The sequence below is a fragment of the Aestuarium sp. genome (assembly GCF_023253315.1).
In the GTDB taxonomy this organism is placed as follows: domain Bacteria; phylum Pseudomonadota; class Alphaproteobacteria; order Rhodobacterales; family Rhodobacteraceae; genus Marivivens; species Marivivens donghaensis.
Window position 1 is genome coordinate 111,442 of record NZ_JALRGW010000002.1, and the last position, 113,350, is coordinate 224,791.

The 113,350-nt window shown below is 57.2% G+C and carries 115 protein-coding genes and 1 tRNA gene (2 of these 116 running past the window's edge); 51 read left to right on the forward strand and 65 right to left on the reverse strand.

Translation table 11 applies throughout. The features are described from left to right. The 7 genes from pdxA to AC1QQ2_RS02210 all read left to right on the forward strand — a co-directional run. Window positions 1-232: the end of a 4-hydroxythreonine-4-phosphate dehydrogenase PdxA gene (gene pdxA, locus AC1QQ2_RS02180; RefSeq protein ID WP_479711906.1), read on the forward strand. The gene continues 731 nt to the left of window position 1, outside the view; the window shows 232 of its 963 coding nt (coding positions 732-963); the start codon falls outside the window, past its left edge; it ends in the stop codon at window positions 230-232. 133 nt (window positions 233-365) lie between these two features. Continuing rightward, window positions 366-1,328 (forward strand): agmatinase, encoded by a 963-nt coding sequence (speB, locus tag AC1QQ2_RS02185; RefSeq protein WP_105235313.1) that lies wholly within the window; start codon window positions 366-368, stop codon window positions 1,326-1,328. Next, the gene (locus AC1QQ2_RS02190) at window positions 1,325-1,771 is read left to right on the forward strand and encodes a DUF1499 domain-containing protein (protein ID WP_479711907.1); all 447 of its coding nucleotides are present in this window, start codon (window positions 1,325-1,327) and stop codon (window positions 1,769-1,771) included. The genes speB and AC1QQ2_RS02190 overlap by 4 nt, the downstream gene beginning before the upstream one ends. Window positions 1,772-1,803: 32 nt before the next feature. Beyond that, window positions 1,804-2,859 carry a peptide chain release factor 1 gene (prfA, locus tag AC1QQ2_RS02195; RefSeq protein WP_105236365.1) on the forward strand — a complete coding sequence of 352 codons (1,056 nt, stop codon included), beginning with the start codon at window positions 1,804-1,806 and terminating at the stop codon, window positions 2,857-2,859. After that, window positions 2,856-3,698 (forward strand): peptide chain release factor N(5)-glutamine methyltransferase, encoded by an 843-nt coding sequence (gene prmC / locus AC1QQ2_RS02200; RefSeq protein ID WP_479711908.1) that lies wholly within the window; start codon window positions 2,856-2,858, stop codon window positions 3,696-3,698. Before prfA ends, prmC begins: the two co-directional genes overlap by 4 nt. A 209-nt stretch (window positions 3,699-3,907) precedes the next feature. Then, the gene (locus AC1QQ2_RS02205; RefSeq protein WP_105235316.1) at window positions 3,908-4,537 is read left to right on the forward strand and encodes a DUF4167 domain-containing protein; all 630 of its coding nucleotides are present in this window, start codon (window positions 3,908-3,910) and stop codon (window positions 4,535-4,537) included. A gap of 45 nt (window positions 4,538-4,582) precedes the next feature. Further along, complete coding sequence (locus AC1QQ2_RS02210) at window positions 4,583-5,185, forward strand: DNA-3-methyladenine glycosylase I (protein ID WP_479711909.1); 603 nt, start codon at window positions 4,583-4,585, stop codon at window positions 5,183-5,185. On the opposite strand, the gene rsmA is transcribed toward AC1QQ2_RS02210, so the two are convergent. Beyond that, window positions 5,172-6,014, reverse strand: a complete 843-nt coding sequence (gene rsmA, locus AC1QQ2_RS02215; protein ID WP_249946339.1) for a 16S rRNA (adenine(1518)-N(6)/adenine(1519)-N(6))-dimethyltransferase RsmA — start codon at window positions 6,012-6,014, stop codon at window positions 5,172-5,174. The genes AC1QQ2_RS02210 and rsmA overlap by 14 nt on opposite strands. A 44-nt stretch (window positions 6,015-6,058) precedes the next feature. Beyond that, window positions 6,059-7,222 carry a M20 aminoacylase family protein gene (locus tag AC1QQ2_RS02220; RefSeq protein ID WP_479711910.1) on the reverse strand — a complete coding sequence of 388 codons (1,164 nt, stop codon included), beginning with the start codon at window positions 7,220-7,222 and terminating at the stop codon, window positions 6,059-6,061. A 63-nt stretch (window positions 7,223-7,285) separates the two neighbouring features. Between AC1QQ2_RS02220 and mazG the strand changes: the two genes are divergently transcribed. The 3 genes from mazG to AC1QQ2_RS02235 all read left to right on the forward strand — a co-directional run bounded on the left by mazG (window position 7,286) and on the right by AC1QQ2_RS02235 (window position 9,522). After that, window positions 7,286-8,128: a nucleoside triphosphate pyrophosphohydrolase gene (gene mazG, locus AC1QQ2_RS02225; protein ID WP_479711911.1), complete on the forward strand. Its 843-nt coding sequence runs from the start codon at window positions 7,286-7,288 to the stop codon at window positions 8,126-8,128. A gap of 67 nt (window positions 8,129-8,195) precedes the next feature. Then, complete coding sequence (locus AC1QQ2_RS02230; RefSeq protein ID WP_479711912.1) at window positions 8,196-9,200, forward strand: Fe(3+) ABC transporter substrate-binding protein; 1,005 nt, start codon at window positions 8,196-8,198, stop codon at window positions 9,198-9,200. A 130-nt stretch (window positions 9,201-9,330) separates the two neighbouring features. After that, window positions 9,331-9,522 carry a hypothetical protein gene (locus tag AC1QQ2_RS02235; RefSeq protein ID WP_249946343.1) on the forward strand — a complete coding sequence of 64 codons (192 nt, stop codon included), beginning with the start codon at window positions 9,331-9,333 and terminating at the stop codon, window positions 9,520-9,522. On the opposite strand, the gene AC1QQ2_RS02240 is transcribed toward AC1QQ2_RS02235, so the two are convergent. The 4 genes from AC1QQ2_RS02240 to AC1QQ2_RS02255 form a co-directional block, all read right to left on the reverse strand. Next, complete coding sequence (locus AC1QQ2_RS02240) at window positions 9,519-11,327, reverse strand: ABC-F family ATP-binding cassette domain-containing protein (RefSeq protein ID WP_479711913.1); 1,809 nt, start codon at window positions 11,325-11,327, stop codon at window positions 9,519-9,521. The two genes, AC1QQ2_RS02235 and AC1QQ2_RS02240, sit on opposite strands and share 4 nt — an antisense overlap. Window positions 11,328-11,423: 96 nt before the next feature. Further along, the gene (gene coaD / locus AC1QQ2_RS02245; RefSeq protein ID WP_067549002.1) at window positions 11,424-11,918 is read right to left on the reverse strand and encodes a pantetheine-phosphate adenylyltransferase; all 495 of its coding nucleotides are present in this window, start codon (window positions 11,916-11,918) and stop codon (window positions 11,424-11,426) included. Window positions 11,919-11,982: 64 nt separating this feature from the next. Then, window positions 11,983-12,417 (reverse strand): CBS domain-containing protein, encoded by a 435-nt coding sequence (locus AC1QQ2_RS02250; RefSeq protein ID WP_249946345.1) that lies wholly within the window; start codon window positions 12,415-12,417, stop codon window positions 11,983-11,985. Window positions 12,418-12,473: 56 nt separating this feature from the next. Next, window positions 12,474-13,352 (reverse strand): LysR family transcriptional regulator, encoded by an 879-nt coding sequence (locus AC1QQ2_RS02255; RefSeq protein WP_105235325.1) that lies wholly within the window; start codon window positions 13,350-13,352, stop codon window positions 12,474-12,476. A 113-nt stretch (window positions 13,353-13,465) separates the two neighbouring features. Here AC1QQ2_RS02255 and AC1QQ2_RS02260 point away from each other — a divergent pair, with 113 nt between their 5' ends. From AC1QQ2_RS02260 to AC1QQ2_RS02280, 5 genes are all read left to right on the forward strand, one after another. Further along, the gene (locus AC1QQ2_RS02260) at window positions 13,466-14,965 is read left to right on the forward strand and encodes a CoA-acylating methylmalonate-semialdehyde dehydrogenase (protein WP_479711914.1); all 1,500 of its coding nucleotides are present in this window, start codon (window positions 13,466-13,468) and stop codon (window positions 14,963-14,965) included. A 103-nt stretch (window positions 14,966-15,068) separates the two neighbouring features. Then, window positions 15,069-16,208, forward strand: a complete 1,140-nt coding sequence (locus AC1QQ2_RS02265) for an acyl-CoA dehydrogenase family protein (RefSeq protein ID WP_479711915.1) — start codon at window positions 15,069-15,071, stop codon at window positions 16,206-16,208. After that, window positions 16,205-17,236 (forward strand): enoyl-CoA hydratase/isomerase family protein, encoded by a 1,032-nt coding sequence (locus AC1QQ2_RS02270; protein ID WP_479711916.1) that lies wholly within the window; start codon window positions 16,205-16,207, stop codon window positions 17,234-17,236. Before AC1QQ2_RS02265 ends, AC1QQ2_RS02270 begins: the two co-directional genes overlap by 4 nt. 14 nt (window positions 17,237-17,250) lie before the next feature. Then, window positions 17,251-18,126, forward strand: a complete 876-nt coding sequence (gene mmsB, locus AC1QQ2_RS02275; protein WP_479711917.1) for a 3-hydroxyisobutyrate dehydrogenase — start codon at window positions 17,251-17,253, stop codon at window positions 18,124-18,126. A 75-nt stretch (window positions 18,127-18,201) separates the two neighbouring features. Then, window positions 18,202-18,405, forward strand: a complete 204-nt coding sequence (locus AC1QQ2_RS02280) for a YgaP family membrane protein (protein WP_479711918.1) — start codon at window positions 18,202-18,204, stop codon at window positions 18,403-18,405. A gap of 25 nt (window positions 18,406-18,430) precedes the next feature. Here AC1QQ2_RS02280 and uvrA read toward each other — a convergent pair whose 3' ends face one another. Beyond that, window positions 18,431-21,286, reverse strand: coding sequence for an excinuclease ABC subunit UvrA (gene uvrA, locus AC1QQ2_RS02285; RefSeq protein WP_479711919.1), 2,856 nt, complete (start codon window positions 21,284-21,286; stop codon window positions 18,431-18,433). Between the two features lie 181 nt (window positions 21,287-21,467). Between uvrA and AC1QQ2_RS02290 the strand changes: the two genes are divergently transcribed. Beyond that, window positions 21,468-21,830, forward strand: coding sequence for a rhodanese-like domain-containing protein (locus AC1QQ2_RS02290; protein WP_067549032.1), 363 nt, complete (start codon window positions 21,468-21,470; stop codon window positions 21,828-21,830). Between the two features lie 71 nt (window positions 21,831-21,901). On the opposite strand, the gene lpdA is transcribed toward AC1QQ2_RS02290, so the two are convergent. The 5 genes from lpdA to AC1QQ2_RS02315 all read right to left on the reverse strand — a co-directional run bounded on the left by lpdA (window position 21,902) and on the right by AC1QQ2_RS02315 (window position 29,685). Beyond that, window positions 21,902-23,296, reverse strand: a complete 1,395-nt coding sequence (gene lpdA / locus AC1QQ2_RS02295) for a dihydrolipoyl dehydrogenase (protein WP_479711920.1) — start codon at window positions 23,294-23,296, stop codon at window positions 21,902-21,904. Window positions 23,297-23,421: 125 nt separating this feature from the next. Beyond that, window positions 23,422-23,988: a DUF924 family protein gene (locus tag AC1QQ2_RS02300; RefSeq protein WP_479711921.1), complete on the reverse strand. Its 567-nt coding sequence runs from the start codon at window positions 23,986-23,988 to the stop codon at window positions 23,422-23,424. Next, the gene (locus AC1QQ2_RS02305; protein ID WP_249946353.1) at window positions 23,985-25,244 is read right to left on the reverse strand and encodes an MFS transporter; all 1,260 of its coding nucleotides are present in this window, start codon (window positions 25,242-25,244) and stop codon (window positions 23,985-23,987) included. The genes AC1QQ2_RS02300 and AC1QQ2_RS02305 overlap by 4 nt, the downstream gene beginning before the upstream one ends. A gap of 97 nt (window positions 25,245-25,341) precedes the next feature. Next, on the reverse strand, window positions 25,342-26,394 hold the full coding sequence (gene queA / locus AC1QQ2_RS02310) for a tRNA preQ1(34) S-adenosylmethionine ribosyltransferase-isomerase QueA (RefSeq protein ID WP_479711922.1): 1,053 nt from the start codon (window positions 26,392-26,394) through the stop codon (window positions 25,342-25,344). A gap of 12 nt (window positions 26,395-26,406) precedes the next feature. Then, window positions 26,407-29,685, reverse strand: coding sequence for a YhdP family protein (locus tag AC1QQ2_RS02315; protein WP_479711923.1), 3,279 nt, complete (start codon window positions 29,683-29,685; stop codon window positions 26,407-26,409). Between the two features lie 94 nt (window positions 29,686-29,779). On the opposite strand from AC1QQ2_RS02315, the gene bcp reads away from it, so the two are divergent. The 4 genes from bcp (at window position 29,780) to AC1QQ2_RS02335 (ending at window position 33,120) form a co-directional block, all read left to right on the forward strand. Next, window positions 29,780-30,253: a thioredoxin-dependent thiol peroxidase gene (gene bcp / locus AC1QQ2_RS02320; protein WP_105235337.1), complete on the forward strand. Its 474-nt coding sequence runs from the start codon at window positions 29,780-29,782 to the stop codon at window positions 30,251-30,253. A gap of 74 nt (window positions 30,254-30,327) precedes the next feature. Further along, window positions 30,328-31,167, forward strand: coding sequence for a ferritin-like domain-containing protein (locus AC1QQ2_RS02325; protein ID WP_479711924.1), 840 nt, complete (start codon window positions 30,328-30,330; stop codon window positions 31,165-31,167). A 167-nt stretch (window positions 31,168-31,334) separates the two neighbouring features. Continuing rightward, window positions 31,335-32,633, forward strand: a complete 1,299-nt coding sequence (locus AC1QQ2_RS02330; protein WP_479712003.1) for a DUF5930 domain-containing protein — start codon at window positions 31,335-31,337, stop codon at window positions 32,631-32,633. Continuing rightward, the gene (locus AC1QQ2_RS02335; protein ID WP_479711925.1) at window positions 32,623-33,120 is read left to right on the forward strand and encodes a bactofilin family protein; all 498 of its coding nucleotides are present in this window, start codon (window positions 32,623-32,625) and stop codon (window positions 33,118-33,120) included. The genes AC1QQ2_RS02330 and AC1QQ2_RS02335 overlap by 11 nt, the downstream gene beginning before the upstream one ends. 50 nt (window positions 33,121-33,170) lie before the next feature. Here AC1QQ2_RS02335 and AC1QQ2_RS02340 read toward each other — a convergent pair whose 3' ends face one another. From AC1QQ2_RS02340 to AC1QQ2_RS02350, 3 genes are all read right to left on the reverse strand, one after another. Beyond that, complete coding sequence (locus tag AC1QQ2_RS02340) at window positions 33,171-33,953, reverse strand: DUF2189 domain-containing protein (protein WP_479711926.1); 783 nt, start codon at window positions 33,951-33,953, stop codon at window positions 33,171-33,173. 95 nt (window positions 33,954-34,048) lie between these two features. Further along, entirely contained in the window at window positions 34,049-35,176 is a 1,128-nt protein-coding gene (gene prfB, locus AC1QQ2_RS02345) for a peptide chain release factor 2 (protein WP_105235341.1), read from the reverse strand. Window positions 35,177-35,267: 91 nt separating this feature from the next. Next, a complete protein-coding gene (locus AC1QQ2_RS02350; protein WP_479711927.1) occupies window positions 35,268-37,787 on the reverse strand; it encodes a penicillin-binding protein 1A in 2,520 nt (839 codons plus the stop codon). 153 nt (window positions 37,788-37,940) lie between these two features. Between AC1QQ2_RS02350 and AC1QQ2_RS02355 the strand changes: the two genes are divergently transcribed. Next, window positions 37,941-38,555, forward strand: coding sequence for a methyltransferase domain-containing protein (locus tag AC1QQ2_RS02355; protein WP_479711928.1), 615 nt, complete (start codon window positions 37,941-37,943; stop codon window positions 38,553-38,555). Here AC1QQ2_RS02355 and AC1QQ2_RS02360 read toward each other — a convergent pair. Beyond that, a complete protein-coding gene (locus AC1QQ2_RS02360) occupies window positions 38,542-39,762 on the reverse strand; it encodes an N-acetylmuramoyl-L-alanine amidase (protein ID WP_479711929.1) in 1,221 nt (406 codons plus the stop codon). The two genes, AC1QQ2_RS02355 and AC1QQ2_RS02360, sit on opposite strands and share 14 nt — an antisense overlap. Then, the gene (locus AC1QQ2_RS02365) at window positions 39,759-40,907 is read right to left on the reverse strand and encodes a pyridoxal phosphate-dependent aminotransferase (protein ID WP_479711930.1); all 1,149 of its coding nucleotides are present in this window, start codon (window positions 40,905-40,907) and stop codon (window positions 39,759-39,761) included. The genes AC1QQ2_RS02360 and AC1QQ2_RS02365 overlap by 4 nt, the downstream gene beginning before the upstream one ends. 126 nt (window positions 40,908-41,033) lie before the next feature. Here AC1QQ2_RS02365 and AC1QQ2_RS02370 point away from each other — a divergent pair, with 126 nt between their 5' ends. After that, window positions 41,034-41,774: a DsbA family protein gene (locus tag AC1QQ2_RS02370; protein ID WP_479711931.1), complete on the forward strand. Its 741-nt coding sequence runs from the start codon at window positions 41,034-41,036 to the stop codon at window positions 41,772-41,774. A gap of 34 nt (window positions 41,775-41,808) precedes the next feature. On the opposite strand, the gene AC1QQ2_RS02375 is transcribed toward AC1QQ2_RS02370, so the two are convergent. The 3 genes from AC1QQ2_RS02375 to AC1QQ2_RS02385 form a co-directional block, all read right to left on the reverse strand. Further along, a complete protein-coding gene (locus AC1QQ2_RS02375; RefSeq protein ID WP_479711932.1) occupies window positions 41,809-42,030 on the reverse strand; it encodes an RND transporter in 222 nt (73 codons plus the stop codon). A 94-nt stretch (window positions 42,031-42,124) separates the two neighbouring features. Next, a tRNA-Asp gene (locus AC1QQ2_RS02380) sits at window positions 42,125-42,201 on the reverse strand. A gap of 188 nt (window positions 42,202-42,389) precedes the next feature. Next, a complete protein-coding gene (locus AC1QQ2_RS02385) occupies window positions 42,390-43,187 on the reverse strand; it encodes a translation initiation factor 3 (RefSeq protein ID WP_479711933.1) in 798 nt (265 codons plus the stop codon). A 226-nt stretch (window positions 43,188-43,413) separates the two neighbouring features. Between AC1QQ2_RS02385 and infC the strand changes: the two genes are divergently transcribed. After that, on the forward strand, window positions 43,414-43,929 hold the full coding sequence (gene infC, locus AC1QQ2_RS02390) for a translation initiation factor IF-3 (protein WP_479711934.1): 516 nt from the start codon (window positions 43,414-43,416) through the stop codon (window positions 43,927-43,929). 50 nt (window positions 43,930-43,979) lie between these two features. Here the strand turns inward: infC and AC1QQ2_RS02395 are convergent, their stop codons facing one another. Genes AC1QQ2_RS02395 through AC1QQ2_RS02410 form a run of 4 tightly spaced genes read right to left on the reverse strand, consistent with a single transcriptional unit; the run spans window position 43,980 to window position 48,117 of the window. Continuing rightward, window positions 43,980-44,972 carry a molybdopterin-binding protein gene (locus AC1QQ2_RS02395; RefSeq protein ID WP_479711935.1) on the reverse strand — a complete coding sequence of 331 codons (993 nt, stop codon included), beginning with the start codon at window positions 44,970-44,972 and terminating at the stop codon, window positions 43,980-43,982. After that, window positions 44,969-45,940 (reverse strand): XdhC family protein, encoded by a 972-nt coding sequence (locus AC1QQ2_RS02400; protein ID WP_479711936.1) that lies wholly within the window; start codon window positions 45,938-45,940, stop codon window positions 44,969-44,971. The genes AC1QQ2_RS02395 and AC1QQ2_RS02400 overlap by 4 nt, the downstream gene beginning before the upstream one ends. A gap of 2 nt (window positions 45,941-45,942) precedes the next feature. Continuing rightward, window positions 45,943-47,202, reverse strand: coding sequence for a vWA domain-containing protein (locus AC1QQ2_RS02405; protein WP_105235352.1), 1,260 nt, complete (start codon window positions 47,200-47,202; stop codon window positions 45,943-45,945). Between the two features lie 9 nt (window positions 47,203-47,211). Beyond that, entirely contained in the window at window positions 47,212-48,117 is a 906-nt protein-coding gene (locus AC1QQ2_RS02410; protein WP_479711937.1) for an AAA family ATPase, read from the reverse strand. Window positions 48,118-48,253: 136 nt separating this feature from the next. On the opposite strand from AC1QQ2_RS02410, the gene pyrC reads away from it, so the two are divergent. The 16 genes from pyrC to AC1QQ2_RS02490 all read left to right on the forward strand — a co-directional run bounded on the left by pyrC (window position 48,254) and on the right by AC1QQ2_RS02490 (window position 63,260). Continuing rightward, a complete protein-coding gene (gene pyrC, locus AC1QQ2_RS02415) occupies window positions 48,254-49,306 on the forward strand; it encodes a dihydroorotase (RefSeq protein WP_479711938.1) in 1,053 nt (350 codons plus the stop codon). 45 nt (window positions 49,307-49,351) lie between these two features. Further along, complete coding sequence (locus tag AC1QQ2_RS02420; RefSeq protein ID WP_067549102.1) at window positions 49,352-50,026, forward strand: orotate phosphoribosyltransferase; 675 nt, start codon at window positions 49,352-49,354, stop codon at window positions 50,024-50,026. A 192-nt stretch (window positions 50,027-50,218) separates the two neighbouring features. Then, window positions 50,219-51,709, forward strand: coding sequence for a replicative DNA helicase (locus AC1QQ2_RS02425; RefSeq protein WP_105235355.1), 1,491 nt, complete (start codon window positions 50,219-50,221; stop codon window positions 51,707-51,709). 43 nt (window positions 51,710-51,752) lie between these two features. Continuing rightward, on the forward strand, window positions 51,753-52,790 hold the full coding sequence (gene alr, locus AC1QQ2_RS02430; RefSeq protein WP_479711939.1) for an alanine racemase: 1,038 nt from the start codon (window positions 51,753-51,755) through the stop codon (window positions 52,788-52,790). Beyond that, the gene (locus AC1QQ2_RS02435) at window positions 52,787-53,563 is read left to right on the forward strand and encodes an MlaE family ABC transporter permease (protein WP_479711940.1); all 777 of its coding nucleotides are present in this window, start codon (window positions 52,787-52,789) and stop codon (window positions 53,561-53,563) included. The genes alr and AC1QQ2_RS02435 overlap by 4 nt, the downstream gene beginning before the upstream one ends. Further along, entirely contained in the window at window positions 53,560-54,306 is a 747-nt protein-coding gene (locus tag AC1QQ2_RS02440; protein ID WP_479711941.1) for an ABC transporter ATP-binding protein, read from the forward strand. Before AC1QQ2_RS02435 ends, AC1QQ2_RS02440 begins: the two co-directional genes overlap by 4 nt. Window positions 54,307-54,614: 308 nt before the next feature. After that, entirely contained in the window at window positions 54,615-55,316 is a 702-nt protein-coding gene (locus tag AC1QQ2_RS02445; RefSeq protein ID WP_479711942.1) for a DNA repair protein, read from the forward strand. Window positions 55,317-55,355: 39 nt separating this feature from the next. Then, window positions 55,356-55,805 (forward strand): paraquat-inducible protein A, encoded by a 450-nt coding sequence (locus AC1QQ2_RS02450; protein WP_479711943.1) that lies wholly within the window; start codon window positions 55,356-55,358, stop codon window positions 55,803-55,805. A 43-nt stretch (window positions 55,806-55,848) separates the two neighbouring features. After that, window positions 55,849-57,225, forward strand: a complete 1,377-nt coding sequence (radA, locus tag AC1QQ2_RS02455) for a DNA repair protein RadA (protein ID WP_479711944.1) — start codon at window positions 55,849-55,851, stop codon at window positions 57,223-57,225. Between the two features lie 8 nt (window positions 57,226-57,233). Continuing rightward, the gene (locus tag AC1QQ2_RS02460) at window positions 57,234-57,785 is read left to right on the forward strand and encodes a CvpA family protein (protein WP_438986718.1); all 552 of its coding nucleotides are present in this window, start codon (window positions 57,234-57,236) and stop codon (window positions 57,783-57,785) included. 112 nt (window positions 57,786-57,897) lie between these two features. Beyond that, window positions 57,898-59,349, forward strand: coding sequence for an amidophosphoribosyltransferase (gene purF, locus AC1QQ2_RS02465; RefSeq protein WP_479712004.1), 1,452 nt, complete (start codon window positions 57,898-57,900; stop codon window positions 59,347-59,349). Between the two features lie 217 nt (window positions 59,350-59,566). Further along, on the forward strand, window positions 59,567-59,812 hold the full coding sequence (locus AC1QQ2_RS02470; RefSeq protein ID WP_479711945.1) for a hypothetical protein: 246 nt from the start codon (window positions 59,567-59,569) through the stop codon (window positions 59,810-59,812). Between the two features lie 64 nt (window positions 59,813-59,876). Further along, window positions 59,877-60,530 carry an SDR family NAD(P)-dependent oxidoreductase gene (locus AC1QQ2_RS02475; protein ID WP_249943729.1) on the forward strand — a complete coding sequence of 218 codons (654 nt, stop codon included), beginning with the start codon at window positions 59,877-59,879 and terminating at the stop codon, window positions 60,528-60,530. 66 nt (window positions 60,531-60,596) lie between these two features. Continuing rightward, the gene (gene surE / locus AC1QQ2_RS02480; protein WP_479711946.1) at window positions 60,597-61,382 is read left to right on the forward strand and encodes a 5'/3'-nucleotidase SurE; all 786 of its coding nucleotides are present in this window, start codon (window positions 60,597-60,599) and stop codon (window positions 61,380-61,382) included. Next, window positions 61,379-62,017 carry a protein-L-isoaspartate(D-aspartate) O-methyltransferase gene (locus AC1QQ2_RS02485; RefSeq protein ID WP_249943728.1) on the forward strand — a complete coding sequence of 213 codons (639 nt, stop codon included), beginning with the start codon at window positions 61,379-61,381 and terminating at the stop codon, window positions 62,015-62,017. The genes surE and AC1QQ2_RS02485 overlap by 4 nt, the downstream gene beginning before the upstream one ends. Before the next feature lie 46 nt (window positions 62,018-62,063). Then, window positions 62,064-63,260 (forward strand): LysM peptidoglycan-binding domain-containing protein, encoded by a 1,197-nt coding sequence (locus AC1QQ2_RS02490; RefSeq protein WP_479711947.1) that lies wholly within the window; start codon window positions 62,064-62,066, stop codon window positions 63,258-63,260. Window positions 63,261-63,314: 54 nt separating this feature from the next. On the opposite strand, the gene AC1QQ2_RS02495 is transcribed toward AC1QQ2_RS02490, so the two are convergent. Genes AC1QQ2_RS02495 through AC1QQ2_RS02510 form a run of 4 tightly spaced genes read right to left on the reverse strand, consistent with a single transcriptional unit; the run spans window position 63,315 to window position 65,673 of the window. Then, window positions 63,315-64,154: an ATP-binding protein gene (locus AC1QQ2_RS02495; RefSeq protein WP_479711948.1), complete on the reverse strand. Its 840-nt coding sequence runs from the start codon at window positions 64,152-64,154 to the stop codon at window positions 63,315-63,317. Beyond that, entirely contained in the window at window positions 64,151-65,005 is an 855-nt protein-coding gene (gene tatC / locus AC1QQ2_RS02500; protein ID WP_479711949.1) for a twin-arginine translocase subunit TatC, read from the reverse strand. The genes AC1QQ2_RS02495 and tatC overlap by 4 nt, the downstream gene beginning before the upstream one ends. After that, on the reverse strand, window positions 65,002-65,436 hold the full coding sequence (tatB, locus tag AC1QQ2_RS02505) for a Sec-independent protein translocase protein TatB (RefSeq protein ID WP_105235369.1): 435 nt from the start codon (window positions 65,434-65,436) through the stop codon (window positions 65,002-65,004). The genes tatC and tatB overlap by 4 nt, the downstream gene beginning before the upstream one ends. Window positions 65,437-65,457: 21 nt before the next feature. Then, entirely contained in the window at window positions 65,458-65,673 is a 216-nt protein-coding gene (locus AC1QQ2_RS02510; RefSeq protein WP_105235370.1) for a twin-arginine translocase TatA/TatE family subunit, read from the reverse strand. Between the two features lie 178 nt (window positions 65,674-65,851). On the opposite strand from AC1QQ2_RS02510, the gene AC1QQ2_RS02515 reads away from it, so the two are divergent. Continuing rightward, window positions 65,852-66,514 (forward strand): helix-turn-helix transcriptional regulator, encoded by a 663-nt coding sequence (locus AC1QQ2_RS02515; protein ID WP_479711950.1) that lies wholly within the window; start codon window positions 65,852-65,854, stop codon window positions 66,512-66,514. Here AC1QQ2_RS02515 and AC1QQ2_RS02520 read toward each other — a convergent pair. Together AC1QQ2_RS02520 and AC1QQ2_RS02525 are read right to left on the reverse strand one after the other, a co-directional pair. Further along, window positions 66,504-67,586 (reverse strand): ABC transporter ATP-binding protein, encoded by a 1,083-nt coding sequence (locus AC1QQ2_RS02520; protein ID WP_105235372.1) that lies wholly within the window; start codon window positions 67,584-67,586, stop codon window positions 66,504-66,506. The two genes, AC1QQ2_RS02515 and AC1QQ2_RS02520, sit on opposite strands and share 11 nt — an antisense overlap. Window positions 67,587-67,665: 79 nt before the next feature. Then, the gene (locus tag AC1QQ2_RS02525; RefSeq protein WP_479711951.1) at window positions 67,666-68,445 is read right to left on the reverse strand and encodes an SDR family oxidoreductase; all 780 of its coding nucleotides are present in this window, start codon (window positions 68,443-68,445) and stop codon (window positions 67,666-67,668) included. Between the two features lie 117 nt (window positions 68,446-68,562). Here AC1QQ2_RS02525 and AC1QQ2_RS02530 point away from each other — a divergent pair, with 117 nt between their 5' ends. The 4 genes from AC1QQ2_RS02530 to AC1QQ2_RS02545 all read left to right on the forward strand — a co-directional run bounded on the left by AC1QQ2_RS02530 (window position 68,563) and on the right by AC1QQ2_RS02545 (window position 74,125). Further along, window positions 68,563-69,561 (forward strand): Hint domain-containing protein, encoded by a 999-nt coding sequence (locus tag AC1QQ2_RS02530; RefSeq protein WP_479711952.1) that lies wholly within the window; start codon window positions 68,563-68,565, stop codon window positions 69,559-69,561. Between the two features lie 94 nt (window positions 69,562-69,655). Next, window positions 69,656-70,840 (forward strand): methyl-accepting chemotaxis protein, encoded by a 1,185-nt coding sequence (locus tag AC1QQ2_RS02535; RefSeq protein ID WP_479711953.1) that lies wholly within the window; start codon window positions 69,656-69,658, stop codon window positions 70,838-70,840. Window positions 70,841-70,887: 47 nt separating this feature from the next. Beyond that, window positions 70,888-72,495: a peptide chain release factor 3 gene (locus AC1QQ2_RS02540; RefSeq protein ID WP_105235376.1), complete on the forward strand. Its 1,608-nt coding sequence runs from the start codon at window positions 70,888-70,890 to the stop codon at window positions 72,493-72,495. A gap of 145 nt (window positions 72,496-72,640) precedes the next feature. Further along, complete coding sequence (locus AC1QQ2_RS02545; protein ID WP_479711954.1) at window positions 72,641-74,125, forward strand: DEAD/DEAH box helicase; 1,485 nt, start codon at window positions 72,641-72,643, stop codon at window positions 74,123-74,125. 53 nt (window positions 74,126-74,178) lie between these two features. Here AC1QQ2_RS02545 and AC1QQ2_RS02550 read toward each other — a convergent pair whose 3' ends face one another. The 25 genes from AC1QQ2_RS02550 to AC1QQ2_RS02670 form a co-directional block, all read right to left on the reverse strand. Further along, window positions 74,179-75,846 (reverse strand): ribonuclease J, encoded by a 1,668-nt coding sequence (locus AC1QQ2_RS02550; RefSeq protein ID WP_479711955.1) that lies wholly within the window; start codon window positions 75,844-75,846, stop codon window positions 74,179-74,181. Next, window positions 75,843-76,616 carry a type III pantothenate kinase gene (locus AC1QQ2_RS02555; protein ID WP_479711956.1) on the reverse strand — a complete coding sequence of 258 codons (774 nt, stop codon included), beginning with the start codon at window positions 76,614-76,616 and terminating at the stop codon, window positions 75,843-75,845. Before AC1QQ2_RS02555 ends, AC1QQ2_RS02550 begins: the two co-directional genes overlap by 4 nt. A 12-nt stretch (window positions 76,617-76,628) precedes the next feature. Further along, window positions 76,629-77,390 (reverse strand): biotin--[acetyl-CoA-carboxylase] ligase, encoded by a 762-nt coding sequence (locus AC1QQ2_RS02560; RefSeq protein WP_479711957.1) that lies wholly within the window; start codon window positions 77,388-77,390, stop codon window positions 76,629-76,631. Then, window positions 77,380-78,816 carry an NADH-quinone oxidoreductase subunit NuoN gene (gene nuoN, locus AC1QQ2_RS02565; RefSeq protein ID WP_249946393.1) on the reverse strand — a complete coding sequence of 479 codons (1,437 nt, stop codon included), beginning with the start codon at window positions 78,814-78,816 and terminating at the stop codon, window positions 77,380-77,382. The genes AC1QQ2_RS02560 and nuoN overlap by 11 nt, the downstream gene beginning before the upstream one ends. A 12-nt stretch (window positions 78,817-78,828) precedes the next feature. Continuing rightward, on the reverse strand, window positions 78,829-80,382 hold the full coding sequence (locus AC1QQ2_RS02570) for an NADH-quinone oxidoreductase subunit M (RefSeq protein ID WP_479711958.1): 1,554 nt from the start codon (window positions 80,380-80,382) through the stop codon (window positions 78,829-78,831). Further along, entirely contained in the window at window positions 80,382-82,502 is a 2,121-nt protein-coding gene (gene nuoL / locus AC1QQ2_RS02575) for an NADH-quinone oxidoreductase subunit L (RefSeq protein ID WP_479711959.1), read from the reverse strand. The genes AC1QQ2_RS02570 and nuoL overlap by 1 nt, the downstream gene beginning before the upstream one ends. Window positions 82,503-82,508: 6 nt before the next feature. After that, complete coding sequence (nuoK, locus tag AC1QQ2_RS02580; RefSeq protein WP_067549185.1) at window positions 82,509-82,814, reverse strand: NADH-quinone oxidoreductase subunit NuoK; 306 nt, start codon at window positions 82,812-82,814, stop codon at window positions 82,509-82,511. 40 nt (window positions 82,815-82,854) lie between these two features. Next, window positions 82,855-83,460 carry an NADH-quinone oxidoreductase subunit J gene (locus AC1QQ2_RS02585; protein WP_067549188.1) on the reverse strand — a complete coding sequence of 202 codons (606 nt, stop codon included), beginning with the start codon at window positions 83,458-83,460 and terminating at the stop codon, window positions 82,855-82,857. Further along, window positions 83,457-83,870, reverse strand: a complete 414-nt coding sequence (locus AC1QQ2_RS02590; RefSeq protein ID WP_479711960.1) for a carboxymuconolactone decarboxylase family protein — start codon at window positions 83,868-83,870, stop codon at window positions 83,457-83,459. Before AC1QQ2_RS02590 ends, AC1QQ2_RS02585 begins: the two co-directional genes overlap by 4 nt. Beyond that, entirely contained in the window at window positions 83,867-84,361 is a 495-nt protein-coding gene (gene nuoI / locus AC1QQ2_RS02595; RefSeq protein ID WP_067549194.1) for an NADH-quinone oxidoreductase subunit NuoI, read from the reverse strand. The genes AC1QQ2_RS02590 and nuoI overlap by 4 nt, the downstream gene beginning before the upstream one ends. 3 nt (window positions 84,362-84,364) lie before the next feature. Continuing rightward, the gene (gene nuoH, locus AC1QQ2_RS02600) at window positions 84,365-85,402 is read right to left on the reverse strand and encodes an NADH-quinone oxidoreductase subunit NuoH (protein ID WP_105235384.1); all 1,038 of its coding nucleotides are present in this window, start codon (window positions 85,400-85,402) and stop codon (window positions 84,365-84,367) included. Window positions 85,403-85,412: 10 nt separating this feature from the next. After that, window positions 85,413-85,769, reverse strand: coding sequence for a hypothetical protein (locus AC1QQ2_RS02605; RefSeq protein WP_479712005.1), 357 nt, complete (start codon window positions 85,767-85,769; stop codon window positions 85,413-85,415). Between the two features lie 39 nt (window positions 85,770-85,808). Then, window positions 85,809-87,830: an NADH-quinone oxidoreductase subunit NuoG gene (gene nuoG, locus AC1QQ2_RS02610; RefSeq protein ID WP_479711961.1), complete on the reverse strand. Its 2,022-nt coding sequence runs from the start codon at window positions 87,828-87,830 to the stop codon at window positions 85,809-85,811. 341 nt (window positions 87,831-88,171) lie between these two features. Further along, window positions 88,172-88,600 carry a DUF5333 domain-containing protein gene (locus tag AC1QQ2_RS02615; RefSeq protein ID WP_479711962.1) on the reverse strand — a complete coding sequence of 143 codons (429 nt, stop codon included), beginning with the start codon at window positions 88,598-88,600 and terminating at the stop codon, window positions 88,172-88,174. A 78-nt stretch (window positions 88,601-88,678) separates the two neighbouring features. Further along, window positions 88,679-89,182: a DUF5333 family protein gene (locus AC1QQ2_RS02620; protein ID WP_479711963.1), complete on the reverse strand. Its 504-nt coding sequence runs from the start codon at window positions 89,180-89,182 to the stop codon at window positions 88,679-88,681. A 129-nt stretch (window positions 89,183-89,311) separates the two neighbouring features. Continuing rightward, a complete protein-coding gene (gene nuoF / locus AC1QQ2_RS02625; RefSeq protein WP_479711964.1) occupies window positions 89,312-90,592 on the reverse strand; it encodes an NADH-quinone oxidoreductase subunit NuoF in 1,281 nt (426 codons plus the stop codon). A 13-nt stretch (window positions 90,593-90,605) separates the two neighbouring features. Then, the gene (locus tag AC1QQ2_RS02630) at window positions 90,606-90,821 is read right to left on the reverse strand and encodes a DUF5337 domain-containing protein (RefSeq protein ID WP_067549222.1); all 216 of its coding nucleotides are present in this window, start codon (window positions 90,819-90,821) and stop codon (window positions 90,606-90,608) included. A gap of 10 nt (window positions 90,822-90,831) precedes the next feature. Continuing rightward, on the reverse strand, window positions 90,832-91,674 hold the full coding sequence (locus AC1QQ2_RS02635) for a hypothetical protein (RefSeq protein WP_479711965.1): 843 nt from the start codon (window positions 91,672-91,674) through the stop codon (window positions 90,832-90,834). 165 nt (window positions 91,675-91,839) lie between these two features. Then, window positions 91,840-92,922, reverse strand: a complete 1,083-nt coding sequence (nuoE, locus tag AC1QQ2_RS02640) for an NADH-quinone oxidoreductase subunit NuoE (protein WP_479711966.1) — start codon at window positions 92,920-92,922, stop codon at window positions 91,840-91,842. A 70-nt stretch (window positions 92,923-92,992) separates the two neighbouring features. Then, a complete protein-coding gene (locus tag AC1QQ2_RS02645; RefSeq protein ID WP_245918057.1) occupies window positions 92,993-93,220 on the reverse strand; it encodes a hypothetical protein in 228 nt (75 codons plus the stop codon). A 32-nt stretch (window positions 93,221-93,252) separates the two neighbouring features. Next, on the reverse strand, window positions 93,253-94,467 hold the full coding sequence (locus AC1QQ2_RS02650; RefSeq protein WP_197498156.1) for an NADH-quinone oxidoreductase subunit D: 1,215 nt from the start codon (window positions 94,465-94,467) through the stop codon (window positions 93,253-93,255). Next, the gene (locus AC1QQ2_RS02655) at window positions 94,467-95,363 is read right to left on the reverse strand and encodes a sulfotransferase (RefSeq protein WP_479711967.1); all 897 of its coding nucleotides are present in this window, start codon (window positions 95,361-95,363) and stop codon (window positions 94,467-94,469) included. The genes AC1QQ2_RS02650 and AC1QQ2_RS02655 overlap by 1 nt, the downstream gene beginning before the upstream one ends. A gap of 4 nt (window positions 95,364-95,367) precedes the next feature. Continuing rightward, window positions 95,368-95,973: an NADH-quinone oxidoreductase subunit C gene (locus tag AC1QQ2_RS02660; RefSeq protein WP_067549238.1), complete on the reverse strand. Its 606-nt coding sequence runs from the start codon at window positions 95,971-95,973 to the stop codon at window positions 95,368-95,370. Window positions 95,974-95,985: 12 nt separating this feature from the next. Continuing rightward, a complete protein-coding gene (locus AC1QQ2_RS02665) occupies window positions 95,986-96,519 on the reverse strand; it encodes a NuoB/complex I 20 kDa subunit family protein (protein WP_197498147.1) in 534 nt (177 codons plus the stop codon). After that, complete coding sequence (locus AC1QQ2_RS02670; protein ID WP_067549241.1) at window positions 96,510-96,875, reverse strand: NADH-quinone oxidoreductase subunit A; 366 nt, start codon at window positions 96,873-96,875, stop codon at window positions 96,510-96,512. Before AC1QQ2_RS02670 ends, AC1QQ2_RS02665 begins: the two co-directional genes overlap by 10 nt. A gap of 381 nt (window positions 96,876-97,256) precedes the next feature. Between AC1QQ2_RS02670 and AC1QQ2_RS02675 the strand changes: the two genes are divergently transcribed. Next, window positions 97,257-97,787: a GGDEF domain-containing protein gene (locus AC1QQ2_RS02675; protein WP_479711968.1), complete on the forward strand. Its 531-nt coding sequence runs from the start codon at window positions 97,257-97,259 to the stop codon at window positions 97,785-97,787. Here AC1QQ2_RS02675 and AC1QQ2_RS02680 read toward each other — a convergent pair. From AC1QQ2_RS02680 to AC1QQ2_RS02725, 10 genes are all read right to left on the reverse strand, one after another. After that, window positions 97,784-98,563, reverse strand: coding sequence for a crotonase/enoyl-CoA hydratase family protein (locus AC1QQ2_RS02680; protein ID WP_479711969.1), 780 nt, complete (start codon window positions 98,561-98,563; stop codon window positions 97,784-97,786). The two genes, AC1QQ2_RS02675 and AC1QQ2_RS02680, sit on opposite strands and share 4 nt — an antisense overlap. A 4-nt stretch (window positions 98,564-98,567) precedes the next feature. Beyond that, window positions 98,568-99,434: a hydroxymethylglutaryl-CoA lyase gene (locus AC1QQ2_RS02685; RefSeq protein ID WP_479711970.1), complete on the reverse strand. Its 867-nt coding sequence runs from the start codon at window positions 99,432-99,434 to the stop codon at window positions 98,568-98,570. Next, window positions 99,431-100,090 (reverse strand): glutathione S-transferase family protein, encoded by a 660-nt coding sequence (locus tag AC1QQ2_RS02690; RefSeq protein WP_479711971.1) that lies wholly within the window; start codon window positions 100,088-100,090, stop codon window positions 99,431-99,433. The genes AC1QQ2_RS02685 and AC1QQ2_RS02690 overlap by 4 nt, the downstream gene beginning before the upstream one ends. Continuing rightward, window positions 100,087-102,012: an acetyl/propionyl/methylcrotonyl-CoA carboxylase subunit alpha gene (locus AC1QQ2_RS02695; RefSeq protein ID WP_479711972.1), complete on the reverse strand. Its 1,926-nt coding sequence runs from the start codon at window positions 102,010-102,012 to the stop codon at window positions 100,087-100,089. The genes AC1QQ2_RS02690 and AC1QQ2_RS02695 overlap by 4 nt, the downstream gene beginning before the upstream one ends. Window positions 102,013-102,039: 27 nt before the next feature. Further along, window positions 102,040-102,525, reverse strand: coding sequence for a hypothetical protein (locus tag AC1QQ2_RS02700; protein WP_105235396.1), 486 nt, complete (start codon window positions 102,523-102,525; stop codon window positions 102,040-102,042). Window positions 102,526-102,533: 8 nt separating this feature from the next. Beyond that, entirely contained in the window at window positions 102,534-104,069 is a 1,536-nt protein-coding gene (locus AC1QQ2_RS02705; RefSeq protein ID WP_479712006.1) for a carboxyl transferase domain-containing protein, read from the reverse strand. Between the two features lie 53 nt (window positions 104,070-104,122). After that, window positions 104,123-105,283, reverse strand: coding sequence for an isovaleryl-CoA dehydrogenase (locus tag AC1QQ2_RS02710; protein WP_479711973.1), 1,161 nt, complete (start codon window positions 105,281-105,283; stop codon window positions 104,123-104,125). Between the two features lie 88 nt (window positions 105,284-105,371). Continuing rightward, on the reverse strand, window positions 105,372-105,875 hold the full coding sequence (locus tag AC1QQ2_RS02715; RefSeq protein WP_479711974.1) for a hypothetical protein: 504 nt from the start codon (window positions 105,873-105,875) through the stop codon (window positions 105,372-105,374). Further along, a complete protein-coding gene (locus tag AC1QQ2_RS02720; RefSeq protein ID WP_479711975.1) occupies window positions 105,872-107,077 on the reverse strand; it encodes a DegT/DnrJ/EryC1/StrS family aminotransferase in 1,206 nt (401 codons plus the stop codon). The genes AC1QQ2_RS02715 and AC1QQ2_RS02720 overlap by 4 nt, the downstream gene beginning before the upstream one ends. Window positions 107,078-107,116: 39 nt before the next feature. Next, a complete protein-coding gene (locus AC1QQ2_RS02725) occupies window positions 107,117-107,779 on the reverse strand; it encodes an HAD-IA family hydrolase (protein ID WP_105235401.1) in 663 nt (220 codons plus the stop codon). Between the two features lie 117 nt (window positions 107,780-107,896). Here AC1QQ2_RS02725 and glmU point away from each other — a divergent pair, with 117 nt between their 5' ends. The 6 genes from glmU to moaA form a co-directional block, all read left to right on the forward strand. Continuing rightward, window positions 107,897-109,243, forward strand: a complete 1,347-nt coding sequence (gene glmU, locus AC1QQ2_RS02730; protein ID WP_479711976.1) for a bifunctional UDP-N-acetylglucosamine diphosphorylase/glucosamine-1-phosphate N-acetyltransferase GlmU — start codon at window positions 107,897-107,899, stop codon at window positions 109,241-109,243. A 2-nt stretch (window positions 109,244-109,245) separates the two neighbouring features. After that, window positions 109,246-111,063, forward strand: coding sequence for a glutamine--fructose-6-phosphate transaminase (isomerizing) (gene glmS, locus AC1QQ2_RS02735; RefSeq protein WP_479711977.1), 1,818 nt, complete (start codon window positions 109,246-109,248; stop codon window positions 111,061-111,063). After that, entirely contained in the window at window positions 111,063-111,611 is a 549-nt protein-coding gene (locus AC1QQ2_RS02740; protein WP_479711978.1) for a pyridoxamine 5'-phosphate oxidase family protein, read from the forward strand. The genes glmS and AC1QQ2_RS02740 overlap by 1 nt, the downstream gene beginning before the upstream one ends. Beyond that, window positions 111,611-112,201 carry a GNAT family N-acetyltransferase gene (locus AC1QQ2_RS02745; RefSeq protein ID WP_479711979.1) on the forward strand — a complete coding sequence of 197 codons (591 nt, stop codon included), beginning with the start codon at window positions 111,611-111,613 and terminating at the stop codon, window positions 112,199-112,201. Before AC1QQ2_RS02740 ends, AC1QQ2_RS02745 begins: the two co-directional genes overlap by 1 nt. A gap of 1 nt (window position 112,202) precedes the next feature. Continuing rightward, window positions 112,203-112,886 (forward strand): DNA alkylation repair protein, encoded by a 684-nt coding sequence (locus AC1QQ2_RS02750; protein WP_479711980.1) that lies wholly within the window; start codon window positions 112,203-112,205, stop codon window positions 112,884-112,886. Between the two features lie 82 nt (window positions 112,887-112,968). Beyond that, window positions 112,969-113,350 carry the 5' portion of a GTP 3',8-cyclase MoaA gene (gene moaA / locus AC1QQ2_RS02755; RefSeq protein WP_479712007.1) on the forward strand. It continues 623 nt past the right edge of the window, so the window shows 382 of its 1,005 coding nt (coding positions 1-382); its start codon is at window positions 112,969-112,971; its stop codon lies off the right edge, out of view.

The following is a 113,350-nucleotide window of genomic DNA, read 5'->3' on the forward strand; positions in this document are numbered from 1 at the left end:
CGCCCGCGCCACCTATGACGCGGCGATCTGCGCCTATCATGATCAGGCCCTCATCCCGATCAAGACCATCGATTTCGACAATGGCGTGAACGTGACCTTGGGCCTGCCTTTCATTCGCACTTCGCCCGATCACGGCACCGCTTTTGACATCGCGGGCAAAGGGATCGCCAACCCGTCGTCGATGATCGCGGCCCTGCGGATGGCAGACAAAATGGCGAAATCACGCCGCTGATCTGCCTTTGTGCCTGAAAATATCCCGGGGGGCCGCAGCGCGGCGGGGGCAGAGCCCCCTCGCCCCTTTCCCCTCTTGACCAAAACTCTGCGCTCTGGCTCTGTAGCCATAATTTGATCAAAAGGAACGACCCATGGCACTTGAGGATGCAAAGAAACAAATCGACCTCGCGTTTACCCGCGAGGATCGTCGCGGTTTGGCCTTTGAAAACGCTTTTGGTGGTGCGCTCTCGTTCCTGCGCCGTCAGTATTCCAAGGACCTCACGGGCGTCGATATCGCCGTGACGGGGGTTCCCTTTGATCAGGCTGTGACGCACCGCACCGGCACGCGCTTTGGCCCTCGTGCGATCCGCGAGGCCTCCACCCTGCAGCCCTATGACCCGCCAATCGGTTGGGGCTTTGATCCGCTGGGAGAGTTTTCGATCATCGACTACGGCGATCTGGCCTTTGACTACGCCCATACGCCCAGCTTCCCCGCGCTCCTGACCGACCACATTCGCACGATCCTCAACGCAAATGCAGCAAGCGTGACCTTGGGCGGCGATCATTCGATCACCCTCCCAATCCTGAAGGCCTATGCCGAAAAATACGGCCCGATGTCGGTGATCCAGTTCGACGCCCACTCTGATCTCTGGGCGGATGATGATTTCGACCGCATCGATCATGGCACCTTCATGTATAAGGCGGTCAAGCTCGGCTACGTGGACCCGAGCCGCTCTGTTCAGATCGGCATTCGGACGGTCTGTGACGACTATCTGGGGATGCACTACATCGACGCGCGGTCTGTCCACGAAATGGGTCTGCCGTGGGTGGTTGAGCGGACCAAGTCCATCGTCGGTGACAACCCGACCTACGTGACCTTTGACATCGACGCGCTGGACCCTGCCTTTGCACCGGGGACAGGCACGCCTGTTTGGGGCGGTCTTGCGTCGTGGCAAACTGCGGCACTCCTGCGGGATTTGGCGGGGATCAACATGGTTGGCGGCGACGTGGTTGAGGTCTCTCCGCCCTTTGATCACGGCAATATCACGGCCGTGGCTGGCGCCCATGTCGCGATGGAACTATGCTGCCTAAACCTTTGGAACAAAAGAAAATGAAGCTTCTGGTCGGTGTTATTGTCGCCCTTGTTTTGGGTTTTGCGGCTTATGTGCGCCTCGCGCCATTGGATGCACAACGTTGGCATCGGATGGCGGCCCCGCAATTGCCTGCGGGCCGTTACCCAGAGGCGGGCGGACTGACGGTCGCAACTGTCCTCAGCGACCCATCCCGCATCGATGCCCTTTTTGCCGCGATCACAGACACGCCCCGCACCGTTCAAATCGCGGGCTCTCGCGATGAGGCGATGATCACCTTCGTGACCCGCTCCGCGCTCTGGGGATTTCCCGATTATACCACGGTTCGCGTGATCAAACGGTCTACAGAGACGCCAGAATGGCACCTCCAAATCCACGGGCGGTTGCGATTTGGGCGCTCTGATTTGGGCGTGAATGCAAAACGGATCGACGGTTGGCTCATGGCAGCAGGCATCAACCAGCCTTGACGCCGCGCGGCCTGTCGGCCATTGCAAAGCACATGATACCCAGTGACAAACTCGACCAGATTATCTCTCGCTTTCAGTTCCTGGAGGCCAAACTGAACGGCGGTGTTGAGCCGTCTCAGATCGCGGCCCTGTCCAAAGAATATTCGGAGCTTGAGCCGGTTGTGAAAACCGTTTTGGGCTACCGCCAAATCGTCGCCGATATCGCAGAGGCAGAGCTGATGCTCAAAGACCCCGATATGCGCGAACTGGCCGAGGATGAGCTCCCCACCCTGCGCGAACAGCTAGAGACGGCGGAACAAGACGTGCGCCTTGCGCTGCTGCCAAAGGATGCGGCGGATGCCCGTCCTGCGATCCTCGAAATTCGCCCTGGGACTGGCGGCGATGAGGCATCGCTTTTTGCGGGTGATCTGTTGCGGATGTATCAGCGCTATTGCGAGGACAAAGGCTGGAAGCTGGAAATCCTCGAACACCAAGAAACCGAATTGGGCGGCATTAAAGAGGTGATCGCGCGGATCGCCGGCGATGGCGTCTTTGCCCGCATGAAATACGAATCCGGCGTGCACCGCGTGCAACGTGTGCCTGAAACAGAGAGCGGCGGACGTATCCACACCTCTGCCGCGACGGTCGCCGTTCTTCCCGAAGCCGAAGACGTGGACATCCAGATCAACGCCAATGACATTCGCATCGATACCATGCGGTCGTCGGGTGCAGGTGGTCAGCACGTGAACACCACCGACTCTGCCGTTCGGATCACCCACATCCCCTCTGGCATCGTTGTTACCAGTTCCGAGAAATCACAGCACCGCAACCGCGAGATCGCGATGCAGGTTCTGAAAACTCGCCTCTTTGATATGGAGCGTCAAAAGCTCCACGATGAACGCTCTGCCAGCCGCAAATCGCAGGTGGGGTCTGGGGATCGCTCGGAACGCATTCGCACCTATAACTTCCCGCAGGGGCGGATGACGGATCACCGCATCAACCTGACGCTCTATTCGCTCGATAAGATCATGCAGGGCGATCTGGATGAAACGATTGATGCACTGATCGCCGATGCCCAAGCCACGCTCCTCGCGGAGATGGAAGGATGAGCCAGCCCACGGGATCGGTTCTTCTGGCCAAGGGCGTGCGACAATTGACCGATGCTGGTGTGCCTGATGCGCCCCGCGATGCGCGGCGCCTGCTGGCTCATGCGGTTGGGATTGAGGCTGGTCGACTGACGCTAATCCTTCCCGAACCTGTCACCCAAGAGGCAGAAGCACGCTTTGCCGCTCTCTTGCAACGGCGGGCCGGTCGCGAACCTGTGTCGCATCTCTTGGGCTATCGCGAATTCTACGGACGTCGGTTCAAGGTCACGCGGAACGTTCTCGACCCGCGGCCTGAAACCGAAATCTTGATTGAAGTCGCACTCCAAGATGCCTTTGCCAGCGTCATCGACCTTGGCACGGGATCGGGCTGTATCCTCCTGACGCTTCTCGCTGAAATGCCCGAAGCGCGGGGCGTAGGCACCGATCTGTCAGAGGACGCCTGCCGCGTAGCAGAGGATAACATGCACGCGCTGGACCTTGGTGAACGGGCCGCGATCCTGCGCACCTCTTGGGCGGATGGCATCGAAGGTCAGGTCGATCTGGTCGTATCGAACCCGCCCTATATCGGGCTGGACGAAATGGACGGTCTGTCGCCTGAAGTGCACGATCACGAACCACATATGGCGCTGACGGACGGCGGTGATGGCCTATCCGCCTACCGCGCGATCAGCCAACAGGCGGCGGGTCTATTGCGCGTTGGCGGTCGCCTGATTGTCGAAATAGGACCGACCCAAGCCGTCGCCGTAGCGCAAATGTTTGCGGACAACGGGTTTGAAAAGGTTCGGGTGATTCAGGACCTTGATGGACGGGATCGGGTCGTTTCGGGCGAATATCGCGGTTAATCCGCCTGTTCTGTGCAGAAAAGCACGCCTTTCGTCGGATTCATTGCATTTTAGACTTGTAACGTATCCAGTTTGAAGGGTAGTCACAGGACATCAGAAGACAGAAGGCTTCGGCCTCTCTCTGATATTCGCCTGAACATCTTTGGCATTTTGTCCCGTAGATGGGAAAGCCAAACGCAACGCATTTTCCGCTGCCCGAAAGCACGTTCATGAGATCTTCGAAATCACGGTCCCGCGGTAAGAACCGCAACAACAACCGTCCGTCTGGCGGTAACATCATTAACCGAGTGTTTGATAGCTCGGGTCCTGATGGAAAAGTGCGCGGGACACCGCAACAAATCATCGAGAAATACAACCAGCTGCACCGCGATGCGCAGTTGTCCGGCGACCGCGTCGCGGCAGAGAACTTTGCCCAGCACGCCGAACACTACCTTCGGATTTTGGCTGAAGCTCAGCGTGAGGTCGATAAGGCCCGCGAAGAGCAAGAAGAACAAAACCGTCAGCGTCAGGCCGAACGTGACCGCGAACGCGCGGATCGCCTGAAGGCTCAGGAAGAGCAAGCAGCTGGCGCAGGCGAACAGCCTGACGTGTCTGAGGATCGTCCTGAACGTCCACAGCGCGAAGACCGCCCGCACCGCGAGGCTCGCCGTCCGCGCCGCGAGGATGTGATCGAAACTCCGTCCGAGGACGAAGACGACAACGGTCTGGTTGAGACACCAGAAAGCAAAGCGCCAGAGGCGGAAGAGCCGAAAAAAGCGCCTCGTAAACCCCGTGCGCCGCGCAAACCCAAGGCAAAAGCTGACACGCCAAGCGATGACAGCCCCGCTGCGGCAGAGTAAACTGAAACCCGACCCGAAACGGTCGGGTTTTTTATTTGGTCTATTATGAAAATTGAACAGACTTCGGACGGTTTGAACCGCTGCTGGTGGTGCACTGCGACAGAGCAATACATCGCCTATCACGATGACGATTGGGGCGTTCCGACCGCCGATGACCGCACCCTCTTTGAAAAGATCACACTCGAATCGTTTCAGTCAGGACTGAGCTGGCGAACGATTTTGGAAAAACGCGATGGGTTCCGCCGTGGCTTTGCCAATTTCGACATTGCGACGGTCGCGCAATTTGACGAGGCGGATATTGAGCGTTTGTTGAATGACACTGGCATCGTTCGTCATCGCGGTAAGATCACAGCGACAATCAACAACGCCAACCGTGCGATAGAGGCCATCGCCACCCACGGATCGCTCGCCACGTTCCTATGGTCGTTTGCCGATCCGAACGACCTCGGCTCTGGCACTGAGCAGCGCGGTACCTCACCCGCTGCAGAGGCGATGTCGAAAGCGATGAAAAAGCTCGGCTGGATATTCGTCGGCCCCACCACGGCCTATGCGTTTATGCAGGCCACAGGCATGGTGAACGACCACGTTGAGGGCTGCCATCACCGTGCGATTTCAGCGGCGGCAATCGCCGGCTTTACGCGTCCTTAATCGACCGAGCAAGCGCGCAGAACTGTTCCAAACTGACCTGCTCTGCGCGCTCTGTCGGCTGAATTCCTGCGGCGATTAGGTGATCTTCGATATTCGGGGCAACGCCCTTGAGCGAGGCACGCAGCATTTTGCGACGCTGATTGAACCCAGCCGCCACGACGCGCGATAGGGTCGCCGCATCCGCAGGGAAACGCGGTTCGGGCAATGCGGTCAGATGAACCACAGCCGACGATACTTTGGGCGGCGGCGTAAAGGCTTGTGGCGGCAGGTCGAGCACGATTTTCGCGTCAGCCCGCCACTGGGCAAGGATCGCCAAACGGCCATAAGCCTTGCTCCCGGGTTGGGCGACGATGCGTTCGGCGACTTCCTTTTGGAACATCAGCGTCAGCGACTGCCAAAACGGCGGCCATTCTTTCGGCGTCAGCCACCGCACTAATAGCTCTGTCCCAACGTTATAAGGCAGGTTCGCTGCGATTTTGATCGGCGGGGTCAGGTATTGCAGCGGATCAATTTCCAGCGCATCGCCGTTGATCACCTGCAAACGCCCGTCATAAGCGTCCGAGATTTCTTGCAAGGCAGGCAGGCAACGTTCGTCTTTTTCGATGGCGAGCACGCGGCGTGCGCCTTCGGCCAACAGACCGCGGGTCAACCCCCCCGGCCCAGGCCCGATTTCGAGAACATCCGCCCCACTCAGATCACCTGCCTGACGCGCGATTTTCGCAGTCAGATTCAGGTCGAGCAAAAAGTTCTGCCCCAGCGATTTCTTTGCCGAAAGCTGGTGCGTCGCGATCACCTCGCGCAGAGGGGGGAGTTCATCAATACGGGCCATAGAGGGTCCATGCGCGAAGTCGGGTCAACCGTCAAGCCTAGCGATCAATCGCGCGGCTGAGCGCGTTCCACAAGACGGGCCAAATAGCTGGCGCCAATCGGTGCAGAACGGTCATCGAAATCATAGGCGGGATGGTGAACACTGGCCGTATCACCGTTGCCGAGGAACAGATAGGCTCCTGGACGGTTTTCGAGGAAGAACGCAAAATCCTCTGCGCCCATTTCCTTGCCACCGTTGCCGTCCACCTTATCCGCGCCCACAATTTCAGAGGCCGTCGCGATGGCGAATTGGGTCGCCTCTGGATCGTTGATGGTGGGCGGGTAGTCGTCCATGTAGATCAACTTTGCCTCAACGCCGTAGGCCATCGCCTGCCCTTGCACGATCTCTTGGAGGCGTTGTTTGACCATCGCCTGAACATCGCGCGAAAACGTCCGAACGGTGCCGTTAATGTAGGCCTGATCTGGAATGATGTTGTCCGCTGTGCCCGTGTGGATTTGCGACACCGACACGACCAGATCATCAAAGGGCGAACGACTACGGCTTACGATGGTTTGGATCGCTTGGGTAATGCCACAGGCCGCGACGATCGGATCGCGGGCCTCTTGGTGATAAGCGACGTGACCGCCCTTCCCCGTGATTTCCACGTCAAAGGCATCGACCGCGGCCATAATCGGACCTGAGGTCGTGTAGAATTCACCCAGTGGCAGCCCAGGGAGCGTATGGATCGCGTAGATCTGGCTGATGTCAAAACGGTCGAGCACGCCCTCTTTGACCATCACACCCGCGCCACCGCCTGCTTCTTCGGCGGGTTGAAACACCAACGCCACGCGGCCTTTGAAATTACGCGTCTCGGCCAAATACCGTGCCGCACCCAAGAGCATCGTCGTATGTCCATCATGCCCACACGCATGCATCCGCCCGTCAATGGTTGAGGCGTAGTCAGCGCCCGAATGTTCTTGCATCGGCAGCGCGTCCATATCCGCCCGCAGACCAATGGTCGGGCCCTCACCTTGCCCGTTGATGATCGCGATCACTCCAGAGGTCGCAATGCCTGTATGCACCTCATCCACACCGAATTCCCGCAGCCGTTCAACGACAAAGGCCGCCGTATTATGGCAATCGAACCCGATCTCTGGATGCATATGCAGGTGCCGACGCCACGCGGTCATATCGGTTTCGAATTCGGCAATGCGGTTTAGGACGGGCATGGGTGGACTCTCGCGCTTGGGTGGATACCTTGGCCACAGAACCCTAATTCAAGGACGCCTGCAATGGACCTCTCCGCTTCTGACGCCATCGTGCATTCCCCCGACGGAACAATGGAGCGGCTGTTAGAGATCATGCGCCGCCTGCGGCACCCCGAAAAAGGCTGCCCGTGGGACATCGAACAGGATTTCGCAACCATCGCGCCCTACACCATCGAAGAAGCCTATGAAGTGGCTGATGCGATCGAACGGGGCGCCTGGGACGAATTGCGCAGCGAATTGGGCGACCTTCTGTTCCAATCCGTGTTCCACGCGCAAATGGCCGAAGAAGCGGGTCACTTCAAATTTGAAGATGTCGCCAAAGCGATCAGTGACAAGATGGTCTCGCGCCATCCGCACGTCTTTGGGACCGAAGGCAATGATTTCAGTGCCGATACCCAAGTCGACCGCTGGGAAGAGGTCAAAGCCGCAGAGCGCGCTGCCAAATCCGAAACCCGCGTTTTGGATGGCGTTGCCGTGGGTCTCCCCGCGCTGTTGCGTGCAGTAAAGTTGCAAAAACGCGCTGCGCGGGTCGGTTTTGATTGGCCCTCTACCGATCAGGTGATCGACAAAATCATCGAAGAATCGCGCGAACTGGTCGAGGCCCGCGACACCCTGACACAAGACGAAGTCGAAGAGGAAATGGGCGATCTGCTGTTCGTCGTGGCAAACCTTGCCCGCCATCTGAACGTCGACCCCGAAGCCGCCCTGCGCCGCACCAACGCGAAATTCATACGCCGTTTCAACGCTGTAGAAGACGCATTAATCGCCAAAGGCAGTAGTCCAGAGCAGAGCAATCTCGAAGAAATGGACGCACTTTGGGACGCTGCGAAACTGGCCGAACGCGAGGCAGAAAAAACCCGACTATAAAATTCAGGTATTGACCCGAGCGTTTTAGTCAGGTTTAACGACGGCAATTCAAATGCCGGAGTTTATCATGACTTTTCGTTCCCTCCTCCTCGCTTCTGTTGCAGGCGTCGCCGCCCTGCCCGCCGTTGCGGACGTCAACATCTACACCACGCGCCAACCTGAACTGATCCAGCCTGTGATGGATGCCTTCACCGCTGAAACAGGCATCAATGTGAACCTCGCGTTTGTGGACAGTGGTCTGGTTGAACGGCTCAAGGCAGAAGGCGCTCGTTCGCCAGCCGACCTCGTTATGACCGTCGACATTGCGAACCTTCAGCAAATCGTGGATGCGGATGTGATCCAGCCTGTCGAAAGCGACACTCTGACCGCGTCGGTCCCTGCCGAACTGCGCAGCCCGGATAACCTCTGGTTCTCGCTCACCACCCGCGCCCGTATCGTCTATGCGAGCCAAGAGCGCGTGGCAGATGGTGAAGTGACCACCTACGAAGACCTCGCCGATCCGAAATGGGCAGGCCGTATCTGCACCCGTTCGGGCGTGCATGACTATAACCTCGCCCTTCTGTCGGCTGTCATCGCTCACCACGGCGAAGACTACGCCCGCACTTGGGCCGAAGGTGTCAAAGCAAACCTCGCCCGCAAACCCGAAGGCAACGACCGCGCACAGGTTCGTGCGATCTGGGCTGGCGAATGCGATATCTCGCTCGGCAACACCTATTACATGGGCCAAATGCTTGCCGATCCAGAACAGACCGAATGGGCGAACTCTGTCCGCATCGTGTTCCCGACATTCGAGGGCGAAGGCACCCACATCAACGTGTCGGGCGTCGCGATGACCAAAGCCGCGCCGAACCGCGATGAAGCCTTGCAACTGATGGAATTCCTTGTCTCCCCCGAGGCACAGGCCATCTACGCCGAAGCGAACAACGAATACCCAGTACTCGAAGGCGCGGCGCTGTCCGATCTGGTAGCGAGCTGGGGCACCTTTGAGCACGACAAAATCGACCTGACCGAGGTTGCAGGCCACCGCGCAACCGCACTGCGGATCATGGAAGAAGTGAACTTCGACGGGTAAATCATGGGGGCTCTGCCCCACACCCCCGGGATATTTCAGGCACAAAGGCATAGGCGGCGACGCCTATGCTTTTGAGGTCGTGACAGCCTGTCGCATGTCAAAATTATAATATATATGTCACATGCGGATTATGACTGAACATGCACACAACCCCGAAAACTTTGGCACTATCGTAAAACCACTGCTTGGCCTTGTGGTTTTGCTGGTGTTGCTTGCCATCTCGATCAAGATTTTTGGTATCGCAGGACTGATGGTTCCCGTGCTCGCACTGGTCCCCACCATCTACGTTATTCTTATCTGGATTTCCCTCGGCAAGTCCTAAGCTTCTGATTTTTCCATCAAAAGCATCCACTCTTCTTCGGCAGCGGCAAGCGCATCTTGTCGCTGCACGAGGGCCTCAGTCGCCTTTTGGAACTTCACTGGCTGTTTGGTGAACAGTTCGGGATTTGCCAGCAGCTCCTCTAGTTTTGCGATCTCTGCAGTGATCTTGTCGATCACAGCAGGCAGTTCTTCGAGGCGGTGTTTTTCGGTAAACGACAGACCGTTTTTCCGGGTATCCGATTTCGGTTTTTCTGCCGGCTTTGCGGTTTCAGCGGGTTTTGCTGTCTCTTGAATAACGGTGCCGCGTTGGTTCAAGTAGTCCATCCAGCCGCCTGCATAGACCGTCGCGTTCCCGTTGCCTTCCATTGCGATGGTCGTCGTCGCAACACGGTCGAGGAAATCGCGGTCGTGGCTGACGAGGATGACGGTGCCATCGTAATCGTCGAGGATTTCCTGCAAGAGATCGAGCGTCTCAATGTCCAAATCGTTCGTCGGTTCGTCGAGGACCAAAAGGTTCGACGGTTTCGCCATAAGTTTGGCCAGCAACAAACGCGCCTTTTCACCGCCCGATAGGGATTTTACAGGCGCACGGGCCTGCGCTTCGTTAAAGAGGAAATCTTTGAGGTAGGCGACAACATGTTTGGGCACGCCGCGCACCATGACCTGATCTGCACGCCCACCGACACGCATTTCAGGATCACCCGTGAGGCTATCCCAGAGCGACATCTCTGGGTCGAGCTGCGCCCGCGTCTGGTCAAACACGGCAACCTCAAGGTTGGTGCCCAGCTTCACACGGCCGGCATCAGGATCGACCTGACCCAGCATCATTTTGATCACGCTGGTTTTTCCGACCCCGTTGGGCCCGACAAAGGCAACACGATCACCGCGCTGTATGGTGATCGTCAGGCCTTTCACGATTTGCTTATCGCCAAAGGACTTGGTCAGATCTTCAACCTCAATCACCTTTTTACCAGAGGTCGGCCCACTCTCGAGCGTGAGGGCCGCCGTCCCCTGCCGCTTGATCATCGAAGCCCGCTCCGCACGCAAATCCTGTAGGGCACGAACACGCCCTTGGTTCCGCTTGCGACGCGCAGAAATCCCTTCGACCGCCCAACGCGCTTCGGCTTTGATCTTGCGATCCATCTTGTGCTTGGCGGTCTCTTCTTCGTCCCAAACCTTGTCGCGCCATGCCTCGAACCCGTCAAAGCCCGTTTCCTGACGACGCACTTCGCCGCGATCAATCCATAGGGTCGCCCGCGTCAAAGCCCGCAAAAACGCACGGTCGTGGGAAATCAGAACATAGGCCGCCTTGGTCGACTTCAGTTCATTCTCCAACCATTGCACCGCCTCAATATCGAGGTGGTTGGTCGGTTCGTCCAAGAGCATCAATTCAGGCGCTTCAGCCATCAACTTGGCCAAGGCCGCGCGGCGGCGTTCACCACCTGATGCGGTCGCAACATCGCGGGACGGATCGAACTTCAGTCCATCCGCAACCATCGCAACGCGGTAGGCTTCGCTCGGATCTAGGCCACTGGCGGCATAATCGCCCAAGGTTGCATACCCCTCCATTGTAGGGTCCTGCTCCATATAGCCGACCGTGACACCGGGCGGCACAACGCGCATTCCATGGTCGGCTTCCACCAACCCAGCCATCACTTTCATCAGAGTCGATTTACCCGACCCATTGCGCCCAACCAGCGCAACGCGATCGCCGCCCTGCACAACAGCAGAGAGGTCTGAAAATACGGGGTCCCCACCAAAGGTCAGGGAAATGTCGGATAACTGGAGTAAAGGTGCGCGTGCCATGTCGTGCAGCTAATCTGCCCCATCAAAACACGCAAGGGCTCGCCTGCCTTTGTGCTGTAAATATCCCGGGGGTCTGGGGGCAGAGCCCCCAGCGTATTAGCCCCGCAAACGCGATTCCAATGCCGATTTCACAGAAGTCGGCACGAATTTCGATACATCACCATTCAAACGGCAAATCTCTTTGACCAGCTTCGAGGCGATGGCTTGGTTTTTCGCGTCGGCCATCAGGAATACGGTCTCAATGCTGTTATCGAGCGAACGGTTCATCCCGACCATTTGGAATTCGTATTCAAAATCAGCCACCGCGCGCAGGCCGCGGATGATGACATTTGCGCCAACATCGCGGGCACAATCGATCAACAGATTCTCAAACGGATGCGCAACAATTTCAGTGCCCGTCGAAGCCGCAATAGACGCAACTTCAGAGCGGATCATCGCAACGCGTTCTTCTAGGTTGAACAGTGGTCCCTTATCGCGGTTGATCGCAACGCCAATGACCAGACGGTCTACCAGTGAACAGGCACGGCGTATGATGTCGATGTGGCCGTTAGTAATTGGATCAAACGTGCCGGGATAAAGGCCAATACGCATCTGGTGCCCCTCTTTGGTTCATTGCCCGCACGCAACAATATTGCGCACGGGAATGCAAGGGTACTTATCGTCCCATCACCATGCCTTCGAGCGCATCTTTTTCCATCGCGAGTTCTGATAGGCGCGCTTTGACAACGTCACCAATCGAAATCAGGCCGATGAGTTTGCCATCAGACATCACAGGAAGGTGGCGGAAACGGCCATCTGTCATGATCTGAAGCACCTGATCCGCAGTCACATCGATGGTCGTTGTGATCAGTTTTTTCGTCATCAGAGCCTCAATCGACCCCGACAGGATTTCTACGCCCTGCTTGCCCATTTCGCGAACGATGTCGCGTTCGGACAGGATACCAGTTGGGACTTCGCCGTCGTGCGACACCACGATTGTACCAATCCGATTGTCAGACATGATCTGCACGGCTTTGGACACAGGTTCGCTTGGGGCTAGCCAATAAATGCCAGTTTTTTCTTTGGAATTCAGAATGTTCTGTACGAGCATGGCTGGTCCTCCTCAACTGCCGATACTTGCAGCGTCATCGCAATACCCCCCACCTGTCAAGCGGCCTGAGCTTCCAAACGTGCGATTTCAGCCCGCATGCCTGCCAAAAGGGCTTCGGCAAATCGGTTCAAGCGATCGGATTTGCGGTCAGACAAGTGGCGCACCAAATAGAAACTGCGCAGCAACGACAGTTCATTCATCAAAACACGGGTCAATTCAGGCGCACAAGGAAGCGCGAAATCATGCACGATCCCTACCCCACCATGACGAAGCATCTGCAATTGCACAGCGACAGAGTTCGATGCCATCTGCACGCCATCCCGCGACAATGTGCCCAAGTAATCCAACTCCTTGTCAAAGATCATATCGGGGATGTAGCCAACGACGGGCACACCATGCAGGTCAGCCATCGTTGTGGGCATCCCGCTGTCCTGCCGCATCGCAAGGTGGAGCCTGTAATCGCTGATCTTTTGAACCGTCAGGCGCCCAGCATCAGGGGGCGACACAGTGATGGCCATATCGGCTTCGCGTTTGGACAGGTTCACCACACGCGGCAGCGCGAGGATTTGCACTTCGAGTCCCGGATTTTCGGCCTGAATAGCCGCGCAGACTTGGGGCAGGAGAAAGTTCGCACAACCGTCAGGCGCACCGATGCGCACTTGTCCAGACAGACCTTTATCGACCGCCTGCCCTTCGTCCATCGCGAGCGACAAAGCCGTTTCTGCCTGCGCCGCATGATCGCGCATCCGTAATCCCTGTTCAGTCAATGCGTAGCCTTGGGGGGACTTCACAAAGAGCGGTGCGCCGACGGTTTCCTCGAGCCGCGTGATCCGACGGCCAACGGTCGCAGGGTCCATTTTCAATAGCGGTGCCGCAGCCGAAAGGCTCTCCGCCCGCGCCACGGCCAAAAACACCCGCATGTCATCCCAGTTCATCGATCACACCTTTGCATTTTTGCAAAACGATTTTGACAAACCTTCTCTTTTACCGACCAAAACGCAAGACTATTCTAGCGCCAATTCAGATCAGACCCCTTAGGGAGGATACCATGCAGGAACTGACTCACTTCATTAACGGTGAACACGTCAAAGGCACCTCGGGCCGCTTTAGCGATGTTTACAACCCAGCCACTGGCGAAATCATTGCCAAAGTGCCGCTCGCATCCGACGAAGAAATGGATGCCGCGATCAAAGCTGCGGAAAAAGCTCAGGTCGAATGGGCGAAAGTAAACCCGCAGCGCCGCGCTCGCGTCATGATGAAGTTCGGTCAGCTGATCAACGAACACATGGAAGAGCTGGCAGAGCTGGTTGCACGTGAGCACGGCAAAACTATCCCCGACGCACGTGGCGACGTTCAGCGTGGCCTCGAAGTGGTCGAAGTCTGCATGGGCGCGCCTGCGATGCTCAAAGGCGAATACATGAACGACGGTGGCCCGGGCATCGACCTTTATGCAATGCGCCAGCCTCTCGGCGTTGTTGCGGGCATCACCCCATTCAACTTCCCTGCAATGATCCCGCTGTGGAAAATGGCGCCTGCGATCGTTTCAGGCAACGCTATGATCCTCAAACCGTCCGAGCGCGTTCCTTCGACCGCTCTGCGCCTTGCTGAACTGATCATGGAAGCTGGCCTTCCAGCTGGCGTTCTGCAGGTTGTGAACGGTGACAAAGGTGCGGTTGACGCAATCCTAGACCACGACACCATTCAGGCAGTTGGCTTTGTAGGTTCGACCCCGATCGCGCAATACATCTACGGTCGCGCTGCAACCAACGGCAAACGCGCACAGTGCTTCGGTGGTGCTAAGAACCACATGATCATCATGCCCGACGCTGATCTCGACAAAGCGGCAGACGCTCTCGTTGGCGCAGGCTATGGCGCGGCTGGCGAACGCTGCATGGCTATCTCGGTTGCTGTGCCTGTTGGTAAAGAGACCGCTGATCGCCTGATCGAAAAGCTGGTTCCGAAGATCGAAGCTCTGAAAGTCGGCCCCTACACCGCTGGCGAAGACGTGGACTTTGGCCCCGTTATCACCGAAGCATCGAAAAACCGCATCAACGGTCTGGTGAACTCTGGTGTTGAGCAAGGTGCGAACCTTGTTGTCGACGGTCGTGACTTCAAAATGCAGGGCTACGAGAACGGCTTCTTTGTAGGCGCGTCGCTCTTTGACAACGTGACGCCAGACATGGACATCTACAAAGAAGAGATCTTTGGCCCTGTTCTGTCGACCGTCCGTGCGGAGAACTACGAAGAAGCTCTCGATCTGATCATCAAGAACAACTACGGCAACGGCACCGCGATCTACACCGCTGACGGTGACACCGCGCGTGACTTCGCTACCCGCGTGAACGTTGGCATGGTTGGTATCAACTTCCCGATCCCAGTTCCGCTGTCCTACTTCTCGTTCGGCGGCTGGAAGAAGTCTGCATTTGGCGACCTGAACCAATACGGTCCAGATGCGTTCAAATTCTACACCAAAACCAAGACCGTGACCGCACGCTGGTTCTCGGGCATCAAAGATGGTGTCGCGCTGAACTTCAAAGCGATGGACTGATAGCGAAAACATTGCGGGGCGGCCATTGGCCGCCCTTGCTATTTCTGACAGTTCGTCGTTTAATTAAACAATCGTTCAATTAGTGACTTTGGGAGGAGGCGCTATGGACTTTGCATTGTCCGAAGAACAAACCGCTATTTTCGATATGGCAAAGGCATTTGGCGAAGAACACATCGCGCCCTATGCCAAAAAATGGGAAGCTGAGGGAACGATCCCCAAAGAACTCTGGACGAAGATCGCAGAGCTCGGATTCGGTGGATTGTATGTCAGCGAAGAGTCTGGCGGTTCGGGGCTGACACGCCTAGACGCCACGCTGGTGTTCGAAGCTCTTTCAATGTCTTGCGCCTCTGTCGCGGCTTTCCTGTCGATCCACAACATGTGTCTCAAAATGTTGGACACCTATGGTTCGGATGACCTCAAGGCACGCTATATGCCCAAGGCCCTGACCATGGAAACCGTGTTTTCCTACTGCCTGACCGAACCTGGGTCGGGGTCAGACGCAGCGGCCCTGAAAACCCGCGCAACCCGCACCAATGACGGCTACACGGTCACAGGGACCAAAGCGTTCATTTCTGGCGGCGGGTATTCCGATGCCTATGTCGTTATGGCCCGCACGGGCGAAGATGGGCCCAAAGGGATTTCGTCGCTGGTGATTGAGGACGGCGCTGAGGGGCTATCGTTTGGTGGTCTTGAACAAAAGATGGGCTGGAAATCGCAGCCGACCCGTCAGGTTCAAATGGACGATGTCAAAATCCCTGCCAACAACCTCTTGGGCGAAGAAGGCAAAGGGTTTAGCTATGCGATGGCGGGCCTCGACGGTGGTCGCCTGAATATTTCAGCCTGTTCTTTGGGCGCGGCGCAAACGGCACTCAATTCGACGCTGGTCTACATGTCCGAACGCAAGGCATTCGGCAAATCCATCGACCAGTTCCAAGCGCTGCAATTCCGCTTGGCCGAGATGGAAATCGAACTCCAAGCAGCCCGCACGTTCCTGCGGCAGGCGGCATGGAAGCTCGACACAGGCGCGCCTGATGCGACCAAATTCTGCGCGATGGCCAAGAAGTTCGTCACAGAGGCAGGTAGCCGCGTGGCGGACCAATGTCTGCAATTGCACGGCGGCTACGGTTACCTCGCGGACTACGGCATCGAAAAAATCGTGCGTGACCTCCGCGTTCACCAAATCCTCGAAGGCACAAACGAGATCATGCGCATGATCGTGGCACGGGATCTGGTGGGTCGATGAGCGACGTTCTCACTCGGATCGAAGGGCACGCAGGGCGGATCACACTGAACCGCCCCAAGGCCCTGAACGCCCTCACCTATGACATGTGCATGGCGATTGAGGCTGCGATTGATGACTGGCGCGACAACGACGCTGTGAAGCTCGTCATTATCGATGCAGAGGGCGAAAAAGCCTTCTGTGCGGGTGGCGACATCGCCGATATCTACGCCGCTGGAAAACGCGAGGAGTTTGACTATCCCCGTAAGTTCTGGCGCGATGAATACCGTATGAACGCAAAACTGGCGGAGTATCCAAAACCCGTCGTGAGCTTTATGCAGGGCTTTGTCATGGGCGGCGGTGTTGGCGTTGGCGGGCACGTGTCGCATCGCATCGTTGGTGACACCACGAAAATAGCCATGCCAGAATGCGGCATTGGCCTGATCCCCGACGTTGGCGGCACACGCCTTCTGGCACTGGCGCCACGGCACCTAGGCGAATTCCTCGGACTGACGGGCGATCGCATGGGGGCTGGTGACGCGATCTATGCGGGCTTTGCCGATACATACATCGCAGAGAAAGATTGGGATGGCCTGAAGGCGATGCTAATCGAAACTGGTGATATTGAGGCCATTGCCCACACCGCGCAGCCCGTGCCCGAAAGCATTCTGCGCGAATGGCAGGATGCGATTGATGCGGTATTCAGTGGCGACAGCATGGAAGACATCGCAGAGCGTTTGTCCCATGCCAGCACCGATGCAGCCCTCAAGGCCCAAGCCGCTTTTGCAAAAAATTCACCACTGGCGATGACGTCGACGCTTTGGCTGGTTCGTGAATGTCGCAAGAACCCTGACATTCGCAACGCATTGCAGCTCGAATATCGTTTTACCAGTCGTTCACTAGAACTGGCTGATCTGATCGAAGGCGTGCGCGCCGCGATCATCGACAAAGACCGCAATCCGCAGTGGATGCACACCGACGTGTCCGAGGTTCCCGCCGATCTGGTGGCCCAGTTGTTGGCCCCCGTCGACGGCCCTGATGTGACCTTTTGAGAGAGAGAAACAGGATGAAAATAGCCTTTATAGGTCTGGGAAACATGGGCGCGCCAATGGCGGCCAACCTTGTCAACGCAGGCCATGACGTCGTTGGCTGTGACCCCATCGCAAAGCCTGACTTCATGCCCGTTGCGGCAATAAATGCCGACGCCGTGCGGGGCGCAGATGTTGTCATCACCATGCTGCCGAACGGCGCGATCCTTCAGGCGGTCGCCGCCGAAATCCATCCTGCGATGGAAAAGGGCGCGGTGCATCTCGATTGTTCGACCGTTGATGTAGAGAGTGCACGGAAGGTCGCACAATCCGCAGCCGACCACGGTCTAACGGCTCTGGATGCCCCTGTCTCAGGCGGCGTTGGCGGCGCGACGAACGGCACGCTGACCTTTATGGTGGGTGGCCCTGACGATGCCTTTGCCACAGCGAAACCGCTATTCGAAATCATGGGCCAAAAAGCTGTGCACTGTGGTGCATCGGGCAATGGTCAGGCGGCAAAAATCTGTAACAACATGATCCTCGGCGTCACTATGATCGCCACATGCGAAGCCTTTGCCCTCGCTGACAAGCTCGGCCTTGATCGCCAAGCCATGTTCGACGTGGTGAGCACCTCTTCTGGCTACTCATGGACCATGAACGCCTACTGCCCTGCCCCTGGTGTTGGCCCGCAGTCCCCTGCGGACAACGATTACAAACCGGGCTTTGCCTCTGAACTGATGCTCAAAGACCTGACGCTCGCGCAGATGGCGGCAGAAGTTGCGGACGCGGATACCCCTATGGGTCAGCGCGCGATGGAGCTTTACAAACAGTTCGTCGAAGCTGAGGACGGCAAAGGCATGGACTTCTCTGCGATGCTGCCTCGTTTTGAAAAACGTGGACGTGATCAGGCCTGATACGATTATTGGTGACGACCCCAATAGATTGCATTACAATATCTACATGTAATTCATCAGATTGGGAGTCTGACCATGTTTAAACGTAACGAAGGCACCATTGACCGCGCCCTGCGTGTGATCCTCGGCCTTGCGCTAATCGCTGGGTATTTCATGAACGGCGGCGGTGCGTATAGCTGGCTCTACTTACTTGGTATCGTGCCGCTGGTAACTGGCCTGATCGGGTCCTGCCCGCTCTACACCATTCTGGGCATCAACACCTGCCCGATGAAGAAATAAGAAAAGGGGCCGCGAGGCCCCTTTTTCATTCTGCTGCCACCCGTGGCGAGAGCATTGGTGCGAGGTAATGCCCAGTGTGGGATTCCTTTACCGCGGCCACATCCTCTGGCGTGCCCGTCGCGACGATCCGCCCACCGCCATCGCCACCTTCTGGCCCGATATCGATCAACCAATCCGCCGTTTTAATCACGTCGAGGTTATGTTCGATCACCACGACCGAATTCCCCTGATCGACCAATTCGTGCAGCACTTCCAATAGTTTACGAACATCTTCAAAGTGCAAACCCGTGGTCGGTTCGTCGAGGATATAGAGCGTCCGTCCCGTCGATCGCTTCGACAGTTCCTTGGACAGTTTCACACGCTGCGCTTCACCACCCGAAAGGGTCGTCGCTTGCTGGCCGACCTTGATGTAGGACAGCCCCACACGCACGAGCGCGTCCATTTTCTCGCGGATGGATGGGACCGCGCGGAAGAAATCTTGGGCCTCTTCCACCGTCATATCCAGCACATCGGCAATTGATTTACCTTTAAACTGAACTTCCAACGTTTCGCGGTTATAGCGTTTCCCTTTGCAGGTCTCACACTCCACGTACACATCGGGGAGGAAGTGCATCTCGATCTTGATCACGCCATCGCCCTGACAGGCCTCACAACGACCGCCTTTGACGTTGAACGAGAACCGACCGGGTTTGTAGCCACGCGCCTTTGATTCAGGCAAGCCAGCGAACCAATCGCGGATCGGTGTGAAGGCGCCCGTATAGGTCGCGGGATTAGACCGTGGGGTGCGCCCGATGGGACGCTGGTCGATATCGATCACCTTATCAAGGTGTTCGAACCCTTTGATCGTTTCACAGGGCGCTGGTGTTTCACGGGCCCCGTTCAGCTTCATCGCCGCGTTTTTGTAGAGCGTTTCGATGGTGAGCGTGGATTTACCGCCACCCGACACGCCCGTGACGCAGACGAATTTGCCCAGTGGGAAATCGGCAGTCACGTCTTTGAGGTTATTGCCTGTGGCCTTCACCACGGTGAGGGTTTTGCCGTTCCCTTTGCGACGTTCACTCGGCACCTCAATCCGGCGTTTGCCAGAGAGATACATGCCCGTGATCGACCCCTCGTCGGCTTCGACTTGGCTCGGCGTCCCGTGCGACACGACCTGACCGCCGTGCACCCCTGCCCCTGGACCGATGTCGAACACATAGTCGGCCTCGCGGATCATATCCTCGTCGTGTTCAACAACGATCACCGTGTTGCCCTGATCCCGAAGGTTTTTCAGCGTCCCGATAAGTCGGTCGTTGTCGCGCTGGTGTAGACCAATCGACGGCTCATCGAGGACGTAAAGAACGCCCGTTAGACCAGACCCAATTTGCGAGGCAAGGCGGATACGTTGGCTTTCCCCACCCGACAACGTGCCAGCGTTTCGGCTCATCGTGAGATAATCAAGGCCAACGTTGTTGAGGAACCCCAGACGTTCACTGATCTCTTTAACAATTGCGCGGGCGATTTCCTGTTTCTGTTTGCCCAGCGTCTCCATGACGCTGCCGATCCACGCATAGGCCTCTTTGATTGACTTTTCGACCACCTGACCAATGTGCAGACCCGCGATTTTCACGGCGCGGGCTTCTTCGCGCAGACGGTAGCCACCGCAGGACCCGCAGCTCCGGTTGTTCTGGAATTGCTCGAATTCTTCCCGCACCCAAGAGCTATCGGTTTCGCGGTAGCGGCGTTCCATGTTCGGGATCACACCTTCGAAGGCGCGTTCGACCTGATAGACGCGGCCACCTTCATCGTAGCGGAATTTGATTTCCTCTTTGCCCGAACCGTAGAGGAACACGTTCTGCGCCTTTTCAGGAATATCCTTCCAGCGGGCGTTCTTATCGAACCCGTAGTGTTTCGCAATCGCCTCAATCGTCTGGAGGAAATATGGCGATTTCCCTTTGCGCCACGGCGCAATCGCACCGTCAGCCACACGCAGGGTTACGTCAGGGACAACCAACCGTTCGTCAAAGAACAACTCCACACCAAGGCCATCACAGGATGGACAGGCCCCGAACGGCGCGTTGAAGGAAAACAGGCGCGGTTCGATCTCTGGGATGGTGAAGCCCGACACAGGACAGGCGAATTTTTCACTAAAGGTGTGGCGTTCGGGCTCACCCTCGCTCGGCGCAGTTTCGAGGATCGCAATTCCATCCGCGAGGTCGAGAGCGGTGCGAAGGCTGTCAGCCAATCGCGTCTCTAGCCCCTCGCGCACGACGATACGGTCAACGACGACGTCAATGTCATGGCGGAATTTCTTATCCAGCGTCGGCGGTTCATCGAGTTCGTAGAACTGACCATCGACCTTCACCCGCTGGAAACCTTGCTTGCGCAGTTCCAGCATTTCCTTGCGGTATTCACCTTTGCGGTCTCGCACGATGGGCGCGAGAAGATAACCACGCGTCCCCTCCTCCATCGCCATGATCCGATCGACCATGTCTTGGACCTGCTGGGCCTCAATCGGTTGACCAGTGGCGGGGCTGTAAGGTGTGCCGACACGCGCAAACAAAAGGCGCATGTAGTCGTAAATCTCAGTAACAGTGCCGACGGTCGAACGGGGGTTTTTCGACGTGGTTTTCTGTTCAATCGAAATCGCGGGCGACAGGCCAGAGATGTGATCAACATCCGGCTTTTCCATCATATCGAGGAACTGCCGCGCATAGGCCGACAGCGATTCCACATAGCGCCGCTGCCCTTCGGCATAAATCGTGTCGAACGCGAGCGAAGATTTGCCCGACCCTGACAGGCCAGTGATCACGACCAGTTCATCGCGCGGAATATCCACGTCGATGTTTTTCAGGTTATGTTCGCGTGCGCCACGTACTTCGATATGCTTTAATTCAGGCATTCTGCCCCCCAGCGGATACTGCGCCCTACACATAGGCGGTTGGGACCGAGTCTCCAACAGATTTTACGGAACATTTACAGAACATGTGTAGGATTGCGTAAATCCTACACAAACCCCCTTTACATTTCAGTATTTAGATGTATTTATGTATTCAAAGTTCCTCTCGCCACAAAGGTGCAACATGTTTTCTCTTTTCCGCAACGCCGGTGCTGCAGCCGGCCTGTCTCCCCGCGAAGCCGTTGAAAAGGCAGCTGCAGGCGACATGATCATCATCGACGTCCGTGACCCAATGGAAGTTCGCATGTCCGGCATGGCTGATGGTGCAATGAACATTCCTCTGGCTGCGTTCCAAATGCGCGTTGATCCGCGCAGCCCAGAATGTGTCGAAGGCCTCGCTACCGACAAATGCATCGGCGTTTACTGCGCATCTGGCGCACGGTCGTCGATGGCAAAGCAGGTGCTCGAAAACCTTGGCTACCAAGATGTGCACAACATCGGTGGCTTTGGTCACTGGGTTCAAGCAGGCGGCCCCGTCGCAAAGTAATTCCCCCTCCCTTCTGAAAACAAAAAAGGCGCGGAGAGATCCGCGCCTTTTCTATATCTATGTCACTATGATCAGATGTGGATCGCACGTCCAAAGGCGGACAGAACGCTTTCGTGCATCATTTCCGACAACGTCGGGTGCGGGAACACGGTTTCCATCAGGTCTTGTTCAGTGGTCTCAAGCTGGCGACCGATGACGTAACCTTGGATCATCTCGGTTACTTCAGCGCCAACCATGTGCGCGCCCAGCAGTTCACCCGTTTTCGCGTCGAACACCGTTTTGACAAAGCCCTCGGGTTCACCAAGTGCAATCGCCTTACCGTTACCGATGAAAGGGAATTTGCCGACTTTCACGTCGTAGCCCGCTTCTTTGGCTTTGGCTTCGGTCAGGCCAACGCTTGCGACCTGCGGATGGCAATATGTGCAGCCTGCAATGGTGTTAGGCTTAATCGGGTGCGCTTTGAGGCCAGCGGCCAGTTCAGCCACCATGACGCCCTCGTGCGATGCCTTGTGAGCGAGCCACGGCGCGCCAGCGATATCGCCAATCGCATAAACGCCATCAACGCCCGTACGGCAGTATTCATCGGTCACAACGTGAGTACGGTCGATTTTCACACCGATTTCCTCAAGGCCGAGGCCTTCGACGTTACCGACGATACCGACGGCAGAGATGACCGTATCGAATTCCTGCTGTTCAACCTTACCGCCCACTTCGATGTGCGCGACGACTTTGCCCTTCGAACGATCGAGCTGTTTGACCATGGCTTTTTCCATGATCTTCATGCCCTGCTTAACGAACTGCTTTTTCGCGAATGCGCTGATTTCAGCGTCTTCAACAGGCAGAACGCGGTCCATAACTTCGACCACAGTCGTGTCAGCGCCGAGCGTGTTATAGAAGCTCGCGAATTCGATGCCGATCGCACCAGAGCCAATGACGAGGAGTTTCTTCGGCATACGCGACGGTGTCAGCGCGGTTTTATAGGTCCAAACCAGATCACCATCTGCCTCAAGACCAGGAAGCTCACGCGCACGCGCGCCCGTCGCCACAACGATGTGTTTTGCAGTCAATTCTTCGACGCCAGCGTCCGTGGTGACCGAAACCTTGCCATTACCAGCCAGTTTTGCGGTTCCCATGATCGAGGTGACTTTGTTCTTTTTGAACAGGGTCTTAATGCCGCCTTCCATCTGTTTGGAAACGCCACGCGAGCGCTTCACTACAGCTTCGAGGTCAAAGTCAGCCTTTTCGACCGACAGACCGAATTCTTTGGCACGGTGCATCAGGTGGAACACCTCAGCCGAGCGCAACATAGCCTTGGTCGGGATACAGCCCCAGTTGAGGCAAATGCCGCCCAGATGCTCGCGTTCAACGCAAGCCACGTTCAGACCGAGCTGGGCGCCGCGGATTGCAGCGACATAGCCACCCGGACCTGCGCCGATAACGATCATGTCAAAGTTCTTGGCGGCCATTCGTTTCTCCTCCGCTTTCAAATTAGTTTGACATTAAACTAATTTTTCCTGCCGATCTAGCCACCCTGTGACATGGCTGATATCGCCTCTGCGCAAAGCAGAAATTTCCTCTTATTTTCAGAGGACTATGCCGCATCTAATACAGTAGCATAGCCACCACGGCGCATAAATTCAGCTTCTTCGCTGGTTGTTTCGCGCCCCAACGCCTCGTTCCGATAGGGGAAACGACCATATCGTTTGATGATCCAGCGGTGCGCCGCTGCGTGCCGCAAGTTGTCCGCCCCCATCTTTGGCATGCGTTCCTTGAAACAGGCCATGCAGCGGTCCTGATCAACGAGGTTCTCCGAATGCATCAGCGGTAGATAAAAGAACTGCCGTTCGGGTTCGTCGATCTGCATGTCCCAGCCCTGATCCATCGCCAGTTTGGCCGCCGCCCGTGCATTGGGGTCGAGAAGGAACGAACGCGCATCGTTGCGGAACATATTGCGCGGGAACTGATCCGTGAGCAGGAGATAGGCATAGGCCCCTTCGGCATCGGTCAGCCAATGTCCCAACCCACCCTCTGCGGCCTCATCCCAAAGCGACCGATATCGCGTGGTGATCGCATCATCGATATCAGAGGACCCCGCATACCAGCCTTTAGGGCCAATCTCGTTTCGCCAAAATTCGATCAGCGAGGCTATTTGGCTCATGACTGCGCCTCCTCTGCGTTTTGGTCGGCATCGTGATAGACCTCTTGGGCCACTTCAAGCGCCACAGGCGTGGCCGATGGCATGATCGGTGCATATTGGTTGGTGTCTTCGACCGAAATCGTCGACGACCGCCGTGTCATCCGCCAGAAGGCATAGATCGCAAGGCCCATCATCAGAAGGCCCATGTAGCTCCAGTAACCTTGCGCCCCAACAGTATCCATCGCCCAGCCCACGATCAGCGGGCCAGAGATCGCGCCAAGGCCGTTGATGAACAAGAACCCACCTGAGGCTCCCGCCATGTCAGACCGATCAAGGAAGTCGTTCGCATAAGCCAACAAGAGCGCATAGAGCGGGTTCGCTGTGCCACCGACCAATGTCGAGCTGATCAAGAGCATCACAAAGCTACCGTTCACGACAGACAAGAATGCTCCGATCCCGCCGATCAGGGATAGAACCGCGATCAAAACGCGGCGATCCATGCGGTCGGAAATCCAGCCGATGGGATATTGCAGGAACAGAGCCGCGACGTAGACCGACGAAATCATCAAAGAGATTTGCGGCACGGTCAGCCCAGCACGCGTCCCGAACACCGCCGCCATACCGAACTGCGCTGCGAACACGCCGCCCAAGAGGAACATCCCCATACAGGCCAAGGGTGACACTTCGATGAGGCGTCGAATGGACAGGGGTTTCGTGGTTTCAAACGCGGGTGTCGGGCGCACTGACAAAAGGATCGGCGCAAAGGACATAGACACGAGCACCGACGGAATGATGAAGAGGACAAAGCCGCCAATGTCGCCCAAAAGAACGATATACTGGGCCAAAACGATGCCGCCCATCTGCACGATCATATAGAGCGACAGCGCTTTGCCACGATTTTCGTTATCGGTTCCATCGTTCAGCCAGCTTTCTGCCGTGACGTAAACGCCGCAGAAACAAAAGCCGATAAGCAGGCGGCCCAGCACCCACGCCCACGGCTCTGTCAGAGCGGGATAGAGGATCAAAATAGCAGAGATCGTAGAGCCCAGCGCGGCGAACACACGAATATGACCGACGCGGCGGATCAACTCTGGCACGGCACGCGACGCAAAGAGGAACCCGAGGAAGTAGGCCGACATCACGACGGACATCTCGAACGTCGAGAAGCCTTCCATTTCACCGCGCAGACCCAGCAACGTCCCCTGGAGGCCGTTGCCGATCATCAACATGAACACACCAAGAAGGAGCGCCCATGATCTGCTAAGTACCTGAATCATCGCTTTCCCTCATTCGCGTAGAATTTCAGGACAGCATACCGATTGTACATGTCGCGTCTATGAAAGACCGATGAAAGAACTGTTACGATGGGTGACTTTATGCGTCGGGGATCAAAAGCGAAGCATCGCCATAGCTAAAGAACCGATACCCGTTCGAAATCGCGTGATCATAAATGGCACGGATTTCATCGACACCGATTAGCGCAGAGACCAGCATCATCAGCGTCGATTTCGGCAAATGGAAATTTGTCATCAGCGCGTCGGTGATGCGGAATTTGAAACCGGGCGTGATAAAGATATCCGTCGCACCATCCCACGCTGCGATGCCATCGTCTGTCGCGGCGCTCTCAATCAAGCGAAGCGCGGTGGTGCCCACGGGAATAACCCGTCCGCCCGCAGCTTTGGTCGCGTTGATCTCTTCGGCTGCTTGCGCCGTCACGATCCCGCGCTCTGCATGCATCTTGTGGTCGCGAATGTCATCGACTTTGACGGGGAGGAAGGTCCCTGCCCCGACGTGTAGGGTCACATAGGTAAACTCGACCCCTTTGGCCCTCAGCTGCTCCAAAAGCCCGTCATCAAAATGCAACGACGCCGTCGGGGCAGCGACCGCGCCAGTATTCCGCGCCCAGACGGCTTGGTAGTCTTCTTTGTCCTGATCGTCAGGGGCGCGAAGCGCCGCAATATAGGGGGGCAATGGCATCGCACCTGCATTGGCCAAGGCATCGTCAAAATCATCGCCCGTGAGATTGAACCGAACACGCGCTTGTCCATCCTCGCGATCGACAACAGTGGCCGTCAGGCGGTCAGAGAACACGATGTCTTCACCGTCTTTGACCTTTTTCAGCGGTTTGATTAACGCGCCCCATGTTCCGTCAGCCTTTGGCTCGAGCAGGGTCACTTCGATCTGTGCGGATACGTGGCCTTGGGCACTGTCGCGGTGCCGCAAACCAGAGAGCCGCGCAGGGATCACGCGGGTATCGTTTAGCACCAATCGGTCGCCTGCCTGTAAAACGTCGACGAGGTCGGTCACACGTAGATCGCTGATCTCGCGTCCCTTAGCCAACAACAGCCGTGCAGACGACCGAGGCTTCGCAGGGCGCGTGGCAATCAGGCTTTCGGGCAGGTCAAAATCAAAATCGCTTAGCTTCACAGTGCGTAGGTCCTATTGGCTCACTTGGGGCGGTGGTCGACGGAATATATTGCGGAACATCCCCGGTGTTAGGGCTGACAGAGGATTCACCGAAATCCGTTGCGCCCCTTTAGTCCCCCGCAGCGTATAATTGAAGCCAAAGAGACCCTCACCCGGTCGGGTCAGCACGGAACCGATGCCATTCAGAAGATAAACAGGGGAAATCACACCCTGAAAATCCATTTCGCTCTGGGCAATGTCATAGGTGCCATCGAGAGAAATTCCCAAACCTGGGCCAACCGCACTCGATTCCGTGACAATGATCTGATCAGGCGTCAGTCTGAACGTCGCTTCCACATCGGCAAAGGTGAGCCCCTGCCCGTTCATCTGCTGCAACAGACCAACAACGCTGATGGCATCCAGCAAGGCAGCGAGTGTCGGCGCCTGACGCACCTGAAGGTTCTTAATCGTTAGAACACCGTCATAGGTGCCCTCTGCGCCCGTTGGGGTCAGGATCATTTCGAGCGCGTCGCCGTTGGCATTGTCGAGCAGCCCCATGGCCTGAGCCACGACTCCGCCATTGTCCGCCAAAATCCGCACAGCAGGGCCATTCGCCGTCGTCTCTAACCGTCCCCGCACAGGCGCGATGTCATTCAGCGTGCCTGTAAAATTCCCATGGAAGCCACCCTCGTCCGAGAATTCACCACGGAAGTTGCTCAGGTAAATGCCATCGCTGATCGTCAAACGATCCAGTTGAGCCATGAGCGCCCCCGCGTTTGCCCCGCCAGAGGTCTTCGCGCCTCGTAAATCAAAACGACCATTGGTGACTTGGGTATCTGGCGCACGACCTGCACCGCGCCCGATAAGCTCCACCGCCCCGTCAAACCAGTTCCCGATTGTGACCTCGCCAAAATCGGCCCGGTCCATGGTTCCATCTGCATTCAGCGTCAGTGCACCGTCCGCACTAAAGCCATTCCCACGAATTCGCAGCGCGTCGATCTGCGGCGGATTGGACAGTCGGCCCGAAATTGAAAATTCGCCCGATTGACCTGCAGGCTTCACCCATCCGACAGAGGGCAATGATACTTCCGCCCCGACCATCTGCGAGGATAGGGAAAACGCAGGCTTAGTATCCCGTTCCAAGTCGATCCGAAGATCGGCCATTGTGGAGCCGCGCACCGTATTTGCGGGGAGGTTGATGTTGAACTGAGATAAGAATGTCGGCGAAACTTCGACCTGTCCGATCACCGTGCTGACCTTTGGCGCATCACGTCCTAGCGCTTGGCTCCATTCTACGGTCAGAGGCACCTGTCCGAGCTGCGCGTTGCCCGACACTGTGATGCCGGTGTTGTTCACATCGACATTGGCCATTGCCGCCGTAAGCCGCTGCCCCGGGACCAGCGTATCGGATCGCAGGTTCCGCAATGTGTAGTCGGACTGAAACCGTAGGCTGTTCGGTGGCATTGGATTGATCAGCGGCACGACGAGCTCTGTCACACCAACCGCGCGCGCATCGGCCAAAGTCACGGGTTGACCCGCTTTGGTCAAAAATTCAAACGGCGGCTGGTCCAAGTACGACAGCGCAGCGGTCAGCGTGCTATCAGTACGGATCGTGAAGTGGCCGTCGTTACCTTTGATCCGCACGTCATCGATTTGCATCACCGTGCCCGACAGATCTATCGATCCCCCTTGCGGCGGTGTCGTGGTCCCTTGATCGAGCATGATCGCCAAACGATTATCCGCGATCGAGACAAAGCCCGCAGCATCGTCAATATAGGGGAGTTTCGGTGTCGGCCTGAAACGGGCGTTGTCAAAGCTCGCCGTCGTTGCGACGACAGGCGGCTGGTCGGCCTCTACCCGCAAACCAACAGTCGCATCACGAATCCAGCCATCTGTGAGGTTCTCCGCGAACCAACGACGGGTGTCTGGTTTAACTTGCTCAGGCCAAAGTGGCATGAAATCAGGGATATTAAGCGCCGCCGCCGAAGCATCAACCGCCACGCCCCAACCTTTGGAGTCGGCTGTGATACGGCCACTGGCATGGATGTCTTGATCCGACAGGCGCAGGTCGACAGACCCGATATCGATGGCAAATGGCGAAAGCGTCATCCGCATTACAGCAGAGGCCGCGTCAATCTTTTGCGGCTCGTCAAACATGCCATCTGGGTTCAGGGCGATATCACGCAGGCTGAACTGGCCTTCGAACGTCTCTGGCCATCCCCCTTCGTTCCAATTGCGCAAGAACGCTTGGCCAGAGGCGGACATGGTGCCCCACTCTGTATCCAGTTCCGCACGATCAAACGACACCCTACCCTGTAGCGGCAAGTACGACAGATACGCCCGCGCATAGCGCAACGGGATCGGACGGGCTTCGGGAGTTGGTTGGATCAAACCGTCGGTGAGTTCGAGCGAGGCGTAGACTGGCCCCAACCCACCTTCATCATCAATGCTCGCCCGCAGGGAGGCGTTCACAGGTGCATCAAGCACCGACAACCACCCCAAGGCTGGCGTCTGCACGGCAAGGTCGCGCGCGATCCCATTCCGGACCGTAAACCCCATGCTGGCCGCACGGCGATTGTTCGGACTGTCAAAGAATAACGAAACATCCGTTACAAAAGGACGCCCCGACAAAAGCGAGAACGCACCGCGCAACGAGGTCACGCCACTGGTTAGATCCAAGGTCACAACGCCGCCATCGACCGTCCAGCTTTGGTTTGCGCGGGCATCTGAATAGTTGACGATCAGCCCCTCTGCCCGCACTAGTTCCAGCGCTTCTAGAGCAGGCCCCGCAAGAACTGCGTCAATGTCATCCAGCAATTCGACAAAGTTGTCCGCCTGTCCGACTGCCGCGCCATTTGTCTCGAACGACAGGGCGACGGAACCATCTGCAGCCCGCAGGAACCCGACCTGCGCGCCTGAGACAATCACCTCTTGGACGAGGACTTCACGGCGAAACAGCAAACCTCGCGGGGAAATCAGCGCATCAACGGCAGGCAAACGTGCGAGCGTCACATCGTCCGCATCCCGCAATACCGCATTGGACAGCCGCGCCCGCAGGTGCAAATCCCGCCCAACGTTCAAACGAATTTCGCCGAACTCCAACGACCCACCGTTGAGCATCTGCGTCGCACTGGCCTCTAGCCGCGTCTGCAACCACAGAGGCGCACGAACATCACGGTCAATCAGCAGGACGCCAGCCACGATGGCAAAGACCACTGGCACCGCCAAAAGGATCGCAAGCCCGCGCACGACAGAGCGCCAAACCGGCTTCACCTTTGGTTTGGTGGACGTGTTTTCCTCTGCCTCAGACATCCTTGGCCGATGGCCCCTTTTATTTGTGGTGTTCTGCTCTAGAACACAGATTGCCACGCGCTGCAGCGCTTTTCAAAACCAATCGGAGGATAAAATGAGCCAATCGCGCCCCGACATCGGTGATATTGCCCCTGACGTAACCTTGCCCCGCGATGGCGGCAATAGCGTCAGCCTGTCAGACTTTCACGGAAAACCCGTTGTCCTCTATTTCTATCCCAAGGATGACACGCCCGGCTGCACAAAAGAAGCCATCGGCTTTACCGAGATGGTCGATGCCTTTGACGCTGCTGGCGCGGTTATTCTGGGCGTCTCCAAAGACACTGTCGCAAAACATGAAAAGTTCAGCGCCAAACACGGGTTGAAAATCGCGCTCCTGTCCGATGCAGAAGGCGATGTGTGCGAACGCTACGGCGTCTGGGTTGAAAAGAACATGTATGGCAAGACCTACATGGGCATCGAACGCGCAACGTTCCTGATTGGCGCGGATGGCAAAATTGCACGCGTCTGGAACAAGGTTAAAGTTGCGGGCCACGTCGAGGAAGTCCTCGAGGCTGTTAAGGCGCTCTGACAGAGCCCACTCGCCCTTGACCTCTTGGGCAGAGGAAGGCACCTCTGCCCCATAATCGACAGACGGGGTGACCGATGAAACCACTTGCGCAGATGGCTTGCGAGGTTCTGACCACAGCAGATGGTCATGAAAAAACGGCACTGTCGCGCCGCTATGCTGCGGAGTGGTTTGAGGCCCGCGCAAAGGGTCTAACGCCCGAGATTGGCACGGCCTCTCCGCCCCTGCGGCCCGCTCGCCCCGAAAAGCCTGACCTGCTGGATCCACGCGACGTGCCGCGCCGCAAACCTGGTTCGCCCGAAGGTCGCATCGCGATGCTTCATGCGGTGGCCCACATCGAACTGAACGCCGTTGACCTGCATTGGGACATCATCGCGCGGTTCACCGATACCAAAATGCCGATTGGTTTCTATGACGACTGGGTAAAGTCCGCGGACGAAGAATCCAAACATTTCAATCTGATCTGCGATCGCCTTCATGCAGAAGGTAGCCACTACGGTGCCTGTCCCGCCCATGCTGGCATGTGGCAATCCGCCGAAGAAACGGCTGACGACCTGATGGGGCGGTTGGCGGTCGTTCCAATGGTGCTTGAGGCGCGAGGTCTGGATGTGACCCCCGGCATGATAGGACTGTTCAAACAGGCCAAAGATCACGCGACCGTTGAGGCGTTAAACGTTATCTACGCCGAAGAAGTCCATCACGTGGCCTATGGATCAAAGTGGTTTCACTTCCTTTGCGGTCGTCACGACCTCGACCCGAAGGTTGCATTCCACGCATTGGTTCAGCGATATTTTCACGGTGCGCTGAAGCCCCCGTTCAACGAAGAAAAACGAGCCGAAGCTGGACTGCCGCCCGACTTCTATTGGCCACTTGCCGACGAAACACCCGATCGCACCGCTCGCGCATCGGGAATTTAGGCAAAAAACCGCGCACAACCCCATGTAACCGCGTCAATTTGTGCAAAATTGCGTAAACGCGTTGCGCCACTATCCCCTGCCCGCTAACACCGTCCGCATGGATAGGTTGGGACCCTGTCTGTATGGGTTGGGACAGAACAAGGACGACGATCTTGCGCTCTCGAATGATGGCCAGATTGCACGCAGCGCTTGAAAAGCGTTTTCCAGAACGGCGGCTGTTTTTACGCTCTGACACCGAAACGCGGTTCATCCGCCTTCGCTCAGAGATGCAGCTTTTCGTTTGGACCGCTGGCGCAATGGTGCTCGCTTGGACGATTATCGCTACTGCAATCGTAATGATGGACAGCATTGGCGCGGGGAACTTCCGCGATCAGGCTCGTCGCGATCAGATCGAATACGAAACCCGCCTGCAGGCACTTGTGACCGAACGCGACCGCCGCGCCGAAGAGGCCGCAGCAGCGCAAGCACGGTTTAGCTCTGCCCTCGCGCAGATTTCGGTGATGCAGACAGAGCTGTTGAGCTCTGAGGACCGCCGCCGCGAACTGGAAACAGGCATTGAGGTGATCCAATCCACCCTGCGCCGTACCATGAACCAGCGTCAGGACCTGTCGCAGCGTATCGCCGCACTGGAAGCGGCTGTTCAAAACGGCACTTCGGTCGCTGGCGCAACGGGTGGCGTCTCGAACGAAGCGCTCGACCTTCTGGCATCGGCATTGGCTGACACCGCGGCTGAGCGTGACCAGATTGAAGCGGACGCACAGAGCGCAATCGACCGTGCCGCTGAGTTGGAACTGGACCTGCGCCTCATGGAAGAGCGCAACGACGAGATTTTCCGCCAACTTGAAGAAGCGATGCTGGTGTCTGTTGAGCCACTGGACAATATGTTCCGTGCCGCTGGCCTGAACACCGATACGCTGCTCGATCAAGTACGTCGCGGGTATTCAGGCACAGGTGGCCCGCTCACCCCGTTGCAATTCTCGACCAATGGCGGCGAAGCGGACCCTGACACGGCGCGTGCAAACGAACTGCTGTCGTCGATGGACCGCATTAACCTCTATCGTATTGCCGCAGAGCGTGCGCCGTTCTCTATGCCTGTGCGGGATAACTTCCGCTTTACTTCGGGCTACGGGATGCGCTGGGGCCGTATGCACTATGGCACCGATTTTGCTGGTCCTGTGGGCACTCCGATCTACGCAACCGCTGACGGTGTGATCACTCATGCGGGTTGGTCGTCGGGTTACGGACGCCTTGTTAAAATCCAACATGAGTTCGGAATCGAGACACGTTACGGTCACTTGAACGCGATCCGCGTCCAAGGAGGTCAAAGAGTCTCGCGCGGGGACCGTATTGGTGATATGGGGAACTCTGGACGTTCAACCGGACCTCACCTGCACTACGAGGTTCGTGTCGGCGGCGAAGCAATCAATCCGATGATCTACATAAGAGCTGGACAAGATGTTTTCTAAGAGCAAAATCAACGAACCGGGTCCTAAAGCGACCGAAACCGCAGCACAAACTTCGGTGCCTGCGCCGGCTTCTGCGCCAAAGATGGACATGCCTGTTTCCAAGCCCAAAGCACCGGCTTCGATTCTGTCGTCTGACCTGCATGTTAAGGGCAACCTGAAAACCACTGGCGACATCCAAGTCGAAGGTCAGGTTGACGGCGATATCCGTGCGCACCTTATGACCGTTGGCGAAACCGCAACCATCCGTGGTGAAGTTGTTGCTGACGACGTAGTTATCAATGGCCGCGTGATCGGTCGTGTTCGTGGCCTCAAAGTGCGCCTGACATCGTCGGCACGCGTCGAAGGCGACATCATTCACAAGACCATCGCAATCGAGTCTGGCGCGCATTTCGAAGGCTCGGTTCAGCGTCAGGACGACCCACTGTCGACCAGTGGTGCTGCTAAGCCGAAAATGCCGGCTGCTCCGGCTGCCAAAGACGCTGAATAATCAGTCATTACATGGAATGACAAAGGGCGCCCTCGGGCGCCCTTTTGCGTTTAGACGGGATCATAGAGGACCCGCCGATAGAGATGCCATGTGGCGTGCCCCAACACGGGTAGAACCACCATAAGCCCCAGAAACGCAGGGGCGAGCGCGATCAGACTAAGGATCGCGATCATCGCAGCCCAGACCAGCATCACAAAGAGGTTCGATGCAACGGTCCGAATCGACAACAGCATGGCCGTGATGAAATCGATCTCTTTTTCGAGGAGGAGCGGCAGGCTAACGACGGTCATCGCAAAGAGCAAAAACGCGAGAACGGCGCCGACAATCAGTTCAAGCCCAATCATCCGCAGACCTTCAGCCGTCAGAAACACATCAAAGCTCGTCATCACGTTGCGCATCGCCGACAGCCCCATCGTCAGCGCAAAGAGCATATGGGCGAGGAAGGTCCAGAACAGGAAGTAGATCACGATGATCGCGCCCATCCACGGGATTTGGCGGGTGCGTTCCTGCCAGACCACGCCAAGCACGTCCTTCCACACCAACGGCTGCCCGTTTTCCAGACGACGAGACACTTCATAAAGGCCGACCGCAGCAAAAGGTGCTGCCAGAGGAAAGCCAAGCGAGGTCGCCAGAACCCAGCTCACGTGCCCTGCCCCCAGTGTAATCAGGCCGAACCCGATCACCACGTAGACCGCCGAAAAGAACAGGCCGAACTGCGGTGCGCGGCGGAAATCGTAGATCCCCGCTTTGAGTGCCGCGAAAATGTCAGCCATGCCCAAGGTCCCGATCAACGGGATCTGTGATGGAGGCGGTGTGTCTACAGTTTGCGTCATTAATGGTCCTCTCCCCTTGACCTTATTGCAAAGGCTAAGGGGTGAGACGCAAGTCGCAAAGTAGTATTTATGATATGGAATTAAGGGTATAGCCCTTAATCGTCGGCATTGGCCTCTGCACGGGATTTGCCCGATGCACCATGCGCCAGCGTTGCCGCCATCAGTCCGTCCAGCGCACCATCCAGCACGCCTTGGGTATCCGAAGTCTCATAGCCAGTGCGAAGGTCTTTGACCATCTGATAGGGCTGCAGAACGTATGACCGAATTTGGTTACCCCAACCCGCGTCACCCTTGGCTTCGTGAGCGGCGTTAATATCGGCGTTACGGCGGTCCAGTTCCATCTGATACAGACGGGATTTCAGCGCTTTCATCGCGATATCACGGTTCTGGTGCTGCGACTTTTCCGAGGAGGTCGTCACGATGCCCGTAGGCAAGTGGGTGATACGCACCGCCGAGTCGGTCGTGTTCACGTGCTGACCACCCGCACCTGACGAACGGTAAGTGTCGATACGGATGTCGTTCGGTTTGACCTCGATTTCGATGTTGTCGTCTACAACAGGGTAAACCCAAACGGATGAGAACGAGGTGTGACGACGCGCAGCGGAATCGTAGGGCGAAATACGAACCAGACGGTGCACGCCCGATTCCGATTTCAGCCAGCCATAAGCATTCGGGCCGCTGATTTTGTAGGCCGCGGATTTAATACCAGCTTCTTCGCCCGGGCTTTCGGACTGAAGTTCGACCTTGTAGCCCTTCTTTTCCGCCCAACGGACATACATACGCGCAAGGATCGATGCCCAGTCACAGGATTCCGTGCCGCCCGCGCCAGAGTTAATCTCGAGGAAGGTATCGTTGCCGTCCGCCTCACCGTCCAAGAGCGCTTCGAGCTCTTTCTCAGCGGCGCGCACTTTCAAGTCTTTCAGTGCTTCCTCAGCTTCTTTCACGACATCGGCGTCATCTTCCATTTCGCCAAGTTCGATAAGTTCGAGGTTATCCGAAAGATCCTGTTTGATCGCACGCAGACCAGCGATCTGATCCACCAACATCTGACGCTCACGCATCAGTTTCTGCGCACCTTCTGGATCGTCCCAAAGTGTCGGGTCTTCAACGCGGGCGTTGAATTCTTCCAAACGGTATTCCGCAGTTTCCCAGTCCATCCGCTGAGCAAGAAGGTCGATCGATTTCTCGATGGCGTTCACAATGTTCTGCGTTTCGGCGCGCATGGGTCAACTCATCTGTCTTAGGGTCAGGGCGACAGGCCCCGACGGATTAGGTCGCGTCATAGCCCCTGCCAGCGGCACGGGCAAGTCGGTGTCAGTAAAGTCCGCCCGACGACAAGGTCCCAAAGGACGCATTCGGGCCAACGGTCGCGGTATTACCGTCCGATGTCGTGACGTTGCGGGTCTGCTGCTGCACCTCTTCAAAGAGAGGGAGATCAGCCGACATTGCAAAGCCACCGTCGAACATCACACCAAAGATCGGCTCTTCGCCAACACGGAAACACTCTGCGATCACGTTCGGACCTTCGGAACCTTCCGGCAAACGGGCGCCCGTAAAACGGTCGATATTGATGAACTGACAGTCCTCGGGCACCTTAAACCGACCACCACCGAACTCTTGGATTGCTTGTTCCATAAAGCGTTGGAACACAGGACCACAGATCGAACCACCATATGCGCCACGGCCCAGCGGGGTTGGGTTGTCATAACCAATGTAACAGCCCGCAGCGATATTGGAGGAAAAGCCCACGAACCAAACGTCTTTGGCGTCGTTGGTCGTCCCTGTTTTACCTGCAATCGGCACAGGCAGGTTGATAACGCTCGATGCGGTGCCGCGCTTAACAACGCCTTCCATCATAGAGGTCAGCTGATACGCCGTCACCGCGTTCATGATACGATCACGGTTCGACAGGATCGTCGGCCCCTGCCCTGATGGCAATGACGCCTCACCGCAATCGAGGCAGGTGCGCGCATCGTGACGGTAGACTGTGTTACCAAAACGGTCCTGAACGCGGTCGACGAGCGTCGGCTCAACCCGCTCCCCACCGTTCGCAAACATCGAATAAGCAGCGACGAGTTTGAACAGCGTCGTCTCTTCGGACCCGAGTGAGGCCGAAAGATACTGGTTCATGTTCTCATACACGCCAAACCGCTCTGCATATTCCGCAACCACATCCATCCCGACCTCTTGGGCCAGACGAATGGTCATAAGGTTACGCGACTGTTCGATCCCCGTGCGGAGCGGCGTTGGACCATAGAATTGGTTGGACGAGTTCTGCGGACGCCAGAGGCCTTGGGGTGTGTTGATCTCGATCGGAGCGTCGACAACGATGGTTGCAGGCGTATAGCCACTGTCGAGAGCTGCCGCATAGACGAAGGGTTTAAAGGCCGAACCAGGTTGGCGACGCGCTTGGGTCGCGCGGTTCAACTCGGTCGATTGATAGCTAAACCCGCCCTGCATCGACAAAACGCGGCCCGTGTTCACGTCCATCGCCATGAAGGCACCCTGCACCTTGGGCACCTGACGAAGCGTCCAGCGGATGAACGATCCATCAGCGTCAGCAGTCATACGGCGGACATGCACCACGTCACCAACTTCGAAATTGTCAAAGAAGTTGCCGCGAATCCAATCGATGTCAGATCGCGGAACCACCTGCGGTTCGGCGTCGGACGCCGGAACGCCTTCGATCCCGATGCGCAATTGTTGGTCCTCAATGCCCAGAACGACTGCGGGATACCAATGGCTCACCAGTTCGATATCGCGCGGGACGGTGACATCGGCCAGTGCAGCACGCCAACTGTCTTCGCTCCCCAATGCATCGGTGGACACAGTTTTCCCTGTGCCATTCCAGATACCTAGATTGCGGTCGTATTCTTCCAACGCACGCTGGAGCGATTGCTCTGCAACGGTCTGGAGGTCGGGATCAACGGTCGCGCGGATTGATAGACCACCCGAAAAGAACTCGTCCTCGCCAAAGTTGCGGCTCAGCTGACGACGAATTTCATCGGTAAAGTAGTTGCGCGGCGGGAGTTGCGAACGGAAGCTTTCGTAATCGCCCGACTGCACAGTGCGCAGGGGCAGCGCCTGTTCGGCCTCTGCAACGGCCTGAGTGATATACCCATCCTCGGCCAAACGTCGCAGAACGTAGTTCCGACGTGCGACCGCATCGTCATATTGGCGCACGGGGTGCAAGTTGCCCGGACGCTGCGCCAGAGCCGCAAGATACGCCGCCTCACCCGGAGACAGGTCCGCAAGCGGTTTGTTGAAATAGGTCTGTGCTGCAGCCGCGACCCCATACGAGTTCTGACCAAGGAAGATTTCGTTCAGATAGAGTTCGAGAATGCGGCTTTTGTCCATTACCCGCTCAATCCGCGTGGCGAGGATCAGTTCGCGGATTTTACGCTCTGCCGTGCGGTCGGACGACAGAAGGAAGTTCTTCATCACCTGCTGGGTGATCGTCGACGCACCTCGCACCTCACCGCCACGGGATTTGATCGCCTCAACGGCAGCGGCCGCGATACCGCGGATGTCATAACCAGGGTGAGTGAAGAAGTTCTGATCTTCTGCCGAAACAAAGGCGTACTGAACCAGCGGCGGGATCTCATCAAATGGGGTAAACAGACGGCGTTCTACAGCGAATTCGTCGATGATCTGACCTTCGCCAGAATAGACACGGCTGATCGTTTTCGGCGTGTATTGCGACAGTGTTTCATAGGACGGCAAATCGCGGCCATAGAATGTGAAAATCGCGCCGAGCATCAGCGCGAACATCACAAGACCAAGCGTGACCATCGTAAAGATAGCCCCGAAGAACGACATGATAAATCGCAGCACGCGTTTGACCCCTTTGGTTGGTGCGCCGCTTATAGGGCGGGTCGCGGGTCAGGTCAAAACCGCAAGCACCACTTTCGGCATGAAAACGCCGCTTTCGCATAGGTTTGAACGGTAGGGATTGCCCCTTGGCGATCCACGGACCAAATCAGCGCCATGAGCACGCCAGAAAGCATCCTTGCCACCTATGACCGAGTCGGCCCTGCTTGGGCCACGTCCCGCGACCGCCGTTTGACAGAACGCCGCTGGTTGGACCGGATGATTGCGGTTGCGCCGCATGATCGCGGGAAACGCCGTGTCTTGGACTTGGGATGCGGATCGGGTCGCCCGATCGCGGAATACCTCATTGATCGTGGCATCGCTGTAACTGGCGTTGACGGGGCAGAGAGCATGATTGCCCTGTTCCAAACCAACGTGCCCAACGCCCGTTCTATTCGCGCCGATATGCGTGGCCTTGATCTGGGTGAGAAATTTGATGCGATCCTCGCGTGGGATAGTTTCTTTCACCTCTCACCCGCAGATCAGCGCGCTATGTTCGCGGTGTTTGCAGCCCATGCCGCCGACAACGCTGCGCTGATGTTCACCAGTGGCCCTGATGAGGGTGTTTCCATCGGGTCGGTCGAAGGCACCCCGATCTATCACGCCTCCCTGTCCGAGGCGGGTTATCGCCACGAACTAGAGGCAGCAGGCTTTACCGTCGTCGCGCACAAGGCCGAAGACCCCGACTGCGGCGATCGGACGGTATGGCTCGCTCGGTTTACTGGCGTCTAAGCGCGTCTTTCGCAGCTTCGGAATTGGCCCAGCGTTGAACGGCAAGGACGATTCCCGCAACAACCCGTGCCCGCCCTTCGGCAGAACGGAGTGCGTCACGGTCTTGTGGGTTCGATAGGAACCCGACCTCAACCAAGGCTGACGGGAAATCCGCCGCGTTCAAAACGGCCAAGAGCGCCTCGCGTCGTGGTGTGTTGTTCACCCGCGCATTCGTATCCATCAGCGCCTGAACCAATGCGTCCGCTAAAGTATCGCTCTGCGGCGCGGTTTCCGTGCGAGCAAGGTCCATTAGAACCGTCGCGACCGTGTCGTCTTGGCCCGTCAAATCCAACCCAGCCAAGAGGTCCCCACGATCATGCCGTTCTGCCATACGCAAGGACGCATCCTCTTGGGCCTGATCGCTAAGGGTATAGACCGATGCGCCCGAGGTAATCTCATCCCCGTCCAAAGCATCCGCATGAAGCGACAATAGCACATCTGCGCCAGACCTACGGGCAATGGAAATCCGTTCCTCAAGCGGCACGAACACATCCGTCTGGCGGGTCAGCACAGCGCGCATCCCTTCCATCCGGTTCATCGTCTGCGCTACTTCAACAGCCAGTTGCAGCATGAGGTCCGCCTCACGCAGTCCATCCCGCTCGGCACCGGGGTCAATGCCACCATGACCGGGGTCAATCACGACAGTCAGGATACCATCATCGACCGCAGCGACTGGCGGCGCAGTAGGATCAACGGTGTTCAGCATATCCCAACCCGGATCGCTGGGCGCACCTGCGGCGGCGGCATAGTCCGCGTCCGAACTTGGCGACAGGTTCACCGTCAACCGCGCCGTTCCGTCAACCGTATTCACCGTCATCCCTGCTTGGCTCACGATCATGGCGTCGGACAGATCAACCACCATCCGCGACCACCCTGGCCGCAGCGCCCCAAACCGAAGGTCGCTCACGCGGTCCGATTGATCCAAGGTCGCCTTGTCCGCGCCTCGCCAGTCAATCTCGCGAAAGTCCAAAATCAGTCGGCGCGGATCATCGAGCGTAAACACCCGCCAAGGCACAGGCTGCGACAGGAATAAATCGACTGTCGTTTTGCCCCATGAATCCTCGATCACCGAATGGGTCACATCAAGCCGCGCCAGACCAGTGAAGTCCTGCGCCCGCGATGCCGCGCCCAAACATGCCAGAACCGCTGCCCCCACGATGCGGATCATGACCGACGGTCCTCCATGAATTTAGTGAGCCTACGAAGCCCTTCTTCGATATCGGGGGTTGAGCGAGCATAGGAGAACCGAAGCCAGTGCTTGCCATTTACCGTGTCAAAATCCAGACCGGGCGTCACCGCAACCCCAGATTTATCAAGTACTTCTGCCGCAAAGCTCAGGCTGTCATCGGTGTAATCAGACACATCAGCATAGACGTAGAATGCACCATCAGGCGGGGCGATCTTGGTAAAGCCTGCCTTGGGCAGACCCTCAATCATCAACTCACGATTGCGGGCATAGCTGGCAACATTGCCGTCCAGTTCCTCTTTGCAATCCATCGCATAAAGCGCGAGCCGTTGCGCCGCATGGCTCGGGCAAATGAACTGGTTCTGTGCAATGCGTTCGACGACCCGAACGTGGTCTTCGGGCACAACCATCCAACCCACGCGCCAGCCTGTCATGCTGAAGTATTTGCTGAACGAGTTGATGACATAGACCTCATCGGTCACCGACGCAGCGGTCACGGGTTTAATGCCGTAGTCCAGCCCGTGGTAAATTTCGTCCGAGATGAACGCCGCATTGCGATCTGCACAAGCCACCGAGAGGTCCGTCAACTCACCCTGCCCCAACATGGTGCCTGTCGGGTTCGCAGGCGAGGCCACGATCAAACCTTGAAGGTCGTAGGTCGCCACGTCCGCCGCAACGGGTTGGAACCGCGCCTCTAGCGTGGTCGGAATATCAACCGCGTTCAGGTCGAACGACCGAAGGATCTGACGATAGGACGGATAGCACGGCGCACCGAGGCCAACGCGGTCGCCTGTATCAAAGAGCGCGGTAAAGGCCAGCAGGAACGCGCCAGACGCCCCAGCGGTCACAACGATCCGCTCTGGGTTCATGTCGAGGTCATACCAATCGCCATAATGCTGCGCGATACGCGCCCGCAGTTCTGGCATCCCCAAGGCCACCGTATACCCCAGCGGACCCTCTGCCATATCACGTGCCAAACGATCCAGTGCCGCTTTGGGCGCACCCGTTCCGGGTTGCCCAACCTCCATATGGATGATGTGACGCCCCGAGGCTTCGGCCTTGCGGGCGGACTCCATCACGTCCATCACGATAAAGGGATCAACGGCCCCGCGCCTTGAAACACGCATGTCATGCCTCTTATGGTCTATCTGCTCTGCCCCTGTTTGCCTTTGCAGGGGCCGCGCGTCAATCGGACCCTTGGCACCACCGCCCAGATATGCACAACTCTGCCGGACTATAAATCGGAGAACTCTATGAAACGCCTCGCCCTCGCCCTGACCTTGGGTCTCGCTACCCAAGCCGCCGCCACCGATCTGGAGGCCATGAGCGACGCCGAACGCAGCGCGTTTCGGGATGAAGTCCGCGCATATCTGCTCGACAACCCCGAAGTGCTAATGGAAGCCATCGGTGTTCTCGAACAACGTCAGGCACAAGCGGAAACGATGGCTGACCAGCAGATGGCCCAGACGAACATGGACGCGATCCAGAACGATGGGTTTTCGTGGGTTGGCGGCAATCCTGACGGTGACATTACCATTGTGGAGTTCATGGATTACCGCTGCGGCTACTGCAAACGCGCCTTCCCCGAGGTTGAGACGCTTTTGGAAACCGATGGCAATATCCGCTTTATCGTAAAGGAACTGCCGATCCTTGGTGATCAGTCGACCCTCGCGTCACAATTCGCGATTGCCGTGCAGCAGCTTCATGGCGATGACGCTTATAAATTTGTCCACGATACTCTGATGAATATGCGTGGTGACATCACCCAAGACAGCCTGTCGCAACTTGCATCGACCGTCGGTTTCGATGCGGCGCCAATCTTTGAGCGGATGGCATCACCAGAGGTTGCACGTGTGCTGCAGGCAAACATGGAGCTGGCGCAGCGTTTGCAGATCAGCGGCACACCGACGTTCGTCTTTGATGACCAATTGGTGCGAGGGTATGTGCCTCTCGACCAGATGGCGTCGATCGTCGAAGAGTTACGCGCCAACTGATACGACACAACAAAGGGGGCCTCGGCCCCCTTTTTCATGAGCTCGCCATCATTGTGCGCAGCCCCTTTGCAACGAGCAGCACAAACGGTGCGCCGTGCATAATCAAGTCAAAGAAATCAATCGGCTTCGCCAACTCGCCCGCAGCTAACATCTTTAGCTTTTCCCAGATATGCGGTTCAGGGAAAAACGGCGCGAGGCCCAGCGTCAAACAGGCCAAAATCACAAGGTTCCAAGGCAGGGAATCTAGAAACGCCATTGCGTCCTCCAATATATTTTAAAAACGTGATATATTAAAGCACGACAAATTGCCAAGGGCATTTTGCGTTTTCAAAACTGGAAAGGGAAGAAAGTGGCGCGGTTGACGGGGCTCGAACCCGCGACCCCCGGCGTGACAGGCCGGTACTCTAACCAACTGAGCTACAACCGCGTATCTTCTTTTCGGTATCTCACCGAACGTGTGGGGCTTCTAAGCGGTGCGTCGGGGCGCGTCAAGCGCCCTATGACAAAAAAATGAAACTCTTCGCACAGACCACCAAAAAAACGAAAACGGGGCAGAAAAACTGCCCCGTTTCCAAGAAGTTATCGTAATTCAGCCAGAGCTGAATGTGCCAAAAATTACAGACCCATCGCCGACTTGATCTGGTCAATCACGCCTTGAACCATCTCAGGGTTATTACCAGCAGCCTCAACCGCAGTAACGAGTTGGGTCTTAATGCCATCGGACAGCGACGACCCTTCAATCAGGGCGGTTACTTTGGCTGGGTCAAAGTTCTCGACCGAGAGAATGGCCGAGGGGTCCAGCGCGCCAAGTGCGCCTGTCGCGGTTTCCATCAAACTACCGGCGCTCGTGGTCACATCAGTTGCAGCCTGAACTGCAGTCTCAGTCGCTGCATCAACGGCGTCAGTCGCAGCGTCCGCAGCCTCAGTAGCAGCTGCAGTTGCAGTGTCAGCAGCTTCGGTTGCGGCGGTGGTTGCCATATCAGCCGCAGCCGATGCAGCCTCGGTCGCGCCTTCTACTGCATCCGTTGCAGCAGTCGCAGCGGCATCAACAGCTTCAGTCGCAGCGGTCGTCGCAGCGTCAGCAGCCTCAGTCGCGGCGGTTGCAGCTTCTTCAACAGCGGCAGCAGCGGCCTCTGCTGCTGCCTCAGCGGCTTCAGTAGCTGCAGATGCGGCTTCAGTTACCGCCTCAGTCGCAGCTTCTGCAGCCTCAGTTGCGGTGTCTACTGCATCAGTGGCGGCCTCAGCGGCGGCGTCGGCTGCATCCGTTGCAGCACCAGCGGCATCGTCAGTAACTTCGGCAGCAATACCGACCAGACCTTTTACGGCTTCAACAGGTGTCCGACCGTTGGCGGCAAATTCATAACCGAAAAAGCCGAGAATCGCGGCGACCACAATAATAACAAACGCTCTCATAATATCGTCCTTCCAAACTACAGATCGGCCCCAACTCAGGCCCCCATGCGTGTAATGGCACGACATCACGCAACTTTAAAGTCACATGTGGCGCTGAATTACTACGACCTTGTGGCAAACGCATTTGCGGGTTGCGGAAAATCGCAGCCAAGACTAGGTTGCGTGCCAAATTACAACCGCCGAAAGGACTAAGGCCATAGCCCGCAGACCTCATAACGCACCGCCGGTGCGTGACACTGGACCCCGTATCAATGAACGCATTCGGTGCCCCGAAATCCGCCTCATCGGCGCCGAAGGAGAGAACGTCGGCGTTGTAACGCCAGCGCAAGCGCTCCAAATGGCGGAAGAGGCTGGTTTAGACCTCGTTGAAATCTCGCCCAACGCGACGCCGCCCGTGTGTAAGATCATGGACTTCGGCAAGTTCAAATATGAACAGCAGAAGAAAGAGGCCGAAGCGCGTAAGAAGCAGAAGATCATCGAGATCAAAGAGGTCAAGTTCCGCCCTGGTACAGACAAGCACGACTATGACGTTAAAATGCGTTCCGTGCTCAAGTTCCTTGGCAATGGCGACAAGGTCAAAGTGACCCTGCGATTCCGTGGCCGCGAAATGGCGCACCAAGATTTGGGCCGCCAACTGCTGGAACAGATCGCTACGGACATCACCGAATTCGGCAAGATCGAGAACATGCCGAAAATGGAAGGCCGCCAGATGGTCATGATGATTGGGCCGCTTCCGAAGTAAATTTCGGACAATCGAATGAGAAAGCCGCCTTTTAGGGCGGCTTTTTTGTTTCAGCCTTCGCGTGGGCGCGGACGCGTCGGAATTTCCTTAAGCAATCCCCCTACCCCCATAGCCGAGATTTCGGCATCTCCGATGGGTACGCCACATATCACGCGTTCGAGCACCCAGTCCGCCCCATTCAGCGCAGGGGACCGCGCACACCCAGGAAGCCCAATCACAGGACGATTGCCGACTTCGCCAAGGAACAGCAGGTTTCCGGGATCCACTGGCATCCCAAAACGTGTCACCTTGCCACCAGCCAACCGCACCGCCGAGGGCGCAACGTCCATCGGATCAGAGGTCGCAGAGGCCGTCAGGATCAGCACAATATCGCCCGAAGCCTCGGCAATCGCTGCCGCAATGTCGTCCGTCCGATGAGGCACCACAACCCGTTCAGTCAGAGACATATTAAGTCGAAACAGACGACCGTTAGTCGCACGCCGCCCCTTATCCGACGGGATTTCGTCGGTCGTTCGGGTCTCGATCAAGGTCGCCGTCTTATACTGTGGCGGACGGATGTGAATCGCGGAACGGGCGGCTTCGACCGCCGTGTTCAGCGCATCCTCGGGCACGCCATAAGAAATGATCTTAACCGTCCCGATCATCGTATCGGGGTCGCATCGGTGCCACGCAGGGACCGTGGCGAGGGTGATCATGGGGTGAACCGCGTTAAGTGCATTCACGGCATCCACATTGATCTGAGCAACACCCGCGCCCGTCGCAATGAGGTTCACACGACCCGTCGTTGCCTTGGACAGGCGCAGTCCTTGCGCCTCTGGGTTAGGAACCAAAGCCTGCGCGAGCCGTGTTGCTGCCTCGTCCTCGTGAATATCGTCTGCCTCGAGCCGCGCGACGATAACTTCGTCCATGCCCAGCGCCGCGAGCTGCGCAATGTCATCCTCAGTTAACCATCGCCCCTTAGCCAATTTGCCTTTGGGCAAAGCGATGGAATGGGCGAGGATCGTGCCAAGGGCGTCAGCTAAAGGAACAGGCCCGAATTTCATCCTTTACGCAGCCTTTCGGTGATTTGGGCCATGATGCTGACCGCAATCTCTGAAGGCGACTTCGCACCGATATTCAGACCAACAGGCGCATGGATGCTGGCAATCTGGTCGTCCGTAAAACCGTCCGCCTTTAGCCGTTCGACCCGTTTCGCATGGGTGCGTGTGGACCCCAAACAGCCGAGGTAGAACACGTCAGAGCCCAGCGCTGAACGGATCGCAGGATCATCCAGCTTCGGATCATGGGTCAGTGTGACAACCGCCGTCCTCGGGTCGAGCCCGATCTTCTCCATCGCCTCATCTGGCCAATCGTCCGAAATCACCTCATTCGGGAAACGATCCTCGGAGCCAAAAACAGGACGCGGGTCGACCAAGATCGGGTCATAGCCACAGGCACGGGCCATTTGCACAAGAGGTTGGGCGATATGCACGGCACCGACCACTATCATCCGAAGCGGCGGGTTGTGGATGGCGACAAAGGTCTGGCCGTCCTCTTCAACGCCCGACTTATCGCCACGGAATCGATCTTCATGTTGGGCAAAGCCGTCCAGCCGCCGCACCCCCGTTTCCAGATCAGCGACATAGGCCACGGCCTCGCGCCGCGCGCGGCGGGCAACAAGATCGGCCAAGAGGTCCTCGTGTAACGTTTCACCACCGACAGGTTCGACCAGTACACGAATGCGCCCACCACAGGCGAGCCCAACGGCAAAGGCCGTGTCATCGCTGACGCCAAAATCCAGCAATCGGGCCTTACCATCGTCGATCGCATCAAAGCTCTCGGTGATCACGGCACCTTCGACGCAACCGCCCGAGACAGAGCCTTCCATCGCGCCGTCACGGTCGACGACAAGTTGTGACCCGATTGGACGCGGCGCGGAGCCCCATGTTTCAACCACAGTCGCCAAAACAGCACCACGGCCAGACCGATGCCAGTCGAGCGCCAAGGCGGGAATGTCTGTCTTATCGGTCACCGCTACCTCCCCATCATCGCCATGAGGCGATCTTTTTCCCCAGTATCATCGCCGCGCGCGATGGCATCCGCCAGCCCCTGAAGCGAGGCTATGTTATGCCCAGCGCGGAAACTGGTAACATGGGGCAACATTTCCATAATTCCACGGGCTTTGGGGGCGAACCCCTCCCAGCGGAGCAAGGGATTGAGCCAAATGAGCTGCCGCGACGACAAATGCAGTCGCTCCATCGCCTTGCCCAAGCCGCCTTCAGGGTCGCGGTCCAGCCCATCGGTGATCAACAGGACAACAGCGCCCTGCCCTAGAACGCGCCGCGACCAGTCGCGGTTGAAACGGTCGATACACTCACCGATCCGCGTACCACCTTCCCAGTCCTGCGCTTCGGACCCCGCCGCCGCCAATGCCGCGTCTACATCGCGATGTTTCAGATGGCGCGTGATGTTGGTGAGGCGCGTGCCAAAGGTGAACGCGTGCACCTTGGCCCAGCCTTGGCCTTTGGCGTTCGACACTGCGTGAAGGAAATGCAGAACGGCCCGCGAATACTGCGACATGGACCCGGAAATATCGCAGATCACCACGAGGTTCGGATAACGCTCGCGCTTCTTGCGCGTCTCAAATGACGTGATTTCCCCGCCTTGACGCATGGCCCGCCGCATCGTGGCCCGCCAATCGGCGATATCGCCATAGCCCGCGACGGTCCTGCGTGATTTAATCGGACGCACAGGTAATGTCATGCGGGCAAGGATGCGCTTCGCCTCTGCCATTTCCTCTGTGCTCATCTGCTCAAAGTCGAGGCTCCGCAGCTTTTCTTCGGTCGAGATCGTTTTCGAGGCATCAACGTCGATCAAGGCTTCTTCGTTCGGCTCTTCGTCCTCTTCCTTCGGCATTGGGATATTCTGATCATCCAGCAATGCCTCCGCCGCGCGCTTTTCCCCTGCTTTGGCTTTGCGCTCTTCTTGAACGCCACGCACAGAGGGCAGCATCATCGACATCATATGTTCGAGGTAACGCGGATCACGCCAATAGAGGCGGAACACCTGACCAAAGACCACGCGATGTTCAGGGCGTGAACAGAAGCATGCCTCTAACGTCCAGTAGAAGTCGTTCTTTTCCGTAAAGCCCGCGGCCTCAACCGCCCGAATGGCGTCAATCACCCGCCCAGGGCCGACAGGCAGCCCAGCCTTGCGCAGCGCACGGGCAAAGTGCGTGATATTATGCGCGAGCTTCCCATCTTCGGGGATAGAGAGCGGGATATATTCAGCCATGAAAGACCATCACGCCGGAGCGAGTTCGGCGCGTGCGTCTTTGAGGATACGCTGCGCCTCTGACCCTTCTATGCGGGCAATGTCGTCCTGATATTTCAGGATGGCCCCCAGCGTATCGGCAATCACCTCTGGCGAAAGGTCGATCACATCCAAAGCGAGCAGACATTTCGCCCAATCAATGGTCTCTGCCACGCCGGGTTTTTTGAACAGATCTTCGGTGCGGAGCTTTTGGACAAAGGCAACGACCTCGCGGCTTAGGGTATCTTGGGCCTCTGGCGCACGGGCATTGAGGATTTCCAACTCTCGATCAAAGGACGGATAATCGACCCAGTGATAGAGGCAGCGCCGCTTCAATGCGTCGTGCACTTCACGCGTGCGGTTCGAGGTCAGGATCACAATGGGCGGTTCGGGGGCTTTGATCGTGCCGAGTTCGGGCACCGTCACCTGAAAATCAGAAAGCGCCTCTAATAGGAACGCCTCGAACGGTTCATCTGTGCGGTCGATTTCGTCGATCAATAGAACAGGCGCACCGCCCTCGTGGGGACGCATCGCTTGCAAGAGCGGACGTTCGATCAGGTAGTCCTCGGTAAAGAGTTCGGATTTCAGTTCCGACCGATCAGCCCCGCCTGTCGCCTCAGCCGTGCGGATCGCGATCATCTGTTCGGCAAAGTTCCATTCATACACCGCAGAGGCCGCATCCAGACCTTCGTAGCATTGAAGACGGATCAATTTCCGGCCAAGAGACGCAGCAATCGCTTTAGCGATTTCGGTTTTACCTGTGCCTGCCTCACCTTCGAGAAAGAGCGGACGGCCGAGTTTCAGGGATAAGAACACCACCGTCGCTAGGGCGCGGCCGCATACGTAGTCCTGACCGGCCAGAATCGTCTGGACGTCGTCGATACTGTCGATCTGCATAGTTTCCTCCGTTTGGGGTATGCTGCACCGCTGACAGGAGGCGTCAAGTCATGCCTTGGTCGCAGAGGCATTTTTCGGCCCGAAAAGCCTTTATCCCCCTATGGCGCGGTGCGGGACAAAGGTGTAAAGACAGCCCATGACCGATACAGCCCTCACCCGCCTGACCATCCGCCGCCCCGACGACTGGCACCTTCACCTTCGTGACGGTGCGATGCTTGAGGGCGTTCTCCCGCATACCGCTGCGCATTTCGGCCGCGCGATTGTGATGCCGAACCTCGTGCCTCCTGTTGTGACTGGTGCGCAGGCCGCAGCCTACCGCGAACGGATCATGGCAGCATTGCCCGAAGGCATGTCGTTCCAGCCTCTGATGGTTCTTTACCTCACCGAAGAAACCGATCCAGAGGATGTTGCAGCAGCACATGCCGCTGGCATCGCAACCTCTGTCAAACTCTACCCTGCGGGCGCGACTACCAACTCCGCCTCGGGTGTGCGCGACTTTGATAAGGTCCGTCCCGTGCTCGAAAAGATGGCAGAGATCGGTATGCCGCTCTGCGTTCATGGCGAAGTCACCGACAGCGACATCGACATTTTCGACCGAGAGGCTGTGTTCATTGATCGCGTTCTGCACCCGATCCGCAAGAAAGTGCCCGATCTGCGCGTCGTGATGGAACACGTCACCACCCAAGACGCGGTGGACTATGTGCGGGACCACCATAAGAACCTCGGCGCGACGATCACCACGCACCACCTGATCATCAACCGCAACCACATCCTCGCGGGCGGGATCAAACCGCATTACTACTGCCTTCCCGTAGCAAAGCGTGAACAACACCGCATTGCACTGGTTGAGGCTGCGACCTCTGGCGATGAACGGTTCTTCCTCGGGACGGATTCGGCACCGCACACGGACCCCGCAAAACTGCAGGCCTGTGGCTGCGCTGGTTGCTTTACCGCACCGAACACCATGTCTTGTCTGGCAGAAGTGTTTGAGGCCGCGGGCAAGCTGAAAAACCTAGAGGCCTTCGCGTCCAAAAACGGACCGAAATTCTATGGTCTACCAGTGAATGAAGAGACCATTACCCTCGTCAAAGGGGAACCGGTCGCCTATCCGGACCGCATCGAGACAAGCGCCGGTCCAGTCACCGTATTTGATGCCGGCTTCCCGCTGCACTGGCGTGTTGAGGCCTAAGAACCGGACCTCCGGTAAAACCTACAAAACCAATAAGGACGTGCGATGATCCCCTCTTCCTATCCGACCAAAGCCGAAATGGCGAAACTCACCGCTGGAATGCTGCTGGAAATCGGCGCTATCCACTTTAACGCGGAAGAGCCGTTCACCCACGCTTCTGGCAAGAAGGCCCCGACCTATATCGACTGCCGCAAGCTGATCTCTTTCCCGCGCATCCGCTCGACCCTGATGGATTTCCTCTCGGTTTCGATCATGCGCGAAGCGGGTTTTGAGGCGTTCGACAACATTGCTGGCGGCGAAACCGCAGGTATCCCTTTCGCGGCACTGGTGGCTGAACGTCTCGCACTGCCGATGACCTATGTCCGCAAAAAGCCCAAAGGCTATGGCCGCAATGCCCGCATCGAAGGTGCGATGACCGAAGGCCAGCGCGTTCTCTTAGTTGAGGACCTGACCACCGACGGCGGCTCCAAACTGTCGTTCGTTGATGCGATCCGTGACACAGGTGCAACCTGTTCCGCGACTGCCGTCATTTTCTACTACGGCATTTTTGAAGGTGTTGAGAAAACGCTCGGCGATCATGGGGTTCAACTGATCCACCTCTGCACATGGTGGGACGTCCTCGAAGTGGCGAAAGAGCGCGGCGCGTTTGACGCAAACACCCTCTCCGAGGTCGAGTCGTATCTGCGCGATCCAGCGGGCTGGGCTGCGGCACGCGCCTAATTATTTAGAGGGCGGCAGTTTCCTGCCGCCCTTTTCTATCCAGATATGGGTGTCGCTATTTTCGCCCCAACCAGATAGAGTATCCACCAAGGATACCCACAGGCCATCCACAGGGTTATACATTTTGCCCTTCACGGCCGAATTGGCTATCACTCTTGGATCAGGTTTCAGGGCAGTTTGGGTGCAATAACAATGAACGAACTTACAGCATTCAACGCAACAGGGGTCGAAGCGGCAGCAGAAGACCCAATCCCGCATTCGATCGAGGCTGAACAACAGCTTCTCGGCGCGATCCTGACGAACAACGAAATCTTTGACAAAATCGCAGCCGTGATCACCGAAGATCACTTCTACGATCCAGTGCACCGCCGCATCTTCGAAACCGCAAAAGCACGGATTTCGATGAACGCTCTCGCCTCGCCTGTTACGCTGAAAACCTACCTCAAGGATGATGCTGGTCTGCAGGAACTGGGCGGCCCTGCCTACCTCGTCAAACTTGCAGGTTCTGCAATCTCGGCCTTTGCAGCACGGGACTATGCGCAGTTGATCCATGACCTCGCCGTGCGCCGCGAATTGATCAAGGTCGGCAAAGACATCGCGGACCGCGCCACAAAGGTTGAAGTCGGCACAGAGGCCAACGAACAAATCGTGATGGCGGAACAGGCGCTCTATTCCCTGGCGGAAAAGGGCAACTCTGAGGGCGGCTTTACTTCCTTCGTGAAGGCTGTCACCGAAGCCCTGAACACCGCGAACGCGGCTTACCAGCGTGACGGTGGCCTGTCAGGTATTTCGACGGGTCTGATCGATCTGGACAAAAAACTCGGCGGTCTGCACCCATCCGACCTTCTGATCCTCGCGGGTCGTCCGTCGATGGGTAAAACCTCGCTCGCGACCAACGTCGCGTTCAACATCGCAAAGGCCTACAAAAAAGGTCGCAAACCTGATGGGTCCGAGGGGGCCATTGAAGGCGGCGTTGTAGGTTTCTTCAGTCTCGAGATGAGCGCGGAACAGCTCGCTGCGCGTATTTTGTCCGAGGCGTCCGAGGTTCCGTCGGAACAAATCCGTCGCGGTGACATGACCGAACAGGAATTCCGTCGATTTGTTGAGGCTGCAAAGGCGCTGGAAAGCTGCCCACTGTTCATCGACGACACCCCTGCACTGCCGATTTCACAGGTCGCTGCGCGGGCGCGTCGCCTGAAACGCCAGCATGGCCTCGACGTTCTGATCGTCGACTACCTTCAGCTTTTGCGCGGCACGGGTCGTGGCGACAACCGCGTTCAAGAAATTGGCGAGATTTCGATGGGCCTCAAGGCGATTGCGAAAGAACTGCAAATCCCTGTGGTCGCCCTGTCCCAGCTCAGCCGTACCGTTGAGAGCCGCGACGATAAACGCCCACAGCTGTCCGACCTTCGTGAATCGGGGTCGATCGAGCAGGACGCCGACGTTGTTATGTTCGTATTCCGCGAAGAATATTACGTCGAACGTGAAAAACCGTCCGAGGATAGCCCGAACTTTGCCGAATGGCAGGATCGGATGAACCGTCTGCACGGCAAAGCCGAGGTCATCATCGGCAAACAACGTCACGGTCCGATTGGCACCGTTGACCTGTCGTTCGAAGGTCGCTTCACCCGCTTTGGCAACCTCGTCAAACCTTGGCAGCAAGGCGCAGAGGACGGTTACTGATTTTTCCCTTGCCCTGCGGGCAACGGCGCAGCACAAGACGCCCATGGCTACTGGTTTTCTACATATTGATCTGAATGCGCTGGTTTCGAACTGGCGCGCCTTGGCTGCGATGTCTGACGCCGAAGCGGGCGCGGTTGTCAAAGCAGACGGCTACGGGCTTTCGTCAGACCGCGTTGCCGCCGCGCTCAAGGCCGCAGGTGCAAATCGGTTCTTTGTCGCCTCTGTCGAAGAAGGCGCAAAGGTCCGTCAGGCCGTTGGCCCCGATGCGCTGATACACGTGTTCGGCGGGCATATGGCGGGCGACACCGACGCGATCCTTCAGCTTGATCTGATCCCGATGATCAACTCGCTCGATCAACTGACGCGCCAGTTTGAATCTCTCCCAGGTAAGGCCTTTGGTGTCCAACTCGACACGGGCATGAACCGTCTGGGGATGGAGTGGTCGGAATGGTCTGCCGTAGCATCTATCGTGATGGCGCAATCCCCTGCCCTGATCATGAGCCATCTGGCCTGTGCCGATGAACCAGATCACCCGATGAACGCCTACCAGCTGGAAACCTTCCGCAAGATGACGGACGGCGTGAATGTACCGCGCTCGCTCTCGGCGACAGGCGGTATTCTGCTGGGCAAGGACTATCATTTTGACGTCACCCGCCCCGGGATCGGGATGTATGGCGGCCTACCGTTCACCGATGCGTCCCCCGTGGTCAAACTCGACCTGCCTGTTATCCAGATCCGCGACCTGACCGAAGGCGAAGTCGTCGGTTACGGCAATTCTTGGCAAGCCGCCCGTGACAGCAAAATCGCAACCGTGTCAGGTGGTTATGCCGATGGCATCCTGCGGTCTCTGTCGAATAAAAACACAAAGCTATGGGCGGGTTCGATCCCGTGTCCCATCGTCGGGCGCGTGTCGATGGACCTGATCACCGTCGATGTCACGGACCTTGATGAGGCACCAGAGGCGCTGAGCCTCCTTTGCCCGCAACAGACCGTCGATGACCTTGCCGATATTGCAGGCACCATCGGGTATGAAATCTTGACCTCGCTGGGGGGCCGTTACAAACGGACCTATCTATCGTGAAAAATCCGATTGCCGCCCTCGGTCGTGCTGTTCTAGGGGCTTTGGCCTTTGTGGGACGGTTGGCTTTGTTCGCAGGGGAAACGATCAGCCACCTCGTGCGGCCACCGTTTTACCCGCGTGAATTGGCCACGGCCCTGATCCAGATCGGGTTCTATTCGCTTCCCGTTGTGGGCCTGACCGCCCTGTTCACAGGCGGCGCCCTCGCGCTCCAGATTTATGCGGGTGGTGCACGTTTCAGCGCCGAAGCCGTCGTGCCCCAGATCGTTGCCATCGGGATGGTCCGCGAATTGGGTCCTGTGTTGGTTGGTCTGATGATCGCCGCGCGGGTCACATCGTCCGTTGCCGCTGAAATCGCAACGATGCGGGTGACCGAACAGATCGACGCGCTTGTTACGCTCTCGACGAACCCAATGAAGTATCTGACCCTGCCGCGCGTTCTGGCCGCGACACTCGTCATGCCTGTTCTGGTGGGGATCGGCGATACCATCGGCATTCTGGGCGGCTATCTGGTCGCCACCGAAACGCTGGGGTTCAACGCCTCGACATATATCAAGAACACCGCCGACTTCCTTGAATTCATGGATGTTTTCTCGTCCCTAATCAAAGGCGGCGTGTTCGGCTTTATCGCCGCTCTGATGGGCTGCTACTACGGTATGAACTCTGGTCGCGGCGCCCAAGGCGTGGGCAGCGCCACGAAAACCTCTGTTGTTGCGGCGGCGATTTTGATCCTCGCTGCGAACTTCCTTCTCACACAGGCCTTCTTTTCCGCATGATCCGGCTCACTGACGTTCATAAATCCTTTGGCAGCAACGACGTCCTGCGTGGCGTTGATCTGCACGTGCCCAAGGGTCAATCGATGGTCGTCATCGGCGGATCGGGCACGGGGAAGTCCGTCCTGATCAAATCCGTTCTTGGCCTTGTGACACCAGACAGCGGCATAATCGAAGTCGACGGCGTCGACGTCACCCGCCAACCGCGTGATGCATTTCTCGCACGGTTTGGGATGTTGTTTCAGGGCGGCGCGTTGTTCGACAGCCTCCCCGTCTGGCAGAACGTCGCCTTTCGTCTGATGCGCGGCGCGTTGAAACGTCCCAAGTCCGAGGCCCGCGAGATCGCCATTGAAAAGCTCCGCCGCGTGGGGCTCGGCCCTGATGTTGCGGATCGCTTGCCTGCGGAACTATCGGGCGGGATGCAAAAACGGGTCAGTCTGGCACGGGCGATTGCTGCCTCGCCAGAGATCATCTTTTTCGACGAACCGACCACTGGCCTCGATCCGATTATGTCGGGCGTGATCAATGATTTGATCCGCGAAATCGTGGTCGAGATGGGCGCGACTGCAATCACAATCACCCACGACATGACCAGCGTTCGGGCAATTTCGGATCGGGTCGCGATGCTACATCGGGGTAAAATCCGCTGGGAAGGTCCGATTGCCGATCTGGATCACAGCAACGATCCTTATGTCGATCAGTTCATCCACGGTCGCGCGACAGGTCCCATCGAAACCCTGCGCTGATCGAATCGGACGCTAGCTTCGCGGTCTGTTTGGAAACAGCTTCTCGCTGAATTGAATAGTGTTTCGCGGCGATGCTGCAAACTGTGCGAGAAACAGAAACAATCACAAACCCACAACGTGATTATCCAGAGTTCAGATCGTTTTTGCCCATTTCTCGACAAAATCCTTCGCCCACATGGGTGAATTAACCTATCCTTTAAGGTATAGCGAAACGAGGTTTTTGGGGAAGCCGAGTTATGAATTTTACGGCTGCGTCGGGCTTATTTGTCCGCACATTTCATGCGTTTTCATTTCTGTTTTTGGTTCTGATGTCCGCTTTCGTGGTCGGCTACACAGTGATGTGCGCTTTCGACCTTGCGCCTTGGCTCACCGCGTCCGTGGCGTTCGGCGATATTCAGGTCGAAAACGCTGGCATGTATATCCAGCTGGCAGTCACGATGTTCTTCTTTTCGATGATGTTCTTTGCCCCCGCAAATGGCCGCATCATGGCTCTGGAAAAGTCTCATCGGAATTTTCGGATCAATATGGACGACGTTGCCCGCGCCTATCACCGCTGCCATTCTGCCGATCGTGAGGGCGTATTTACCCTGTCGTCAGAATTTGATGCCGTGCGCGAACGTATCCAATTCATGCGCGACCACCCTGACCTTTCTGATCTGGAGAGCGATATTCTGACGGTCGCCGCACAAATGAGCGAGAGGTCCAGAGGTCTGGCAGATATCTATTCCGACGAAAAAGTCGCCCATGCACGCACTTTCCTGCGCCAGCGTCAGGAAGAAGTTGAACGGCAACAACGCCAGATCATCGAGGCCCTGCACACCTGTCAGGAAATCGAAAAATGGGCACAGCAACTCGATACCGAAGAGAGCGTGATTGCCAACCAGCTGGCCCGTCTCGACGATAAACTTCAGGCCGTGCTGCCGACCCTCGGTTATGGGTTCGAGCAGGAAGAAGTTGAAGAACCTGAAACCAATGTCGTCCCAATTACGGCCAAGCCCGCGGCAGAATAACGCTTGCCAAATTGGGGCGCTCTGGCCACTTCATCGGATATGACAGTTTTTCGCTCCAGTTTTCTCATCAAATTCGCCAACCTGTGCCTGTTGGTTCTATTCCCGCTGGCGTGGTTTGCGCCTTTGATGCGGGCGGGCCTTTTGCCGCTGTTTGGAACGCATGAAATCTCGGTCGTGTCGGGCCTGCAAAGCCTCTGGGAAACGGATGTCTATCTGGCGCTCTTGGTCACCATCCTCGCCATTTTCGCCCCATATCTAAAAACCATTGGAATGGCGCTGGTGCACTTCGGTTTGCTCGACACCCGCGTCAAACCTGTCCTGATGTGGCTCGGAAAACTGGCCATGGCCGACGTTTTTCTGCTGGCGCTTTACGTGGTGATCGTCAAAGGCGTGGGCGTCGGGCGATTGGAGACCGCTTGGGGGCTCTATCTGTTTTCGGGCTGTGTGATCGCCTCGGTTTTGATCGCCCTCACACCGAACAAAGACTGACTTTTCCGTTGCTGTGACGGGTCGAATAAGGGACAAGGCGAGCATGGCAAAAGAACCCAATTTCATCTGTTCCGATTGCGGCGCAAGTTCCACAAAATGGTCTGGCCGTTGTGACGCATGCGGTGCGTGGAACACGATCAGCGAACAAAAACCACTGGCCACCAGCCACGGGAGCAAGAGCCTCTCTGGCCGTCGTGGTCAAACCATTGCCCTCACCGATCTTGCCGCCCAAGAGGCCGAACCGCCCCGCACCGAGGCGGGCGTGGCAGAGCTGGACCGCGTGCTCGGCGGTGGTTTGGTGAAGGCATCGGCGATTTTGGTTGGCGGTGATCCAGGGATCGGGAAATCCACTCTGCTCCTTCAGGCCGCCGCTCGGTTCGCCCGTAATGGCCTAAAGGTGGTCTATATCTCGGGCGAGGAATCTGCCGCTCAGGTCCAGATGCGCGCACGGCGACTTGGGCTAGAGAAAAGCCCCGTCAAACTCGCGTCCGAGACAAACCTGCGCGACATCCTCACCACGCTTGAGGTCGAACAGCCCGATCTGGTGATCATCGACTCGATCCAAACCATGTGGGCCGATACCGTCGACAGCGCACCGGGGTCGGTCAGTCAGGTGCGGGCCTCGGCGCATGAAATTGTGACCTTCTCGAAAAAGAGCGGGATCGCGACGATCCTCGTGGGGCACGTCACCAAGGAAGGTGCTCTCGCGGGTCCGCGTGTTGTCGAACATATGGTCGATACGGTCCTCTATTTCGAAGGCGAGCGCGGCCATCAGTTCCGTATCTTGCGGGCGGTCAAAAACCGCTTCGGTCCCGCGTCCGAGATTGGCGTGTTTGAAATGACGGGCAAAGGGCTGGTTGAGGTGAAAAACCCCAGCGCCTTGTTCCTGTCCGAGCGTGGCAAACCCACCCCTGGGTCGGTGGTTTTCGCAGGTGTCGAGGGGTCGCGCCCCATGCTCTGCGAGATCCAAGCGCTCGTTGCGCCCTCGCCCACACCGCAACCCCGTCGGTCGGTCGTCGGCTGGGATGGGGGACGTTTGGGCATGATCCTCGCGGTTTTGGAATCGCGGTGCGGGATCGCTTTTGCGGGGCTCGATGTCTATCTGAACGTCGCGGGCGGGATGCGGATCACGGAACCAGCCGCCGATCTCGCCGTCGCTGCGGCCCTCATTTCAGCCCGAGAAGATGCCGCGCTGCCGTCTGACTGTGTCATCTTTGGCGAGATTAGCCTCTCTGGTAGCATCAGACAGGTGGTTCAGGCCGAAAATCGGTTGAAAGAAGCGCAAAAACTTGGTTTCACGTCGGCAATTCTGCCGCACCTATCCAAAAGAGCAGCGGCACCAGAGATGGACCTGAAACAGATGCAGGACCTCGCTGGCTTCGTGAACGACATTTTCGGCCCGCGAGACGGGACGGTATAGGGGACAAAATGGACGGTTTCACCATTATCGACGGCGTTGTTGCCATCGTCATCGTAGTTTCGGCCCTCTTGGCCTATAGCCGTGGCATCGTCCGCGAAGCGCTGTCGATCCTCGGCTGGATTGCCGCTGCGATTGTCGCCTTCAACTTTGCCTCGCCCGCTGGTGTCTTTGTCGGCAACCTTCCGGTGATCGGTGGCCTGATCGATAGCAGCTGTGAACTGCAACTTATCGTCGGTTTTGCCGCCGTTTTTGCCATCGCTCTGGCGATTTTCTCGATCTTCACGCCGCTCTTGTCGTCGCTGGTGCGCAACACCGCTTTGGACGCGTTTGATCAGGCGGGCGGGTTCCTCTTTGGCGTGGTCCGCGGGATCATCCTGATTGCTGTCGCGTTCTTTCTGTACAACACGATCCTTGCCTCGCAGGGCATGGCGATTGTGGATGACAGCCGTTCGGCCAAAATCTTTAACAACCTGACGGGTCAGATCGAAGATCAAGACCCCGAAGCGGCCTTGGGTTGGCTGACCAGCCACTACAACGACCTTCTCGGAACCTGCGAATAAATTATCGTCGCATAAAGTGTATGATAGTTTCGTGACACTGGCCCCCTGAACGCTTATCAGGGGGCGAACCCTTCCCATATCGGATTCGGAGCAAACACTCGTGTCCAGAACGATGCCCCTCGCCCACCCCTTTGACGATGACAAGCTAAAGGAGGAGTGCGGGATTTTCGGCGTTGTCGGCGTTGCCGATGCGGCCAACTTTGTCGCCCTTGGCCTCCACGCCCTGCAACACCGCGGCCAAGAGGCTGGCGGGATTGTGGTGCACGACTCCGAGCACGGTTTTAACTCTGCGCGTCGCATGGGCTATGTCCGCGATAACTTTACCAGCGCAGAACTGCTCCAGACGCTGCCTGGCAATATCGGTATCGGCCACGTTCGTTACTCGACCGCTGGCAACAAAGGTCAGACCGCGATCCGCGACGTTCAGCCGTTCTTTGGCGAATTCTCGATGGGCGGTGCTGCGATTGCGCACAACGGCAACCTGACCAACGCGGCAGCACTTCGCCGTGACCTGATTGATCGCGGTGCGATCTTCCAATCGTCGTCGGATTCAGAATGCATCATCCACCTGATGGCGCGTTCGATGGGCCGCAACATCCCTGACCGCATGGAAGAAGCGCTCCGCAAAGCTGAAGGCGCGTTTTCCGTTGTCGCAATGACCCGCACCAAACTGATGGGCGTTCGTGACCCGCTGGGCGTGCGTCCGCTGGTCTTGGGCAAAATCGGTGATGGCTGGGCGCTGTCATCTGAAACCTGTGCGCTCGACATCATCGGCGCCGAATTCGTCCGTGAAATCGAACCGGGTGAGATGGTCGTCATTTCGGCCAAAGACGGGGTGCAGAGCCACTTCCCCTTCCGCCGTCAGGAACCGCGCTTCTGTATCTTTGAACAGGTCTACTTCTCGCGTCCTGACTCGATCCTCTCTGGTCGTTCGGTCTATGAGACCCGCCGCCAGATCGGCGTCGAACTCGCTCGCGAAGCACCTGTTGAGGCCGACCTCGTTTGCCCAGTGCCAGATTCGGGCACCCCTGCCGCGATTGGTTTCAGCCACGAAAGCGGCATTCCCTACGGCATGGGCATCATCCGCAACCAATACATGGGCCGCACCTTTATTGAGCCCACCGATGCGATCCGTAACATGGGTGTGCGCCTCAAACTGAACGTGAACCGTGCGCTGATTGCTGGCAAACGGATCATCCTCGTGGACGACTCTGTTGTGCGCGGCACCACGACCCGCAAGATCAAGGATATGCTCCTTGATGCTGGCGCGGCAGAGGTGCACTTCCGCATCGCCTCCCCGCCCACCGCGTGGCCGTGCTTCTACGGTGTGGACACCCCGCAGCGGGAAAAACTGATCGCGGCGACGATGACCGAAGACGAAATGCGTGAGCACCTAGGTGTCGACAGTCTGCGGTTTATCTCGCTCGACGGTCTATACCGCGCAGCGGGTCACGCAGAGGGCCGCAACAACGCCTGTCCGCAGTTCTGCGATGCGTGTTTCTCGGGCGAATATCCGATCAAACCGACCGATATGATCGCCAAGGGATTCGAACTGAAGTCTTAAGATGACTTAGCCGTTCGGAAATCACTTTGCACGGTCGTGCAAGATTAGGGTCGCCCAATGTGGCGGCCCTTATTTCTTTTGCATATATCGAAATCGGCGAACTGGCAGTTCCCCGCCTATGGCTCCTATCCTTCCGTGCAAGGTGGGGTTTTTTTACTGTTTCCCACATGCCACCTCGGTCCCACCACTCACGGGCAATGGACCGAAAATGACGAGCATGACCAACAACGTTGTCGCGCAGGCGGCAACGGTCGTCGATGTGCTGCCACTCGATCAAATGGCACTCATCGGCACAATTGTGAAACCTGATGGCACCCAAGCGATCCTGCGCAACGGGATCGGCTATGTCCGACTTGTGTCGGTGGGCGACACGACGCTGTCGGGCCGCATTACTGCGATTGATGAACAGTCAGTGATCCTCACCGGAATGGACGGGCAGCTTGTCTTGCAGATGATGAACTGACCCAACCAAATCGCCGCATCACAGCCCACTTGCACCAAACGCAACAAGGTGCGAAATGGAGCCTATGACGCAAGATACACGCCCCACCGCTCTGATCACCGGCGCTTCGCGCGGACTTGGCTCTGCCTTGGCCGAACAGCTTGCCGAAACGCACCACATTATCGCAGTGGGTAAGACCACTGGCGCACTTGAGGAACTGGATGATCGCATTCAGGCCAAAGGTGGTGAAGCGTCGCTTGCGCCGATGGACATCACAGTTGAGGCCGCGATGCAGCAGCTCTGTCGTTCGGTCTATGATCGCTGGGGCAAACTGGACCTCTGGATCCATTCCGCGATCTTCTCCCCGCCTCTGTCACCTGCGCCCGACATGCCGGAAAAAGACTACGACAAGGCATTCCTGACAAACGTCAAAGCAACCCAGCGCTTGATCAGCTATGTGGCCCCTCTACTGGGCACGACTGGCCGCGCAGTGTTCTTTGATGACCCACGCGCTGGCGAAGCGTTCTTTGGTGCCTACGGCGCGTCCAAGGCCGCACAGATCGCAATGGCGCGCAGCTGGCAGACTGAAACCGCAAAAATCGGCCCGATGGTTAAGATTTTGACCCCGCGCCCGATGCCGACAGCCGTGCGCGCGCGCTTCTTCCCGGGTGAAGACCGTGCGCCACTGACCGACATCCGCGAAGAGGCCGCACGTCTCCTGCCAGAAATCCTATCGTAAAACAGGTCTGACAATGCTTGCCGCTTTGCCTTCAACTGCTTAGGAAGGTCAGCAAAAGAGGTGAGCATGCGCATTCTTATTACCAACGACGATGGGATCAACGCACCGGGCCTAAAGGTGCTCCACGCAATCGCGCAAGAGGTTGCTGGCCCCGATGGTGAGGTCTGGACCGTCGCGCCCGCCTTTGAACAGTCAGGCGTGGGTCACTGTATTAGCTACACCCACCCGACAATGATTGCGCAACTCGGTGACCGCCGTTTCGCCGCCGAAGGATCGCCTGCGGACTGTGTTCTGGCGGGCCTCTACGACGTTATGGCAGACAACAAACCTGATCTCGTGCTCTCTGGTGTGAACCGTGGCAACAACGCCGGCGAAAACGTCATGTATTCGGGCACCATCGGCGCCACGATTGAGGCCTCGCTTCAGGGGGTCCCTGCCATCGCGATGTCACAGTTCTTTGGCCCAGCCAATGCCGATCTCGATCAACCATTCGAAGCAGCAGCCCAGCACGGTGCCGACGTTGTGCGGCGTTTGCTGAAAAACGGTCTCTGGGGTGATGAGGATTATCGCCTGTTCTACAACGTGAACTTCCCTCCCGTCGCCGCTGCCGACGTTCAAGGGATCAAGGTTGGCGCGCAGGGCTTCCGCCGTGGCACCACCTTTACCGTCGAGCCGCATCAATCGCCTTCGGGCCGCAAGTTCCTTTGGGTCAAAGGGGGCGATCAACGCGTTCGCACCCTGCCCGACACGGACGTGACCCTGAACCTTGATGGCTACATCAGCGTGACGCCGATGCGCGCCGACCTCACAGATCACGCGACCCTTGCCCAACTGCGGGATGCGCTAGAGTGACCTTTGACGCCGAAGCCAAGATGCAATTCCTCTACGCCCTACGATCAAAGGGCGTGACGGATGCACGTGTGCTCACGGCGATGGAACGGGTCGACCGCGCAATGTTCGTCAAAGGCATCTTTGCTGACCGCGCCTATGAGGACATGCCCCTGCCGATCGCGTCGGGTCAAACGATAAGCCAGCCGTCGGTTGTTGGCATCATGACGCAGGCGCTCAACGTTACCAGCCGCGATAAGGTTTTAGAGGTCGGCACCGGCTCTGGCTATCAAGCTGCGATCCTCAGCCACCTCGCCCGCCGCGTCTATACCATCGACCGTTATCGTCGCCTTGTGACGGACGCGAAGGCGATTTTTGAACGGCTCGACCTGACAAATGTGATCCCTTTTGTGGGGGATGGCAGCTTTGGTTTGCCCGATCAGGCCCCGTTTGATCGCATTCTCGTGACCGCAGCCGCCGAAGACCCGCCCGGTCCGCTCTTGGCGCAATTGCGTGTTGGCGGTATTATGGTATTGCCAGTGGGGCAATCCGATGCGGTTCAGAGCCTGATCCGTGTCACCCGCACTGAGGACGGATTTGACTACGACGAATTGCGCCCTGTCCGCTTTGTCCCTCTGGTAGAGGGGTTGGGCGACTGACCTAAACAGCTCTGATCAACAGGGCGAGAGAGACGAGGATCGAGTGATGATCAAGGCAAATTCCCTGCGCGCTGCGCTGTTCACAGGTGCCGCGCTGACGCTATTGGCAGGCTGTGCAGACACCTTTGAGAATTTCGATTTGGACATGCGGGACTTGGGCGGCAACACGCTCGATACCACGAATGCCGCACGCAACCTGCCGCCGCGTCCAGAGCCCGATAATCGCGGTGTGATTTCTTACCCGAACTATCAGGTGGTCGTGGCAATTCGCGGCGATACTGTCACAACCGTTGCCCAACGTCTGGGCATCAACGCGGCAGAGCTGGCACGCGCCAACGCGCTCAGCGTTGATACCTCGTTGAACCAAGGTGCTGTTCTGCTCTTGCCGAACCGCGTGGCTGAACCGTCGGCTGCCACCGGCGCTGTTGTTTCTGGTCCAATCCAGCCGACCGAAGTTGATGTGACAACCCTTGCCGCCGCCGCGATTGTTCGCGCTGGTCCGCAAGCCACCACAACTGCGCCTGTCGCTGCCGCGCCTCAAACCGCAACCGTCATGGACGGCGTTGAACCGCTGCGCCACACCGTGCGCCCGAACGAGACCGCCTACTCTATCGCGCGTCTCTATAACTTGCCTGTGCGGACCTTGGCGGAATGGAACGGTCTAGGCTCTGACCTCTCGGTCCGTGAAGGTCAGTCGCTGTTGATCCCGCAAAGCGGCGTGACGCTCATCACCGAGCCAGAAAGCGCCCCAGGCGAAGGCACACAGACGCCAGTTCCCCCGTCGGCTGCAACGCCGCTCCCGACCGAGACAACAACACCCGCAGCAACAGCAACTGTGGCCCCTGTGGCTGCGCCTGACCTCGGCACACCTGCGCCAGCAGCGAACCCGAATGCTCCGCTGATCTACCCAGTACGCGGTAATATCGTGCGTGCCTATTCTGCTGGCAGCAATGAAGGCATCGACATCGCAGCGAGCGCGGGCGACGAAGTGGTCGCTGCTGCCGCTGGCACCGTGGCCGCCATCACCCGTGATACCAACGGTGTTGCGATTGTTGTGATCCGCCACGCGACCGATCTGTTGACCGTTTACACCAACCTCGACGGTTTGACCGTGGCTGAGGGCGCAAGCGTCCGTCAGGGCCAGAAAATCGGTGTGGTGAAGGCGACGAACCCTGCGGTCGTCCACTTTGAGGTGCGCCTGTCGGGTATGAAATCGGCCAACCCCGAAGATTACCTGCCCTAATCAGGTAGCAGCATTAGAATACAAAACGGGCGGGGAATTCCCCGCCCGTTTTCGTCAAAGTGTCACGCCCTTGCGCCCAGCAAGGTCCGTGAAATACTGCCACGCCACGCGGCCAGAACGGCTCCCTCGGGTCGCTTGCCATTCGATGGCTTCGGCCCAAAGCGTTTCTTCGTCGATCTCAACGCCATAAGACGCGCAATACCCGCGGATCATATCGAGGTAGTCGTCCTGCGAACACGGATGGAACCCGAGCCACAGACCAAACCGATCCGAGAGCGATACTTTCTCTTCGACCGCTTCCGCAGGGTTGATCGCGGTGGAGCGTTCGTTTTCGATCATATCGCGCGGCATAAGATGGCGACGGTTCGACGTAGCATAGAGGACGACGTTGTCGGGACGCCCCTCAATCCCGCCATCCAACACCGCCTTAAGCGATTTGTAATGCGCGTCATCATTGCTGAACGACAGGTCATCACAGAACAGAACAAAGCGCTCAGGACGACCACGTAGCAAGTTCAGGCACCGCGTGATCGACGGCAGATCTTCGCGCTGGATCTCGATCAGTTTGAGGTCGGGATAGGTTTCCCCCAGCTTGCCATGTACGGCCTTAACCAGACTGGATTTCCCCATGCCCCGCGCACCCCACAAGAGGGCGTTGTTTGCGGGCATACCACGGGCAAACTGTTCGGTATTAGCCATCAACGTGTCACGCGATCTGTTCACCCCAACGAGGAGCGAGACATCAACCCGCGACACCTTGGTCACTGGTTCGAGCCGGTCGGGACTGGTGTGCCAAACGAACCCTTGCGCAGAAGCAAAGTCCGGAGCGGCTAAAGGCGCCGGAGCGATCCGCTCTAGCGCCTCTGCGATACGCGTTAAGGTCGCGTCATTCATGCCTTAGCCTCGTCGTCGACCTCGTCCTCATCGTCCTCGAAATACAGACCTTCGGCCTTGAGGCGTTCGATACGGGCCTTTTCAACGCGGGCAACCAATTGGATCGAAACTTCATACAGACCATAGACGACCGAGAAGAGAATGATCTGGCTTACCACGTCGGGCGGTGTCGCGATCGCAGCGAGGATCAGAATGCCGACCACCGCATATTTGCGAACCGACCGCAGACCGTCAGCCGAGACCAACCCCGCCTTGCCCATAAGGGTCAGCAGAACGGGCAACTGGAAACAGAGGCCAAAGGCGATGATGAACTTCATCGTCAGCGACAGATAGGACTGCGCCGAACCGAGGTAATTGATACCAGCCGATGTTGCCTCAGTCCCGGCGGTCGCCCCTGCCTGTTGGAAGTTCAAGAAGAAAGTGAAGGCCATCGGCGTGATAACGTAGAACGCAAAGGCAGCACCGAGGATGAACATGAGCGGCGAGGCCAAAAGGAACGGCAAGAACGCGTTCTTTTCCGATTTATAGAGACCAGGCGCCACGAACCGCCACAGCTGGTAGCTGATCACGGGGAACGACAGGACCAAGCCGCCGAGCATTGAGATCGAGACCGCGACAAAGAAACCCTCTTGGAGGGCGATCATCACCAGACCACAATCCTGCTGGCCGTTTTCAGCCAGAGCATCACAGAGCGGCTGCGTCAGGAAATCGAAAATCGGGTTCCAAACGGTAAAGCAGATCACCATCGCAACGACGAATGCGCCCAGAGATTTAATCAGCCGCGACCGCAGCTCTGTCAGGTGTTCGATCAGCGGAGCCGAGGTATCTTCGATTTCGTCTGCCTTGCTCATTCTTTTGCCTCGGTCTTGGGGCTTGGGTCACGCAGCGCGGCCAAGTCTGCTTCGGCCTCGTCGAGAGCGGCCTCTGCGGCAGCTGCCTCGCGGGCTTTGCGCTCTTCGGCGGCCTTCGCCATGGCTGCATCCATCTTTTCCTTAGTCTCTGCCCGCTCAGGTGTGAGCGAAGAGGTATCCAAGGTCGATTTGATCGCATCCTTGCCGAACTGCGTCGGGTTCGACGCGGCCTTCAGGGTCTTGTTGATGTCCTTCATCCCCGACTGATCCGCCGCCTGATCCATCGCGCGGCTGAATTCGCGGGCCATCCCTTTGGCCTTACCGACGTATTGCCCGACGCTGCGGAACAATCCCGGTAATTCCTGCGGTCCAACCACAATCAGCGCGACGATGCCAATAAGGACCATCTCGCTCCAGCCCATGCCAAACATAGCGGCGTTCCTTCGCGTTGATTAGGCTTTGTCTTTGTCAGACTCGGGGGTGACGTCTTTTGCAGCTTCAGCTTTTGCAGCTTCCAGCTCTTTCTCACCTTCGCTGATGCCCTTTTTGAACGAGGTTATGCCTTTGCCCACTTCGCCCATGATGCCCGAGATTTTGCCGCGGCCAAACATGACCAGAACAACAACTGCAATCAGGATGAGGCCCATCGGGCCGATATTGTTGAGCATGATAGTCTCCCTATGTGCGGGACGGCCTCTGCCGCCCGAAAATTCTGTGACCCCGACTGTTGCCAGTTTCACAAGCGGTGAAAAGCGCGAAATCGCTTTTGTCGTGCGGTTTCTCAAAAGTTTGTCGAAATTTGTGACAAAAACTTGTCAGTAGTGAATTCTGCTGCGACAAAGCGGTATGAAACGGACGGATCGATTGAGGCAGTTGATACGGATTTTGCGGGACGGTGATATGCACCGTGCCGTTGATATTGCTGACAAAACGGGCGTCACCGTGCGCACGGTTTACCGCGATATGGAGACGTTGATGGCCTCTGGCGTGCCGATGGTTGGGTCTCGCGGAACGGGTTATCGGATCACCGCGCCGATCACACTGCCCGCCATGAACCTCTCGATGGCAGAGCTTGAGGCGCTGCACCTCGGCCTTATGGCGGTCGCCCAATCGGGTGAGGCTGACCTGACTGAGGCCGCGCAAACCTTGGCCGACAAACTCGATGCCGCCCTGCCCGAGGACGTGGATCATACGACAACGGATGGGCTTGCCATTTACCCATTCACAGGGCGCACGCATGGCGTCGTTCACCTGTCCGCCCTTCGGCAAGCGATCCGTGCACGGCAGAAACTGCTGGTTACTCTCAACAGACAGGATCGCACGGTGCGGCCCCTGCGGCTCGATTATTGGGGGCGGGTTTGGACCTGCACGGTGTGGTGCGAAACGATCCGTGGCTTTGATGATCTGCCGATTGAGGAAATCGCCGCGCTACGCAAGCTCCCGTCGCTCTTTGTGAACGAAGCAGGGAAGACGCTGGCCGATTATCGGGTGGCGCGAACTATTTCTTAACAGGGTAAACGAAACAACGATCGCGCCGCATCATCAGCCAAAGCGCAGTTCCAGGTTTCGGCAGGAACACATTCGGCACCTGAGCCTTGAGCACGGAGCCGTCGAAATCCATCTTGAACTCAACGAGGCTCTCCGCTCCCATGAACCGTGAACGGGTCACGATACCCCGCGCAGGTGCGCCGTCGCCAACGGTCGGGTTCGGGCCCCGCCCATGCCGATCAAAGTCGATCCGCAGGTGCTGGGGTCGAATAACGATATCCACATCGGTGCCATCAGGCTGCCCCGGCGCAAAGAACTGACCAAAGGCCGTTTCAACCAACGCCCCTTGAACTTTGCCGTGGATCACATTGATATCACTGAAAAATGCGGCAGCAGACTTATCAACGGGGGCGTTATAAACGTTATAGGGCGCGCCCTGCTGAACGATCTTGCCACGGCGCATAAGTGCGATCTCATCCGCCATACGCATGGCTTCGGCCGGTTCGTGCGTCACCAGCAAAACCGCCGCGCCTTCGTCCTTGAGCACCTCAAGCGTCTGATCGCGGATACCGTCGCGCAGGCGGTTATCGAGGCCTGAAAACGGTTCATCCATCAACATGATCCGCGGCCGCGGCGCTAGGGCCCGCGCCAGCGCGACACGTTGCTGTTCCCCACCCGACAGTTCGTGCGGGTAGCTGTCGATATGGCGAAGCATGTCGACCTTATCGAGCAACTCCTCGACCCGTCGGCGTTGGTCCTGTTTGTCCCCAATGAGGCCAAAGGCGACGTTGCCCGCGACGCTGAGATGAGGGAACAGAGCGAAGTCCTGAAACATCAAACCGATGGAACGGCCTTCGGGCGGGACGCGGTAAACCGTGTCACAAACCAATTGGCCGTCGACATAAATCTCACCGCTGTCCTGCATATCGACGCCCGCGATGATCCGCAGCGTCGTCGATTTCCCGCAACCTGACGGGCCCAAAAGGCACGTCACCTGCCCCGGCATCACCGAGAGCGATACGTCATCCACAACCGGCAGTCCGTCGAACGAACGACGTATGTTGCGGATTTCAAGGCGGGGTGGGTTCGGCACGATGGTTCCTATTTCCGACAGCTTCAATCGGGTATAGGCCCGTCCTATCAACCTCGCCCGCCTTGGGCAAGTCCATGGATCACATGGTCATATTCGCCGCACCGCCATCGAGCATGATATTCTGCCCCACGATAAAGCCCGCCTTGTCCGAACAAAGGAACGCACACATCGCCCCGAATTCGGTCGTCGTGCCATAGCGCTGCGCTGGTATCGTGGCCTCGCGTTTTGCCCGTGCATCGGCAATGCTGATCCCTTCGGCAGTAGAAATCCCAGTATCGAGCGAAAGCGCGCGATCCGTGTCATGCAAACCGGGCAGCATATTGTTAATCGTCACCCCATAAGGCGCGACCTGACGCGATGTCCCAGCCACAAACCCCGTCAGCCCCGCTCGTGCAGAGTTCGACAATCCCAATTGCGGGATTGGCGCCTTAACCGACTGAGAGGTGATGTTCACCACACGCCCCCAGCCCTTTGAGATCATCGCAGGCATCAGAGCGGTCATCAGCGCAACGGGCGTCAGCATGTTTGCATCCAGCGCCTTGATGAAATCGTCGCGGTTCCAATCCGTCCACATCCCCGGAGGCGGGCCACCCGCATTGGTGACAAGGATATCAACACCTTGCGCCGCATCGATCACCCGCTTTTGGCCCTCTGGCGTGGTGACGTCACAAGCAACTGTGTCTACCGACACGCCATATTTCGCACGAATTTCGGCAGCCGTCTGCTCGAGCGTCTCAGCGGTCCGCGCGTTGATCAGCAGATTCACCCCTGCTTCGGCCAAGGCCTCTGCACAGCCGCGCCCCAAACCTTTGGACGCGCCACAGACCAATGCTCGCTTACCAGATATCCCTAGATCCACGTTTCAATCTCCCTGATACGCATGGTGGGTTGCTTTATGTTTCCCATCCGTTGACGAATATATAGATTATTCACTAGTTACCCGTTTCAATAGCATCACGAGTTTTAAGGTTGGTTTATGTCTCATTTGAAAAACGCGCACACGTCCCAAACCCTGCCCGTTCATCGGAGCCGTGATTTTGTCGTGACCAATGGCGTTGCCGAAGGGGACCCGATCAGCTTTGCCGACGAACTGCTGATGGATGACATCTACCAGATCACCGAAGCAGCGCAGCGTTTGCCATTGTCGGTGGCGATGGACCCTGACACGGGTGCACTGACTGTCGCGATGCAATCCGCAATCGGAACGGCAGGCAATGCGATCTACCTCGATTCCTGCCTGACGTTTATGATGTCCGACAGCACCACTTGCGAGGTCATCGTTCTGGTCGAAGTCGAAGATGGCGGCGTCGAAGAGGTCTATATCCTCCCGCTTGCCCCAATGCCCGCTCGCAAGGATTTCCGTCTCGTCGGCGTTGATCGCGATGCCGCACTAAGCCGTTTCGCCGAAATGGCCTGCGTGTCGTTCGCCCGCGGTACTCATATTACATTAGCCTCTGGCGAGCAGCGCAAGATCGAGGACCTGAGGGTCGGCGACCGCGTCCTAACGCGCGATGATGGTGCCCAATCCGTGCGCTGGATTGGTCAAACGACGCTCCGCGCTGTGGGCGAATTTGCACCTGTCGTCATCCGCAAGGGCACGCTGCACAACGAAAATGATCTGATGTTGTCGCCCGATCACCGCGTGTTCATCTACCAGCGCGAGGATCATCTCGGCGCTGGCCGTGCCGAGGTCTTGGTTCGGGTTCGCCACCTGATTAACGGCGACACCGTGTACCAACAGGACGGTGGTTATGTAGATTACTTCCAAGTTCTCTTTGACGAACACCAAATCATCTATGCCGAAGGGATCGCTGCGGAATCCCTTCTCATCGACCCGCGCACCCGATCCGCCATTCCAGCAACGGTCGACGCGCAGCGTCACACCTATCGCCACCATCACGATTTCGAAGTGACCGAAACCTTGCTGCCTTCGCAAGATGCGGCGGAGGTTTTGCGCAAGGCGTCGAGCAGCTGATAAAAATTCAATTTATTTGAATAAAATCCTACATTTTCTCAGGCAAACGCCGTTCCCACGGTCAAGTATGTATATTGCACCGAGGACTTCACCGTTGGAAACGAGCTCGCTCGACATTACCGAAATGCGCAAACGGCTTTTGAACCATGGCTTGAATGACGCTCGTTTGGGCCTCATTCGTCAAAACCGCCACAACATTCAAAAGGCCATTCCGCTTGCCTTGGATAGCCTTGTTAAATTCATTTCCCAACAAGAGCCTTTCAGCGCAATGCTTAATGAAAAAGGGCATCTTGAACGTGTTGGTGCAAATTTTATCAAACACTGGACGTTTATCGCGAACGCGGACTTTGGCGAAGAATACCTCGCATCTGTAAAGCAAATCGCGGCGGTTCATACTCGCATCAATCTTGCGCCCGCCCTTCAAATTGCGGGTTACACACACATGCGGGTGGGCCTGATTGAACACGCTGGGCACCGTGGATTTTTCTGCAAGCGCAACAACGCCTTGGCCGATGCGATCAGCCGTGCCGTGACGTTTGACATGGATTTGTCACTGAGCAGCTACCTGACGACGTCGGCGGAACGCTCTGCCTCTCTCAAACAAGAGATGAGCCGCGATTTCTCGGACTCGTTGGGCAAGATTGTTGAAACACTTGCGGGTGCTGCGGAACAGACCTCGGCCAGTGTGAAACAAGCGTCGATGTCGGCAGCAGATCTGTCCAATTCCGCGAGCGACATTCGTGGTGAGATGGAAAAGGCAACGATGTTGTCGACCACGGCTGCGCAATACGCCCAGACTGCGACAGATCAGGTGGAACGTTTATCTCAGAAGGTCGAAAACATCTCCAAGGCGGTTCAAATGATCAATGACATCGCGAACCAAACCAACCTCTTGGCCCTGAACGCCTCTATCGAAGCCGCGCGCGCTGGCGCTGTTGGCCGCGGGTTTAACGTAGTTGCGGGCGAGGTGAAGAACCTTGCGGCTCAGACCACCAAAGTAACCGAAGACATCAATAACCTGATCGAGGCCGTGCGGGTCGAAACGAACTCCGCGGTGAAAAGCGTTGGCGCGATCTCTGAACAGGTTTCGCAGGTGAACACAGCCTCGGTGTCGGTTCAAGACGCACTCCGCGTTCAGGGTGAAGTTCTGGGCAACGTCATCATGTCGACCGTCGCTCAGTCGCGTATCGGGTCCGAACACGTGGCGGAACAGGCGCACACATTGCGCACCACTGCCGACGATTACCTGCGCCGCATGGAAAGTCTCGACACCAACTGACGCAGATTAACTTGTCAGGGCATGCCCGTCACCGTATAGGCACGAGCATGCTCGATACCGCTTCAAATCGCCCCGCCCTGCCCGCTGAAATCGCACGTCGCCGCACGTTCGCGATCATTTCGCACCCTGACGCCGGTAAGACCACTCTTACCGAAAAGTTCCTTTTGTTCGGTGGTGCGATCCAGATGGCTGGTCAGGTCCGCGCAAAGGGCGAAGCGCGGCGCACACGGTCCGACTTTATGCAGATGGAAAAGGATCGCGGGATTTCCGTATCCGCATCGGCAATGTCGTTCGACTTTAAGAACTTTCGGTTCAACCTCGTTGACACCCCTGGCCACTCGGACTTTTCTGAGGATACCTACCGCACGCTAACGGCCGTTGATGCCGCCGTGATGGTGATCGACGGTGCGAAGGGTGTGGAAAGCCAAACCCAGAAGCTGTTCGAAGTCTGCCGTCTGCGTGACCTTCCGATCCTGACCTTCTGTAACAAGATGGACCGCGAAAGCCGCGATGTGTTCGACATCATCGACGAAATTCAGGAAAACCTAGCGATCGACGTGACGCCTGCGTCTTGGCCCATTGGGATGGGTAAAGAATTCATGGGCTGCTACGACCTCTTGAACGACCGTCTTGAACTGATGGATCGTGCGGACCGTAACCGCGTCGCTGAGAGCATCGAGATTAAAGGCCTCACCGATCCCGCGCTGAAGGAACATATCCCCGCGCATCTTCTGGAGAAATTCCTGGAAGAGATCGAAATGGCGCGCGAATTGCTGCCCGAATTGAACCATCAGGCAGTCCTTGAGGGCCACATGACCCCGATCTGGTTCGGCTCTGCGATCAACTCTTTTGGCGTCAAAGAACTGATGGACGGCATCGGCAAATACGGTCCCGAACCGCAGCCGCAGTCCGCAGACCCGCGTCAGGTTATGCCCGAGGAAAACAAGGTCGCTGGCTTTGTGTTCAAGGTTCAGGCGAACATGGACCCGAAACACCGTGACCGCGTGGCCTTTGTCCGTTTGGCCTCTGGCCACTTCCATCGCGGCATGAAGCTGACACATGTTCGTTCTAAAAAGCCGATGGCGATTTCGAACCCTGTTCTGTTCCTCGCATCAGACCGCGAATTGGCCGAAGAGGCTTGGGCTGGCGATATCATCGGTATTCCGAACCACGGGCAATTGCGCATCGGTGACACCCTGACCGAAGGCGAAAACCTCAAGGTCACGGGCATCCCATCCTTCGCGCCAGAGCTTTTGCAGAACTGCCGCGCGGGCGACCCGATGAAGGCCAAACACCTTGAGAAAGCTCTGATGCAGTTCGCCGAAGAAGGCGCTGCAAAGGTGTTCAAACCCGCGTTCGGCTCTGGCTTTATCGTCGGCGTTGTCGGCCAGCTTCAGTTCGAAGTGCTCGCTAGCCGGATCGAACTGGAATACGGCCTGCCTGTGCGCTTTGAACCGTCGCAGTTCACCTCTGCCCGTTGGGTTCAAGGGGATAAAGCCGCGGTCGATAAATTCATCACAGCCAATAAACAGCACATCAGCCACGACAACGACGGCGATGTTGTGTTCCTGACCCGCTTGCAGTGGGACATCGACCGCGTGGAGCGCGATTACCCCGATGTCAAACTGACCGCGACCAAGGAAATGATGGTTTAAGGGGCAAATGCTGCTCCGATTGACCTGAAGGCGGTTTTCGGTATAGAAGGCCGCAGCCCGCTTGCGGGAACTATTGACGCGGGGCGCGTTGGCATGTTGCGTCCCATAACCTTCGGCCCCCGACGGGCCGCGACTATGGACGTATATGACAAAATTCTCTGATCTGAACCTTGATGCAAAGGTTCTCAAGGCGATTGCCGAAGCCGGCTACGAAACCCCAACCCCTATTCAGGCTGGCGCTATTCCCGCTGCCCTCGAAGGCCGCGATGTTCTAGGCATTGCGCAAACGGGAACAGGGAAAACCGCATCTTTCACGCTGCCAATGATCACCCTTCTGGGCCGTGGTCGTGCACGCGCACGTATGCCACGTTCGCTCGTTCTTTGCCCGACCCGCGAATTGGCGGCTCAGGTGGCTGAGAACTTTGACGTTTATGCAAAGCATACGAAACTGACAAAGGCCCTTCTGATCGGCGGCGTGTCGTTCAAAGATCAAGACGCGGCAATCGACCGTGGTGTTGACGTTCTGATCGCCACCCCCGGCCGTCTGCTTGACCATTTTGAGCGTGGTAAACTGCTGCTCACTGGCGTGCAGATCATGGTCGTCGACGAAGCTGACCGTATGCTCGACATGGGCTTTATCCCTGACATTGAACGCATCTTTAACCTGACGCCGTTCACCCGTCAGACGCTGTTCTTCTCGGCCACTATGGCGCCCGAGATTGAGCGCATCACCAATACTTTCCTGCACACCCCCGCCAAGGTCGAAGTGGCCCGTCAGGCGACCGCGTCCGAGCGGATTGAACAGCACGTTGTGCATTTTAAAGGCTCCCGTCGTGACCGCGCAGCGAGCGAGAAGCGTCAGCTTCTCCGTGCCCTGATCGATGCCGAAGGCGACAAGCTGCAGAACGGGGTGATCTTCTGTAACCGCAAGTCGGACGTTGATATCTGCCACAAATCGCTGAGCAAATACGGCTATGACTCGGCTCCGATCCATGGCGATCTGGACCAGAGCCAGCGGAACTCCACGCTCGAATCCTTCCGCGAAGGCAAGATCAAGATCTTGGTGGCCTCTGATGTGGCTGCCCGTGGTCTAGACGTGCCGTCCGTGACCCACGTCTTTAACTTTGACGTGCCGGGCCACCCAGAGGACTATGTGCACCGCATTGGCCGCACAGGTCGCGCTGGCCGCGATGGTAAGGCGATCATGATCTGCGAACCGCGCGACGAAAAGAACTTCGACGCCGTTCAAAAGCTGTTGGGCAAGGACATTCCTGTTCTGGAAAACCCGCTCGGCCAGATTGAGCCGTCCGAGGATAAGCCTGAGGCGTCTGACGACAAGCCAAAGCGCAGCCGCAACCGCCGTGGTGGATCGCGCAAGAAAGACGAGGACGCAAAACCGCAGGAACAGGTGGTTGAGGCCCCTACCCCTGAGGTCGTCGAAGAAGTCGCTGCCGTTGAAAAGCCAATGGAGCGCGAACAGCGTCCGCAGCGCGACAACAACCGTGACAACAATCGTGATCGTGGCCAACGTCGTGACCGCCGCCGTGACCGCGACGATCACGTGATCGGGATGGGCGATGATGCCCCCGCGTTTATCCGGCTCAGTTTCGACGAGCGCCGCAAAGCCTAAATAATAAAGCCCGCGAAGATCACTCTTCGCGGGCTTCTTTAATCTCTCGCCGATCAGTTCAATCGGCTGATGATGATCGTCACTTCTGGCTTTTTACCAATCTCATTCTGGCACGAATTCCGAATGATACGGCGCAGCTGCGTTTCCAATTCATCATCATCCAAGAGCGTCTTGTCATCGGCGCGGTTAATGAACTGGCTCAGGTCCTCTTCGAGAACATCAACGAGCGGTGCGTTGTTGCGACCCATTTCAGGAAGCCCCATCAGTTCGCACCACGGATCGCCCAGCGGTTCATCATGTTCGTCGATGATCAGCGTCGCAGTCACATGACCGTTCAGCGCCATGCGGATACGGTCGCGCACGATGCCATCCAGCGCACCAATCTGCACCGAGCCGTCCAAATAGGTGCGGCCCGTTTCGACATAACCACACACCTCTGGGCGATTGGCTGACAGGTTCACCATTGTGCCGTTCACAGCAATCACACCCGTGATCCCGCTCTCTGCACCCAGTTTTACATGTTCGCGCAGGTGGCGGTGTTCGCCGTGCATTGGGATCAGCATTTGTGGCTGCATGATCTGGTGCAGTTTTTTCAGGTCAGGACGGTTCGCGTGACCAGACACGTGGTAGAGGCCACCACGGTCATCAATCACCTCAACACCCTTTTCCGACAGCGCGTTCATGATGCGGATCACACCACGTTCGTTGCCAGGAATGGTCTTGGACGAAAAGATGAACGTATCGCCCTCTTTGAGCGACAGGCCGAGGTATTTGCCTTGGGACAGTTGGGCCGAGGCCGCGCGGCGTTCACCTTGGGACCCAGTGACCAGCAGCATGACGTTTTCACGCGGGATGCTCGCCGCATCTTCGGGCGAAATGACCGATGGGAAGTCCGACAGAATACCCGTCTCGATCCCGGCCTCGACCATCCGACGCATCGCACGGCCCAAAAGACAGATCGAACGACCCGCGTTTTGCGCTGCAACAGCCAGCGTTTTCAAACGCGCGATGTTCGATGCAAAGGTGGTTGCAACGACCATGCCTTTTTGCTCTTCGATCAGCGCTTGCAGCGGTTTGGCAAGCTCAGCCTCGCTCCGCCCTGCGTGTTCGGAAAACACGTTGGTGGAATCGCACACAAGCGCCTTGATGCCGCCCTTTGCGATTTCAGACAGCATGACCTCATCAAAGGGTTCACCAACGACGGGCGTTTTATCGATCTTAAAGTCGCCCGAGTGGAACACACGGTCGTTCGGCGTTTCGATCAACAGACCACCGCTCTCTGGGATAGAGTGGCTCATCGGCACGACCGAAACGGTAAACGGGCCGCATTTCGTGACCGCAGGATAAGCCCCAACGGTGCGCACGATGCCTTCGGGCAGGTGTTTTTCGGACAGCTTGCGGGTCGCGATATTCGCGGTGAAGGTCCGCGCATAGATCGGCGCGCCGAGGCGTTCCCACAAGAGGCCAACAGCCCCAACGTGGTCTTCATGCGCGTGGGTGATAAAGATCCCTTCGATCTGGTCCTTACGCTCTTCGAGCCAAGTAATATCAGGGAAAATCAGGTCGACACCGGGGCTCCCGTCCATATCTGGGAAGGTCACGCCCAGATCGACAACGATCAGACGTTCTTTATCTGGTGCGCCATATCCGTAGACATAGGCGTTCATGCCGATCTCGCCCGCGCCACCGAGCGGCAGGTAAATCAGTCGTTCACTACTCATTTAGTTTCCTTATTGTAATCATTGATCACGGTCAGACCGTGCATGGTCAGGTCATCCTCGATCACGTCAAAGAGGTTATCGACCTGTTCAAAAAGACGAGCGAGCCCGCCTGTCCCGATGATTTTCATCGGCGCATCATATTCATCGCGGATGCGCGCGCAGATTTCTTTGATGAGGCCCACATAGCCCCAGAACACGCCCGATTGCATACAGGCAACGGTATTGGTGCCGATCACCGCTTGGGGACGGCTGATATCGACGTGAGGCAGGGCAGCCGCCGCACGGTGCAGCGCCTCAAGGCTGAGGTTCACACCGGGGGCGATGACGCCGCCCACATAGGCACCATCCTCTGCCACAACGTCAAAGGTGGTCGCGGTGCCGAAATCGACGACAATCAGGTTGCCGCCGTGTCGCGAATACGCGCCAGCAGAGTTTACCAGACGGTCGGGGCCAACAGTCGTTCCCGCATCCACACGCGGTTGCTGCGGAAGAGCGCACTCTGGTTTCCCAACAACAATAGGACGGCAGTTGAAATAGCGGTCCGCCAAAACGCGCAGGTTAAAGACCACGCGTGGCACCGTGGACGAAATGATCACTTCGTCGATTTCAACGTTGATCTTCTGGTGCGCCATCAGCGTCGATAGCCAGACGAAATACTGGTCCGCCGTGCGCTGGTGTTCGGTCGAGGTCCGCCACGTCGCGATAAAGTCCTGCCCATCCCAGACAGAAAACACGGTGTTTGTGTTGCCACAGTCGATGCACAAAAGCATGGCCTGCCCCCTTTAGAAATGCACGTCGGCAGCGCTGATCGTAACAGGGCCGCGCCCTGTGATCAGAACCAAATTGCCGTCGCGGTCGATGGTATCAAAGATACCTGTCAAAGTCTCTTGGCCGGTGCGGGCTGTGATCGTTTCCCCCAACCGCGCCGCATTGCGGAGCCAATCCGCACGAATACGTTCGAACCCGAAATAGGTCAGTTTGTTTTCTTGGGTGATGAAATTCGTCGCAAGGAGGCTCAGGAAATCCTTGGGCCTGATCACATGCCCCGACACGGAAGACACGCTCACAGGTGGGAATGCTGCTCCTTCAACCCCTTGAGGGACCGTAGCGAGGTTCACACCCACGCCGATGGACAACCAATTCACGCTTTCCGCCGTGCCACTGCTTTCCAGCAAAATGCCCGCGACCTTGCCCCCGTCGAGCAAAACATCGTTCGGCCATTTCAATGAGAGCCGTTCGCGGGGCACCCAGAAGGCCAGCGTTTCGAACAAGGCAACAGCGGCCAGGAATGACCGAAGGGCTGCGTCTTGCGGTGTGGCTTTGGGTTTATAAACCAGCGTCGCCGCGAGATTCCCGCGTGGATCGACCCATTGCTTCCCACGCCGTCCCCGTCCTGCGGTTTGGCGTTTGGCCATAATCCATGTCGGAACACGGATCGAGGCCGCCCTTAAGGCAGCCTCGGTCATTGTGCTATCAACCTCGTCCAAGACGACAAGGTCAACGCCCGTGGGCCAACGTGGCCCTGCGTTTAGATCAGTTGACAAGCGCCTGCGCCGCCTCAGCTGCCATCGGCACGATACCAAAGAGGTTCACGATACCAACCAGCATGATCACAGCGGACGCCACCAACATGCCCCATGCGACAGGAGACATCGTGCCATCGAGAGCATCAGAGTCTTCGCCGAAGTACATGTAGTAAACGACGCGCAGGTAGTAGAACGCACCGATCACCGACGCGATACCAGCGGCCACAGCGAGCCATACTAGGTCAGCCTCAAGCGCAGCACGGAACACAGCCAGCTTACCCATGAAGCCGAGCATCGGCGGAACACCAGCCAGCGAGAACATCAGGACCAGCAGCGCCAGCGCCTTGAGCGGCTCTTTTTTCGAATACATCGACAGAGCTTTGATCTCGGTGACTGGTTTACCGTCTTTTTCCATCGACAGGATAAAGGCGAATGTACCGATGTTCATGGTCACGTAGATCGACATATAGACCAGCATGGCTTCGACACCCATTGCGGTGCCAGCAGCCAGACCCATCAGGGCAAAGCCCATGTGAGCTATCGACGAATACGCCATCAGACGCTTGATGTTGGTCTGACCGATTGCGGCGATTGCGCCAACGAACATCGACAGGATCGAGAGCATCATGACGATCTGCTGCCAGTCGCCCACAACACCACCGAAGGCGTCATAGACAACACGAGCGAAGAGGCCCATCGCAGCGACTTTGGGTGCGGTCGCAAAGAACGCGGTCACTGGGGTCGGCGAACCTTCGTAAACGTCAGGGGTCCACATGTGGAACGGTGCTGCCGAAACCTTGAACGCGAAGCCCGACATCATGAAGACCATGCCGAACAGCAAGCCGATGGAGACGTCGTGGCCAACAGCGGTCAGAATGCCCGAGAACAACGTGGTGCCAGCAAAGCCGTAGGTCAGCGATGCACCGTAGAGCAGCAGACCAGAGGACAGAGCACCGAGAACGAAGTACTTCAGACCAGCTTCGGTCGATTTCGCGCTGTCACGACGCAGCGAAGCCACGACGTAGAGAGCGAGAGATTGCAGTTCGAGGCCCATGTAGAGGGCCATCAGGTCGCCCGCCGAAACCATGACCATCATACCCACAGTCGCGAGGGCAACGAGGATCGGATATTCAAAACGCAGAAGATCGCGTTTCGCCATGTAGTCGATGCTGACGATCAGAACCGCAGCCGCCGAGAACAGGATCACAACCTTGGCAAAGCGCGAGAAGCTATCGTCGATGAACATGCCACCAAACGCTTCTTGTGTGCCCTGCCCGTTCAGGCCGATCCATGCGCCGAGCACAAGGAACACACCAGCGGTGAGCCATGTCAGGAAAGACGCGGTTTTGTCTTTGCCAGTGTAGACTGCACCGAGCAGCGCACCCATCGCAAAGAGCGCGAGGATGATTTCCGGAAGGACGATTTGGATATCGCTCGAGATCATTTGTCCGGCTCCTTAGTGTGCAGCGACTTCGGCCACAGCGGCGACGGTCAGGTCGCTCGCCTCGATGGCGGTGTGGACGTGGTGAACCAGTGCTTCAACGCTCGGCCCGATGAGGTCGGTCACGAGGCTCGGGTAGATACCCAAGAGCAAGGTCATGATGACGAGCGGTGCAAAGATCATCTTTTCACGGCCAGTCATGTCGGTGATGGATTTGAGGCTCTCTTTGATCAACTCGCCCATGACGACGCGGCGGTAGAGCCACAGCGCATAAGCTGCCGAGAAGATCACGCCGAGTGCCGCAACAGCAGCCACCCAAGTGTTCACTTGGAATACACCCATGAGCGTCAGGAATTCACCGACAAAGCCCGAGGTACCCGGCAGACCAACGTTCGCCATCGTGAAGAACATGAACAACAGCGCGTAAGCCGGCATACGGTTTACGAGGCCACCGTATGCGTCGATGTCACGAGTGTGCATGCGGTCGTAGATCACGCCAACACAGAGGAACAGTGCGCCAGAGATAAAGCCGTGGCTGATCATCTGGAAGATCGCACCGTCAATACCCTGCTGGTTCATCGCGAAGATACCCATGGTCACGTAGCCCATGTGTGCAACCGACGAATAAGCGATCAGCTTTTTCATGTCCTCTTGGACCAGTGCGACGAGCGAGGTGTAAACGATCGCAATAGCCGACATCCAAAGTACCAGATCACCCATCACGGCAGAGCCAACTGGGAACATCGGAAGCGAGAAGCGCAGGAAGCCGTAGCCCCCCATCTTCAACAGGATCGCAGCCAGAACAACCGAACCAGCGGTCGGTGCTTGAACGTGTGCGTCAGGCAACCAAGTGTGAACAGGCCACATTGGCATTTTCACCGCGAAAGATGCAAAGAACGCGAGGAACAGCATGGTCTGAAGACCGCCAACCACCTGAATACCGAGCACCGAGAAGCCAGCGGTCGAGAATTCGTGGGTCATCAGGGTCGGGATATCCATGGTGCCCGCGTCTGCATACATCGCAACCATCGCCACCAGCATCAGCACAGAGCCAAGGAATGTGTAGAGGAAGAATTTGAACGACGCGTAGATGCGGTTCTTACCACCCCAGATACCGATGATGAGGAACATCGGGATCAGGCCTGCTTCGAAGAAGACGTAGAACAGGACCAGATCCAGCGCCATGAACACGCCGAGCATCAGCGTTTCCAGCATCAGGAACGCAATCATGTATTCTTTGGTGCGGTGCGTCACGTCCCAAGCCGACCAGATCACCAACGGCATGAGGAAGGTCGAGAGCATCACGAACAGAAGCGAAATGCCGTCTACGCCCATCTTATAGTGCAGGCCAAAGAGCCACTCGCGGTCTTCGACGAACTGCATTCCAGTGTTCGACGGATCGAAACCAGCCAGAATGAACAGCGACACGAGGAAGGTCGCAACGGTCGCAATCATTGCCACCCATTTGGCGTTCTTACGGGCGCCTTCATCGTCACCACGCAGGAACAGGGCCAGAATGGCCGCGGCCAAGAGCGGGATGAAGGTTACGATCGAAAGAAGATTTTCCATTAGTGCGATCCCCCGGTGAGCGTCACCCAGGTCAGAATGACCGCGATGCCCAGAACCATCGCGAAGGCGTAAGTAAAGACGTAACCGGACTGGGCGCGGCCTGCGAGTTTGGTCAGGAAGGGCACGATACCCATCGCCAGACCGTTGATCCCGCCGTCGATTGTTTGCTCGTCACCGCGTTTCCAGAAGAAGCGACCGATGGCCTTAGCAGGCTGGACAAAGACGAAGTCATACAGCTCGTCAAAGTACCATTTGTTGAGCAAGAAGTTGTAAAGCGGAGCCTGGTTCGCTGCCAGCTGTGCTGGCAGGTGCGGCTTGCGGATATACATCACCCAAGCGGTGAAGAAACCGATCAGCATCGCGACAAACGGGCTAACCTTGACCCAAACTGGCGAGTGGTGCGCAGCGTCGAGAACTTCGTTCGAAGCGTCCGACATGTAGATCGCGCCACGCTCTGCACCGTGATGCTCTGCCGCCATTGCAGCGTGAGACGCATCCGCAGCGACTTCACCGTGGGCCGCGTCAGTCGCGGCATGTTCCTCAGCGGGTGCAGCGTGATCGGTAGCAGCGCCCTCTTCGGTTGCAGCTACGTGGTGCGGCATACCGAAGAATTCGGTCATTTTGTCATGATCGCCGAAGAACGGTTTCAGCCAGATCATACCCGCAAAGATCGCGCCCATAGCAAGAACACCAAGCGGCACCAGCATAACCAGCGGGCTTTCGTGTGCGTGTTCATGTGCGTGATGATCGCCACGTTCTTTGCCGTAGAAGGTCATGAACATGAGGCGCCACGAGTAGAACGAGGTGAACAAAGCCGCGATAACCAGTGCCCAGAAGGCAAAACCGTTACCCGAAGCATAAGCACTCTCGATGATCGCATCTTTGGACAGGAAGCCAGCGAAACCGTAGTAGGTCAGCGGTATACCAACACCGGTAATAGCCAGCGTACCAATCATCATCGCCCAGAAGGTGAACGGGATTTTCTTACGCAGGTTACCGTAGTTCCGCATGTCCTGTTCGTGGTGCATCGCGTGGATGACCGAACCAGCGCCAAGGAACAACATCGCCTTAAAGAATGCGTGTGTGAACAGGTGGAACATCGCAGCGCCGTAGATACCTGCGCCAGCCGCAACGAACATGTAACCCAGCTGCGAACAGGTCGAGTATGCGATCACGCGTTTGATGTCGTTCTGAACGAGGCCGACAGTTGCCGCAAAGAATGCGGTCGCAGCACCCAGATACATGATGAACGATTTGGTTTCCGGTGCATATTCGAACAGCGGCGACATGCGGCAGACGAGGAACACACCTGCGGTCACCATGGTTGCTGCGTGGATCAGAGCCGAAACAGGTGTCGGGCCTTCCATCGCGTCAGGCAGCCATGTGTGCAGGATCAGCTGAGCCGATTTACCCATCGCACCAACAAAGAGCAGGAAGGCCAGCAGGTTTGCGGCGTTCCAATCGCTCCAGAGGAAGTGAAGCTGGGTTTCAGCCAGATGCGGCGCATTATCAAAGATGACGTCGAACTGGATGCTGTCGGTCAGCATGTAGAGACCAAAGATACCGAGTGCGAAACCAAAGTCACCAACGCGGTTCACAACGAAAGCTTTCATCGCAGCAGCGTTTGCCGATGGTTTTTTGTAGTAGAAACCGATCAACAAGTAGGATGCGACGCCCACGCCTTCCCAGCCAAAGAACATCTGAACGAGGTTGTCAGAGGTAACCAGCATGAGCATGGCGAAGGTAAAGAACGACAGATAGGCAAAGAAACGTGCCTTGTAATGTTCGTGATGACCCCAGTTTTCGTCATGCGCCATGTAGCCCATGGAGTAGAGGTGCACGAGCGACGATACGGTGTTCACAACGATGAGCATGATCACGGTCAGACGGTCGATACGGATCGCCCAATCGGTGCTCAGCGTGCCAGAGTTGATCCAGTCCAGCAGGTGGATCGTGTAGGCTTGGCCGTCAAAATTCAGGAACAGAACCCAGCTCAGCGCAGCACAGAGGAACAGGATGCCAGTGGTCAGCCACTGAGCGCCCTTTTCACCGATAAAGCGCCAGCCGAAACCCGCGATAAGCGACCCGACAAAGGGGGCAAGAAGGATAAACTTTTCCATGTCGGATCAGCCTTTCATCACGTTGACGTCTTCAACGTCGATGGTCCCGCGGTTGCGGAAGAAACAGACGAGGATCGCGAGGCCAATCGCCGCTTCAGCAGCAGCAACCGTCAGCACGAAGAGGGTGAACACCTGGCCAACCAGATCGTTCAGGAAGGACGAGAAAGCGACGAAGTTGATATTGACCGACAGAAGGATCAATTCGATCGACATCAGCAGGATGATGATGTTCTTGCGGTTCAAGAACAGCCCGAAAATCCCGATGACGAACAGTGCCGCAGCAACTGTGAGATAGTGTTCAATTCCGATCATTTCTTCCGTCCCTCGCTTTTGTTTTTCGCGAATTTTGGCATTACAGCCCCTGCCCCGGTTTGATGTCTTTCAGCTCCATCGCTTTGGCCGGATCACGGTAAAGCTGGGCAAGAACGTCTTGACGTTTGATGTTTTGGCGGTGGCGCAGGGTCAGCACGATGGCCCCGATCATCGCGACCAGCAGGATCAGACCTGCCAGTTGGAAAAGCATGATATATTTGTCGTAAACCAACAGACCCAGCGCGGCAGTGTTTTGCATATCGCCCTGCGGTGCGGCCAGACGGGTTTCGAAACCGTCCGAATACGCCCACGACCCGTAAGCCATCGCAAGCTGCAGGAGGATGATCACACCGATGAGAAGCGCGAGCGGCATGTATTTCGCCATCTCAGCCTTCAACTCGGCAAAGTCGATGTCGAGCATCATGACCACAAAGAGGAACAGAACCGCGACCGCGCCGACGTAAACGATCATCAAGAGCATCGCGATGAATTCCGCGCCCAGCAGAACAAAGAGCCCCGCCGAAGAGAGGAACGACAAGATCAGCCAGAGAACCGAATGGACGGGGTTCCGGCTCACGACTGTAAACAGGCCGCCCGCAACGGTGGTCAGCGCAAAACAATAAAAGGCGATAGCGGCTACACTCATTCGTCCCGGTCCTTTTTAGCGTCCTCTTCCATGACCTCATTCGCGAGTGTCATAGCTTTGGTCATTGCGGGAACGCCTCCGAACATTGCGGATTGTGCAATGGTCTCAGCGATCTCCTGTTTGGTGGCCCCTGCCTCGCGCGCGTGGCGGACAGTCAGGCGGATCTGTGCGTCGGCTTGGGCACCCATGATCGTCAATCCGGTCAGGGTCAAAAGCAGACGGGTTTTGGCATCCAGACCTTCAGGATTAAAGGTCTTGCCCATAGTTGCTTCCATCATGTCCGCAGACATGGTGGGCCACATGGTTTCAAACCCTTTGGGTATGAACGATTCCAGCGCGGGATTGAGCGATTTTGCCCAATCCTGCCCAGCCTTCATCATGGCTTCAAAAGGGTTAGATCCAGAGGTCATCGGTACGGCGCATCCATTTCGAGGTTACGCGCAATCTCAGCTTCCCAGCGGTCGCCGTTCGACAGGAGTTTTGCCTTGTCGTAGAACAGCTCTTCGCGGGTTTCAGTCGAGAATTCAAAGTTCGGACCTTCGACGATCGCGTCAACTGGGCAGGCCTCTTGGCAGAAGCCGCAGTAGATGCATTTGGTCATGTCGATGTCGTAGCGCGTTGTGCGGCGCGAGCCATCTTCGCGGGGTTCCGCATCAATGGTGATCGCCTGAGCCGGGCAAATCGCTTCGCAGAGTTTACATGCGATGCAACGCTCTTCGCCGTTGGGATAACGACGCAGCGCGTGTTCACCACGGAAACGCGGGGACAGCGGGCCTTTTTCGTGCGGGTAGTTCAGCGTCGCCTTGGGCGCGAAGAAGTATTTGAACCCGAGACGGAAGCCTTTGATGAAGTCAGCGAGCAGGAAATATTTGGCCGCGCGGCCGTAATCGATCTGCGTCATGGATTAGCCTCCAATCACCCAGCGGGCCCAGAACCCACCGAGGACTTCGAATTTAGCGAGGAACGACACCAGAACGACCCAAGCCAGAGACATCGGCAGGAACACTTTCCAGCCCAAACGCATCAGTTGGTCGTAACGGTAACGAGGGGTGATGGCCTTAACCATCGCGAAGATGAAGAAGCAGAACACCATTTTCGCGACCATCCAGAGGATGCCATCGGGCAGGAATTCTACCGGCGACAACCAGCCGCCAAGGAACAGCAGCGACACCAGCGCACACATCAGCACGACAGCGGTCAGTTCGCCGATCATGAACAGAAGGAACGGGGTCGAGGAGTATTCAACCTGATAACCAGCAACCAGTTCCGACTCAGCCTCAGGAAGGTCGAACGGCGGACGGTTGGTTTCAGCCAATGCCGAGATGAAGAAGAGGAACAGCATCGGGAAGTGCGGGATGAAGTACCACGACAGGATGCCGTAGCCGTCTTGGGCACGAACGATGTCGCCAAAGTTCATCGAACCGGTCGAGATAATCACACCGATGATGATCAGGCCGATCGACACCTCATAAGAGATCATCTGCGCGGCAGAGCGAAGCGAGCCGAGGAACGGATATTTGGAGTTCGATGCCCAACCGCCCATGATCACGCCGTAAACTTCAAGCGACGAGATCGCGAAGACGTAGAGGATCGCGACGTTGATGTCAGCGAGGACCCAACCGTCGTTGAACGGAATTACCGCCCACGCGATCACGGCCATCACGAACGAAATCAGTGGCGCAAGGAAGAAGACGAATTTGTCAGCGCCAGCAGGCACGACAATTTCCTTCACGATATATTTGATAAAGTCCGCAAAAGATTGCAGCAGACCAAACACACCTACGATGTTCGGGCCCTTACGCATCTGCACCGCAGCCCAGACCTTACGGTCGGCATACATCAGGAAGGCCAAAGCCACCAGAAGCGGTACCAGAACCAAAAGGCACTGACCCACTGTCAGCAGAAGGATCCCAAGGTTGGTCGTGGTGAAAAATTCAACCATATTCGTCCCCTTACACCGTCGGTATGCCCGATGCGCCGCAATCGGCCACCGTAACTTCGGCGTCTATTGTTCTTAACCCGCGCGGTAGCGCCGGCGAGATGGTGTAAACAGCATCCGCGACCCAAGTTCCAGCCTCTTCATCGACTAGAGTGCGAACGTGTCGTGCAAACCCGTATCCACGGATCAGCGTGTATTGTGCGGCGGCGCATCGAGCGTAGCGTTCTACGTCCTCTGGCCCCCTTGCCCCTGTCATTTCAACCTTAAAACCAACAAGGTCGCCATCTAAGAGCCGTGTTTCGACACCTTTGTAAGTTGGGACCGATGGTCCCTGCCCTGCTTCGGTGTCGTGGGATGCAGTGCACCCCATAAGAGCCAACGCCGATATGACGATGGCTCTCATGTTTTTTTACTCCGCCGCGACCTTGGTCGATTCGGCGCGTGCCTTGGCCGCTGCCGAGAGTTCAGCCATCAGTGCAGACGACCGAGCAATCGGGTTGGTCAGGTAGAAATCTTTGACCGCGTTGCGGAAGGTTGCTTTGCCCAGCTTAGCTACAGGCAGCGCAGTCCAAGTGTTCTCAGCAACAACGTCGATGTCAGCCAGATGCGGAACCGCAGCGACCAGCGCCTGACGCAGCTGAGCCAGCGAATCCCACGGAAGGGTCGCGCCCAGCTCTGCGGACAGTGCACGTAGGATCGCCCAGTTTTCTTTCGCTTCACCTGGTGCAAACGCTGCGCGCATTGCGAGCTGCGGACGACCTTCGGTGTTCACAAAGAGACCGTTTTCTTCGGTGTAAGCTGCACCCGGCAGGATGATGTCGGCGCGGTGTGCACCACGGTCGCCATGCGAACCTTGGTAGATCACGAATGCACCGTCACCGATCTCAACTTCGTCGGCGCCAAGGTTGTAAACAACTTCCGCACCATCAAGAGCAGCCTCAAGGCCACCTTCGGTAACAGCGTTTACGTCCAGCGCACCAACACGAGCCGCAGCAGTGTGCAGAACGAGAAGTTTAGCACCGCCCTTTTCAGCAAGCGATTGCGCGGCAGCCAGAACGGCCTCACCGTCAGCTTCGTTCAATGCGCCCTGACCAACGATGATGACACCATTGGTGCCTTGTTTGTCAGAGTGATCCATCGCCAACAGCTGCTCAAGCGCAGCGCGATCTGTGCCAACGTGGGTGTAATCATAGGTCAGATCGACAGCTTCACCGACCAGACCAACAGTTGCACCACGCAGCCACGCTTTGCGGATACGGGAGTTCAGAACTGGCGCTTCAACACGTGGGTTGGTGCCGATCATGAAAATGTTGTCAGCGTGATCGATGTCTTCGATCAGCGCGGTGCCGACATAGGCAGAACGGTTGCCAGCAGGCAGACGCGCCTTGTCGGTACGCGCCTCAACCTTGCCGCCCAGACCTTCGATCAGGGTTTTGAGGCTGAATGCGGATTCGACGTTCGCCAGATCACCAATCAGACCAGCGACTTTCTTGCCCTTCATCGCTGTAGCAACAGCGGTCAGAGCTTCGTCCCAGCCCGCTTTGCGCAGCTTGCCGTTCTCACGGATATAAGGTGTGTCGAGACGCTGGCGGCTCAGGCCGTCCCAAACGTAACGCGACTTATCCGAAATCCACTCTTCGTTCACGCCGTCATGGTTGCGCGGCAGGATACGCATGACCTTGCGGCCTTTGGTATCAACGCGAATGTTCGAACCAAGCGCATCCATCACGTCGATGGTTTCGGTTTTGGTCAGTTCCCACGGACGAGCGGTAAACGAATATGGCTTCGAAACCAGAGCACCAACAGGGCAGAGGTCAACGATGTTGCCCTGCATGTTCGAATCGAGTGTCTGGTTCAGGTAAGATGTAATCTCTGCATCTTCGCCACGGCCGGTTTGACCCATCTGGGTGATACCAGCGACCTCGGTGGTAAAGCGCACACATCGGGTGCACGAAATACAACGGGTCATGTGGGTTTCAACGAGCGGGCCGAGGTTCAGGTCGTCCGACGCACGTTTCGGCTCGCGGTAGCGCGAGAAGTCGACGCCGTAAGCCATCGCCTGATCCTGAAGGTCGCATTCGCCACCTTGGTCACAGATCGGGCAATCCAGCGGGTGGTTGATCAGGAGAAACTCCATCACGCCTTCACGCGCCTTTTTAACCATTGGGCTGTTGGTTTTCACAACAGGCGGCTGACCCTCAGGGCCAGGGCGCAAGTCTTTGACCTGCATCGCACAGGAGGCCGCAGGTTTCGGCGGGCCACCGACCACCTCAACGAGGCACATGCGGCAGTTGCCCGCGATGGACAAACGCTCGTGATAGCAGAAACGCGGAACTTCAACCCCAGCCTCTTCACAGGCTTGAATCAGGGTCATGGCACCGGGCACTTCTACCTCAATCCCGTCGATGATGATTTTCTTAAGATCGGACATGGCCAGCCTTTTGGTTCTTGTCGCTACGACCCAAAGCTCCGCATGGCACGCACGCAGATGCATACAGTCGCGGCGGTTCTAACGCGGCTTGCCGCGCTATGCCAGCGCGAACGTCACCAAAACTGAGGTAAATTTCAGGTTTTGCCGATTTCTTTTAGATCAGCAGCATCGCGGCAAAGATCGGCACGGCGGCAAAAATCGCGATCAAAACAACGAAAACCGCTATGAAAAAGGGGGCTGGGGCCTGTGCGGTGCTTCTTACCGCACAAACGGGGCAATCCAGGTCGGTTTTATAGAGGGGTACGCCGCAGTCCCCGCAGCACTCTGATTTGAACATAGAATCAACGCAACAGTCGGCCAACGGCGGTTTGCGCTTCCATTTCGGACTGTCCAACGGTGCAGTACGTGTCTCCCTGCCCTGTCACTGCACCCAGATCCGCCAGTTGCGCCCGTGCGATCCCTTCGAGCCGCGCCTTCTCGACCTTATCATCGACATAGGCGTCAATTTCGGCCCGCGAATAACCAAGGTCCTCGGCTCGCGACTTTAGGCTGTTGAGATAGAGCGCTCCGCGCAGCAACCGAACCGAGATGCTGTCGCATTTATCCCCGATCTCAATCGCCATGCCTGCCGCGATAATCCCATCGCGGATTTCAGGCACATCCTTGAGCGGCGGCAAAGCCGAGGCTTGGGTCGCCATTAGCATAAAGGTGAACGGCAAGAGGTAACGCATGTAATATCCAATCTTCCGGCGCAGATCAGTCGGGATCATGGTCGGATACAAAAGACTTACGCCGCTGCTATTCAATAGCAACGGCGCGTTATTAGGTTTTTCGGTCAGTTTTCGCCGTTAACCACGGGCGCGAAGGAAATTCGCAATCTCTGTACCTTCAGCAATTTCTGCATGCCCAGCGGGGCACCAAGTTGCACTGTCTGCGGCGACAACATTCCGCTTTTGAAGCCAATCAATGACAACGGCTTGTGCTTCAGCGTGCGGAAGGTTGCGAAGAACGTGTTCGAAGTCTTGCCGAGAATATCCACGATCCAGCATTTGTTCTTCAAGATCGGCGTAATAATTGTCCGCCTTTATCGAGAGGAAGGTAAACTGTCGCCCACAATTGCGGCTGATACGTCGCGCCATAATAACAGGCATAACTGCATCTACCATTTCAGCTTCAAGCTGGCTCCGCAACGCGGCGCGGTTCCCATTTGCGCCTGCTTGAACGCGGTCTGTAGTGGTCGCGGTCGGTGCTGCCTGAGCAGGAGCCGCGACAGTTGCCGTTGGCGCTTGAGTTTCCACACAACCAGCCAGAACCAAAACAGCTAACGATCCTGCAGCAAATAGAGATTTCATAATGTCCTCCAATTAAATCTATGGATGACTTTTTGAATCAAATTTCACCCACAGCAAGTATGAAATCTCTTCTTCGGAACGAAAAAGGCCACCCCGAAGGGTGGCCTCATAAAACTCTGTCAGTCTCGATTATTCTGCAGCGATCGCACGACCCTTGAGACGCTCTTCGATCTCTGGGCGGAAGTTGCGGATCAGACCTTGGATCGGCCAAGCCGCCGCGTCGCCGAGCGCACAGATGGTGTGACCTTCAACCTGTTTGGTCACGTCCCAAAGCATGTCGATCTCTTCAACCGATGCATTGCCCTGAACCAGACGTTCCATCACGCGCATCATCCAGCCGGTGCCTTCACGGCACGGGGTGCACTGACCGCAGGATTCGTGCTTGTAGAACTTGGACAGACGCCAGATCGCTTTCACGATGTCGACCGACTTATCCATGACGATCACTGCCGCAGTACCGAGGCCAGAGCCCAGTTCACCGCGCAGGTAATCGAAGTCCATGATCGCGTCTTTCATCTTTTCGCCGCGAACGCAGGGAACAGACGAACCACCTGGAATCACGGCAAGCAGGTTATCCCAGCCGCCACGGATGCCACCGCAGTGCTTTTCGATCAGTTCTTCGAACGTGATGCCCATCTCTTCTTCAACAACACATGGGTTGTTTACGTGACCAGAGATCGCGAACAGTTTGGTGCCGACGTTGTTCGGGCGACCCATGCCAGAGAACCACGACGCACCACGACGCAGGATGGTCGGGCAAACAGCAATCGATTCGACGTTGTTCACGGTGGTCGGGCAACCGTAGAGGCCCGCACCAGCAGGGAACGGCGGCTTCATACGCGGCATACCTTTTTTGCCTTCGAGGCTTTCGAGCAGCGCAGTTTCTTCACCACAGATATAAGCGCCCGCACCGTGGTGCAGATAAAGATCGAAGTCCCAGCCAGAGCCAGCAGCATTCTTACCCAGAAGGCCAGCGTCATAAGCTTCGTCGATCGCAGCCTGCAGTGCTTCGCGTTCGCGGATGTATTCACCACGGATGTAGATGTAGCAGGCATGTGCATTAATTGCGAAAGACGCGATCAGGCAGCCTTCGATCAGCGTGTGCGGATCGTGGCGCATGATTTCGCGGTCTTTACAGGTGCCCGGCTCTGATTCGTCAGCGTTCACGACGAGGTAGCTGGGGCGACCATCTGATTCTTTCGGCATGAAGGACCACTTCAAACCGGTCGGGAAGCCCGCACCACCACGGCCACGCAGACCGGAGGCTTTCATTTCATCAATGATCCAGTCGCGGCCTTTTTTAATAATATCCGCAGTACCATCCCAATGCCCGCGCGCCTTCGCACCAGCGAGGGTGCGGTCGTGCATGCCGTAGAGGTTGGTGAAAATCCGGTCCTGATCCTTGAGCATGGCTCACCTTTCATCACTTCTGGCGTGACCGCCAGATGCCATAAGTCATCCATAAAGCCCAGCCGAATCCGACGAGGGCGATAATATCAAAAAGGGCACGGGTCCGATTGGACAGCCCAAATTGACCTCCGGCCCATGTCGCCACGATCCAAAACACACCAACACCAGCGAGGAACAACGCAGAACGTTGGCCATTTTGAGGTGTCGGTTGTTTCGGATCGTGGGTCATGGTGCGTCAGTTAGTAATCGTTGGTCTTGGCACGTTCAAGGAACGCTTCGATGCCTTCTTCAACAATAATTTTAGCCTGTGCCACCCATTTGTCACGGGTCACACGCCCTTTAAAGCGCGGCATGTTGCCGTCCATCCAAGCAACCTCGTCCGCGCCCCAAGCCGCGATCTGGTCGTAGTGATACACACCGTAGCTGTTTACCAATTCTTCCAGTTTCGGGCCGATGCCTTCGATAACCTTGAGGTCGTCCGCTTTGCCACCGCGCGGTCCGCTCAGCGCCGCAGGTTTTCCGCCCTCGGCAGCAGGTGCAGGTGCCTTAGTGGCAGCGGCCTTCGCCTTGGTCGTTTTTGCAGCAGGCTTTGCAGGTTTTTCAGTTTTCGGCGCAGCTTTGGCAGCTGGTTTTGCCGCTGCTTTCTTAGCTGGTTTTGCAGGTTCCGCAGCAGGCGCTTCATATTTCCAATCGCCCTTCTGCGAGGCGAGTTCTTCTTCACCAGCGAGAGCCTTGGACGGTTTGATCACTGCAGCGGGTGCAGCTGGCGCAGCCGATGCCGCAGCCGCAGGAGCCGCAGTCGGTGCGGCTTCAGCAGGTGCCGCAGCAACCGGAGCGGGAGACTCTGCGGCCGCAGGTGTCGATGATGTAGATGTGCTGCTGGCAGGCGCTGCCGCCTCGCCGCAGAAGAAATATGTCAGGATGAGGCCCGCAATAACGGCCACAACGATCCCTGCCAAAATAGCGAGGAACCATCCCCAATGTGCAGCAACGCCAAGAATGATGGCTGCAACAACACCAACAATCGCAGCCGCGAGCCAGCTAATCTGCCGGCAGCCCCAACCAGTATTCGAATTAGTCATAGTCTAAACTCCTTCAACGTCCCATGAGCCTCTCATTTGCTGGAGGCTTCTGTGCCCTTCTAAAGGAAGACTACTCAAATTTGTAAAATTTGATAGCAAATCCACCTCAGATCGCGCCTAAAGTGCAATATTTACACAGTCTAGGCGCGACCTAAGGCGATATTCTTACGATTCAGAGGCCAGTTTCGCGGCCTGAGCCATCCAATCGTCACGCTCAATACGACCTTTGAACTTGAGACGGGCATCAACCCACGCAACCTCTTGGGCAGTCCATTTCGCGATCTGGTCGTAGTGATAGAAACCAAGTTCGTTGAGCAAAGCTTCGAGTTTTGGACCAACGCCAGAGATCTTCTTGAGGTCGTCTTTGCCCGATGCGCGCGGTGCGGTCAGAACTTCCGGCTGCTTTTCGTCAACCGCAGCAACCTCTGCCGCTTTCGCTGGTGCTGCAGCCTTCTCTACCGGAGCTTCCTTTGCGGCAGGTTTCGCTGCCGCAGGCTTCGCGGCTGCTTTCTTGGCAGGTGCCTTTGCTGCTGTTGCGCCCGATTTGATCCACGGTGTCAAAAGCGGAACTTCGGTGCCATCGATGCGTTTCACGGTATCACCGATATCAACAGCCAGCTGAGCGGAGGCGTTATACTGGTGTTTGCCGCTTTCGTGATCCGTCAGCGAGGTCAGACCCGACAGAGGCTCTGCAGCGTAACGACCGTTCTGCGGACCCGGTGTCGGAACCTTGCCAGCAGCAAGATCGTCGAGCAGTTTGCGCAGACCATCAGCGGTGAGGTCTTCGTAGTAGTCTTTACCGATCTGAGCCATCGGCGCGTTGGTGCAAGCACCCAGACATTCCACTTCTTCCCAAGTGAATTTGCCATCCGCAGACAGAGTGAATGGTGCTTCGTTGATCTTTTCTTTGCAGACGCCGATCAGGTCTTCGGCACCACAGATCATGCAGGACAAGGTACCGCAAATCTGGATGTGCGCGATCGAGCCAGTCGGCTGCAGCTGGAACATAAAGTAGAACGAAGCCACTTCGAGCGCACGAATATAGGCCATGCCGAGCATGTCAGCGACCGTTTCGATTGCTGGACGGGTCAGCCAACCTTCTTGCTCTTGGGCGCGCCAAAGAAGCGGGATGATTGCCGATGCCTGACGGCCTTCGGGATACTTTTGAATTTGACCTTCAGCCCATGCAAGGTTCGCAGGGGTAAAAGCAAAGGACGAGGGCTGTTCGTGGTGCAAACGGCGAAGCATCGGCGTCAGGCTCCGGTCTTTTCGGCGGCGCGATATGCACCAACCTTGGTTTCAATTTCTGCGCGGCGGCTCACTTGCACGCCTCAGTCTGGAGCGACATGCTCCCGTCGGGTTGAAGAACCGCCTGCCCCGACTCATAGAGCGCGGCTACGGCAGCAAATACTTGCTCTTCGGTCAGACCAGAGGCCTGAAAAATCTCATCGCCGTTCTCGGCGGTAACCACACAACCTGCTGCCTCAATGGCTTTGGACAGCGCGGCTTTATCAGCCGCAACATCGGCAAACACACTACCGGGCATGCAGGCTAACACAACCAACCCAAATCGCTTCATCAGCGGTCAATCTCCCCGAACACAACGTCCATGGTGCCGATGATGGCAGCCACGTCAGCGAGCTGGTGACCAGACGCGATGTGGTCCATCGCCTGCAGGTGCAGATAGCCCGGTGCGCGCAGTTTTGCACGGTATGGTTTGTTCGAGCCGTCTGCTTTCAGGTAGACGCCGAATTCACCTTTCGGTGCTTCAACCGCTGCGTAAACCTCGCCCTCAGGCACGTGGAAGCCTTCGGTGTAGAGTTTGAAGTGGTGGATCAGCGATTCCATGTTGGTTTTCATGTCGCCACGCTTCGGTGGTGTAATCTTACCACGGGCCAGAACGTCGCCACCTTCAACACGCAATTTCGCAATCGCTTGTTTGATAATCGAAGTCGACTGACGCATCTCTTCCATGCGGACGAGGTAGCGGTCGAAACAGTCGCCGTTTTTACCAACGGGGATCTGGAACTCGAACTCGTCGTAGCATTCGTAGGGCTGCGCACGACGCAGGTCCCAAGCGAGGCCAGAACCACGCACCATCACGCCCGAGAAGCCCCATTTCTGGATGTCTTCTTCGGTGACAACGCCGATATCAACGTTACGCTGTTTAAAAATACGGTTTTCGGTCAGCAGGCCGTCGATGTCATCGAGAACGTTCGGGAAGTGGTTCGCCCACTCTTCGATATCGTCGAGAAGCGCATCAGGCAGGTCTTGGTGAACGCCACCGGGACGGAAATATGCTGCGTGCAAACGTGCGCCACAGGCACGTTCGTAGAAAATCATCAGCTTTTCACGCTCTTCAAAGCCCCAGAGCGGCGGTGTCAGCGCACCAACGTCCATAGCCTGAGTGGTGACGTTCAGAAGGTGGTTCAGAACGCGGCCGATTTCGGAATAAAGAACGCGGATCAGCGATGCACGACGCGGAACTTCGGTGCCCGTCAGACGTTCGATGGCCAAGCACCAAGCGTGCTCTTGGTTCATCGGCGCCACGTAATCGAGACGGTCGAAATACGGAAGGTTCTGCAGATAGGTGCGGCTTTCCATCAGCTTTTCGGTGCCACGGTGCAGCAGACCGATATGCGGGTCGCAGCGTTCAACAATCTCGCCGTCCAGTTCAAGAACCAGACGCAACACGCCGTGAGCCGCAGGGTGCTGCGGGCCGAAGTTGATGTTGAAGTTACGGATCTTCTGTTCGCCCGTCTGAGCGTCCTCGAAGCCTTTGCCACCATCCATCATGCGTATGCCCTCGCAAGGTTATTCTGCCAGTTCATTGGCAGCGGGCCGACGTTATCGGCGACCCAGTCGTATTGATCTTTGAGGAACCGAACAGCATCCGCTGCCAGCCCTGCGTCCATGCGGGCTTTGGCGCCTTCATGGACTTTGCGTTCTTTGTCCGCCGCGATGTGGGTCAGGCCCAGAAACGCGCAAACACGCGCCCAGCCCTCCGCCGTCATCAGGCGTTCGGAAAATTCTACCAGTAGCCGCGATGCCGGAACAACGCGGCGCAGTTTTTCGATGGTCGAACGATAGTCACCGCGTTCAGCGACATCCGCGTGCTTTTGCCCCGCGATCACTTTCGCCATCGCATCATTGGCGCGCGCCTCTAGGTCAGCGTCAGCATGCTGGCGCGAGACCACCATGCGAATATGGCTCCACAGACGGTCAAGCGGGTCGCGGATCAGATAGACAAACTTTGTCATCGGACGCAGCGCCGACATACGGGTCAGCATCCCCTCATCCAAGAGACCATACGCAGGGGTCATTTCTGCCACCACGCGTTTGCCCTCGCCCCCGTTCGACAACCATGCCCAATACCGAGCATCATCCTCACGCGGGCTTTCCAGCACGTCGACCAAACCAACCATATCGTCGATTTGACGGGTCAGGTTCGCCTCACGGTGCTTATTACCATTGCGGCGTACCATTTCGCGGGTTTCGAGCATCTTCGAATGATTAGCTGCAAAGGCCGACAATTGGCCCGCACAGCGTTTCGCGTCAAAGGTATCCCAGTAGTGGGCTTCCTTCACGTCGCGCACCAGACACTCCGGATGACCATGCAGCATGCGATAAAGCCAGGACGTGCCTGCCTTCGTCGCACCTACACAGTAAAGGAGGGTCTGATCGGTCATTCGATTACTTCGCCGCTGCTTTGTCGTCACCCGGAAGGATGTATTCAGCACCTTCCCACGGCGACATAAAGTCGAACTGACGGTATTCCTGAACCAGTTTCACGGGCTCGTAGACAACGCGTTTTTGCGCTTCGTCATAGCGAACCTCGGTGTAACCAGTCGTCGGGAAGTCCTTGCGCAGCGGATAACCACGGAAACCGTAGTCGGTCAGAATGCGGCGCAGGTCTGGGTGACCCGAGAAGAGGATACCGAACATGTCAAAGACTTCACGCTCGAACCAGTTGGCCGAGGGGTGGACTTCGATGATCGACGGAACCATTTCTTCTTCGCGGATCGACACGCGCAGACGAATGCGGTGGTTCTGATACATCGACAGGAAGTGGTAAACGACGTCGAACCGCTTTGCGCGGCCCGGATAGTCAACCGCGGTGATATCGACGAGCGACGAGAACTGGCAGGACTGGTCGGTTTTCAGAAACTCGACAAAAGCCACCAGTTGCGACGGCGCAACATCGACGTTCAACTCACCATAGGTGACATCCCAACCGAGAACGGCATCGGATTTCTTCAGCTCGAGAAGAGCGCCAAGTTCCTTAAGTGCTTCGGACATGACAACCCCCTCTTAGCGAACGATAGTGCCGGTGCGGCGGATTTTGCGCTGAAGCTGCAGGATACCGTAGAGCAGAGCTTCTGCTGTCGGAGGGCAGCCCGGAACGTAAACGTCGACCGGAACAATACGGTCACAGCCACGAACGACCGAATAGGAATAGTGGTAGTAACCACCACCGTTCGCACAAGACCCCATCGAGATCACATAGCGCGGTTCTGGCATCTGGTCGTAAACCTTACGCAGCGCAGGTGCCATTTTGTTGGTCAGCGTGCCCGCAACGATCATCAGGTCCGACTGGCGCGGAGAAGCGCGCGGTGCGGTACCAAAACGTTCGAGGTCGTAACGCGGCATAGAGGTGTGCATCATTTCAACCGCACAACAGGCCAGACCAAAGGTCATCCAGTGCAGCGAACCGGTGCGTGCCCAGTTGATGATGTCAGCGGTGGACGTGACAAGGAAACCCTTGTCCTGAAGCTCACGGTTGATCTCCTGCGTGACAACTTCTTTGTCTACGCCGGCGGTGTTGACGCCAGTCATCACTCCCATTCCAGAGCTCCCTTTTTCCACTCATAGGCAAAGCCGATCGTCAGAACGGCGAGGAATACCATCATCGACCAGAAGCCAACCATGCTCAGGTCCTTGAATGCGACGGCCCATGGGAAGAGGAACGCGACTTCGAGGTCGAAGATGATGAAGAGGATCGACACAAGGTAGAACCGAACATCAAATTTCATCCGCGCATCGTCAAAGGCGTTAAAGCCACATTCGTAGGCCGACACTTTTTCTGGGTCAGGGTTCCGCACGGCAACCACCACAGCGGCCAGAACCAGAATCAGGCCGATAGCGATGGCAAGGCCAAGGAACACGATAATGGGGAGGTATTCGCGAAGCATCTCTTCCACGACAGGTCCTTTCCTGCAGGACGGACCTATCACGGTCCGTTCGTTCGACATGGCTTTACCCCTGCCGCGTCAGAGGGTCAACCAAGCGCCGCTATAGTTGACGCTGTTTTTCTCACGCAAAATTCAGGGCTAAATGACAACGAACTCTTAACACTTTCGAACTAGGGTCGCCCAATAGCCCTTTATTATAGGTATATTGTGTTAAGGCTCCTCATTTTCTTTATGTCCCCTCGCTCTGTTCGCCGTGCAATTTTCAACTTGGTTGTTTTGCTGGTTCCACTGAATTTGTTGGCCATTGTGGTGCAGTTCTTGGTTCTTGGCGCAGATGCGATTCCGTTGCAGGATCTCATTCTTCTGACATCAATCGTTGGAACCCCCTTTATGTTAGGTGGGCAATTCATTGGCGCTCGGCAGGTTGCGACCAAGGATCGATTGGTTGAAATGGCGACCACCGATATGCTCACCCGCCTCCCCAATCGTCGGGCCTTTATGGAGCGGGCGCGGTCAGCACTGTCACGCCATAAGGGGGTGATGCTGTTGCTCGACGCGGATCACTTTAAGGACATCAACGACAACTATGGCCATGCGACGGGCGATCATTGCCTGCAGGTTATGGCCGATCATCTACAAGGGCTACTGCGGTCGAATGATGTGATTGGCCGCGTCGGAGGCGAGGAATTCGCGATCTTCCTCCCCAATGTCACGATGGAAACCGCGCGCCAAATCGGGCAGCGGATCAGCATGGGCCTGTTGGTCGAAACAGGCACGGGTGCGTCATTGCAGGTCACCGTCTCAGTTGGGGCGGCAACTGTTGGTCCGCATATGACACTGGACGAGGCCCTGCGTGACGCAGACATCGCCCTCTATCGGGCGAAAACAGCTGGCCGTGCGCGAATGGAAATCGCGGCCTAGCTCTGCCACTGCGGTTTACGTTTATCGAAAAAGGCACCAATACCTTCGACCGCCTCGGGGCTTTCCCAACGCTGTGCGAGGGCCGCAATGGTGTCGTCGATCACATGATCATTAATCGGCGGCCCCAAACGACGGGCCAGCGCCTTAGCCTCGGCCACCGCACCAGGGGCGCAGGATAGATAAGGCGCGACCTCGGCCTCAACAGCAGCATCCAGATCATCAGCGGCGACCGACTTTGCAACGATCCCCAGCGTGGCAGCCTCATTCGCACCAAACCGACGCGACGACATGAACACACGGCGGGCCATCGCCTCCCCCATCCGAGCGAGGACATACGGCCCAATGGTCGCGGGGATCAGACCGAGCCGCGTTTCCGTCAAACCAAACAATGCCGTATCCGCCGCAATCGCGATATCACAGACGCAGGCCATCCCGACCCCGCCGCCAAAAGCATTCCCATGAACGCGCCCAATCACTGGCTTTGTCATTTCGTTCAACGCCCTGAGCATATTGGCAAGGCGGCGTGCCTCAACCTCGCGTCCTGCCGCATCGGTATCAAACTGCGCCCGCATCCAAGCGAGGTCACCACCCGCACAGAAACTCGCCCCCTCAGCGGCGAGGATCACAGCGCGCACGACAGGATCAGCGCCCAAGGTCCGCGCGGCCTCGGTCAATTCATCCATCATCAGCGCGGATAATGCGTTGTGTTTTTCAGACCGCGCTAAGGTCAGCGTCGCGACCCCACGGTCATCAATATCAATGCGGATCGTTTCCATCGCCCTAGCCTCTTAATTTTCGCGCCATTACCCCAGCCCGCGTCAAGGCCGCATGATCCAACCCAGTCGAATAACCGAGAGCCTCAACCCGTTCGACCACCGCTTCGGTCGCGACATTCCCTGGCGCACCGGGCGCATAGGGGCAGCCACCCAAACCACCGACAGCCGCATCAAACACCCGAACGCCGAGTTCGAGCGACGCCTGCACATTGTCCAAGGCCCGTCCGCCCGTGTCATGGAAGTGACCTGCGACATCCGCAATCGGCATCACCTCCGCCACTGCTTTAATCACGCGGGTCACGGTCTCTGGCGTCCCTGCCCCGATCGTATCGCCCAAAGAAACAGGCATCGGCGCAAGGCGGCGTAAACCCTCAACGGCGCGAACAACGGCTTCTGGCGGGGTCGATCCGTCGAACGGACAATCGGTGATGCAGGACACATAGCCCCGCACGGGAACGCCCGCGTTTTGCGCAGCCTCTACCACGGGGGCGAGGCGCGACAAGCTATCCTCGACCGTGCAGTTGAGGTTGGCCTTAGAGAACCCTTCGGAGGCCGCGATGAAAACAGCAATCTCGCCCGCGTTGCGCGGCAGATTGGCAGAGGCCTGAACGAAGCCCTCCCATCCCTTAACGTTCGGGACCAAAGTCGCGTAGTTCACATCGTTCGCATAATCCAGAGCGGCCATCACGCGGTCTGTATCTGCCATCTGTGGCACCCATTTGGGCGACACGAACGACCCGACCTCGATGTCCTTTAGGCCCGCATCGACCAAGGCTTTGATCAGCGCGACCTTATCGTCGACCGCGATGACTGCCTTTTCGTTCTGCAAACCATCACGCGGGCCGACCTCATATATGCGGACGTGGCTCATGCACCCTCCGACGGGATCGGTTCAAAGAACGACTGGTTATATAGACGCGGCTCGCCGTCCAACGGGAGTGAGGCACGGAACGCGGGGCGTTCAGTCATCCGCGCCATCCATGCGGCCACACGCGGGAACGGGTCGAGCCGAACAAAACGCTGCGCCATATAGATCGCCTGCCCCACGCAGATATCCGCCGCGCTGAAATCAGACAGCAGGAAATCGCCCGCCATCCGCTCTTCGATAAAGCCGATGGTTTTGGCGAGCCGCTTCGGCTCCAACTGCGTCAGGATCGGGGACCGCATGTGATCTTCATAAAGCATGACATGCTGCTGGGTGAGGATCGCGCAGTGCTGGCTGATCGTCTCTGCGAAATGGATAAACTGGAGGAACATATTGCGTTCAGGATCACCAATGGGACGACCCAATCCAGCCTCAGGGAACTTCTCGCAGAGGATTTCCGCAATCGCGCCCGTTTCAATCAGCACCTCGCCATCAATTTCCAACGCAGGGACACGGCTGACGGGGTTGATCGCTTTGAATTCGTCCGAGCGCAGAGCCTTGCCGAAATCATAGCGCTGGATTTCGAACTCACAGCCGATTTCGTTGAGCTGCCAGAGCGTCCGCATAGAACGCGTTTCAGCACAGTGGTGTAGACGGATCATGCGACTTCCTCCTCTAGCGCGATAAGAAGCGCGCCTGCTTCGACTTGTGACCCTGCGGTGGCCCCGACTGTTGCAATCACACCATCACGGGGCGCACGCAGGATATGTTCCATCTTCATGGCCTCTAGCACGGCAAGTCGGTCACCAGCCTTTACTGTTTGACCCGTAGTGACCTCCATCGCGCGGAGGAGGCCCGGCATCGGGGACAAAATCGCATCGCTTGCCGCTTCTGCGCCGCCACGGCCCAGCGGATCAGGGATCGTGATCTCGACAACGGGGTCAGCAAAGATCGTGATGCGGTCGCCGTGTTTTACATAGTTCGGCGCGGCCTGATCGTTCAGACGCAAACCGCCGCTCGACCGTCGAACTGCCACGGTAGCGTCACCAAGAGCGACCTCAAAACGGTCAGCCGAGAGTGTGGTGACATTTACCACGACCTCTTCGCCCTCAACCTGCAGAGTAATGGTCTGCGGAACTGGTACCCAGAGCGTAAACCCTGTTTGCGGCGCGGGGTTCGCATCCAGCCCCATCGCGATCACCGCAGACAATGCAATCGTCTCAGCCGTAGGTGCCGCACGATAGGTCAATGCGTCGAGGTCACGCTCGATCAGACCCGTATCGACCTCACCTGCCGCAAATCCCTCATGCCGAGCCAACGCACCCAAGAACCCGAGGTTGGTGACAGTGCCCGCAACTTCGGTCTCAGCACAAGCTCGGGCCAGTTGGCGCAGCGCGGTATCACGATCAGGGCCATTCACGATCAGCTTGGCGATCATCGGATCGTACCAAGGGGTGATCGTATCGCCCGCTCGCACACCACTGTCAGCGCGCACACCATCAGCGAATTGCAAATGGGCGATACGACCCGTTGCGGGGAGGAAACCCGCGGGAACGTCTTCGGCGTAGAGGCGGGCTTCAAACGCGTGCCCCGTGATCGTCAGGTCAGATTGCGCCATCGGCAGAGGTTCGCCCGAGGCGACACGCAGTTGCCATTCCACCAGATCGACGCCTGTGATCGCTTCGGTCACTGGGTGTTCAACCTGAAGGCGGGTATTCATCTCCATGAACCAAAAATCCATCGTCGTGCCATCCACGATGAACTCGACCGTGCCCGCACCGGAATAGCTAATCGCCTCTGCCGCCTTAACCGCAGCAGCCCCCATCCGGTCGCGCAAGTCAGGCGTCATGCCCGGTGCGGGCGCCTCTTCGATGACTTTCTGGTGACGACGCTGGAGCGAACAATCCCGCTCGAACAGATGCACAGCAGAGGTGCCATCACCGAAAACCTGCACCTCAATGTGGCGCGGGCTAAGAATGTATTTCTCGATCAGGACATCCGCATTGCCGAACGCTGTCCGCGCCTCGGCCTGTGCAGAGGCTAGCGCTTCGGCAAAATGGGCAGCATCATCGACGCGGCGCATCCCCTTACCGCCGCCGCCAGCGACGGCTTTGATCAGGACGGGATAGCCGATTTCTGCAGCTTGCTGAGCGAGAAAATCTGGCGACTGATCGGCGCCGTGATAGCCTGGAACAACAGGCACGTTCGCCTTTTCCATCATCGCCTTAGCGGCGTCCTTTAAACCCATCGCACGAATGGAGGTGGCCGAAGGGCCAATAAACGTGAGACCCGCCTGTTCGACGGCCTCGACGAAATCAGGGTTCTCGGACAGGAACCCATATCCAGGATGGATCCCTTGGGCACCCGTTTTCAGGGCGGCCTCAATGATCAGGTCGCCACGCAGATAACTATCGGCGACAGGCGCTGGCCCCAGACGCACGGCCTCGTCCGCCATGGCGACATGCATCGCATTGGCATCGGCGTCCGAATAAACCGCAACGGTTTTCACACCCAGCGCCTGCGCCGTGCGGATCACACGGCACGCAATTTCGCCCCGATTGGCAATCAGAATTTTTCCGAACATACCAGCGGGGCCTCCCTACCCCTCGTGTTAGTCCTTAGCGCCGCGAAAACTGCGGAAGCGGTGGCGGTAGATCAAATTGGGGCGGTCGCCCTCAAACAGATAGAACAGCGACAATCCGCAAAAGATCAGATAGGCCAGCACAACCAACCCGCCTGTCTCCCCCAGCTCGGACATGTTTTTCAGCATTCCGCCTGTGACGGCCCCAAAGACCGAAAGCAAAAGCTGCGCGCCCGCCAACATCAGCGAAATCGGCGCCCGCATCACTAACATGATCGCGGTGAGCAGTTGCAGAACGGCTTTGAACAAGGCCAGCCAGTCACCGAACTGAGCGAACTCGACCAGTTGCAAAAGACCGAAAGCCGCAAAAACACCAGTGATCAGCCAGAGCGGGAGGTTGAGTTTCCCTTGCGGATGCGCCCGCGCCATTTCTGGCGTGACATGCACCCACTGAGCGCCCGTCTGTTTGTCCATCTTGCCGTATTCGAAACGGCCTTCTTCCGGCATTTTTGCCATGATCGCCCTCACATCCTGAACACGCCGAATGTCGTGTCTTCAATGGAGGCGTTCAACGATGCTGACAGGGAAAGTGCAAGCACATCGCGCGTTTTGCGAGGGTCAATGACGCCATCATCCCAGAGCCGTGCCGAGGCATAGAGCGGGTGCGATTGCTCTTCGAACATGTCCAGCGTGGGCTTTTTAAAGGCCGCTTCTTCGTCTTCCGACCACGTGCCACCAGCCCGTTCGATGGCATCACGTTTCACGGTCGCCAACACGCCAGCGGCCTGTTCGCCACCCATCACAGCGGTGCGCGAATTGGGCCACGACCACAAGAAGTTCGGACTGTAAGCCCTTCCAGACATGCCATAATTACCAGCGCCGAACGATCCACCAACCAACACCGTGATCTTTGGAACCTTGGTCGTTGCAACGGCAGTCACCATCTTTGCACCGTGGCGGGCAATGCCTTCGTTTTCGTATTTCCGACCCACCATAAAGCCCGTGATGTTCTGCAAGAAGATCAGCGGGATTTTCCGTTGGGAACACAGTTCGACGAAGTGCGCACCCTTCTGCGCCGCCTCAGAGAACAAAACTCCGTTATTGGCGACGATGCCTACGGGCCAACCGTCGATATGAGCAAATCCCGTGACCAGAGTTTCGCCAAACCGCGCCTTGAATTCATCAAACCGAGAGCCGTCCACGATACGCGCGATCACGGCGCGAATATCGTAGGGCGTCTTTAGATCTGGCGGCACGATGTCCAGCAGTTCCTCGGGATCGCAGGCGGGCAGTTCGGGCGTTTCGCGTTTCACCGTCATTGGGGTCTGACGCGAGGTTGAGGCCACCGCCTGACGCACGAGAGACAGCGCATGAGCATCATCCTCGGCCAGATAATCCGCAACACCGGAAAGGCGCGTATGAACATCGCCACCGCCTAGGTCTTCGGAACTGACGACTTCACCCGTTGCAGCTTTGACCAGTGGCGGACCAGCGAGGAAGATCGTCCCCTGCTCTTTCACGATCACCGACACATCGGACATGGCGGGCACATAAGCCCCACCCGCCGTGCAGGACCCCATGACAGCTGCGATCTGCGGAATACCCGCCGCCGACATATTCGCCTGATTAAAGAAAATCCGGCCAAAGTGGTCGCGATCGGGGAACACTTCGTCTTGGTTCGGGAGGTTCGCACCGCCGCTGTCCACGAGGTAAACGCAGGGCAGATTGCACTGGGCTGCGATCTCTTGGGCGCGGAGGTGCTTTTTCACTGTCATCGGGTAATAGGTACCGCCTTTTACGGTGGCATCATTACAGACGATCATACATTCAATGCCGTTCACACGGCCGATCCCAGCGATCACTCCAGCGCAAGGTGCCGCCCCATCATAAAGCCCATGCGCCGCCGTCGCGCCAATTTCCAGAAACGGAGATCCCGCATCCAAAACATTGGCGACACGTTCACGCGGCAGCATTTTCCCGCGTGACACATGGCGTTCCCGCGCCTTTTCCCCGCCGCCTGCCGCAGCCTTTTCAGCAGCGTCGGCGATCAATGCGATCATCTCTAGATGCCGCGCACGACCTTCGGGGTTGGGAATGAATGTGGTCGAGAGTTTCACATCGACCCCATCAGTTCGCGACCGATCAGCATACGACGGATTTCCGAAGTGCCCGCGCCGATCTCCATCAGTTTGGCGTCACGGAACAGACGGCTGACCGCGCTGTCGTTCATAAAGCCTGCACCGCCCATCGCTTGAACGGCCTGATGCGCCTGAACCATCGCCTGCTCGGACGAATAGAGCACGCAGGCAGCGGCGTCCTGACGGGTCACTTGACCACGGTCACAGGCTTTGGCCACCTCGTAAACATAAGCACGCGCGGTGTTCAGCGCGGTATACATGTCCGCGATTTTACCCTGCATCAGCTGGAAGTTCCCGATGGGCTGTCCAAACTGTTTGCGGGTCGCGAGGTAGGGCATAATCTCGTCCATACAGGCCGCCATGATGCCCGTGCCGATCCCAGCGAGAACAACGCGTTCGTAGTCGAGACCAGACATCAGAACGCGAACGCCTTTGCCCTCTTCGCCCAGAACGTTTTCGAACGGGACCTCGACATCGTCGAACACCAGCTCTGCCGTGTTCGATCCGCGCATCCCCATTTTGTCAAAATGCGTGGACGTGCTGAACCCCTTCATCGATTTCTCGACGATAAAGGCGGTGATGCCTTTGGGACCAGCGGCAGGGTCGGTCTTGGCATAGACGACCAGTGTATCGGCGTCAGGACCGTTGGTGATCCAGTATTTATTGCCATTCAGACGGTAATGATCGTTCCGCTTTTCCGCGCGGAGCGACATGGACACCACGTCAGACCCAGCGCCCGCTTCAGACATCGCCAGCGCACCGACATGATCACCCGAAATCAGACCGGGCAGGTATTTCTGCTTCTGTTCGTGCGTGCCGTTTAGTTTGATCTGGTTCACACAGAGGTTCGAATGTGCACCGTAGGACAGCGATACCGATGCCGACGCCCGTGCGATTTCTTCGACAACGATGGTATGGGCCAGATAGGACAGCCCAGCGCCACCGTATTCCTCGGGCACGGTGATACCCAAAAGGCCAAGGTCGCCCATTTCCTTCCACAGCTCTGCGGGAAATTCGTTGGACTGATCCACATGGGCCGCCATCGGCTTGACCCGATCCTGCGCCCACGAATGGACGGTATCGCGAATGGCCTCGACCTCTTCTCCCAGATCGAATCTCATCGACGCGGTGAACATATGCATTCCTCCCTGCGCTTTATTGAACGCTTGTTCATTTCTAGGCGCAGAATTCGAGTCGCGTCAATCCACCGTTTTCACATGACGGTTAGTTCAGGCCGAATTCAGAGAGGTCGAGCACCCGCGCGTCACGGCGTTCATTGGCCGTAAGCGGATATTTTCGCAGGATCATTTCGTAATTGAGCTTCACCCGCGTGCCCCATCCCGACTGGAGCGATTTCATCAAACGAACATGCCCTTCCATCCACGTTTGACGCGAATAGTCATCCAAACCGACCCCAAAATCGCCGCGTGCCTTTAGTCGAGTCCACAGGCTGGCGCGTTTGGTCTGACGGGTCTTTTTTTCAGCTTCGCGGGCAAACCTAGCAGTCAGGATTTCCATGCAGAGGAATACGACCTCGTGTCCATCAACAACGCGGCGGTCCCGTTCGACGCCGCGTTCTGTGACGACCCACGTAAAGGCTGGACCATCCCCCAAAACAGCAGGCCAGCCGTCACCTGTGGGTTCTGTCGCCAAAGAAAATTCAGGCATTGGCCGTTTCAACTGCGCCAAAAATCCGCGAATTTCCTCTTCGACCTCGGCCCGTTTCACGGTGTTTTCGCCTCTTGCTGCCAGACGGCATTCACCTCGGCCCGAATGATCCGCGCGATCTGCGCGCAATCCTCAAGCGAGAAGGTCAGCGGCAACCGCATGTCCATGATACCCGCGAGGATACGATCGGTCTGAGGCATCGGTTTGCAATCGGCATAGCGCCAACTGCTGTATTTCGACGTGAATCCAACGGGTTCTTCATTACCGAACCATTTCAGTTCAACCCCACGCGCCGCACATCGTCCGATGACATCGCGGATTTTGTCGGGCGCCCAGTCCAACAACAGAAACTGGAATGAGGACGCGACAAAGCCCTCTTCTTCAGGGCGATCAATGAGCGTCAGACCCGTAGTGCCGCGCAATCCCGCCTCGACGACGCGGTACCGCGCGTTCCATTTCCCGCATTGTTCGTTCAACCGCCGCAACTGCGGACGCAAGATCGCAGCCCGCAGGTTATCCATGCGTCCCGATATGTTCGGGGTCTCATATTTGATCTGCGCGAAAATCTCTGGCTTGGGCGCTGCACGGTGCCGATCAAAAAGCATATAGCTCCCCGACAGCATGATCGCACGTGCCATGGCTTGGGCGTCATCGCTGATCAATAGACCGCCTTCGCCCGAATTCATGTGCTTATAAGTCTGCGTCGAATAGCAGCCGAAGGTGCCGAACCGCCCCGAAGGGATCGTGTGCCACGTGGCCCCCATCGTGTGGGCGCAATCCTCGATCACGGTAACGCCTGCCGCACCACAAATGCGCATTAGTTCGTCCATGTCGCAGATATGCCCACGCATATGGGACAAGAGCAGAACCTTGGCCTGCCCGATCTTTGCACGCAGGTCGTTGAGGTCGATCACCAACCCCTCGTCCACATCGACATAGATCGGCTTGGCCCCCACCGCTGCAATCGCGCCGGGAACTGGGGCGAGCGTGAAGGCATTGGTTAACACAGGATCACCCTGTTTCACCCCAACCGCCCTGAGGGCAGTTGTCATCGCATACCCGCCCGAGGCAACGGCGAGGCAATATTTCGCCCCCATCGCTTCGGCGAATTCTTCCTCAAGGAGGGCAGTTTCCGCAATTTCGTCACCCACCGTGTTGTAACGGTGCAAGCGCCCCGTTTGCATGACACGAACGGCGGCCTCGATCGCCTCTTCGGGGATCGGTTCCTGTTGAGTAAACGAACCTTTGAATACTTCAGTCATACCAATACGGTGGCGGATCGGCCCCAAAGGGTCAATGGGTTACGACAGGAGTTCTGCCGCAACGGCAGGCAGTTCGCTGTAATGATGGATCAGTGCATCAGGGTTCAGGTCAGCGACCGCCATTCCAGCAGGACCAAAGGTTACCATCACACTCGGGACATTCATCGCGCGGGACGTATCGAGGTCAGTAATACTGTCACCAACCAAAAGCGACCGCATCGGATCACCCCCTGCCCGTTCAACCGCAGCACGCAAAGGTGCAGGGTCTGGCTTGCGAACGGGCAGCGTGTCTGCGCCGATCAGCGATCCAAACGCGCTCCGCACGCCCAGCGCGTCGAGCACCGCAATCGCGAGGCCTTCGGGTTTGTTCGTGCAAACACCCACAGCGAACCCATCGGATTTCAACTGCTCTACCGCCTCCATCGCGCCATCATAAAGCGTCGTATGAGTGGCAACATCCTGAGCGTAGGCCTGCAACAAGACAGGATACTGACGGTCGATCTCTGCTGGGTCGATGTCTCCAGCGCGCTTGAACCCTTCGGTCAGCATCATTCTGCCACCACGGACGGCAATCGCTGCGTCCTGCGTTGGATCTAGCAAGTCACCCAGCCCAAGCCCACGAAAACAGGTGTTTGCGGCATTTATGAGGTCGACACTGGTATCCGCCAAGGTCCCATCCAAGTCGAAAATCACAGTGCGCATAGCCATCCCCAATTCAGTTTTGCCACAGGTGTAACGAAGCGAAAGGTGATGTGAAGCCCCAAATCTTGCGGTAAGCCCCAAGGAACGCCATACAGGGGCAAATTTTAAGAGGCGAATATGAGCAATTCTTTGATCGTTTTGGCTGCGGGTATGGGGACGCGGATGAACTCCGACCTGCCCAAGGTTCTGCATAAAATCGCGGGTGCCCCGCTGGTCGTTCACGCGATGAAATCGGGGGAGGCTTTGGGGCTCGACCACACGGTTGTTGTCGTGGGTCATGGTGGCGAGGCGGTTGAGGCTGCGGTCAAAGACTGGAACCCCGATGCGGAGGTTGTAACCCAAGAGGAGCAACTCGGCACGGGGCATGCAGCGCTTCAAGCACGTGAAGCGCTGGCAGGCATCGACGGCAACGTCTTTGTGGCTTTTGGTGACACACCGTTTATCCGCCCTGAAACGCTACAATCCATGCTCGACGCTCGCGCAACCCATGACGTCATCGTTCTCGGGTTCGAAGTTTACGATCCGACCGTCCGTTATGGCCGCCTGATCACCGATGGCGATGATCTGACGGGGATCGTGGAATTCAAAGACGCGACAGAGGCACAACGCGAAATTCCGCTCTGCAATTCAGGTGTGATCTGCGTTGATACGCAGCTGTTGTTCTCTCTCCTTGATGAAGTCGGCAACGACAATGCCTCGGGCGAATATTACCTGCCCGATATTGTTGGCATCGCCCGCAACCGAGGTCTGTCCGCGACCGTTGTGCGTTGTGACGAGGCTGAAACGCTCGGCATCAACACCCGCGCTGAACTCGCTCGTGCCGAACAGATGTTCCAAAACGCGATGCGGGCAGAGGCGATGGAGAACGGCGTGACCCTGCACGCGCCAGAAACCGTGATCTTTGCGCACGACACCGTCATTGGCCGCGATGCAATCATTGAGCCGAACGTTGTCTTTGGCCCCCGCGTGACGGTGGAATCCAACGCAACCATCCGTGCCTTTTCACACCTCGAAGGGTGCCACGTCAGCCGTGGTTCCACCGTAGGTCCATTCGCGCGTCTCCGCCCCGGTGCGGAACTCAACGAAGACGTTCACATCGGCAACTTTGTTGAAATCAAAAACGCGACGATTGATGAGGGCGCGAAGGTCAACCACCTCACCTACATCGGCGATGCCTTCATCGGCAAAAAGACCAACGTCGGCGCGGGTACGATCACCTGCAACTACGACGGCGTGTTCAAACATAAGACCACCATCGGCGCGAACAGCTTTATTGGTTCTGCAACGATGCTGGTTGCCCCTGTCACGGTCGGCAATAACGCCATGACCGCCACGGGCACTGTGGTGACCAAAGATATTCCAGATGGTGCAATGGCCATCGCGCGGACCAAGCAGGAAAATAAGGCTGGGTTCGCTATTAAATTATTTGAAATGCTCAAAGCCAAAAAGGCAAAGGGGTCCTAATTATGTGTGGGATTGTAGGAGTTCTCGGCAATCACGAAGCCGCGCCAATTTTGGTGGAAGCGCTGAAACGGCTTGAATACCGCGGGTATGACTCTGCGGGTATTGCGACCGTGAACAATGGTGTTCTGGATCGTCGTCGGGCGGTTGGTAAACTGGTTAACCTATCGGACCGTCTGGTGCATGAACCGCTTGCTGGTAAGGCAGGTATTGGTCACACCCGTTGGGCCACCCACGGCGCCGCCACCGAAGGCAACGCGCACCCGCACCGTTCGGGTAAAGTCGCCGTTGTCCACAACGGCATCATCGAGAACTTCCGCGAACTGCGTGAATTCCTCGCGGAACATGGCATAGCTCATGAAACCGATACTGACACGGAAACGGTTGCCCTCCTCGCGCAGCATTTCGTAGCGCAAGGTCAAAGCCCGCGTGAGGCTGCACAGAACACGATTGCTCGCCTCGAAGGGGCCTATGCGCTCTGCCTCTTGTTTGAAGGTGAAGAAGACCTGTTGATCGCAGCCCGCAAGGGCAGTCCCCTCGCCATCGGTCACGGCACTGGTGAGATGTTCGTTGGGTCTGATGCAATTGCGCTTGCGCCGCTGACTGACACCATCACCTACCTCGACGAAGGTGACTGGGCAGTTATCACCCGCACCTCGCTCGAAATTCGGGACGCGGATGGCGAGCAGGTCAACCGCGAAGTGCGCAAGGTCAACATCGACGCCGCCCGCATCGACAAAGGTGGCTACAAACACTTCATGGCCAAAGAGATCGCCGAACAGCCGGTCGTCATGTCCGAAGTGCTGAACCGCTATCTCAAAGGCGATACCGTCACTCTGCCCGATGGCGGCCTAGATTTCACGCGGATCAATCGTCTGACGATGGTCGCTTGTGGCACCGCATTCTACGCCTGTAACGTTGCCAAATACTGGTTCGAACAGATCGCTGGCCTGCCCGTCGAAATCGACGTGGCATCCGAATTCCGCTACCGCGAGCCGCCGATAACCGAAGGCACTGTTGCGCTCTTTGTCAGCCAGTCTGGCGAAACCGCTGATACCCTCGCCGCCCTGCGCTATTGCGCGGGCAAAGCGGACAAGATCGTCGCCGTGGTCAACGTACCCGAAAGCTCTATCGCGCGGGAAAGCGATCTGGTCCTGCCGATCCTTGCTGGCGTTGAAGTTGGCGTTGCCTCGACCAAGGCTTTTACCAACCAACTTATGACCCTCGCTATGCTGGTCCTCAGTGCCGCCCGTCAGCGCGGGCGTTTAACCGATGCAGAACTGGCGGAAAAGATCACCGCCCTGCGTGCCCTACCTGGGATCGTGAACACTGCACTGACCATCGAAGCCCGTTGTGAAACTCTGTCCCACAAACTGGCAGAGGCACGTGACATCCTGTTCTTGGGTCGTGGCAAGATGTATCCGCTCGCGCTTGAGGGTGCGCTGAAACTCAAAGAAATCAGCTACATCCACGCCGAAGCCTATGCATCGGGCGAATTGAAACACGGGCCCATCGCCCTTGTGGACCAGCACGTGCCAGTGATCGTTATGGCGCCGCGTGATGCGCTCTTCGACAAGACCGTGAGCAATATGCAAGAGGTCATGGCCCGTGGTGGTCAGGTCCTCTTGGTCACGGATAAGAAAGGCGCGGATGAGGCAGGCGAAGGCGTCTGGCAGACCTTGATCATGCCAGAAGTCGACGACTACCTTGCCCCGATCCTCTATGCGGTCCCTGCGCAAATGTTGGCCTATTACACAGCCGTTGCCAAAGGCACCGACGTGGACCAGCCGCGCAACCTCGCGAAATCGGTGACGGTCGAATAATGGCAAAACAGTTTCCGTCCTTTGATGACAACACCCGCGGATTTGCCGAAGCGCAGCACGTCTACTTTGTAGCGACCGCAGCGGCGGATGGTCGGGTCAATCTGTCACCCAAGGGCGGGGACAGCCTGCGTATTCTGGGGCCTAATCGTCTGATCTGGCGGAACCTGACGGGGTCCGGCAATGAAACGGCAGGGCATCTTAGGGAAAACACCCGCATGACCGTGATGTGGTGCGGGTTCGAAAAACGCCCCCTGATCCTGCGCGCCTATGGCACCGCCCGCGCGGTTCATGTTGGGGACGCGGATTGGGCAGAGCTGAACAGTCATTTTGACGCTCATGTGGGTGCACGGCAAATCTACGACTTGAACGTCGACCTCGTACAAACCTCGTGTGGCTATGCCGTCCCCTATTTTGATCACCAAGGTCATCGTGAGACCTTGGACACGTGGTCGGACGGCAAAGGCGAGGCAGGCATTCACGACTATTGGAACGAGAAGAACCGCGTCACGATTGACGGCAAACCCACTGGAATTGAGGATTATATCTGATGTGGCCCACACCTATTACGCTTTCCGATACCGCCGTCACGCTCGCTCCGCTAAGCCAAAACCACGCAGTCGATCTGATTGAGGCCGCCGCTGATGGCGAGTTGTGGAAACTCTGGTACACGACGATCCCTGCCCCCGATGGGGTTGAGGCAGAAATTGATCGTCGTTTGGGTCTAATGGACGAGGGATCGATGCTGCCCTTCGCGATCCTCACCCCCGAGGGCAAGGCCGTCGGCATGACGACTTACATGAACATCGACGCTGATAATAAGCGTCTGGAAATCGGGTCCACGTGGTATCGCAAGTCGGTCCAGCGCGGCCCGATGAACACCCAAGTCAAACGGCTGATGCTCACTCACGCGTTCGAGGCGTTGGGCTGCAACGCTGTCGAATTCCGCACCCATTTCATGAACCACCAAAGCCGCGCTGCGATTGAACGACTTGGCGCGAAACTCGATGGCGTACTTCGGTCACATATGGTGATGGCAGATGGATCGCTCCGCGATACTTGCGTCTATTCGATCCTTGCGCACGAATGGCCTACGGTGAAAACGCACCTCACATGGCAACTAGAAAAGCCACGGGACTGATATGACCATCGACGATATCCTCGCCCAACTCGACGCGCTGGCAAATCCCGCTGACGCGATTGAGATGGCGAAATACCACAAGACCACGCGCCGCGTTTTGGGGATCAAGGTGCCCGTGCTGACGGACCTGTCCAAAGAGATCCGCGAGGCTGTGACGCTGGACGAACGCCTCGCGCTCTGTGCCGACCTCTGGGCCGCTGATGTTCATGAAACGCGCATCCTCGCCGCTAAACTTCTGGAACAAGCCCGCATCCGCCCCGACGACACAGCGGCATGGGACTTGATCGCATCATGGGTGCCCGATTTCGACGGCTGGGCCATCGCCGATCACGTTTGTAAATCGGGCGAAAAACGCCTGATGGCTGATCCTTCGCGGATTGACCAAGTCGAAAACTGGACTGTCTCACCCCATAGTTGGACCCGCCGCGCGGCCCTCGTCATCACCTTGCCCTGGACGAAAATGACCTTCCCCAAAGAGGCCGACCTCGCGATCCGTGAACGCATTCTCGATTGGGCAGGCAGTTATGTACGCGACCACGATTGGTTCATTCAAAAGGCCATCGGCTGGTGGCTGCGCGATCTGTCGAAACGAGATCCTGAACGGGTGCGCAGCTTTATCGATGCCCACGGCGCCGCGATGAAGCCCTTCGCCCGCAAAGAAGCTCTCCGTTTGATAAAAGACTAGAGCGCGACTTTGGTCGAATAGATAAAAATCACCTATCGCTTGCCCCTTGCAGGAGCCCATGCAGCGCCCTACCTTCGCCGTCATGGAAAAGCAGCTCATTGATCCCTTCGCACGCGCGATTAAATACCTTCGGGTGTCCGTCACAGACCGGTGCGATTTCCGCTGCGTCTATTGCATGTCTGAGAATATGGAGTTCCTTCCGAAAAAGGACCTCCTGACGCTCGAAGAGTTGGATCGGCTGTGCAGCGCCTTTATCGGACTTGGCGTCGAAAAGTTACGTATCACGGGCGGCGAACCGCTCGTTCGCCGCGGGATCATGACGTTTTTCAACGCCATGACGCGCCACCTCGACAGTGGTGCGCTCAAGGAACTGACGCTGACCACAAACGGCAGTCAGCTGGCAAAATACGCGGATGACCTCTATGCGGCGGGTGTGCGGCGTGTGAACGTATCGCTCGACACGC

Coding starts and splice junctions, on each gene's coding strand:
- speB (WP_105235313.1), top strand. CDS start 366: ATGGCACTTGAGGATGCAAAGAAACAAATCGACCTCGCGTTTACCCGC.
- AC1QQ2_RS02190 (WP_479711907.1), top strand. CDS start 1,325: ATGAAGCTTCTGGTCGGTGTTATTGTCGCCCTTGTTTTGGGTTTTGCG.
- prfA (WP_105236365.1), top strand. CDS start 1,804: ATGATACCCAGTGACAAACTCGACCAGATTATCTCTCGCTTTCAGTTC.
- prmC (WP_479711908.1), top strand. CDS start 2,856: ATGAGCCAGCCCACGGGATCGGTTCTTCTGGCCAAGGGCGTGCGACAA.
- AC1QQ2_RS02205 (WP_105235316.1), top strand. CDS start 3,908: ATGAGATCTTCGAAATCACGGTCCCGCGGTAAGAACCGCAACAACAAC.
- AC1QQ2_RS02210 (WP_479711909.1), top strand. CDS start 4,583: ATGAAAATTGAACAGACTTCGGACGGTTTGAACCGCTGCTGGTGGTGC.
- rsmA (WP_249946339.1), bottom strand. CDS start 6,014: ATGGCCCGTATTGATGAACTCCCCCCTCTGCGCGAGGTGATCGCGACG.
- AC1QQ2_RS02220 (WP_479711910.1), bottom strand. CDS start 7,222: ATGCCCGTCCTAAACCGCATTGCCGAATTCGAAACCGATATGACCGCG.
- mazG (WP_479711911.1), top strand. CDS start 7,286: ATGGACCTCTCCGCTTCTGACGCCATCGTGCATTCCCCCGACGGAACA.
- AC1QQ2_RS02230 (WP_479711912.1), top strand. CDS start 8,196: ATGACTTTTCGTTCCCTCCTCCTCGCTTCTGTTGCAGGCGTCGCCGCC.
- AC1QQ2_RS02235 (WP_249946343.1), top strand. CDS start 9,331: ATGACTGAACATGCACACAACCCCGAAAACTTTGGCACTATCGTAAAA.
- AC1QQ2_RS02240 (WP_479711913.1), bottom strand. CDS start 11,327: ATGGCACGCGCACCTTTACTCCAGTTATCCGACATTTCCCTGACCTTT.
- coaD (WP_067549002.1), bottom strand. CDS start 11,918: ATGCGTATTGGCCTTTATCCCGGCACGTTTGATCCAATTACTAACGGC.
- AC1QQ2_RS02250 (WP_249946345.1), bottom strand. CDS start 12,417: ATGCTCGTACAGAACATTCTGAATTCCAAAGAAAAAACTGGCATTTAT.
- AC1QQ2_RS02255 (WP_105235325.1), bottom strand. CDS start 13,352: ATGAACTGGGATGACATGCGGGTGTTTTTGGCCGTGGCGCGGGCGGAG.
- AC1QQ2_RS02260 (WP_479711914.1), top strand. CDS start 13,466: ATGCAGGAACTGACTCACTTCATTAACGGTGAACACGTCAAAGGCACC.
- AC1QQ2_RS02265 (WP_479711915.1), top strand. CDS start 15,069: ATGGACTTTGCATTGTCCGAAGAACAAACCGCTATTTTCGATATGGCA.
- AC1QQ2_RS02270 (WP_479711916.1), top strand. CDS start 16,205: ATGAGCGACGTTCTCACTCGGATCGAAGGGCACGCAGGGCGGATCACA.
- mmsB (WP_479711917.1), top strand. CDS start 17,251: ATGAAAATAGCCTTTATAGGTCTGGGAAACATGGGCGCGCCAATGGCG.
- AC1QQ2_RS02280 (WP_479711918.1), top strand. CDS start 18,202: ATGTTTAAACGTAACGAAGGCACCATTGACCGCGCCCTGCGTGTGATC.
- uvrA (WP_479711919.1), bottom strand. CDS start 21,286: ATGCCTGAATTAAAGCATATCGAAGTACGTGGCGCACGCGAACATAAC.
- AC1QQ2_RS02290 (WP_067549032.1), top strand. CDS start 21,468: ATGTTTTCTCTTTTCCGCAACGCCGGTGCTGCAGCCGGCCTGTCTCCC.
- lpdA (WP_479711920.1), bottom strand. CDS start 23,296: ATGGCCGCCAAGAACTTTGACATGATCGTTATCGGCGCAGGTCCGGGT.
- AC1QQ2_RS02300 (WP_479711921.1), bottom strand. CDS start 23,988: ATGAGCCAAATAGCCTCGCTGATCGAATTTTGGCGAAACGAGATTGGC.
- AC1QQ2_RS02305 (WP_249946353.1), bottom strand. CDS start 25,244: ATGATTCAGGTACTTAGCAGATCATGGGCGCTCCTTCTTGGTGTGTTC.
- AC1QQ2_RS02315 (WP_479711923.1), bottom strand. CDS start 29,685: ATGTCTGAGGCAGAGGAAAACACGTCCACCAAACCAAAGGTGAAGCCG.
- bcp (WP_105235337.1), top strand. CDS start 29,780: ATGAGCCAATCGCGCCCCGACATCGGTGATATTGCCCCTGACGTAACC.
- AC1QQ2_RS02325 (WP_479711924.1), top strand. CDS start 30,328: ATGAAACCACTTGCGCAGATGGCTTGCGAGGTTCTGACCACAGCAGAT.
- AC1QQ2_RS02330 (WP_479712003.1), top strand. CDS start 31,335: ATGGCCAGATTGCACGCAGCGCTTGAAAAGCGTTTTCCAGAACGGCGG.
- AC1QQ2_RS02335 (WP_479711925.1), top strand. CDS start 32,623: ATGTTTTCTAAGAGCAAAATCAACGAACCGGGTCCTAAAGCGACCGAA.
- AC1QQ2_RS02340 (WP_479711926.1), bottom strand. CDS start 33,953: ATGACGCAAACTGTAGACACACCGCCTCCATCACAGATCCCGTTGATC.
- prfB (WP_105235341.1), bottom strand. CDS start 35,176: ATGCGCGCCGAAACGCAGAACATTGTGAACGCCATCGAGAAATCGATC.
- AC1QQ2_RS02355 (WP_479711928.1), top strand. CDS start 37,941: ATGAGCACGCCAGAAAGCATCCTTGCCACCTATGACCGAGTCGGCCCT.
- AC1QQ2_RS02360 (WP_479711929.1), bottom strand. CDS start 39,762: ATGATCCGCATCGTGGGGGCAGCGGTTCTGGCATGTTTGGGCGCGGCA.
- AC1QQ2_RS02365 (WP_479711930.1), bottom strand. CDS start 40,907: ATGCGTGTTTCAAGGCGCGGGGCCGTTGATCCCTTTATCGTGATGGAC.
- AC1QQ2_RS02370 (WP_479711931.1), top strand. CDS start 41,034: ATGAAACGCCTCGCCCTCGCCCTGACCTTGGGTCTCGCTACCCAAGCC.
- AC1QQ2_RS02375 (WP_479711932.1), bottom strand. CDS start 42,030: ATGGCGTTTCTAGATTCCCTGCCTTGGAACCTTGTGATTTTGGCCTGT.
- AC1QQ2_RS02385 (WP_479711933.1), bottom strand. CDS start 43,187: ATGAGAGCGTTTGTTATTATTGTGGTCGCCGCGATTCTCGGCTTTTTC.
- AC1QQ2_RS02395 (WP_479711935.1), bottom strand. CDS start 44,972: ATGAAATTCGGGCCTGTTCCTTTAGCTGACGCCCTTGGCACGATCCTC.
- AC1QQ2_RS02405 (WP_105235352.1), bottom strand. CDS start 47,202: ATGGCTGAATATATCCCGCTCTCTATCCCCGAAGATGGGAAGCTCGCG.
- AC1QQ2_RS02410 (WP_479711937.1), bottom strand. CDS start 48,117: ATGCAGATCGACAGTATCGACGACGTCCAGACGATTCTGGCCGGTCAG.
- pyrC (WP_479711938.1), top strand. CDS start 48,254: ATGACCGATACAGCCCTCACCCGCCTGACCATCCGCCGCCCCGACGAC.
- AC1QQ2_RS02420 (WP_067549102.1), top strand. CDS start 49,352: ATGATCCCCTCTTCCTATCCGACCAAAGCCGAAATGGCGAAACTCACC.
- AC1QQ2_RS02425 (WP_105235355.1), top strand. CDS start 50,219: ATGAACGAACTTACAGCATTCAACGCAACAGGGGTCGAAGCGGCAGCA.
- alr (WP_479711939.1), top strand. CDS start 51,753: ATGGCTACTGGTTTTCTACATATTGATCTGAATGCGCTGGTTTCGAAC.
- AC1QQ2_RS02440 (WP_479711941.1), top strand. CDS start 53,560: ATGATCCGGCTCACTGACGTTCATAAATCCTTTGGCAGCAACGACGTC.
- AC1QQ2_RS02445 (WP_479711942.1), top strand. CDS start 54,615: ATGTCCGCTTTCGTGGTCGGCTACACAGTGATGTGCGCTTTCGACCTT.
- AC1QQ2_RS02450 (WP_479711943.1), top strand. CDS start 55,356: ATGACAGTTTTTCGCTCCAGTTTTCTCATCAAATTCGCCAACCTGTGC.
- radA (WP_479711944.1), top strand. CDS start 55,849: ATGGCAAAAGAACCCAATTTCATCTGTTCCGATTGCGGCGCAAGTTCC.
- AC1QQ2_RS02460 (WP_438986718.1), top strand. CDS start 57,234: ATGGACGGTTTCACCATTATCGACGGCGTTGTTGCCATCGTCATCGTA.
- purF (WP_479712004.1), top strand. CDS start 57,898: ATGCCCCTCGCCCACCCCTTTGACGATGACAAGCTAAAGGAGGAGTGC.
- AC1QQ2_RS02470 (WP_479711945.1), top strand. CDS start 59,567: ATGACCAACAACGTTGTCGCGCAGGCGGCAACGGTCGTCGATGTGCTG.
- AC1QQ2_RS02475 (WP_249943729.1), top strand. CDS start 59,877: ATGACGCAAGATACACGCCCCACCGCTCTGATCACCGGCGCTTCGCGC.
- surE (WP_479711946.1), top strand. CDS start 60,597: ATGCGCATTCTTATTACCAACGACGATGGGATCAACGCACCGGGCCTA.
- AC1QQ2_RS02490 (WP_479711947.1), top strand. CDS start 62,064: ATGATCAAGGCAAATTCCCTGCGCGCTGCGCTGTTCACAGGTGCCGCG.
- AC1QQ2_RS02495 (WP_479711948.1), bottom strand. CDS start 64,154: ATGAATGACGCGACCTTAACGCGTATCGCAGAGGCGCTAGAGCGGATC.
- tatC (WP_479711949.1), bottom strand. CDS start 65,005: ATGAGCAAGGCAGACGAAATCGAAGATACCTCGGCTCCGCTGATCGAA.
- tatB (WP_105235369.1), bottom strand. CDS start 65,436: ATGTTTGGCATGGGCTGGAGCGAGATGGTCCTTATTGGCATCGTCGCG.
- AC1QQ2_RS02510 (WP_105235370.1), bottom strand. CDS start 65,673: ATGCTCAACAATATCGGCCCGATGGGCCTCATCCTGATTGCAGTTGTT.
- AC1QQ2_RS02515 (WP_479711950.1), top strand. CDS start 65,852: ATGAAACGGACGGATCGATTGAGGCAGTTGATACGGATTTTGCGGGAC.
- AC1QQ2_RS02530 (WP_479711952.1), top strand. CDS start 68,563: ATGTCTCATTTGAAAAACGCGCACACGTCCCAAACCCTGCCCGTTCAT.
- AC1QQ2_RS02540 (WP_105235376.1), top strand. CDS start 70,888: ATGCTCGATACCGCTTCAAATCGCCCCGCCCTGCCCGCTGAAATCGCA.
- AC1QQ2_RS02545 (WP_479711954.1), top strand. CDS start 72,641: ATGACAAAATTCTCTGATCTGAACCTTGATGCAAAGGTTCTCAAGGCG.
- AC1QQ2_RS02550 (WP_479711955.1), bottom strand. CDS start 75,846: ATGAGTAGTGAACGACTGATTTACCTGCCGCTCGGTGGCGCGGGCGAG.
- AC1QQ2_RS02555 (WP_479711956.1), bottom strand. CDS start 76,616: ATGCTTTTGTGCATCGACTGTGGCAACACAAACACCGTGTTTTCTGTC.
- nuoN (WP_249946393.1), bottom strand. CDS start 78,816: ATGATCTCGAGCGATATCCAAATCGTCCTTCCGGAAATCATCCTCGCG.
- AC1QQ2_RS02570 (WP_479711958.1), bottom strand. CDS start 80,382: ATGGAAAATCTTCTTTCGATCGTAACCTTCATCCCGCTCTTGGCCGCG.
- nuoL (WP_479711959.1), bottom strand. CDS start 82,502: ATGGAAAAGTTTATCCTTCTTGCCCCCTTTGTCGGGTCGCTTATCGCG.
- nuoK (WP_067549185.1), bottom strand. CDS start 82,814: ATGATCGGAATTGAACACTATCTCACAGTTGCTGCGGCACTGTTCGTC.
- AC1QQ2_RS02585 (WP_067549188.1), bottom strand. CDS start 83,460: ATGAGTGTAGCCGCTATCGCCTTTTATTGTTTTGCGCTGACCACCGTT.
- AC1QQ2_RS02590 (WP_479711960.1), bottom strand. CDS start 83,870: ATGACCTCTGGATCTAACCCTTTTGAAGCCATGATGAAGGCTGGGCAG.
- nuoI (WP_067549194.1), bottom strand. CDS start 84,361: ATGACGCAGATCGATTACGGCCGCGCGGCCAAATATTTCCTGCTCGCT.
- nuoH (WP_105235384.1), bottom strand. CDS start 85,402: ATGGTTGAATTTTTCACCACGACCAACCTTGGGATCCTTCTGCTGACA.
- AC1QQ2_RS02605 (WP_479712005.1), bottom strand. CDS start 85,769: ATGGGGTGCACTGCATCCCACGACACCGAAGCAGGGCAGGGACCATCG.
- nuoG (WP_479711961.1), bottom strand. CDS start 87,830: ATGTCCGATCTTAAGAAAATCATCATCGACGGGATTGAGGTAGAAGTG.
- AC1QQ2_RS02615 (WP_479711962.1), bottom strand. CDS start 88,600: ATGATCCCGACTGATCTGCGCCGGAAGATTGGATATTACATGCGTTAC.
- AC1QQ2_RS02620 (WP_479711963.1), bottom strand. CDS start 89,182: ATGAAATCTCTATTTGCTGCAGGATCGTTAGCTGTTTTGGTTCTGGCT.
- nuoF (WP_479711964.1), bottom strand. CDS start 90,592: ATGCTCAAGGATCAGGACCGGATTTTCACCAACCTCTACGGCATGCAC.
- AC1QQ2_RS02630 (WP_067549222.1), bottom strand. CDS start 90,821: ATGACCCACGATCCGAAACAACCGACACCTCAAAATGGCCAACGTTCT.
- AC1QQ2_RS02635 (WP_479711965.1), bottom strand. CDS start 91,674: ATGACTAATTCGAATACTGGTTGGGGCTGCCGGCAGATTAGCTGGCTC.
- nuoE (WP_479711966.1), bottom strand. CDS start 92,922: ATGCTTCGCCGTTTGCACCACGAACAGCCCTCGTCCTTTGCTTTTACC.
- AC1QQ2_RS02645 (WP_245918057.1), bottom strand. CDS start 93,220: ATGCCCGGTAGTGTGTTTGCCGATGTTGCGGCTGATAAAGCCGCGCTG.
- AC1QQ2_RS02650 (WP_197498156.1), bottom strand. CDS start 94,467: ATGGATGGTGGCAAAGGCTTCGAGGACGCTCAGACGGGCGAACAGAAG.
- AC1QQ2_RS02655 (WP_479711967.1), bottom strand. CDS start 95,363: ATGACCGATCAGACCCTCCTTTACTGTGTAGGTGCGACGAAGGCAGGC.
- AC1QQ2_RS02660 (WP_067549238.1), bottom strand. CDS start 95,973: ATGTCCGAAGCACTTAAGGAACTTGGCGCTCTTCTCGAGCTGAAGAAA.
- AC1QQ2_RS02665 (WP_197498147.1), bottom strand. CDS start 96,519: ATGGGAGTGATGACTGGCGTCAACACCGCCGGCGTAGACAAAGAAGTT.
- AC1QQ2_RS02675 (WP_479711968.1), top strand. CDS start 97,257: ATGTTAGGTGGGCAATTCATTGGCGCTCGGCAGGTTGCGACCAAGGAT.
- AC1QQ2_RS02680 (WP_479711969.1), bottom strand. CDS start 98,563: ATGGAAACGATCCGCATTGATATTGATGACCGTGGGGTCGCGACGCTG.
- AC1QQ2_RS02685 (WP_479711970.1), bottom strand. CDS start 99,434: ATGAGCCACGTCCGCATATATGAGGTCGGCCCGCGTGATGGTTTGCAG.
- AC1QQ2_RS02690 (WP_479711971.1), bottom strand. CDS start 100,090: ATGATCCGTCTACACCACTGTGCTGAAACGCGTTCTATGCGGACGCTC.
- AC1QQ2_RS02695 (WP_479711972.1), bottom strand. CDS start 102,012: ATGTTCGGAAAAATTCTGATTGCCAATCGGGGCGAAATTGCGTGCCGT.
- AC1QQ2_RS02700 (WP_105235396.1), bottom strand. CDS start 102,525: ATGGCAAAAATGCCGGAAGAAGGCCGTTTCGAATACGGCAAGATGGAC.
- AC1QQ2_RS02705 (WP_479712006.1), bottom strand. CDS start 104,069: ATGATCGCATTGATCGCCGACGCTGCTGAAAAGGCTGCGGCAGGCGGC.
- AC1QQ2_RS02710 (WP_479711973.1), bottom strand. CDS start 105,283: ATGTTCACCGCGTCGATGAGATTCGATCTGGGAGAAGAGGTCGAGGCC.
- AC1QQ2_RS02720 (WP_479711975.1), bottom strand. CDS start 107,077: ATGACTGAAGTATTCAAAGGTTCGTTTACTCAACAGGAACCGATCCCC.
- AC1QQ2_RS02725 (WP_105235401.1), bottom strand. CDS start 107,779: ATGCGCACTGTGATTTTCGACTTGGATGGGACCTTGGCGGATACCAGT.
- glmU (WP_479711976.1), top strand. CDS start 107,897: ATGAGCAATTCTTTGATCGTTTTGGCTGCGGGTATGGGGACGCGGATG.
- glmS (WP_479711977.1), top strand. CDS start 109,246: ATGTGTGGGATTGTAGGAGTTCTCGGCAATCACGAAGCCGCGCCAATT.
- AC1QQ2_RS02740 (WP_479711978.1), top strand. CDS start 111,063: ATGGCAAAACAGTTTCCGTCCTTTGATGACAACACCCGCGGATTTGCC.
- AC1QQ2_RS02745 (WP_479711979.1), top strand. CDS start 111,611: ATGTGGCCCACACCTATTACGCTTTCCGATACCGCCGTCACGCTCGCT.
- AC1QQ2_RS02750 (WP_479711980.1), top strand. CDS start 112,203: ATGACCATCGACGATATCCTCGCCCAACTCGACGCGCTGGCAAATCCC.